Source organism: Priestia endophytica (assembly GCF_026790145.1).
Lineage (GTDB): Bacteria > Bacillota > Bacilli > Bacillales > Bacillaceae_H > Bacillus_I > Bacillus_I endophytica_A.
In genome coordinates, this window is record NZ_JALAMS010000028.1 from 1 (window position 1) to 115,343 (window position 115,343).

Genomic DNA, 115,343 nt, shown 5'->3' on the forward strand with positions numbered 1-115,343 from the left:
CAGTTTTCAAAGGTCAATCATTTCGTTTGTCGTTAACAGCGACTTTTACATCTTATCACTTCTTTCGAAGTGTGTCAACAACTTTTTTAAAATAATTTTTAACTCAATTTCCGTTTTGTGCTACCGTAGCAGCGACAAGTAATACTATACCAAGATAAAAAAGAATCGTCAACAGTTATTTTCATTTTTTTTATATCTTTTTAGAAATAAGGGAGGGTCTTCTTGCTGAATGCTAGAAGACCCTATCTATATTATCTTGTTGTATAATATCTGTGATATATATTTTTCCCTTTTGTTTCTTCTTCATAAATAAAGACAAGCTCTTTCTCAACAAGAAAATCTAACACAATTCCTAAGTCAATACTATAAGGAGCTATCTCTTCCTCTGTCATAAGCTGCTGAAATGTCCATGGTTCCTGTTTTTGCTTCATTACGGATAAAAGATGTTTTGAACCTAAATCAATACGCTGATTTAATAAAAACTCACTCGCTAAGAAAAGCAGTTCAAGACGTTTTTCAATTCCCTCTTTGCTTTCTACAAGCTCCTCGTACAATTTATAAACCTCAGGCTCAAGTTTCTTCACTTGACTCCATACCGTTACTTCTGGGTGAAATCCATGCTCTAGAACAGAAAGACGAGCTAAATGATGCAAAGCGTGAACCATATGATTAAAGGAATCTAAATGATTACCGCTTGTAAAAAACGCTTTTCCTTCTATAAACCGACGAATAAGCTTCGCGAACTCAATTCCTATTTTTTTATAACGGTCATGGTAAGGAAATTCATCAAGCTGCTTTTTTAAAGTTTCTAAGTACTCATTTCGATCAAAAAGGATTTGCCCATTAAAAATCCAGTCTACAACTCGACGATTGCTGCCGTTTGTTAACCAATCATAAAGCTGTTCCTCTGTTACAGTATAAAGGGCAGCAGTTGTATTGTGACGATGATAGTGTTTAATAAAAAGCGGAACTTCAGCTTTTTTAACAATTACAACGAGCAATGCATCTTGATTATCTGTCACAGGTAGACTTGACTTACTCTTTTCAATAAGCAAAACCCCTAATGTATCACGATTACTTGCTCTTTCCTGATAAATTGGGCGCAGTATATCTTCCATATCATAATTCCTCCAACATTTAAATTCCGTTTCACTTTGAAGGGAACTTCGGTATTCTTCTTCTTTCGACAGCCATTGTCGAAATCCTCTTCTATTAGACGATAATTCATGAGAAAAATGTGCCATTTCCTATGGTATGATAAGGAAAAGGGAGGGCTTTCATGGCTACTAAATATTCGAGTAAAATTAATAAAATTCGCACTTTCGCTTTAAGTCTTGTGTTTATTGGTTTTATCGTTATGTATGTGGGGATTTTCTTTAGAGAATCAATGCTACTAATGACCCTTTTTATGCTTCTTGGTCTTTTATGTATTGTTGGCAGCACTGTTGTTTATTTTTGGATTGGGATGCTTTCTACTAAAGCCGTCCAAGTTGTATGCCCTGAATGCAAAAAGTATACAAAAGTATTAGGTCGTGTAGACATGTGTATGTATTGTAGAGAGCCGCTTACACTTGATCCTGCCCTAGAAGGAAAAGAATTCAATGAGAAATATAATAGAAAGAAAAAAGAAAGCTGATCATTTCGTACGATCAGCTTTCGACTGTTTTTTTATCTTTTGCACATTCTGGACATGTTCCATATATCTCTAAACGATGATGACTAACTTCAAAATTTGTAATATGCGCAGCAAGCGCTTCTACTTCATTCAAAGCTGGGTAATGAAAATCAACAATTTTCCCACAATCATTACAAATAACATGATAATGCTGAGTTGTTACGTAATCAAATCGACTTGAAGAGTCGCCGTATGTTAATTCTTTAACGATTCCTGCTTCACGAAAAACGCGGAGATTGTTATAAACCGTTGCAACACTCATATTAGGAAACTTACCTTCTAATGCTTTGTAAATTTCATCTGCAGTAGGGTGAGACATAGAATTAATTAGGTACTCTAAAATCGCATGACGTTGCGGTGTAATCCGAACCCCAGTACCCTTAAGTACATCCAAAGCCTCTTTTAAATCGTCTGTTGTTGCCACCGCCATGCACCTCTCTTCTAAAAAAGTTCTTACTTTATAATGTTTATAATTAGTGTACATCCGCTAAGCTTGTTTTGTCAACTTCTGGCCTTTTGAAATCCATTGTTTCTCTTTCTATTTTATCCTACTTTTTCTTATTATACGACAAAAAAAGAGGCACAGAGCATTTCATGCTTTGTGCCTTCTACTATTATTTACCTGAGGAGGTATTCTTCATGTTTTTATTATATGAAGGAATCTCTCATTTGTTCATAGACAAATGCCGATTTTATAGAAGGTTTTCTCTATTTAAGCCTTTTAATTCTTCTAATACAAATTCGCCATCTTTACGAATTAAAACATCATCAAAGTAAATCTCGCCTCCGCCGTACTCAGGTCGCTGGATAAGAACCATATCCCAGTGAATTGCTGAACGGTTTCCGTTGTCCGCTTCTTCATAGGCTTCTCCCGGAGTAAAATGAAGACTTCCACCAATTTTCTCATCAAATAAAATATCTCCCATTGGCTCTTGAATAAGAGGGTGAACGCCAATGGCAAATTCTCCAACATAGCGAGATCCTTCGTCTGTATCTAAAATGTCATTCAGTTTCTCTGTTTTATCCGCTTCTGCTTTTACAATTTTTCCGCTTTCAAATGTAAGTGAGACATCTGTAAACGTTGTTCCACGGTATGGACAAGGTGTATTGAATGTAATCGTTCCATTAACAGAGTCTCTGATAGGAGCTGTAAAGACTTCCCCATCTGGCACATTTGCTTCTCCAGCACACATAATTGCTTCTATTCCTTTAATTGAAAAAGATAAATCAGTCCCTTTGCCAACTAATCGTACTCTATCCGTTCTTTCCATTAACTCTTTTAAAGGTTTCATTGCTTCATACATTTTACTGTAGTCAATTGTACAAACATCAAGTAGATAATCTTCAAAGCGTGATGTGCTCATACCTGCTTTTTGAGCGAGCGCTTTTGTTGGATAATTTAAAAGCGTCCATCTTCTATTGTTTATGTAAAATTGTTGAACAGGCTTCATTACCTCTCCACGAATTCGATGTTTCTCAGAAGGTACTTCCGCTAATTCTGCATCGTTCTCTTCTCCAATAACAGCAATAACACAGTCTACATCTTTATATTTTTGCATTTCCCAAGCAGCACTTGTTTCAAGCTGTGTTTTTTCATATCCCATTGCAATATGCTTTGAAATCTCATCATCTAAAATATCCACATAAGGGTAAGCACCAGCTTTATAAATCTCATCAATTAATTCTAGGACAAGTGGGCGTGCAATAAGATGTGCTTTAATTAATACCCTCTCTCCTTCTTTCACCTTAATAGAATGATGTGTGAGCAAACTTGCTAATGTGCTAATGCGTGAATCTCTCATCTTAAACTCCCCCTTTACGTTTCCATATTAATGTAACATACTTAGAATCGCTTGAAAAAGAAAAGCCCCCTAATGAGCAAGAGGGCGTTACTCATGAAGATATTGTTTTAGCAGAACTCGTCGTCTTCTCTATATAGGAACCATATTTCTTATTCCACTTTTTCACTGACAAAATCGCAATACTTATCGTTACAATTGATAACAAACCTAAACTCGGCCAAAAGTAAGGAGAAACATACCCCTGTTTATATGCTAGTCCAATTGGTGAGAACACAAGATAAAAAACAAATACAAATCCGATTAAAACAACAGAAGTAAATAAGGAGTATTTCCATGGTTTCATATCCACTTTAGGTCTTGGTGTGAACTTCCATGCTTCTTTCCTCGGTGATATTCGACTTATAGCAAGCATCATCACAATCTCTGTAAAGAACAAAATTCCATAAACATGAATGTAATTAATATTAATAGGAATACCAAACAATTGATTCATTCCCCAAATCAACATGTAGTATGTGATAACATGAAAAATAATAACCACTTTCGCAGCTACCGCAGGAACTTTTCGCGCAAAAATTCCAACAAGAACAACAGCAATGATCGGAATATTAAAGAAACCTGTAAAACGACGGATTAACTCCCAAAGGCCATCTGGAGCATACATTAACAAGGGGGCAATACAAAAGCTTGCAATTGCTAAAACACCGCTAAACCATTTGCTTAAATCTAAAAGTTTTCGATCAGACAAAGTTGGCTTTAATGGCTGAATAACATCTAGCGCAAACATTGTTGCTGCTGAGTTAATTAAGGCATTAAAGGTACTAAATACGGCACCGAGAAGCACAACAAGAAAGAATCCTTGTAAATACCAAGGTAGCGTATTAGCTACAAGCGTTGGAAAAGCAAGATCAACAGATTGCAATCCACCTCCATACATATGAAAGGCAATAACTCCTGGGACCATCATGAATATAGGAACAAGCAGTTTAAAAAAACCTGTATATAATACGCCTTTTTGTCCTTCTGCTAAATTAGCTGCACCAAGCGTACGCTGAATGGCATATTGATTTGTTCCCCAATAAAAAAGATTTGCCCAGATCATCCCGGTGAAAATCGTTAGAAACGGAACAGAGTCTGTACTTGATCCAACTGCATTAAGTTTTTCTGTATGATTTGTTGAAACAATATGAGCTCCCTCACCTATACTTCCATCTCCAAGCTGATAGAGACCAATAATCGGTATGAGTGTACATACAATAATAAGACCAATGCCAATAAATGTATCTGATACCGCAATAGCTTTCATTCCGCCAAATATCGCAAAAACAGCGCCAAGCAGGCCAATAATCCATACCATAACCCAGATAGACTGCGAATATGAGATATCAAGTAGAGCGGGAACATCAAACATTTTCAATACGGCAAGAGCCCCGGAGTATAGAGTAGAGGGAATGGTGACAAGCACATACCCAAGCATAAATAAAAGAACAACAAGGCGCCTTACTCCTTCATCATAGCGATCTCTCAGGAATTGAGGCAGCGTTGTAAAAGCTCCTCCAAGATAACGAGGAAGAAGAAGCAAAGCCATAATAACAATCGGAAAAACGGCTGTGACTTCCCATGCCATGTTCGTCATGTTTGTTCCATATGATTGACCGTTTAATCCAACCATTTGCTCTGCTGACAAGTTCGTTAGGATAAGAGCTCCAGCAATAAATCCTCCTGACATTCCTCTGCCAGCTAGAAAGTAACCTTCTGTAGTTGAATTTGATCCTTTTGTTTTCTTATACGTCCATATTCCTAAAAGGAGGACAAAAAATAGGCAAGACAATAAAGTAAATAACATATTTTGATTCTCCATATCTCCCCTGCTCCCTGTCGCTTAATTTTTAGTAGGTTTTACGTCGTCAGCAATCATAACTCCAAGAGAAGCTATAGCTTTTGTAGCTTGCTCTTCATGTTCTTCTAATTGTAGGTGCGGGAAAAGAAGTTCAGCTACACGGTACGATTCCTCTAAGTGCGGATATCCCGACAAAATAAATGTATCAATCCCTGCTTCTTCGTATTCCTTCATACGCTCTGCCACTGTTTTAGCATCTCCAACAAGCGCTGTACCAGCACCAGCCCGGACAAGACCTATTCCACTCCAAAGGTTAGGGCGAATTTCAAGGCCATTTCGATCTCCACTATAAAGAGCAAGCATACGACGTTGCCCCTCTGAATCATGACGCCCCATTTCTTGGCGGGCTTTTTCAATAAGCGCCTCATCAACATATTGAATAAGTTCATTTGCTGATTTCCATGCTTCATCTGCTGTCTCACGCACAATCATATGAAGTCGAATCCCAAACTTAACGGTTCTTCCTTGCTCCGCTGCTAGAGCTTTCACTTTTTCTACTTTTTCTCTCACATGTTCAACAGGCTCTCCCCAAGTTAAATAAACATCTGCAAACTTTGCAGCAATAGGAAGGGCTTTGCTTGATGATCCTCCAAAGTAAATCGGAGGATAAGGAGATTGAATAGGTGGATAAACAAGTCTACCTCCGTTAATTGTAATATGCTCTCCTGAAAAGTCTGATTTTCCGTCTCTCATTAAAGATGTCCAAATATGTAGAAACTCTCGTGTTAGTTCATATCGCTCTTCATGCTTCACTTGAAGCGCATCTCCAATTTGTTCAGAAGGATTTCCGCCTGACACAATGTTAATTAAAAGACGACCGTTCGAAAATCGATCAAATGTCGCAGCCATCCGGGCTGCAACTGCTGGCGACATAAGGCCTGGTCTCAAAGCAACTAAAAATTTCATCCTCGATGTTTCACTGAGCAAAGAAGAGGCTGTTACCCATGCATCTTCACAAGACCTCCCCGTTGGCAGCAATGCTCCATGATAGCCAAGTGTATCAATAGCTCGCGCAAGCTGTTTTAAATAATCAAAGCTCGTCTCACGGCCACCTTTTGATGTTCCTAAATAGCGACCGTCTCCTGATGTTGGAATGAACCAAAACACTTTCATCTCCCTATTTCCTCCCTACCTCTTTGTTTATAGAAAACAAGAAAGCTCATTCTTAATATGCAAAATGGATGCAGATGAAGAAGTGAGCTTTAGCATTGATGAAGATGTATTAACGAAATATTATCACTATTCAAACTATATATCAATTTCAAACGTGTTTAAAAAAAAATAAAAACCACTGATTCACAGTGGTTTTTATTTTTTATTGCTCTTTAATAAATTGAAGGGCTTCTTCAACATGACCTGCAACACGAACTTTGCGCCATTCTTTTAAAAGCTCCCCCTCTTTATTAATAACAAACGTAGATCGTTCAATTCCCATATATTCTTTACCAAAGTTTTTCTTTAACTTCCATACGTCATAAAGTTCAGCAACTTTATGTTCCTCATCTGCTAGAAGTAAAAATGGAAGATCATGCTTATCAATAAATTTCTGATGACGTGCAACCGGATCAGGACTAATACCTAAAATTACAGCATCAAGCTCTTTAAAACTTTCATGCTGATCGCGGAAATCACAAGCTTCTGTTGTACATCCTGGAGTCATATCTTTTGGATAAAAATAAAGAACAACGAATTTCCCTTCAAAATCAGAAAGCTTAACTTCTTCTCCAGTATTTGAAGGTAGTGAAAACTCAGGTGCTTTTTCTCCTAAATTTAATGTCATAAAAAAAGACCTCCTAAACTTATTTTTTATACTATAGCATACTTCAGTTAGTTTCCTGCTCCTCTATATCTTTTTACACCTGTATTCCATAAAACAATAGACAAAATAAAGAAAGCTAAGCCAACAACAGGCGTTAAAAACGAATACCAATACCATTCTTCTCGTTTTAAGAAGTATGCAGCAGGATAAACACCAACAAATGCAAACGGCAAAATCCATGTAAGTATGTAACGGATAACGTTGTTATAAATATCTACAGGATAACGTCCATAGTTTCCGATATTATACATTGTTGGCATAATAGAGGTTCTAGCATCAGACCAGAAGCCAATTGTAGCTAGTGAAATAAAGATACCTCCATAAACAAGAGCTCCCCCAATGACAAATAGCAGAAATATAAATGGATCATACCAATGAAACGGAAGATCAAGAAGCGATCCTGCATAAATCATAACCGCTAAACCTGTTACGGCTCCAAAGAGAGATTCCAGTTCAATGCGTTCTAATATAACTTGAAAAAGGCTATGGATAGGTCTCGTTAAAATCCGATCCATTTCTCCTTTTACAATGTATCGTTCATTGAAGTCCCAAATGTTAAAAAAGGTAGAGAAAATAGCAAATGGGACAAGGAAAAATCCGTATATAAAAATAATTTCATCTCGTGACCAGCCATGTAAAAGCTGTGTATGACCAAACACAACGAGAATAAATACTAAGTTAACGGTTTGAAACAACAAGTCAGATAAAATTTCAACTAACAAATCCGAGCGATATTGAAGCCTTGTTTTCATATATTGACCGATATATTGAAAAAATATTGAGAAGTAAAACATTTTTCTCTACCCTCCTTGAATGACGAGACGCTTACGAGCGACCCACCATATTAAAGAAATTGGAATTAATAAAACAACGGACCAAAGCGCCTGAAATAGCAATCCTTGATAAACGTCTGCACCTTTGAATCCATTCGTGAAAATCATGCTCGGAATATAGCTAATCCCTTGAAAAGGCAAGTACCCCATAATATTTTGTGCCCAAATAGGATAAAAGCTGATTGGTAAAAGCAATCCTGAAAATAAGTCGATAACAACTCGTTTTGCTCGAATTAATCCATCGTTGTTAAATAAAAAGAACGTGGTAATTCCAGTAAGCAAGTTAATTTGCATATTAATAAAAAAGCTAAATACGAGTGAAAGCAAGAAAAGTCCCCATGTTACTGGACTCGCTGAAAATTCAATTGGAAAGATAAAATAAACGATAATAAGACCTGGAATAGAAAAGAAGAAAAAGCGAAAAAGACCTTCACCAAGCCCTTGCATTGTTTTCATACCAAGATAACTATATGGACGAATAAGTTCTACTGCTACTTTTCCTTCCTTAATCTCTGTTGCCATCTCGCGATCAATATTATTAAAATAGAAAGCTCTAGCCATCCATGAAACAGCTACGTATGTTACCATCTGCGTAATCGATAACCCTTCAATATTTCCTTTTCCACCATAAATCGCAGACCAAAGAAAATAATAGGCACCAATATTGATTCCATAAATTAAAATTCCGCTATAGTAGTTTGTTCTGTAAGCAAGCATCATCAAAAAGCGGATGCGAATCATTTCAATATACTTATCCACTCACAACACCTTCTTCATAAATGTTGCGAATAATTTCTTCTGTAGAGATTTTTTCAATGCTCATATCTTGAATTCGGTATGCCCCAACTGTTCTACCAATGAGCTCTGACATAATATCTTGATCTGTACCAACATGGGCAACATATACGTCTGGGTGATCACCACTAAACCAAGATACATCAAGATCTTTCGTTAGTTTAATTAAGTCAGCGTGAAGCGGTGGGATTTTAAATTGGAACGAAATTTGCTTTTGCTCGCCCCAGTTTGTACGTAGCTTGTCTAGAAGACCATCATAAATGACTTTTCCTTCATCAAGCATAATAACGCGCTCACAAAGCGCTTCAATGTCAGCTAAATCATGAGTGGTAAGCAAAATCGTTGTTTTATGTTTTTCATTAATTTCTTTAAGAAACTTACGAATCTTTAGTTTTACAAGTACGTCTAATCCAATTGTTGGTTCATCCAAAAAGAGCAATGGCGGATTGTGAATAAGTGCAGCTGCAAGCTCACATCGCATACGTTGACCAAGGGAAAGCTTTCGGACTGGCTTGTCTAAAAGTGGTCCAATATCAAGTGTTTCAATAACATGGTTCATATGCTCGTTATAATCTTCGTCAGATACTTTGTATACTTTTTTCAAGAGACGAAAAGATTCCTGAACCGCAATGTCCCACCAAAGCTGCGAACGCTGCCCAAATACAACTCCAATCGTTTGAGCAAATTTCTCTCTTTCTTTATGTGGATTCATTCCATTTACACGCACATGGCCGCTTGTTGGGGTTAAGATGCCTGTTAGCATTTTTATTGTTGTTGACTTCCCTGCGCCGTTTTCTCCAATATAACCAACCATCTCTCCTTGCTTGATTGAAATTGATACGTTATCAACAGCAGGAACAATCTTATATTGACGAGTAAAAAGATCTCGAAAAGCTCCTTTTAATCCTGAACGATTTGCGTATGCTTTAAATTCTTTACGCAATCCTTTTACTTCAATAATTTCCTTCATCTTCACTCCTCCATCTCTTTTTACTATTTACCATACGTTAGTGTAACCAATAAGACGCATCTACACAAATGGTAAGATTGCTCCCTCTAGTACATAAAGGCAAAAGTTTGCTAGAATAGAAGAAGAAACTTTAATGCTCTAGGAGGCATCATTTATGAGATTTACAAATTCTGAAAAATTACATAGCGAAGCACTTGAACATATTGTTGGGGGCGTAAATAGTCCTTCTCGCTCATATAAAGGAGTTGGTGGCGGTACCCCCGTTGCTATGAAGCGCGGACAAGGCGCTTACTTTTGGGATGTTGATGACAATCAATACATTGACTACCTTGCAGCGTACGGACCGATTATAACAGGTCATGCACATCCGCATATTACAAAAGCTATTACAGAAGCTGCTGAAAATGGCGTTTTATATGGAACACCAACAGCACATGAAGTAAAATTTGCGAAAATGTTAAAAGATGCGATGCCGAATTTAGATAAAGTACGCTTCGTGAACTCTGGAACAGAAGCCGTAATGACGACAATTCGCGTTGCTCGTGCTTATACTGGACGTGACAAAATCATTAAATTTGCTGGCTGCTATCACGGTCACTCTGACCTTGTCCTTGTTGCAGCGGGTTCTGGTCCTTCAACACTTGGAACACCTGATTCTGCCGGAGTTCCAAAAAGTATTGCAAAAGAAGTTATTACTGTTCCATTTAACGATATTGAACCGTTTAAAGAAGCTCTTGCAAAATGGGGAGACGAAATTGCGGGTGTTCTCGTAGAACCGATTGTTGGGAACTTTGGAATTGTAGAACCAAAAGAAGGCTTCCTACAAGCTGTAAATGATCTTGCTCATGAAGCTGGAGCGCTTGTTATTTATGATGAAGTTATCACAGCATTCCGCTTTATGTATGGAGGAGCTCAAGATTTACTTGGAGTCAAACCAGACTTAACTGCTCTAGGAAAAATTATTGGAGGCGGACTTCCAATCGGAGCTTATGGCGGTCGTCAAGATATTATGGAAAAAGTAGCACCGCTTGGACCTGCTTATCAAGCAGGCACAATGGCAGGTAATCCAGCTTCTATTCTTTCTGGAATTGCTTGTCTAGAAGTATTGCAAGAAGAAGGCGTCTACGAACGTCTTGATCAATTAGGTGAGATGCTTGAAGAAGGAATTGCCGCCCATGCTAAAACATACAATGTTCCTATTACGATCAACCGTTTAAAAGGTGCTTTTACAGTGTACTTCACAAATGAAACTGTAGTGAACTATGAACAAGCTGAAAATACAGACGGAGAGATGTTTGCAAAATTCTTTAAGCTTATGCTAAACGAAGGCATTAATCTTGCTCCTTCTAAATATGAAGCTTGGTTTTTAACAATAGCTCATACAGAAGAAGATATTACAAAAACGTTAATAGCGGTTGAAAAAGCTTTCAGTCAACTGTAAGTAACTAACCAAAAACACCTCTAGAAACCTTTCTAGAGGTGTTTTTTTATCATCGTCTAAAAATGGAGTTTTTTGTTGAAGATTTTCTCTTGATATCCTCTCCTAAACCTTGTATAGTAGGTTATTGTTTAGCAATTACTAAAAGAAAAAATTATTTTCTAAAAGCTATAGAGCACTCCTTCTTCTCTATTTAGCAAGGAAACGCTGGCTGTTTATTAAAGATAATAAAAGTCAGACTTTCTTTTTTTACCAAATGATTTATAATGTGGTTTCAGAGAAAAACTTTATTACGAAGGGAATGTCATTAACTCTCACCATGAAACTTGGTGCTCGTATTTTCAAAACAGGAATTGCAATTACACTTGCCTTATTTTTAGCAGAGCTGCTTGGACTATCAGCGCCTGCATTTGCAGGGATTGCAGCTATATTTGCGATTCAGCCATCTATTTATCGCTCTTATTTAACGGTTTTAGATCAGCTTCAAGGAAACATTATTGGAGCTTTAGTAGCGGTTATCTTTTCTCTTACACTAGGGAATCATCCCGTTGTAATTGGATTGACGGCTATTCTAGTTATTACAATCAACTTGCGTCTAAAATCCCAAAATATTATTCCGCTTTCTCTAGTAACAGTTATTGCGATTATGGAAAGCACAACGATTGAATCAACAGATTATGCTTTGCTTAGATTTAGTACTGTTATGCTTGGAGTATTATCAGCCTTTATCGTAAATTTTATTTTTCTACCACCTAAATATGAGACAAAACTTTATTATAAGTTGACACACATAACAGAAGACATTATTAAATGGATTCGAATGACCTTAAGAGAAGCTTCCGCATATACACTGTTGAAAGAAGATATTGAAAAAATTGATGATCGCCTTAAACAAACTGAACAAACGTTTGATTTTTATAAAGAAGAACGAAAATACTCTAAGAAAAATGCTCATGTAAAATCTCGTAAACTTGTTTTATTTCGCCAAATGTTGCTTACAACAAAAAGATCATTAACAACACTACGTTTGCTGCATAGACTTGGCAATGATATTCATCACATGCCAGAGAAGTTTCAAACAGTGTTAAAAGAGCAAATAGAGTACATTTTAAGCTACCATGAACAAACTCTGTTAAAATTTATTGGAAAAGTTCGTGCTCAGCAGCCGCATAAAGCAATTGACCCTTCTTGTACAGGAAAACGTGGACTTATTGATACATTTATGAAATATAAGCTTCTTGAAGATGAAGATGAAAATAAAATGCTGTATAATCTTTTCCCGCTCATTGCTTCTATCATTGAATATGGAGAAGAAGTTGAACACCTTGATTTACTTATCGATAGTTTTCAAAGCTATCATACAACAGAAAACTCTTTTGAGATTAGCGGTGAAGAAGAAACTTAAAAAGCACGTGTCAGTTGACACGTGCTTTTTTAGTTTTTCATTCTTGGATCAAGAGCATCTCGTAATCCATCTCCAAGTAAATTGAACCCTAAAACAACAAGCATGATAGCTATCCCTGGAAAAATCATTGTCCAAGGAGCTTGAATTAAGTATTGCTTAGAATCTGCTAGCATCCTCCCCCATTCCGCGTTCGGAGGCTGTGCCCCAAGCCCTAAAAAGCCAAGCGCAGCTGCCTCAATAATAGCTGTTGCAACTGCAAGCGTTCCTTGTACAATAATAGGCGTAATGCTATTTGGCAGCACATGATGAAATAAAATGCGGTGATCTGACATACCAATCGCTTTCGCTGCTAAAATATATTCTTCTTCTTTAACACTTAACACTCTTGAACGAATTAACCTACCAAAGTTCGGGATATTAATGACAGCAATGGCAATTAACGCATTTTGTAAAGATGGACCAAGGACTGCTACAATTCCAATAGCTAATAAAATACTTGGAAAAGCAAGTAAAATATCAAATATCCTTGAGATGATAGCGTCTGCAATTCTTCCATAATAACCTGCTATAATCCCAAGAAAGCTCCCGATAATAATAGAGCCCATTACAGAAAAAAAGCCAACCCAAAGTGATGTTTTTGCTCCGTGCAGTACGCGTGAAAATACATCCCGCCCAAAATCATCTGTTCCAAACCAATGCTCACTTGAAGGGGCCTGGAGTCGTTCTTGCAATTTTTGCTCATTTACCCCTTCAGGAGCAATAACAGGAGCAAATATCGCTAAGAGAATAAAAAACAGAACAATTGTGCCTCCTACTAAAGCAAGTTTATTTTTCTTGAAACTGCGCCACCCTTCTCGAAAAGAAGAAGATGTTTCTTCTACAATAGGAGGTTCAGGTGGTAAAAGGTTATTTTTCATTAATTCTGCCATTTGTTGATCCTCCTTTATTTGTGATATTTAATCCTTGGATCAATAACTGTATACAGCAAATCAACGATTAAATTTATACATACAAAGAGGAGAGCAATAATAAGAATTCCAGATTGAATCACAGGATAATCACGATATCCAATTGCTTCATAAATATAACGTCCAATCCCAGGCCAGCTAAAAATTGTTTCTGTTAAAATAGCTCCTCCAAGCAACACTCCAAACTGTAAACCAATTACCGTAAGAATCGGAATCACGGCATTTTTTAAAGAATGTCGATAAACAACCCAAAACATGCGGAGTCCTTTTGCTCTTGCAGTTCGAATAAAATCAGAGCGCATAACTTCAAGCATACTTGAACGTGTAATACGAGCAATAATAGCCATCGGAATTGTTGCAAGCGCAACGCTCGGTAACGCTAAGTGTTTTATAACAATAGCAAATTGATCCCATTTTCCTTGAACAAGAGTATCAATTATGTATAACCCTGTTATGGAGTCAATTGGGTTTCGAATATCTTCACGACCTGCAGTAGGCAATAGATCCCACTGAATTGCAAACAACCATTGTTCCATCAAACCAAGCCAAAAGATTGGCATTGATACGCCGATAAGAGCAAGAAGCATTGCGATATAATCAAACCAAGAATTTTGAAACCAAGCACTAATAATTCCTGCATTTACCCCAACAACAATAGCAATAATAATGGCCACAAGAGATAGCTCTAGTGTTGCTGTTAGATATGGCCAAAGCTCTTCACTAATCGGGTTTTTAGTCCGTAATGACTCTCCTAAATCACCTGTTAAAAGATTTCCGATATAGTGAAAGTACTGAGTATACCATGGCTCATTTAAACCAAGCTCCTTCGTTAAGGAATCGATAGCTTCTTTTGTAGCAAGCTGTCCTAAAATAACTTGAGCAGGATTTCCTGGAATAGCTCGGATCATAAAAAAGACAATAAGAGATAGTCCAACTAGGACTGGAACAAGCATTAATAAACGTCGAATAATATACGTAATCACTTTACTTCTTCTCCTCCCTCTTAAATTTCAAAAAGGGAGTAAATAAATTTACTCCCTTTTTAAATTGTCTATTCTTTAATTTCAACTGTATCTAAACGATCTGACCCTGTTGGATGTGGAGCAAATCCTTCAATTGTCTTGTTTCCTGCAAGAGCTGGTTTAGAATGTACAAGTGGAATCCACGGAGCATCATCTTTGATAATTTCTTGCGCTTTGTTATATAGCTCATTGCGCTTTTCTTTATCAATTGTTGATTGTGCTTTAAGAAGAAGTTTATGAACCTCTGGATTCTTATAATACGTGTAGTTGTTGCTTCCGATTGCATCTTCATCAAGTAAAACGTAAAGGAAGTTATCTGCATCACCATTGTCTCCTGTCCAGCCTAGTAGAAAACTATCTGCTTCACCTAAGCGGGCTTTTTCTAAATACGTAGCCCATTCATACGTTTTAATATTGGCTTTTACCCCGATATCTGCAAAGTTAGATTGAACAGCTTCTGCAATTTTTTGACCATCTGGCATATATGGGCGTGGAACAGGCATTGCCCATAGTTCAATCTCAAATCCACCTTCATATCCTGCTTCTTTTAATATTTCTTTTGCTTTTTTAGGATCATATGGATATGGATCTAAATCTTTATTGTATCCTTCAACAACTGGAGGCATTGGGTTAGCCGCTACCTGTCCTTCTCCTGCATAAAATGTTTTCAGCAATGCTTCCTTATCAACTGCATAGTTCAAAGCTTGACGAACTTTTTTATCTTTTAACGGGCCACGATTTGTGGTTAATCCAACATACGCTACGTTTAGAGACGGACGGAAAAATGTTTTTAAGTTAGGGTCGTTTTCGATAGATTCTACTTCACTGAAGTTTACTCCATCAATTAAATCCGCTTCCCCCGTTTTTAGCGCATTAAGACGCGCTGAGTTTTCTGGAATAACCGTAAAAATGACCTCGTTTAATTTCGGACGTCCTTCGTTCCAGTAATCTTCGTTTTTTGTAACTGTAATGCGGTCATTACGTTTCCACTCACTAAACTTAAATGCTCCTGTTCCAACAGGATGATCTCCAAACTTATCTCCTTGCTCTTTTAAAGCTTTTGGAGAGGCGATTGCAAATGGAGACATTGCTAAGTTTTTAAAGAATGGGGCAAGAGGACGCTTTAATTTAAATTCCACCGTGTACTCATCAGGAGTATTGATTTGCTCAATCACATCTCCAAATTGTGAATTATAGTAATAAAATTTTTCTTCATTTCCACTTTTCCATCGCTCAAAATTCACCTTTACAGCTTCTGAATTAAAGTCTGTACCATCATGGAACTTAACACCTTCACGTAATTTAAGCGTATACGTTAATCCATCCTCAGAGGTACTCCACTCTGTCGCAAGACCTGGTTCAAGCTCTGTGTTCTGTTTTCCGAATAGTATTAGCGTATCAAATATATTTTGAGTCACTTTAAATGACTCACCATCTGTCACAATTGCTGGGTCAAGAGAAACAGAATCGCCGCCGCGAGCAAATACAAGTGTGCTACCTTTCTCCCCATTTCCATCTGCTTTCTCCGAATTACTACAACCGGCAAGAGTCATCACAATTGCCAACGATAAGATGAGTAACCCAAACGACCATTTCTTTTTCCTCATTTCCTTCACCTCGCATAATATTTTAAAAATTCCGTTATATTCATTCATACAAATGACAGGCTACATAATGTTTTTCTTCTACTTCCCTAAAAATTGGACGCTTTTCTTTACAAATATCCATACATTTAGGACAGCGCGTATGAAAAGCACAGCCAACAGGGGCATCAGATGCTCTTGGTAAATCTCCATTTAAAACAACTTGCTCTTTTTTGGCTTCTGGATCTGGAACAGGAACAGCAGATAGCAACGCTTCTGTGTAAGGGTGAAAAGCTTTCTCATAAAGACGTTCACTGTCTGTAAGCTCTACAAGTTGACCTAAATACATCACTCCAACTCTGTCACTAATATGACGAACAACGCCAAGGTCGTGAGAAATAAAGATGTATGTAAGTCCAAATTCTTTTTGTAAATGCTCCATCAGATTTAACACTTGCGATTGAATAGAAACGTCGAGTGCTGAAACAGGTTCATCTGCAACAATAAGACGAGGGTTCGTCATTAAAGCTCTGGCAATTCCTATTCTTTGTCTTTGGCCGCCGCTAAATTGGTGCGGATAGCGCTTGCTATGATACGCGCTGAGACCTACTATTTCAAGCATCTCTTGTACTTTTTTCTTCCGCTCTTTTTTTGAACCAATTCCATGAACAATAAGCGGTTCTTCTAAAATTTTCTCAACGTTATGGCGGGGATTTAACGAAGCAAATGGATCTTGAAAAACCATCTGCATATCTCTTCTCAGTGAGCGAACAGCTTTTTTAGAGAGATTTGTAACCTCTTTTCCTTGAAAGGTAACACTACCTTCTGTTGGCTCAATTAAGCGCAGCAATAATCTGCCCATCGTTGATTTCCCACATCCACTTTCTCCTACAATCCCAAGGGTTTCACCTTCATATACCTCAAACCTTAAATCATCAACTGCTTTTACATTGCCAACCTTTCTTCCTAATATTCCTTCTCTATTTAGAAAGTACTTTTTGAGACCATTAACTTGTAGCAATGCTTTGCTCATCTCTAACCCCCTCCTCTTCATGTAAGAAACAGCGTACTTTATGATAGTTTTTAAGACGATAAATAGGTGGGGTTTCGATAAGACATCGCTCTGTTACAAATTCACACCGACTAGCAAAATGGCAACCTTGTTTAATAGATCCTGGCTTAGGAACATTACCAGGAATAGAATACAACCGATCTTTCTTTATTCTTTTATCAGGAACAGATTTAATGAGGCCCCTTGTGTACGGATGTTTTGGATTTTTAAAAAGGGTAAGAACGTCTGTTTCTTCAATAATTTTTCCCGCATACATAACCATGACCCGATCACACACTTCAGCAACAACTCCAAGGTCGTGAGTGATAAGCATAATTGCTGTATTTAATTCTTCATTTAATTCTTTCATTAACTGAAGAATTTGGGCTTGAATGGTTACATCAAGAGCTGTTGTTGGCTCATCTGCAATAAGTAACTTCGGATCACATAAAAGAGCCATCGCAATCATTACACGCTGTCTCATTCCTCCAGAAAGCTGATGTGGATAGTTTTTTATAAGCTCTTCAACTCGAGGCAGACCAACAAGCTTCAGCATGTCCAAAACCCGCTCTTTCGCTTGCTTCTTACTCCACTTTCTATGTATGCGTATTGCTTCAGTGAGCTGTGAGCCAATTGTAAAAAGAGGGTTAAGGGACGTCATAGGCTCTTGAAAAATCATTGAAATGTCGTCTCCTCGTATTTCTCGCATTTGCTTTTCTGAGAGGTTCATAAGGTTGATCTCATTGAACAGCATAGAATCTGCTTCAACAATACCTGGGGGCTCAGGGACAAGTTTCATAAGCGATAGAGATGTAATACTTTTACCACAACCTGATTCGCCTACTACTCCTAAAATCTCGCCTTTTTTAATATGAAACGTAATACCATCAACTGCTGGCACCCTGCCATCTTCTGTTTTAAAAGAGATGCGCAAGTTCTGTACATCAATCACTTTTTCTGATTCCACAGCCTCACTCCTTATATAATAATTTAGAAACCATCCTCAACTGTAATTTTCTGACTTATCAGAAAATTACAGTTGAGAAAATTATAATACAAAAGTTTTTAAGTAGGTGTAAAAAAATGTCGAAAACTTAAATAAGTTTTCGACATTTTTATCCATCTAGTTGTTGCACACTAAAGAGACTATAGTAACTTCCTTTTTTCTTCATTAGCTCCTCATGTGATCCTCTCTCTTTAATTTTTCCATTTTCTACAAGAACAATTTCGTCTACATGTGTAATCGTAGATAATCTGTGAGCAACAATGAATGTCGTACGATTTTTTGCTAACTTTTCAACGGCTTCTTGAATAATGTGTTCACTTTCCAAATCAAGTGCAGAAGTTGCTTCGTCAAAAATAAGAATTGGTGGGTTTTTCAAAAATACGCGAGCAATCGCAATACGTTGTTTCTGACCGCCTGAAAGCTTGACACCTCGTTCTCCCACTTTTGTATCATATCCTTCAGGAAGTTCTAAAATAAAGTCATGAGCATTTGCTGCTTTAGCGGATTCGATAATTTCCGCTTCACTTGCTTCTGGGTTTCCAAAAGCAATGTTGGCACGAATAGAATCACTAAATAAAACATTGTCCTGCATAACAATTCCTATTTGATCGCGCAAGCTTCGTACTTTGAAAGAACGAATATCCTCTCCATCAATGCGCAAAACCCCTTTACTTACATCGTAAAAGCGAGGAATTAAACTAATAATTGTGGATTTTCCTCCTCCGCTCATTCCAACAAATGCAGTTGATTTTCCACTTGGCACATCCAGAGAAATGTTATGAAGCACTTCTTCATCTTCATAAGAAAAAGAGACATTTTCAAAAGTTACTCTTCCTTTAATATTCTTACATTCTTTTGCGTCTGGCTTATCTTCAATATCGTACTTTTCATCCATAAATTCAAAAACACGATCCATTGAAGCAATTGCTTGAGTTAAAGTTGTTGAAGCGTTAACAAGCCGGCGTAATGGGCTATAGAGACGATCAATATATGTAACAAAGGCAACCATCGTTCCCACACTTAAGCCGCCTTTTATAGCATAATAACCTGCATAACCAATTACTAATAAAGGGGCAAGATCTGTTACTGTATTAATAACTGCAAATGTTTTGGCATTCCAACTTGTATGATCAACAGCTCGTTTTAAAAAATTACCGTTATGTTTATCGAATTCTTTTTCCTCATGTTCTTCAGCTGAAAAACTCCTGATAAGCGATATTCCTTGCACTCTTTCGTGGAGATGACCTTGCACTTCTGCAAGAGCTTGAGATCTGACGCGTGTTAAATGACGCAGCCTGCCGTAAAAGTATTTAACGGTGAAAGCATAGACTGGAAATAAGATAATCGATACAATAGTTAATTTCACATTCATTGTAAACATGATAGCAATTGCAATAAAAATAGTTGCTGTATCAAGCCAAACGTTCATAAGTCCTGTAATAACAAAGGTTTTCGTTTGCTCCACATCATTGATTACTCTTGAAATCACTTCTCCAACTCTCGTATTTGCGTAAAAACGCATGCTTAGACGTTGAATATGATCAAAAAGCTTTCGCCGAATATCGTATAAAATTTTGTTAGCCACCCACTGTGCGTAATATTGACGATAATATTCAACAGGAGGACGAAGAAGGCCAAATATAACAAACATAAATCCCATTAAGTAAAAGAGTCTTGTTAATTTTTCACTGTCTGAAAGAGTATTCCCTCCTAAAATATTATCAACAACGTATTTTAAAATAAGCGGGATAATAAGAGGAAAAGAGAATTTAACAAGACCAATAATAATTGTTGCAACAATTTTCCATTTGTATGGTTTTACAAATACAAAGTATCTTTTTATGCTACTCAAACAAGGCCCCCCTCATATATAGAAAAAACCTGCCAGAAAGGGAACAGGTTAAATGTGCGGTCTTCGATATGTTAAATACCTTTCATACCACATATCAATAAAGTCTGGTGCAAACGGTCCTTTTCTTTGTCGAATCCAGTTTTGTAAATTTTCTAGGTTATATTTTAAAATTCGATCAATGACAAGTGGATAATTCATCTTCTTCCGATGCTCTTCATATTCATCTTCATCAAGAATTGTATAGGTCATATCAGGAAACACCTTAATATCTAAATCATAATCAATGTACTTTAATGCACCTTCTTCTAAAATGAATGGCGAGCTAATATTGCAATAGTAGTAGATACCGTCTTCTCTAATCATGCCAATCACATTGAACCAATGCTGAGAATGAAAATAGCAAATTGCAGGTTCTCGTGTCACCCATTTCCGACCATCAGATTCCGTTACAACCGTTCTATCATTGCCACCAATCATAAGCGTTTGGGTACCTTTTAAAATCATCGTTTCATCCCAAATGCGATGGATATGGCCATCATGCTTATAGCTTTGGATTTCAATTGGCTCTCCTTCCGCTGGTTGAATCATTTTTTCCCCTTCTTTCTATTTTAGAACTCTTCTCGTTTGTTTATGAATCTTTTATGTACTGCTTTGGAGTTCTCCCTTGTCCACTTTTCGTCTACCTTGTCTAATAACTACAATTATTCGTTCGTAACTACATAGGCTCTTTACCATTATAACTTTTTGGAGAACAAATTAAAACAAAAGGGGGTGCCTAGAGCAAACAATTCACTCCAGACGCCCCCTTTTTACCTATTTAAAAAGCGGTTCTTCTACCGCTTCTTTTTCATACGTTTCGATAATTGATGCAGTTTGGTTTTGAAACGTTGTCTGAATATCCTTCAGCTGTTGTTTCATGATTGAAATCTCTTCTTGCAAAGAATTTAATTTTGTTTCTTCTTGAAGCACTAAAAGCTCTCTTTCAATCTCTTGGCAACGTTCTATTTCTGATTGAATAAACAACAGCTCATCCATTGTCTTCATTTGCTTCACAACTAACTGATCAAATTTTTGCACGCGTTTCCCTCCACTTTATCATTAGTATGGGTAGATGCTTCACGTTCTGCGACTTACTTCACTAGTTTAATTCTTGATTAACATACTTTTCCCTTTGCCGATATATGTAAAATTTAGACAAGTTTTGTCACAGAAAAAGACACTTCCTATCCGAATGAAGGAAGTGTCTTTTGAACTTACAAATTAGCTGTTTTGGTTTTTGTTTTTGTTAGCTTGAGCGTTTTGTTGCTTCACTTGTTGTACATCAGTTTCAGCAGCATACTCAGTGCCATATTGGCCTTGGTTAGCTTGAGCATTTTGTTGTTTTACTTTTTGAATGTTAGTACCAGCTGCTGTTTGGTTTTGGTTTTGGTTTTTCTTTGCCATTGTCTTTCACCTCCACGAAAATTAATATGTCCCGAAGGTAAAAGAACTATTCAAATTAATTTATTTTTTTACACAAGCAGTGAACGACCACCATCAACAATGATTGTTTGTCCACAAATCATGCTTGCTCCTTCAGATAAAAGGAACATAACTGTATTTACGATGTCATCCATTTCAACCATACGTCCTGCAGGTGTATTTTCTCTTGCATCATTTAAAAGCTCTTCACGGTTTGGAAAATGCTTTAATGCTTCCGTATCTACAGCACCACCTGAAACTGTGTTAACTTGAATATTCTTCGGTGCAAGCTCAACAGCTAAGTAACGTGTTAAAGCTTCAACAGCTGCTTTTGAAACTCCAACTGTCGTGTAGTTCTCTAAGTAGCGCATAGAACCAAGCGAGCTAATAGTAACAATTTTACCTCCGCCCGTTTTTTCCATTCTTTTTGCCGCTTCTTGAGCACAGAATAAATAACCTTTGCTATTAATATCCATTGTCCAGTTCCAATGCGTTTCCTCAACTTCCATAATTGGACGAAGAACACCTGATGCTGCATTGCTTACAAAAACGTCAAGACGGCCAAAAGTGTGATCAATTTCAGCAAACATTTCCTTAATTTTCTCCACTTTTCCAACGTTTGCTTTCACAACTAATGCACGCTGTCCAATGCTTTCAATTTCAGCGGCTAGTTCAAGGGCTGCGCTTTTGCTACGTGCATAGTTAACAACAATGTCATACCCTTCCTTTGCTAAACGTAATGCTGTAGCTCTGCCAATTCCACGACTACTTCCTGTTATTAAAGCTACTTTATTTTCCATCATGACACCTCATTTTAAATTCATTAATCATCTTAATTTGCTATTTTATTGTAATGCTTACCGTGTATAAGACACAAGCATTGTTGTAAAAATAAAACGAGCACGCACAAGGCTCATAAATTTCACGACACGTGTATGGAGGGACGCCCATTATGTATGTTGGACGCGATATGACTGCTCTTTCAATGATAGGGAAAGAGGAGTGGAAAGACAGCGAACTTGCTTACTTTCATCACTCTCTTCAACAAATTATGCCCTATCTTAATAGTGAAGGACAAACGATTCATCGTCAAATTATGAATGAAATCCAAAATCGCGGTGGCCTTCATCGCAGAGAAGGCGACTATACGCATGGAACTGAAATAGTGTATGACTAATACTTCCCTATCCGAGAAAGCTCGGGTAGGGTTTAATCTTGTTGGCGTTCCTTAAATGCCTTCTTCATTTTCTGATGTGAAACAGGAAAAGCGTATTGCTCTGCTTCTTCCCATGTAAGAAGTTTGAGGGTTTCGCTCTCTTCTACTTTCCCTCTAATCTTTCCTTCGTAGACTGTAATATGCCATGTAAGATGTGAAAAAACGTGACTAATTGTTGTAAAAGGCTGTCCTATTTCAGCTTTCACCCCAAATTTTTCTGTTAAGAATGCTGTTAATTCCTCTTCCTTAGAAAGAGCTTTCTGAATTTCAACATTTGGAAATTCCCATAAATTTGCAAGCAGTCCTTTACTTGACCTTTTATGAATAAGAACTTTCCTACTTTCATCTGTTAACACTGCTGCTGCAAGTTCCACAGCTTTTACAGATTTCTTACTTGTCTTAACTGGTAATTCTTTTTGTGTGCCTTCTTCAAATGCCCTGCAATGTTCCTGAACAGGACAAAGTAAACAGGCTGGAGACTTTGGTGTGCAAATAAGAGCTCCAAGTTCCATCAATCCTTGATTAAAAAAAGAGGGGTTCTCATGCGAAATTATGGCATAAACAAGTTCATCAAAAAGCTTGCGTGTTTTTGGCTTCGCAATGTCTTCCCATACGAACAAAATACGGGAAAGAACACGCATTACGTTTCCATCAACAGCAGGTTCTGGGACGCCGTAGGCAATGCTTAAAATAGCTCCTGTTGTATATGGTCCAACTCCTTTTAGCTTAGACACTTCGTCTTTTGTTTCAGGCACAATGCCACCATACTCGTCGCGCACTTCCCTAACCGCATGCTGAAGATTGCGCGCTCTGGAATAATAGCCAAGCCCCTCCCATGCTTTTAATACGTCTTCTTCATCAGCATCAGCCAAATGTTCAAGTGTTGGAAATTTACTTATAAAATTATTAAAATAAGGAATAACAGTATCAACCCTTGTTTGTTGAAGCATAATTTCAGATACCCACACTTTGTACGGATCTTTATCTTGGCGCCACGGTAAATCACGCTGCTCTGCTGTAAACCAACCAATCAAATCTTCTTGAAATTTTGCTATATTAAAATCCTTTACAATTTCTTTACTTTGTTTCATGTGCTATCCTCCGAGGTATTATGATAAATATGAATATAGGGATTCTTCATTTCTTCCCATTCCATTCTATTGTCTGTTTAATATAGATAATAAAAGCGTGCAATAATTACAATATTTCCCTCTATATAATGCTTCTTCTTGTTAAACACTATAGGTAACAAGCTTCCATAAGTTGTCACCTATACGCCTAAGCTACAATGAAACTTGATGAACAGAGTTCAAAAGCGTTATAATCCACATAATCCAATTTGCAATAAAGCAAATTGTTTAAATAACAACATGAATCACAAGAATTTAGCCTAACGTATATTTGTTATGACCTGTTAGAACCGAACGATTAGGAGGTCTTTTTTTGGATACTGGAACACATATTGTTATGGGAATTGCTTTAGGAGGATTAGCAACGCTAGATCCGACTGTTTCTTCTCATTTAGATACGAAAGAAGCTGTTATGATAGGAGCTATTGCAGGATCACTTATTCCTGATATTGATACGATATTAAAATTAAGAAACAACGCCAAATACATCCGGAACCATCGCGGGATTACTCACTCGATTCCTGCCGTTCTTCTATGGCCGCTTCTTATTACGTTTATTTTGCATCTACTTTTTCGAGATGCCCATCTTTTTGATTTATGGATGTGGACATTTATAGGAGTCATTATTCACGTTTTTGTCGACATTTTCAACGCCTATGGAACACAGGCATTTCGACCCTTTTCTCAAAAATGGGTAGCGCTTGGGATTATCAATACGTTTGATCCGTACTTTTTCACTATCCATATCATTGGCATAATCATTTGGGCTATTGGTGGAAGTCCTGGTCCAACCTTTATTACGGTTTTTGGCGTTATTATCGTCTACTATTTTATCCGAATTGCAATGAATCTTAACTTGCGTCATAAAATTAAAAAACAACTTCCAAATGTAGAAAAGATTATTATTTCACCAACAATGCGTTTCAATCGTTGGCATCTCGCTATCATTGCTAAAAATCACTTTTATGTGGGAAATGCCACAAACGGAGAAATCAAAGTCCATGATGTTTTTGACCGGATGGAAGAACCTTCATCAGCGCTTATGGAAGCAGCAAAACAAGATGAAAACTTATCAGCATTCCTTTCATTCTCCCCTATATACAGGTTCGAGACTGCAGAGTATAGCGATCATATTGAAGTACGCTTTATTGATCTTCGTTATCGAAGCAAAGGATATTATCCGTTCGTAGCCGTTGTTCAGCTTGATTTTGATTTAAATATCATCTGTTCCTATACAGGATGGATTTTTAGTGAAAAGAAACTCCGTAAAAAACTAGATTATTTACCAAACTAAAAAGAAGTGGGTTTCCACTTCTTTTTAATGTTTTAAATCATCTTCACTATCCATTAGTGCTTTGAATTTTGGATTGCTTGTTTTGAACTCGTGCAGCCTCGGTCCATAATGATTAATCCAGTTTGTTACAATCTGCTCTGTTAACTCCTGTCCTTTATACTCCCGACCTGCTTTAGCATATGTTGCTTCAAAGTCTTCCCATAAAAGCTCAATCCACGTCCGCGCTTTGGCATATGATAAGCTATCGTTCTTCTCTAACAGCATTGTTGTTAAACGCTCAAAAATATCTTCCATTTCCTCATTTCCTTTCTGTTCTAGGGCAATATCTGGTTACATATCGCGCTAAGCTTATAGCATATACTAAACATGCATAAGGATATTCTTTATGCACGTTACTTCTAACAAGGGGGCAAACGCACGATGCGAAATAAAGCAAAAGGATTCCCAAATCAAAATAATAACAAATTTGAAGGTGAACCGCGAGCAAAAGCTGAATATGCGTCAAAACGAGCAGATGGAACAACTAATACGCATCCGGCTGAACGCATGCGTGCTTCTAATGAACGCGCGGATTATTAACTCTAACGAAACATAATTCTGGAGGTGCTCACAGTGGGAAAAAATAGACAAAATCAATTTTCAAATCAAGGCTATCAAAACCCATTTCAACAACCAGGGTCGAGTCCAAAACATGCGTCTTCACAAGTGAATGGCGAAACTCAACAAACTCAAGGATTAATTGTGTTAGAAAAACAAATGCGCAAAGAACATTCATAACTCCCTAAATGAACAAGCTAAAAGCATGTAAGACAAGCTCTTACATGCTTTCGCTTTGTTTCAAAAGAGAAATAGGCAACGCTTCTTCTTTATCGGGTTCATCTGTACGAACTCCCCATGCAAAAACACCATTCAAATAACCAATTTTGAAATAGCGGCCAGGATCCCCTTCAATTTCATAAACTTCCCCAGGTTTGAAATGATCAGGATTTAACAAATAGGCTTTGGCAAGAACCATCTTTCTCTCTAATACAGCGTACTCATTTACAATCCCAAGTTGTTCTGCCTTCCGAGCTTTCTCACCAAGCTGACTAATTTCTTGTCTTAACTCATATTCTGTGTACTCACTATATCTTTTCTCCATCTTTGACCCCTTCTTCCCCTCTTGTTTATATGATTGTTTTAATAACATCATTACGTGGTAAAGGTTACAAAACCTTTTTTCCTATATAAAGAAGCTTTGAAGGCTTCTTTATTGTTTAAATTGTAGCAAAAGATCGCATAAATAACATATAGTTAGTCATTTTGCTGGGCTAAATAATCAAGAAGCTTGTTTATTTGTTCAAGTGGGAAGCCTTTTTGATAAAGATGAGTTTTCATTTTCTGTGTGTATTGAAAATCCTCATATTTACGATAGCGTCGATGAGCTTTTTCGCCTTGTTTTTTTAAGACTTCCCACTGCTCATCTTCATCTTTCTCAAGAGAGACTTCATGAAGTGCTTTTGTGATAAGAGAAAGATCGAATCCTTTTGTAAGCAGGGTGGTTTTAGCTTTTTGCTTCATCATCTTTTCAGACTGCTTCTGGCTTTTCTTTCTCGTTTTTTCAATCAGCTTAAGGGCATTTTCAAACTGAAGCTCTTCATCATATTCAAGAAGAGACTCTTCAATATCAGAACCTGTAATTCCTTTTTCAATCAGCTCTTGCTTTAAAAGCCCAGGACCCTTTGAGTTTGTTCGCATGTGCGTGCGAACGTAAGCTTTCGCAAATTCTAAATCGTTAAGATACCGATATTCAAGCAGTTTCTCAATTGCACGACGGATTGCGTCGTCACCCATTTCTTTTGTTTGTAAATACCGCTGAACTTCTTTTACGGAACGCATGCGGTATGATAAATAGGTAAGAGCTAAATTATGCGCCTTTTTAACATGATCCTCATATTGAATTTCGGCAATTTCGTCGTCTGTTAAGTTTTGCCCTTTTCTAATTGCAAAAGTTGTTAGTACATATTCATCAACGCTGAACGCATATTCTTCACCTTTTCCGTAATCAAGAAAAACATTATAGCGCTCAGTATTCTTCTTTTGCGTTGTGATTTTAGTAACAATAGGCATTTCGGTTCACCGCCTTTATTAATGTATTTTATCCCTTATAAAGGAGAGGATTTTATGAAAATTGCTATTGCTGGAGGAACAGGATTTGTCGGTTCTAAGCTTGCTGATAAGCTCATATCCGAACATCATGCTGTTTACATTTTAACACGAAATAAAGAAAAAGCTTCGACAACGCCTCACTTGCATTATGTTCCATGGCTCACAAAAGGAACAACTCCTGAGGTTGAGCTAGATGGTGTTGATGCTATTATAAATCTTGCTGGAGCGTCCATTCAAAATAGATGGACAGCAAAAAATAAACGCTCTATTTTTGATAGTCGGGTTGCAGCGACGAAGTCAATTGTTCATATGATTCAAAAAATGAAACTGCCACCGAAAGTTCTCATAAATGGAAGTGCTGTTGGATACTATGGAACTTCTGAAACAGCCGTATTTACGGAAGATTCTCCTTCACAAGGAGAGGATTTTCTCGCAAAAACAGTAAAACAGTGGGAACATGAAGCTGAAAAGGCAGAGAAATATGGAGTAAGAACAGTTTTCACCCGTTTTGGCATTGTGCTAGGAAATGACGGAGGTGCGTTTCCAATGATGAAAATGCCGTACAAAATAGGAGTTGGCGGAACGATTGGCACTGGAGAACAGTGGGTATCATGGGTGCATATTGAAGATGTCGTTAATATTCTCCAGTTTTGTATAAATGAAAACATTAGCGGCCCTGTTAATGTCACCTCCCCACAACCAGTTCGAATGAAAACATTCGGAATGGAGCTTGGTACATCTCTAAATAGGCCTCACTGGTTAAAAGTACCGAGTCCAGCTATTAAAGGTGTACTCGGTGAAATGAGCATACTCGTCTTAGAAGGCCAAAAAGCCTTGCCAAAGAAACTTGAAGAACACGGCTATGAGTTTTCGTATAAAGAAATAAGAGAAGCATTTAATACTCTAAAGAAAAGATAATCTTCAATATTTTAAAGGTTATTTTTTCTTCTATCATGGTAAAATAGGTAAAAAACTACAGGGGCTAAAACTATGAAGAAAATCTTGTTCAAAAATGCATCTGTTTTTCCAATTACAAGCGAGATGTTACCAAAAGGCGATGTGCTTGTTGTTGGCAATAAAATTGAAGATGTTAGATCAAGCATTGAGTTAACTGAAGAAATGGAAGTTATCGATTGTAAAGGATTGTTTCTATTCCCAGGGTTTATTGATGTTCATACACATCTTGGTCTTTACGATGAAGGAACTGGTTGGGCGGGAAATGATGCGAACGAAACCATTGAACCCCTAACCCCTCATATCCGAGCATTTGACAGCGTTCATCCGCTTGATTCAGGGTTCGCTGATGCAATTGAATATGGCATCACAACCGTTCACGTTATGCCTGGAAGCATGAATGTAATAGGTGGTACAACATCTGTTATTAAAACAGGTGCCAAAAACATTACAGATTTACTTATGAAAGAAACAGCAGGTCTAAAAATTGCGCTTGGTGAAAACCCAAAACGTATTCACAGTCAAGGAAACAAAGACTCAATTACACGAATGGGCATCATGGGAATGTTGCGAGAAGCTTTCTATGAAGCAAAATATACAGATAACCCAGATAGCTTACGCATCCAGCCACTTGTAAAAGCATTGAATCGTGAAATTCCTGTACGTATTCATGCACATAGAGCTGATGATATTTTGTCGGCTCTTCGCTTTGCTGATGAATTTGAACTTGATTTACGAATAGAACACTGTACAGAAGGGCATCTCATTACTTCTGCCTTAGGAGGACAAAATTTAAAAGTTTCCGTAGGCCCAACATTAACACGCCGTTCAAAAGTTGAACTCCGTAATAAGAGCTGGAAAACTTATAGTGCCCTAACAGAACAAAATGTTGAAGTTTCTATTACAACAGACCACCCTTACACACCTGTTCAATATCTAAATATATGTGCCTCCCTTGCTGTTCGGGAAGGTTTAGATGTGCAAAAAGCACTTGAAGGTATTACTATTTTCCCTGCTCGAAACTTAGGCATCGATAATAAAGTTGGCAGCATTGAAAAAGGAAAAGATGCAGATCTTGTTCTGTGGAATTATCATCCCTTCCATTACTTAGCAAAGCCTTTTTTAACAATGATTGGTGGAGAAATTTTCTTTAAAAAAAATTAACATTTTGCCTATTCCTTTTTACAAAAAACTTTAGTATTATATCTAAGAAGTTTTCATTTACGACCTTAAGATTTTGCTGAATATCTTTTTTCACAGCCTAAAAAAAGATATTCATTTCTACTAAAAGTCGTCACTTTTTTTAGTCAATACTGTTTTCTGGAAATGGGAAGGCAAATGGTGCGCCACCAAGTTTTACTTGGTTCTAGTGGGTTCGATTCCCACCCCGAAATTTTTTTAAACTTATAAAAAAATTTCGAGGGTGGTTTTTTAGCATGCTATCATTCTGCCCTCGCATGGAGGGGAACCCTATGTTAAAAAAACGTGATTTACATGATTGTCAAAATTTATATGAGCTTATGGTGCATCCAGAAGTCTTCCCTTTTGTGCGTCATAAACCGGCGTCCTATGATGAATTTATTTTCATAACAAAACAGCTTCTTGAAGCAGAAGAACGAGGAGAGCTTATATCACGAACAATTACAGATGAATGGGGTGCTCCAATTGGCACCATTAATCTATTCGATATTGAAGAGGGAGCAGGATTTCTCGGCACTTGGCTTGGTAAACCATATCATGGAAAAGGATATAACCAAGTAGCAAAAGATGCTTTCTTTGATGAACTATTCTATGAGCTTGGAATGGAGCGTATCTTTATGAAAATTCGAAAAAGCAATATTCGTTCCATTAAAGCAGCTGAAAAACTTCCATACGTTATTAATGCAAATGAACTTTATAAAAGCTTATATGATGAAATTAATGAAAAAGAAGATACGTATCACCTTTTTGCTATTCCAAAAGATCTCTACACTCTTTATCGCTTACGTCAACAAGACGAAGAACAGCAAGCAAAAGAGGCATAACAAGCAGTCAAATGACTGCTTGTTTGTTTAGAATAAATTCATAATAATACTAATGACAACGATTATCCCGATAATCATTAAAATGGTCCGAATCATCCTATCTTTCCTTTCGTTTAAAGATATTGAAAATGGATAAACTAAAACTATAACAGTTTGGAGGGATCTTCTATGGCAGAAAAAAAGAAACATGATCGCTTATCAAGAAATACACTTTCAAGTTCACAGCAAGTAACATACTCACATGAATTTAAAATGGCAGATCGAGCAGGCGGCTTTACACCAAAACGCTCAAAATAATCTTATTTCTTCACACATATGTTGTCCTTTCTTAACGCAAACTATTTGTTGAAACGCACTATTTCTACGTTAAGAAAGGAGAATTTTTTATGAAAGATAAAGAACAAGAGAACTATTATAAAGAAAAATTAAAAATGCCAAAGCATGTAAAACCAGACGGTCATGATATTGAGTATTCAGATGAATTAGCTGATACAGAAGATTTAAAAGCAAAGGAACGCTCCATTGCTTCTCATAAGCGCCAGAAAAACCAGTAGTCATTCTACTTATACACAATATAATCCACAATTTTAAGAAAATTGTGGATTATATTGTGTATTACTTGTTTTTGGAGCTTTTTAATGGGGACAAGAATGGGGACAAAAATACCTTTTTCATCCACAAAACTGTGGATAATGTGTATAAAGTTGTTAATATTCAGACTTTACCCGCTGTTTTTAGTGAAAATTCTTGTGGATAACTAAAAAAGAAGCCTTGAAGGCTTCTTTTTTAGTTTGCATCTACCACTTTACCTCTTGAAAGGACTTTCTTAGTTAAGCTTACGTTCATCTCTTTTGCAAACTGCTTTAATGTTCTTTCTTCACGCTGTGTAACAATAGAAACAACTGTTCCTTCTTTTCCACCACGTCCTGTTCGACCTGAACGATGTGTATATTGAGTCACATCTTGTGGAAAATCAACATGAATCACGTGAGTTAAACCTTCTACATCTAACCCACGTGCAGCTACATCTGTTGCTAATAAAAGAGGAATGTCTCCTTTACGAAGCATTTTTAGAGCTATTGCACGTTCTTCTTTTTTCGCTTCACTATGCAAAACACCAAGCGAAATGCCTTTATAATCTAACTTTTCAGCAGCAACAACAAGATTCCCGATATCACGTACAAACCCAAGTGCTTTCACTTTCTCAGCATGAAGAAACTTACGTAGCACATCAAGCTTTTCTCGCCCTTCACAAACAAAATAAATATGTTCTACTTTTGCCGCTGTAAGCTCATCACGCTCAATTTTAAAGATGTGTGGCTCTCCGCTCATTAAGTCATCTGCAAGCTGCTCTGATTTTCCTGCTAACGTTGCTGAAAACAATAAGACTTGACGTTCACTTAGCGAAGATTTGATAATATCCTGAACAGTACTAATGTGTTCTGGAATAAGAAGTTGGTCCCCTTCATCAATGACAATTGTCTTCACTTCATGCATCTTGAACTTCTTCATTTTAATTAGTTCATTAACACGGCCAGGTGTTCCAAATGCAATATGTGGACGGTTTTTCTTCAATTTCTCAACTTGACGTTTTACGTTAGCTCCTCCAATAAATGAGCCAACTTTCACATCACTTCCTTTTGTCCACTTTTGAGCTTCTTCAAAAATTTGCATAACTAACTCTTGTGAGGAAGCGAGGACAACAGCTTGAATATGTGGCTTGCTTGGATCAATCTTCTCAATTAAAGGAAGTAGGTAAGCAAGTGTTTTTCCTGTTCCAGTTGGGGACTTTGCAATAACGTCTCCACCCTCTAGAATTGCAGGGATAGCCTTCTTTTGAATGCCTGTTGGTGCTTCAAATCCTGCTTCTTCCCACTTTTCTTGCAAAAACGGCTGAAATGATGATAAAAATTCTTGGTCTTTCATGAAATTCTCCTTTATTTACAATCTAAGTTTTTCATCTATTGGTAAATTTATTTCTTGCTCTTTTCGTTCAATAATAAGTCTATAGTTTCTTAACCCTTTTCTATAGTAACAGGAGATATACAAAAGGGAAATAATCAACAGTCGTTTTCTTTCCCTTTTAGGTACGAGAATATGTAATAGGTTGTACAAAAAGAATGCTTTGTGCTCCCTTCTACACCTAGCAAAAAAAAGACGATAAAGGAAATAGGCTCAGGTAAAAATAAGCTTATTCCTCTATCTTTTGCTTTACGACCCGAAAATAGCAACTTGTTGACCTTGCAAGAAGAACGTTTGGTTTCTCCACTTTAGCGTATTTAATACATATCCTAAAGCATCTGCATTATAGCGACCCGCAATTCGCTGATAAGCTAAAAGCTCATACACGCCATCTCGATCGAAGTCCACAGGATACAATCCACTAATTGGATTGACAAACCCACTCATGGGCTCTTTTAATGTTCCATCACTATTATATATCTCGTCTAAATATTGCTTATCTCTTGTCGAAATATCAATGATGTATTTTTTCTGATTCCGCTCGCTTATGACCTCTACTTTTTTATCGTTTTTATACGTGACTTCATACTTATAGTAGTCATTATATACATTTGAATCAAAAATTAGCCGAGGTGTGAGGTTTACAAATGAATAGAGGTTATGATACATCATTCCACCGCTTCCCCCTGAATCAATGCTTACTAAAATATCAGCTATTTTATCTCCTGTAACATCTCCCACAAATAATGATGGACCATATCCCTCATCTTCTGTTAATGGTACGCTTACTATCTTTCCTGTTCTACCATCTTTCACAAGGAGACGAAGATGCTGAATAAAGGGACTATCAGCCGTCTTCTCCCCGACTAACGAGATATAATCTGGCACCTTATCTCCTGTGACATCTCCTGTTGTAAAGGCTACAGTGCTTAGATGTTGTCTAAAATAGTGCATAGTCTTCTCCTTTTCAAATCATTTTGTATCAGTATATGGGCGAAAAAGAGATGTTGCGACTAAAAAAGGGAACAAGAAATATCTTATTCCCTTTGCTATTTCAAGCTCAGTGTTGTCACACTTTCGACGTGTGCTGTTTGAGGAAACATGTCCACAGGCTGAATGCGCTCTACTTTATAGAGTTTTGTTAATATCTTAACATCTTTAGCAAGAGTTGATGGATTACATGAAACGTATACGACTTTTTTCGGCTTGACGTCTAAAATGGTTTTTAGAAGTTTTTCATCACACCCTGTGCGAGGGGGATCGACAACAACGACATCTGGTTTCCAACCTTCTTTTACCCATTTCGGCATCCAATACTCAGCTTTTCCAACTACATAATGAGCATTGTCATAGCCTTTTGCTTTGGCATTTTTATTAGCGTCGACGATGGAATCTTCAATAACGTCCATGCCGCGGATTTCACCTGCTTCATCAGCAAGCCAAAGACCAATCGTTCCGACGCCACAGTAAGCATCTACAATTTTTTCTTTTCCTGTTAAATCAGCTTCTTTTTTCACTTCGTTATAAAGTTTAACAGTTTGCGTTGGATTCAACTGGAAGAAAGCACGAGCTGATAAGTCAAAAGACAAGTCGCCAAGTACTTCCTCAATGGTTTCTTTTCCGTCTAACGTAAATGTCTTATCTCCAAAAATCAGTGACGTTTTTTGACCGTTCACATTTTGCATAATGGATTTCACTTCTGGAAGGCGCTTTTTCACTTCTTGAATAAGAAGATCTTTTTTAGGAAGCTCTTCTTGAGAAGTAATAAGAACAAGCTGTACTTCTCCTGTTGAAACTCCAATACGAGTCACTATTGTACGAACAAGCCCCTTACGTTTACGTTCATCATAAATCGAAATTTTCAAATCTTGAAGAATTTGTTTTACATTGTTAATCACTTTCGTTGTTTCAGGACGCTGTACAATACACTCGTTAATATTAATAAGACGATGCGAATTTGCCCCGTAAAGACCTGCGATTACTTTTCCTTTTAACAGTCCTACTTGGAACTGAGCTTTGTTGCGATACTTCCATGGCTCTTCCATTCCAATTGTTTGTTCAAGCTTTTTCTCTAAATTGCGTACATTACCATGACGTTCAAATGCCTGAACAACAATGTCTCGTTTGGCTTTCAACTGCCCTTCATAGCTTAAATGCTGAAGCTGACAGCCGCCACATTTTTCATAAATTGGACATGGAGCTTTGACACGTTCGTCAGACATTTTGCGTATGCGTTTCACACGTCCTTCGGCAAATTTATGTTTTACATTCGTAATTTCCGCGATAACTTCCTCATTTGGAAGCGCCCCTGGAACAAACACGACTTGCTTTTTAAAATACCCAACACCTTCTCCATTAATGCCGAGTCTTTTGATTGTAAGTGGAACATGTTGTCCAACTTTTACTTTCATCTCAACCTTTTCTCTCTTCTGATTTGTCTTCAAAAGGTTGCACCTCCTTTAATGTTATTCAATACTTTTCCATAAATACAAGCTTGCATAACTTAAATATGGAGCCCACCCCTCACTAAGTTCATCCATTTGTAAAAGGGTTGGCCGCTTTTCTAAGTTAAAAAGCTTAGCAACAGCGGTCTGTAAGCCAAGATCTGCTTTCGGAAATAAGTTTTCTCGTCCACATCCCGCCATTAAGAAATTTTGCGCTGTCCACGGACCAATACCGCGAATTTCAACTAAAGTTTTAACAACCTCTTCATCAGGAAGCTCTTGTAAAGCTTCCAGAGACAAAGTTCCTGAAACAATCTCCCTAGAGACACCAAGAATATATTCTGCTTTACGCTCGCTTAATCCAATTTCACGGAGTTCTTCAATAGAGCGAGCAACAATTGCTTCTGGCTCTGGGTAGACAAAAACTTCGTCTATCATTGTCCCGAATGTTCTTACAAAGCGAGCTGTTAAAAGATCTGCAACTTTCATACTTACTTGCTGATGAATAATATTTTTCACTAAACATCCATAAAGGTTAAATTCACAAACAAGCGGAGATCCGCGAAACTTTTTAAAAAGTGGCGCTAGACTTGTTTCTTTAAAATGATCTTCTACTTTTTGTAAGTCTCGATCAAACTGAAAAATGCGTGAGAGCTCTTCCATAACTGCTTTTTCATCTAGAGAATCTTCACTATAGATAACACACGAAGGCTCTTCGACAGTTCCAGTACTTTTTATATAAACAACAGTAGGGATATTATGAATCCGTAATGGTACTTTCATCCCTTTGTAGTCATGATCAATGTTGTGTAAAGAATCCAGAGAAAGACGGGTAAAAACGTGGGTAAAATCATATGGGGATTTTAATTTCTTTTCTATTCTCATTTCCCTTCCCCCCTCCTTTTTGTCAACCTTATAATAGTAAACGAACTAGGGGCTAAAACGCAAATAGGAAAAGCCTGCTTAGTCAGCAGACTTCTCCTTTTGCTTTTCATTTACTAAATGATCTAAAGATTTGAATTTATAGCCTTGCTTTTTCAAATCAATGATGGCACGCTCAAGTGCTTCAGCATTGTCTTTTGACACCGTATGAAGCAAAATGACAGCCCCTGGATGGATTTGTTCCATAATATTATCGTATGCATAACGCCATCCTTTTTGCTGATCTGTTTTCCAGTCCACAAATGCAACAGACCAAAAAACTGTCGTATATCCTTCATTACGAGCTACTTCTAAAACACGCTCACTAAAAACCCCTCTTGGTGGTCTTAAATAGCGCATCTCTTTTTTTCTAGTGAGTTTTGTATATTCATCTTTTACACATTTAAGCTCTTTTTTTAATCGTTCATCACTTACTTGTGTAAAATCTGGATGATGCCAAGAATGGTTTCCAACAATATGGCCTTCTTTCGCCATTCGCTTTACAAGTGAAGGCTCACTCTCTAGAAACTGACCTGTCACAAAAAACGTTGCTGTGACATTCTGTTTTTTCAAAACATCTAAAACACCTGATGTATATCCATTTTCATAACCGTTATCAAAAGTTAGATAGACATTTTTGTCTTTACCAACGTAAAAAGACTTTTGCCTTTTCAACATTTCTTCATACTGCTTTCCAACTTCAGGTTTTACATGATCTTTGTTTTTCGCAAATCCCCAGTTGTAAGGTGTGTTCGAAGAACTTGCTGAGATACTCATTGGCAATGCTAACATCATGCATAGCACGAGAAGAAAATAACGCATCCCCTAGTCCCCTTTCAGTCATTTACTGTTAGTTTGGACTTTGAGTCAGCAAGTTCATGCACACCATTATTTGACTGCTTTTACTTCCAGTCTTTTTTGAACTGTTCACACTTTAGCTGAAGGTCGTCCATCATGCCAATAAGGCGGTCAATATCTTCAATGTCAGCATTTTCTGCCTCTAAAGAGTCCAGTACGTGCATAAACATATCAAGACGGGTTCTTAAATACTGAAGCTGCGCTTCTTTATCGTGAATTGCATTGCCCATTTTCACACTCTCCCTTCACATTCTTAATGGTAGCGAATGATTTCAGCATTGACAACTAAAAGCGGATAATTCCATAATAATCGTTAGTGCCCTTTATTTAGTTTGATGAAATAATGTGAGAGACAGGTTCTCTTTTTAAAGGAGTTTTTATGATGAAACAAACGGTTTTAAAACCGATAACCCCACAGTACGACCCGTGGGAAGCTTATTTAGATACCGAGGAGTTTGGTAAACCAACATTAACAAACGTCGAGTTTACAACAACTACTCTTTGTAATATGCGCTGTGAACACTGTGCTGTTGGTTACACATTACAACCAAAAGATGATCCAGCTCTTCCATTAGATTTGTTAATTCAGCGACTAGAGGAAATTCCTCATCTTCGTTCTATTAGCATTACAGGTGGAGAGCCAATGCTTTCTCTTTCATCTGTAAAAAATTACGTTGTACCGCTATTAAAGTATGCACACGAGCGTGGTGTGCGCACGCAAATCAATTCGAACTTAACGTTAGATTTATCTCGTTATGAGCTTATTATTCCATACTTGGACGTTTTACATATTTCTCATAACTGGGGAACGATGGATGAGTTTGTTGAAGGCGGATTTGCGATGATGGAGCGCAAACCAACGTATAAGCAGCGTGCAAAATATTTTGAGAAAATGATTGAGAATAGTCGAGCCCTTGCAAAAGCAGGTGTTATGGTTTCTGCGGAAACTATGTTAAACAAGCGAACGCTACCATACATGAAAGATATTCACCATCAAATTGTTAACGAAATGAAGTGTGGCCGACACGAAGTTCACCCCATGTATCCGAGTGACTTTGCAAGTGCTCTTGAAACCCTTTCTCTAAAAGACATGAGAAAAGCGATTCACGATTTGTTAGACGTTCGAGATGAAAATGTATGGATGCTGTTTGGAACGCTTCCTTTTTATCCTTGTAGCTCAAATGAAGAAGATTTATCACTTTTAAAACGTCTTCATAGTGCTAAAAATGTTACAGTTCGAAACGATCCTGATGGCCGTTCACGACTAAACGTCAGCATTTTTTCTGGAGATATTATCGTCACAGATTTCGGAGATACGCCAGCACTTGGAAATATTCAGGACACAAAACTTCTAGATGCTTTCCAAACATGGCAAAATTCTAATATCTCAAAAGAAATAAGCTGTCACTGTCCAGCGGTGAAATGTCTTGGACCAAATATTTTAGTACGTGATTCTTATTACAAAGATACAGATTTTACAAAACTGTCTTCCAACCTATAAAAAAGGTGCTCAACTGAGCACCTTTTTTTATGAAACATGATACATAAAAGATAAGTGATCTTGAACAGGGATCCAAGCTCCAATTCCTTGTGATGTAACATTCTTCACGACAATTGTTCGCTTCGTTCCTTTAATAACAAGATACACTTCCCCATATGTGACTTTCCCCTTTTCACTTACAGCGGGAACATATGAGTGAAGCTGAGCAAATTTCTTTGCTGGTACCGTATATTCTCTTTCTTTTTTCGTTCCTGCCCCAACAATTGTCGTAAAAGCAAGAGGGAGCTTTGTTTTTTCTTGCGCTTTTAAAAGCATCATCTTTTTTACTTCGTCCCCGTTTGGGATGTCAGCTGTTAATCCACCTTTAACTTGCTTTTGCTGTTCTTGTCTGTAATACATTTTAGCAGGACTTTCAACTCCTCGGTTATCGTAACGGTTCGTATTAATATTCTGATACTCCCAGTTCGTATTTGTTTCATCTGACTGATAGTTCAGTGCCCATTCCCCTAAATAGACCGTTGCCTTGAAACCAAGTGAAAGAGGATTAGAAGAAATAGAAGACTCGTTTAACATGCGAATAAGGTCTGGACTTTCAATCTTAACATTTGATGTTTCGATAAGCTCTTTTGTAAGCTCACTAGGCTGTAAAGAAGGAGAATCATGGTTTGAATTAGGATACGTGTTCTCTTTCCCAATGTTTAACGTAGCCCCTGGAATTTCAACGCCACTGCTTCCTTTTTTCTTTCCTTCAGCAGAAATTGAGGAAACTCCTCCAAATACAAGTAGAAAAATAAGAAAGCTTAACACTACTTTACGAAGCATTCTAACACTCCTTTCAACAATAAGAAATTCCTTTGTTCGTAGTTTTTTCTTATCCCTATTTTTTTATCCGTAACATTCTTTCTTAAAATAAATAGAAACCAATTCCAATAATTACATACGCACCCAATAACATAGCTCCTTCAAACCAATTCGTATCTCCATCGTTTGATACAATTACGGTTAAAAACACTGCGGAAAACATAGCGATGAGCTCTGGATAAGAAAAAACTAAAGGCATTGACTCTTGAAACAAGAGAGATAATAATACAAGCACTGGAGCTACAAACATAGCAACTTGAAGTGTTGAACCAATCGCAATTTCAACAGCAACGTCCATTCGATTTTTATAAGCCATAAGAACAGCAGAAATATGTTCAGCTGCATTCCCTACAATAGCTACGATAATTACTCCAATGAATAACTCGCTCCATCCAAAACTTTCTCCAACAATTTTAAATGTCTCCACAAGACTTTCTGAAATATAAGCAACAGCAATTGTTGCTAATGCGAGGATTACAAATGCTCGTTTTGCCGTCCATTCTGCTGTTTCCTCTTCATGAGTAACGTTTTGCTCTTCTTGTGTATAAACGCCTCTGTGTGTGACAAGACGAAACAAAAGAGCAGCAAGATAAAGAAAAATGAGGATGATAGAAGTCCCAATGCTAAGACTAATAGCATTTTGCTCTGACATGCCTTTTGAAAATACTTCTGGAATAACAAAAGCGACCATAACAGAGAAAACAAGCAATCCTGAATTGTGACGCGCATCATAGACATTAAACGTCTGTCTTTTAAATTTCAGTCCCCCAACAAAAAAAGAAAGACCGCCAACGAGTAAAAGATTTCCTAACACAGATCCCGTTAACGATGCTAGTACTATTGTGACAAGTCCAGCTTTTAAGGAGAAAATTGAAATAATTAATTCAACAGCATTTCCAAATGTCGCATTTAAAAGCCCTCCAATTCGTGGGCCTGTTACAATTGCAAGACTTTCTGTTGCCCTCCCCATATAGCTTGCTAGAGCAATAATTGTCAAACAATATACTCCAAACATAACAAGTGGAGAAAAATGTAGAAGATGACCAATAACTGAGAGCGGAACCCCAATAATTGTAATAATAAGAAAGACTTTATTAATCAAACAAACTGCCTCCCTTCATAGCTTTTCACTTCATATATCTACGTTATTTTGAACTAATCTTTCACTTATTATGAAGAAGATTTTAGGAAGTGTGTTTAAAACAGTGAAAACTAGGAAAATTAAAGACGAAAAGAAGGCTTATTTACGATGAGTGAAGCTTTGAAAGAACATGTATTGTCTATCCTAAACAATTATAAAGTAGGAACGCTAGCAACGATTCGGAACGATCAACCATTCTCTCGCTTTATGATGTTTTTCCATGAAGAGCTTGTACTTTATACAGCAACAAACGAAGAAACTCATAAAGCAGAGGATATTGAGAAAAATCCCCATGTTCATATTCTGCTAAGAAAAGAAGATTCATGGAATAGTCCATATGTTGAAATTGAAGCAGAAGCAACAGTTGAAGAAACAAAAGCATTAAAAGAAAAATTTTGGAACGAACAGTTGAAGGAATGGATTAATAGTCTAGAGGATCCAAACTATCTTCTTCTTCAACTGACACCAAAAAAGATTTATTACTACGAAAAACCTGGAAATAAAGCTCAAGTTCTATAAATAAAGAGGTGCTCAATATGAGCACCTCTTTATTTATAAATTGAAAAGCTTTCAGTAATGCTTATACTTCCTTGCACAGATTGAATCATCGGACATACTTTTTTAGATAATTGGATAAATCTTTTAATTTCTTCTTCTTTTAAGGCAGTACCTCTTAACAAATAATGAAGATGAACATGTTCAAGACGTTTGATAAGACCAGTACTTCTCTTTTCCTTTGTTTCTATTTTCATATCTGTTATAGCTATCCCTTTTCTTTCTAACGTAGAGAGTAAAACTTCTCCACTGCACGAAGCAATTGATGCAATCATGAGTTCTGAGGGAGAAAACGTTCTTTTATTACTCCCTGATATATATAATCTGTTATGTTCCTTTTCTGTACTAAAACACCCTTCACTTTTTTGTAACTCCATTTCTTCACCTCTTTTCTCCCTTATATCACGGCTGACAGCTTCATACAATGAGCGGAAAAATATTTTTTTCAAAAAAAAGATACACATTTTCCTTTCTCTGTTATATAATAAAAGTAAGTAAAATAAACTGTATTAAAACAGAAAAGAGGAGATGGAGAATATGAGCAGACAAGAACGGAAAAATATGATCGAATTTATTTCAAGAGTAAGACCAGTAGATATGGAGCTTTTCATGTACATGACGGATGCTGATCTTGAGCAAGTTTATAACACAACTTATTTTTATCATGAAGAAATTGCAGAATAAAAACCTAAATTAAAATAATTATTAAGTTATAATATTTCCCTTTTAGTAAATAAGTGATATACTATAAAAAACAAAGTTAGAAACAAGAGATTTCCTATAGGTTTTATAGTTGGTGCTGCTATCACATGATAGCAGCACCACTGTGTTTTTTAAGGGAATGATTTTGATTCTAATTCTCAATTAGCTAAGGGGGAATGAAAATGGAAAGAGAGGCAGTTGTACAATCAGCACCACAACAGCCGATGAATGAGCGTCCATCTTTTCTAGTTTTACATGGAGAAATGACGGCTGCTATTGTAAGTGGAATCTTAATTGTGATCGGTTGGGTCTTGATGAATCAAGACTACAGTGAATTTGGTATTGGAAGTTTTATTTTAGCTTATGTAATTGGTGGATTTGCTAAAGCAAAAGAAGGAATTGAAGAAACAATCAAGGAAAAAGAGCTGAACGTAGAAATGCTCATGCTCCTTGCTGCAATTGGATCAGCTATTATCGGTTATTGGCTTGAAGGAGCTCTTCTAATTTTCATTTTTGCTTTAAGCGGAGCTCTTGAAACTTACACAATGAACAGAAGCGAACGAGAGCTAACCTCATTAATGGAACTTCAGCCAGAAGAAGCAACAGTTCTTTATGAAGGAAAAGAAAAAACAGTTTCTCTTCCTAACATAAAGAAAGGTGATATTCTTTTAATTAAACCAGGTGAGCGCGTACCACTTGACGGCACTATTTTAAGTGGTCAAACGTCCATTGACCAAGCTGCCATTACAGGTGAAGCCGTTCCTGTTTTCAAAGAGATTGGTAGTGAAGTATATGCAGGAACTGTTAATGTAAACGGAGCTGTTACAGTAGAAGTCACAAAGCCTGCCAAAGATACACTTTTCCAAAAAATTATTACACTTGTTCAGCAAGCCCAAAATGAAAAGTCTCCTTCACAGCTTTTTATTGAAAAATTTGAGTCTGTCTATGTGAAAGCAGTATTAATTATTGTAGCGCTTATGATGTTTTTACCTCATTTTCTTTTAGACTGGAGCTGGACAGAGACATTTTATCGCGCCATGATTTTGCTTGTTGTTGCATCTCCTTGTGCACTTGTAGCAGCTATTACACCTGCTTCCCTTTCCGCTATTTCCTACGGAGCTCGGCATGGAATTCTATTTAAAAGTGGTTTGCATCTCGAACGATTGGCTCATCTTGAAGCAATTGCCTTTGATAAAACAGGCACGCTCACAAAAGGGACGCCAGCTGTCACAGACGTTGTAACAAGAGAAGACGTATCAGAAGAAGAGTTCCTTTACATAGTTGCTTCTATTGAGCGCTACTCACATCACCCGCTTGCACAGTCAATTGTGCAACATGCTCAATCGAAGATAACAAAGGAGCTAAAACAGCCAGAACAACTTGAAGACGTGCCTGGATTTGGTGTCATCGGCTCTCTTAATAACCAAGAAATCAAAATTGGAAAAAGGGAATTTTTCGACGAAGAGGCTCATGCATTTCGTCCTAATCTTTTAGAAAGTTTTGCGACAGAAGGAAAAACAGTTGTGTATGCAAAAGATGCTCAAGGAATTATTGGAATGATTGCTTTAAAAGACATGGTTCGCCCAGAAGCAAAAGAGGCCATTTCTGTTTTAAACGAACTTGGTATTAAAACTGTTATGCTTACAGGTGACAGTGAAAAAACAGCCTCTGCTATTAGTAAAGAATGCTCTGTTGAAAACTATATCGCAGGCTGCTTACCAGAAGAAAAAGTAACACATGTAAAAGCTCTAAAACAAGAGCACGAAACTGTTGCAATGGTTGGAGACGGCATTAACGATGCCCCGGCTCTTGCTCATGCAAACATCGGAATTGCAATGGGAGAAGGAACAGATGTAGCGCTTGAAACAGCTGATATTGTTCTTATGAAAAATAACTTATCTAAAATTGCTCAAGCTGTTAAGTTGTCCAAAAAAATGAACGCTATCGTAAAACAAAATATCATCTTTTCGATCAGCATTATTGTACTGTTAATTTGCTCAAACTTTCTTCAATTTTTAGATCTTCCTCTTGGAGTAATCGGTCATGAAGGCAGTACAATTCTTGTTATCTTAAACGGATTACGCCTTCTTAAAAACTAAAGAAAAAGCGCTCAGATGAGCGCTTTTTTATTTAATGGTAGCCATTTTGACCATTTTGACTGCCGCTTGTTTTATGTTTTGGAGATTGTTTTGAATTTTGTTTATTATGGCTTCCGCCTTTTTTTGTATGCTTGCTCATCTCTATCTCTCCTTTATAAGAACTTTCTCTTATAGTATAGGAAAGAGAGCATAGAACATTCATGAAGAACATTGGTTAATCCTCTAGTTCTATCCTCTCCTGATAAATTCCGTTAACTTCTCCTCCAAGCACAAGAATGATACCTGATAAGTACAGCCAGATCATCAACACGATGACACCTCCAAGACTTCCGTACATAGCACTATAATTACTAAAATTGTTCACATAGTACGAAAAAGCAAGCGAAGAAAAGGACCACCCTACTGTCGTGAAAATGGCCCCTGGTACTACTTGTGACAACCTTAGGCGTTTACTTGGAGCAAATAGGTATAAGAATGTAAAAACAATAAATAAAATGGCAATACTCACAATCCATCTAAGCATATTCCAAACGTCTAAAAATTCTTCTGAAGCTCCAAAAGAAGAGAAAAAGTAAACGCCGATCGCTTTTCCGAATACAGGAAGAAGCAATGCAATAACAATTACAAAAATCATTGCTATAGTAAGTAAGATAGCAATTGCTCTCGCTATAAGGAAAGAACGAGTTTCTTTTACATTATAGGCTCTGTTTAACGCTCGAATAATCGCGTTGATACCGTTAGAGGCAGACCAAACTGTCGCAATCGCCCCAAATGATAAGAGCGATGTATTTTGCTTACTCAATACGTTTTGAACGTTATGCTCAATTAAATAGAGTGATTCCTCAGGAGCAAATTGACGCACAAGAGCAAGCAAATCATCCCCTTGAAAAGGTAAAAAGGCAATAAGTGTGAACATGAAAATTAAAAATGGAAAAAGAGAGAGAAGCAGAAAATAAGCAAGTTCAGCAGATAAATTAAGCACTTCATCTCTATGAAACCGAAGAAACATCTCCTTGATAAATGGCTGATGTTTAACACTTTTTTTCATTTTTTCTCTCCTTCATTTTTGGCTCATTGTTTCGGTTCTTCGCCTCTCCATTTCTCAATAACCTCTTTTGTATCATGAATAGCTTCTAACACAGGAGGAGTTGCTTCCTTTAGATCATCCCACTTATCATTTAAATATGAAACATCATCTGCAAGCTTATTGAAAAGATCTCTTGTGTCTTCATACACAATCTTCAACTCTTCTGAGACTTCACGAGGATTTTTAATTGCCCATGTTGTATAGCTTACGGCTTTTTTTCCTTTTTGAATCACATATTGGCGCGTCTCCCGATCAGCCATAGCTGCTCCTGCACCAATTAAAGCTCCAAGCGCCATTTTCGTTAACATTCTTCCTCCTATGCTCATTACACTTCCTCCTTTTTCAAATCTTTCAAAATAATCTCATCTAGTAGACGTGCACAACCTTCTTTTACAAGATCATATACTTCCTCAAAGTTTCCAGTAAAATACGGATCAGGAACATCATCAACTTTTCCTTGTGGTACAAAGTCCAATAAACGTCCAATATATCCTGTTTTATTGTATTGAGCTAGACGATGTAGATTCCCTATATTCTCTGCATCCATCCCAATAATATAATCAAAGTTCCCTAAGTCCTCTTCTTTCACTTGACGAGCTTTAATCCCTTCACTGCTTATGCTGTTTTGTTTTAAGATATGAAGAGTTCCTTCATGCGGAGATTTCCCAATATGATAATTACCTGTCCCAGCTGAGTCTATTTCTATGATATGTTGCAAATTCTTTTTTTTGACTAAATCTCGAAAAACTGCTTCCGCCATTGGGGAACGGCAAATGTTCCCTAAACACACGAACAATACACGAATCATCAAACTCCTCCTTTTTGTTAACTTGACTCTATAATCCCATAGAATGTCTATGTTCTACAATATTTAACCCTTCTTCTTCTCTCCTAGAAATTCAATCCTTGCTTCTTTTCTGTTCTCTTTCCATGTTACAATAAACAAAAGCTTTTAATACGAAAGGATGACAGGCGTGAATTTGCAAGAGAAATCAGCAGAGAATATTAAGTATATGGTTGAAAAAATCAGCCAGAAGTTAAACATTATGAATATGGGTGTTATGAAACCAGAGCAGTTTGATGAAGAATCTTATGAAGAACTTCGTGAAATTTATGAGATGGTAGAAGCCAAGCGTCAGTTTAGTCCAAGTGAAATGCAAGCCATTGCTACAGAGCTTGGTACATTACGCAAATAAGTAAAACAAAAAAACCTCTTACGCCTAGTATGCGTAAGAGGTTTTTTGTTCTATACTTATTTTCCGATAAACATTTGTGTCCAATATGTTGAATTACCATCTTCTACATAACCAACACCCATATGAGTAAAGCTAGGATTTAGAATGTTTTTGCGGTGTCCATCACTGTTCATCCAAGCATTCATTACTTCTTCTGGTGTTTGTTGGCCTTTAGCAATGTTTTCTCCAGCTGATTTATATTCGATACCAAATTGCTTCATCATATCAAATGGTGAACCATATGTTGGAGAAGTATGATCAAAATATCCTTTTGCTTTCATATCTTCTGACTTTTTAGTTGCAACATCGCTTAGTTCTTTATCTAATGTTACAGGTTTAAGGCCCTGCTTCTCTCTCTCTTTATTTACAAGCTGAACAACTTGTTCTGCATATTGACTAGAATCAGATGATTCTGCTTGATTTTCTGCAGCATTTGTTTGTTTCTCTGTTGGTGCTGCTGTTTTTGTTTGTTTCTCTGTTGTTGGTGCTGCTGTTTTTGTCACATCACCACTATTTACTGTACTGCCATCACAAGGTACTGTATAGCTGTACGTATGTTCTTTCATTTGTGAGTTTTGCACAGATGCTGCATCAGCCTGCCCTGTTGCACCGACAATTCCTAGTGACATCACACCTGCGACTGTTAATACACGAAGTTTCTTCATAAAATAATACCTCCTATATTTTTTGACCCCCTCACGTTCTTCATTGTGCAAAAAAACTAGTAAACTATCAACCTTTATAAGCTACCAATACTTTCTAGAAAAATACAAAAAAGAGCTAACCCCCTTGATATAGAAAGGGTATAGCTCTTTTTCCAGTTCATCATGCTAATTTATTCCTTTTATAAGCTTTCTATAATGAAAAAGTTTTTTCAGCGTAAGAAAACCTCAATAAATTATATCAGGATAATATTTTTAATGATTTCCTTGTAAATGCCGGGATATCATCAGGTGTTCTGCTTGTTACAAGTTGGTTTTGACAAACGACAACTTCTTTGTCTTGGAATGATGCCCCTGCATTTTCAAGGTCTACTTGAATAGATTTGAATCCTGTTACGCCACGGTCTTTTAACGTTTTTGCTGTAATTAATAGCTGTGGACCATGACAGATTGCTAGAACAGGTTTTTCATCATCCATAAATGATTTTGCAAAAGCTACGAAACGGTCGTCTGCTCTCAACATATCTGGTGAGAAACCACCAGGGATGAATAAAGCATCGTATTGAGATGGATCTGCATCCTCAATACTTTGATCAATTGTCACTGTTGCCTCTCCTTGCTTTCCTTTTACATCTTTGCCTTTTTCAGCACCGATTACTGTTAATTCATGTCCTTCTTCTTTAAATGATTTAGCTGGATCTGTGTACTCTACATCTTCGAAATAATCTGTTAGTACTACTGCAATTTTTTTACCCATAATAACTTCACTCCTAAATAAAATTGTTTTATGTCTATAATTAATCTACCCGCTAAGATTTCAATTAAACGTGCCGTTTTATTCAACTCTCTCAATTTAAAAAACCAGCTCACATTGTGAGCTGGTTTTCATTTTTCTTTTATAAGACTGCTTGCTCTTGTTCAACATCGAGCATAAGTTTTGGACCGAAAAATTCATAATGGATACAATCTGCTGGTACGCCGTTTTTATACAAAGCATCTACAACTTGTTCCATAAATCCCTTTGGTCCACAAACATAATAGTGAGCATTTGGTTGTATGAGGTTATGGTTGATCCATTCTTCATTAATTCTTCCATTAAAATAATGTTCCCCACACGCTTCAGTTGGTTTGGAATAGAAATTATAGGCTTTAAACGAATGTTTATCCATAATCTCTTGTACATGATCATAGAAAGGATGTAAGTTTCGATTACATGAGCTTTGAACAAACGTCATATTTCCACTATACTTTTGGTCTACCAACGTTTCAAGCATACTCATTAGCGGTGTTACACCTACGCCACCACCAAGAAAAACAAGCGGCTCCCCATGATGCTCTTGTAAAGCAAATTCACCCGCTGGTACACTAATTTGAAGAAGGTCTCCAACCTGCACATCTTCATGAAGGTAGCATGATACTTTTCCTTCTTTCTTTACAGAAATGCGTAAGTACTGCTTGTTCGGAATGGATGAAACACTATATTGTCTTACATGTGTGTATTCTTCATTTGGAATATGTGCTTCAATACTGATGTACTGACCAGGTAAAAAAGCAGGAAGGGACTTCCCATCTTCTTTTTCTAGATAAAAGGATGTAACAAGCTCACTTTCTTTTTCTTTACGAACAACTTTAAATGGAGCAAATCCTTTCCATCCTTCTCCTTTTTCAGCTTCTTCGTACATTGTGTTTTCAACATCAATAAATGCTTTAGCAATTACACCATAAGCTTGTTCCCATGCTTGTAGTACTTCATCTGTTGCAGCGTCTCCAAGTACTTCTTTAATAGCTTTTAACAAGTACTCCCCAACGATTGGATAATGCTCTTTCTGTACACCAACACTGCGATGTTTATGAGCAATTTGGACAACAGCACCTGTAATATTTTCTAATTTGTCAATATTAACGGCAGCAGCATATACAGCTGTTGCTAAAGACCGAGGCTGCTCACCTGTCTTTTGGTTTGTATGATTAAATACGTTCAGCAATTGTGGATAGTCTTCAAAAAGACGCTTGTAAAAACATTTTGTAATCTCTTCTCCTCTTTCAGCAAGAATAGGAGCTGTACTTTTTATAATTTTAATAACAGATTCATTTAACATTATTCATCACACCTTCAGTGGGATTTTTTAACTTCAGATTGATTGTACATCGAAATAGTCTAAAAAGATATATATAAAATACATCTTTAAAATATTTGTCACATTTAGCTTTAAAAATTAAACATGCTATTATAGTAGATAAGAATAAAAGGAAAGAGGCTGTTCCATGAGATTAACACAGTATACGGATTATTCTTTGCGCGTTCTCATTTATTTAGGGTTGCGTGATCAACATAAACTAAGCAACATTAAGGAAATTGCAGAGTCTTATAACATCTCCAAAAATCATCTAATGAAGGTGACTCATCAGCTCGGACAAATGGGTTTGATTAAAACTGTTCGAGGACGAAATGGGGGCATCGCTCTTAACAAAGCTCCGCAAGATATTAATATTGGAGACGTTGTAGCTCAAACAGAAGAAGATTTTCAAATTGTTGAATGCTTCCAGCAAAATAGCTGCTGTGCAATCTCCTCTGCCTGCAAGTTAAAAGGTGTTTTAAGGGAAGCGCTAAAAGCTTTTTTAGCTGTTCTCAAGCAGTATACATTAGAAGATTTAATTCAAAACGAAGCAGAACTTTACTTTTTACTTCAAACAGAAAAGACAACGAAAAAATAAGTTGTCTTTTTTATACATATAAATTATTTAAATATTGAGAATTTTACCTCCGTATAATACAATAAGATTAAAGCTTGTCTCTTATTATGAGGTTTGTTTACTCTAAAAGTAAATTTCGCCCGTAATATCCGCAGCGAGCAGGAGGAACTTTTGTGTTCAAAAACGATACTGTTTATATTATTGGAGATGCGAAAACATCTTCAAATAATCCGATTACGCAAAAATATAATGCTTTTTTTATCGCGCTTGTTGTAGAGCGCTCAACAGGGATGATTATAGATGCAGACTGTTCAGCTACTATTCCTCTTACGTCAGCATTTGTTAAGTCCATTCTCATTTATAAAAACATTCAAGATTATGAAGAACTATGTGCTGAAATTCAAAATCGTTATTTCGGATCTTCCCAAAAAGCATTAACAATAGCGCTTAAAAATGCGCTCATTAAATATAATAGTTTAAAATAATTAGTGCTGCTTGATCTGTTTCACGCAGATGAAATCCAGCCTTTAGAGGACGCTTTCTTCTAAGGGCTGGATTTTTTCATTTTATTTTAAGGAGGAGCTTTTATGATTGAAAATGGGTTCTTATATGTGAGCATTTTAATTGCCTTTACAGCTGTTGTTGCGCTTGCTGAAAGCAAAATTAAAAGCAAGTTTTTTAAATACGTACCAGGCATTGTGCTGATTTATATCGGCTGTACCCTTATGCAAACATTTGGGCTGTTTGGCACGAGTGACTCAATGGATAGCACTTATAATTCCTTAAGAGGCGCTCTTCTACCTGCTATGCTGATGCTTATGCTTTTACACTGTGATTTACGGAAGCTGTTTAAACTTGGGCCTAAGATGTTGCTTACTTTCTTTGCAGCCTCTTTTAGTATCATCGCGGGATTTGCCATTACCTTTGCTCTTTTGCAAAGTTTTTATGCACCTGGTACTGATAAAGCGTTCGCAGCACTAAGCGGAAGCTGGACAGGTGGTTCTGCCAATATGGTGGTCCTTCAAGATATTTTAAATGTTCCAGAAGGCATTTTCGGCTACGCGCTTATTATGGACACGATTAACTATTCCATTTGGGTAATGTTTATGTTCTGGCTTGTGCCTTTTGCAAAAGTTTTTAATAAGTGGACAAAAACAGATACAAAGTACTTAGACCAAGTGACGGCAGAGCTTGCTGCTTCATCTGAAGAAAGCGAATCTAAAAATATCGGCTTTGTTGAAATGCTTGGGATGCTTGCACTCGGACTTTTCGTAGCCGCAATTTCAACAACAATTGGAAATAGGCTTCCTGAGCTTGGGGAAGCTGTAAATGGGACAACATGGACCATCGTTATTGCATCTTTTGTAGGTGTTATGCTTGCTATGACGAAAGTAGCAAAAATTCCTGGTTCAATGGAGTTATCAAAAGTGATGCTTTATATCGTCATTGCACTTATTGCTTCGCATGCAGACTTCTCACAGATTTTACAAGCTCCTATCTACATTTTATCTGGTTTTATGATTCTGTTATTTCATGCTTTAATCATGATTCTTCTAGCCAAAATTTTCAAACTTGATTTATTCACAATGGGTGTTGCTTCTCTTGCTAACGTAGGAGGAATTGCGTCAGCACCTATTCTAGCAGGAGCTTTTCATCGCTCATTAATTCCAATTGGCATCATTATGGCCATTATGGGCAGCTTTTTTGGTACGTATTTTGGCCTTATTACAAACTTTATTCTTTCCAAACTATAAGAAAGGATGAACAAAATGAAAATCGAGACGCTCTCTCTCCATACAAAGGTTATTCCATTGAAAAAACCGTTTAAGACGGCTCTACGCACTGTAACATCAATTGAAAACGTGTTTGTCTTTTTGAAGCTTGAAAACGGCATAGTTGGAATAGGATCAGCAGCTCCAACTGTTGCTATTACAGGAGACAGTACTGAAGGAATCAAAGATATTATTAAAAATGTACTAGCTCCACTTTTAGTAAACAAAGACATTCACGATTTGAACTTTCTTCTAACCGCTATCCAAAATGCGTGTATTGGGAATACAAGTGCTAAAGCAGCCGTTGAAATTGCCCTTTATGATGCCTACAGTAAGCTGTTGGGTCTTCCTTTGTATACGCTACTCGGCGGAAAAAAGACTTTATTAGCAAACGATATGACTGTTAGCGTAGATTCTGCTGAAAACATGGCAAATGAAGCAAAAAAGCTAATTTCTAAAGGATTCTCGATCTTAAAAATTAAAGTGGGGGAAAACGGGGAAAAAGATATAGAACGAATTTTGGCCGTGCGTAAGGCTGTAGGTCCCTCTGTTTCTCTAAGAATTGATGCAAATCAAGGATGGAGAGCAAAAGAAGCGGTCAAAATTATTCAATCACTTGAAAGACAACAGGTAAACCTTACACTTGTAGAGCAACCTGTTGATGCTGCTGACATTGAAGGGCTTAAGTTTGTCAAAGAGAACGTTTTCACTCCTATCATGGCTGATGAAAGTCTTTTTTCAACTAGAGATGCTATTCGTCTCCTTGAGAACAAGGCAGTTGATTTCTTGAATATTAAACTAATGAAAACTGGAGGCATACGAAATGCTCTTACGATTGCCAGCATTGCCCAATCTTATAATGTTGAATGTATGATTGGAAGTATGATGGAAGCTTCCATTAGCGTTGTTGCTGCTGCACATGTAGCAGCAGCCCATCCTAACATTACGATGATTGACCTTGATGCCCCGCTTTGGTTGGAAGATTTAACTGTTGATCATCATATTCTGAAGGAGAAAATCATTTTATCAGAAGACAGCGGGATTGGTATTTCTCACAACTCCCTTTCCATTTCTGTCTAATTTATAGGAGGATTTGCTATGAAAAAAATGTGGGTTTTTATTTTATCTCTGTTATTTTTGTTTTCTTTTTCTTCTGTGACAAAAGCAAAGGAAATGAAAAAAGATGAAGCTTTTGTGAATGTTTCAGTAGCGACACTTTGGACAGAGCCAAACATTGCAAGAAAACTTGATGCCCCTTCTACTTCAAATCCAGTTGATATGAAAAAATGGACTTCGACTATGAGCTATGACGAGAAGTTATGGCTTGTTGGAAATTTAGAAACACAAGCCCTCTATGGCTCAAAAGTGACTATCCTTGAAGAACAAAATGGTTGGGTCAAAGTAGCAGTACATGATCAGCCAACACCTAGAAATGAAAAAGGTTATCCTGGCTGGATGCCTAAAGCTCAACTTTCTAAAAGCCCTTCCTTTTCCGTCTTAAAAGAAAAACGTCCATTTGCTTTAGTAACAGCAAACACTGCACCTCTTTTTAAAGATTTTGCTGAAAAGAAGAAAGGAATAGAAATCAGTTTTAATACAAGACTTCCTGTGCTCAAAGAGAAGAGAAACAAATTACTTGTATACACTCCAAACAGCGGAGCACAATGGCTACGCAAATCTGATGCTTCTATTTATCAAACAGAGCAAGACATTCCAAAGCCAACTGCTGATGATTTAATTCGCTCTGGGAAACAGTTTTTAGGATTGCCATATCTTTGGGCAGGAATGTCTGGATATGGATTTGATTGTTCAGGCTTTACGTACACTCTTTATAAATCACATGGTATCACTATCCCTCGTGATTCCTCTGTCCAAGCAACACACGGAAAGCCTGTTGAACGAGAAGATCTTCAAAAAGGCGATCTTATTTTCTTTGCATATGAAGAAGGGAAAGGGCGTGTGCATCATGTTGGGATGTATATTGGAAATGGTGAAATGATTCATTCTCCTAATACGAGCACAACGGTGAAAATTGATAAAATTGAAACATCTGGATATGGAGAAGAATATGCAGGAGCAAGACGTTACTTACGTTAAAAAAAGGGAATCGAGTCTTGGACTCGGTTCCCTTTTTTTCGATGTATTTCCCGTAAAATAATACTAATTTATTTTATTATTCCACTTTATTCGACCTCTATTTAACTTATATACAACATTTCAGACGAGCTTGTAGCTTTCTTATAGATTAATCATCCCATTCTACTTCTAGCACATCACCATTTGTGGCAGAAACAGTTACTTCTGCTTCTCCTTTATTTGATTGAACCTCAATCTCGTAAAGTGCTAAACCATCATCTTCATCAAGTTCGATGCTCACAACTTCTCCATCAACTTCTTTTAAAGCAATACTTTCTGCTTTTTGTGCTGTAACTTTCACTTGAGATGAATTAATATTGTCGTCATCGCGGTCGTCATCACGATCATCCTCATCTTTTTGAACATGCAGCACATCACCTGTAACAGCATCAATTTTCACTTCCTGCTCTAATCCGTTGTGAGTTACTTCAACTTCATAAACTACTTTTGCTGTTCGGTCGTCATAATCTAAGTCAAGATCCGTCATTTCTCCAGATACTTTGCCTAAAGCAATTGTCTCAGCTTCTTGTGCTGTAATTTTAGCTTGCTCTTTTAGCAGATCATCCTCATCTTTTAACACTTTACCTGTTTGCCCATTAATTTCAATGTCTTTTTCTCCATTTTGAGTTTGAACTTCTACTTCATAAACAACATATGGACCTTCTCGATCTTGATCAACGTCTGTAACTTTTCCATCAACTTCTTTTAAAGCAATACTTTTTGCTTCATCTATGCTAATTTTAGCAGATTGCGTATTTTTATTTGCTTCTTCACTATTTGTTCCCATTGCATGTACTCCATAAGCTACACTGCCAAATGCTATTGCACCTGCTAATACTGTTGCTTTGAATTTCATAACTTTCATCCTCCTAACGTTTTCTTACTTTTATATTACCCACGGAAAATGATAAGAAAAGGAAAAGAAAATGATAAACGTATGAGAAAACTATTTAATTTCCATGATGAAAGAAAAACCTTGCACAGTGTGTACAAGATTTTTTAGTCATCTTTATCAAGTTCAAAACGAATAATTGTGCCAGTATAAGCATTAATATAAACTTCAGCTTCTTGCCCGCTACTGTCTTCAATCTCAATCTCATATTGCAAAAGACCATCTTCTTCTCCTAAATCTGTTTCTTTCACTTTTCCCTTAAACTTAGTAAGAGCAATTTCCTCTGCTTTCTTTTTATTAATAATTGAAGACTTTTCACTATCTTTTCCTTCTTGTTCTGTTTCGTTAGTTTCAAGCTTATACTCTTCCTTAGATAAAAGTTCTCCGTCCATTTTAGCAATTTTCATTTGCACTTTTTTTTCTTTCCCTGTTACCTCAATATCATAATAAGGATTCTTTTTATCCTCGTGAAGCTTAATATTTGAAATATCGCCTGTCGCTTGTTTCAAAGCAATATCTTTAATCTCTGTTTCAGTTAACGACGTCTTTCCGCTACTTTTAATTTGAACAAGATCTGTTACTTCTCCATCTTCACTATTAATAATAGCTTTATAAATTCCTGATTCGTTTTGAAATTGAGCAACATAGCTTTCACCAATATGTTCGACACTTTGGATTTTACCTCTATATTTTTCAGTAATAAGACCTTTTACATCATGCTGACTATAATGTTTTTCATCTTTTGATGCAATCGTACGATAAGTACCAAATCCTAAAATGACAATAAGGAGTAAACTAAGAAGAACAATCAGACTTTTTCTCATATCTGTTCCTCCCTTCTTATCAAAAACTATAGCAAAACAAAATGAGAAAACAGTAAGAAAGAACTATAAATGATTGAAATTTCGCAAGGATTTTATTTCCTTTTCATTCTTTTCTTGGGCGCATCTTGTTTTATATGAAATGGAAGGGCTATCGTAAATGTTGACCCTTCTCCAGGCACACTCGTAAAGGTGAGCGTTCCTTTATGAGCTTCTACAATGTTTTTGGCAATAGCAAGACCTAGACCTGTTCCACCGCTTTTTCGGTTTCTTGCTTTATCTACTCTGTAGAACCGATCAAAAATAGATGCTTGATCTTCCTGTGGAATACCAATTCCGTAATCTTGAACAGAAACTGTAACGCCATTTGGCTTCTTGTGAAGAGACACATCCAAATGTTTCTCACTATACTTTAGGCCATTATCAAGTAAAATAATCAGAAGCTGTTTGAGCTTATTGCAATCGCCTACAATAGTCATATTCTCTTCCCCTTTATGAACCTTAATTGTTCTATTATAGGCATGCTCTAAGCGCTGTGAAAGTTCTGTAACAAGGTGCACAACATCCACTTCTTCTTCCTGAAGATCTCCTTGTTCATTGCTTTGAGCAAGCATAAGCATCTGTTCTGTCATCTCTTTCATTCTAACAGCTTCAGAATGAATAGCTTCAATCGATTCTTCAAGGACTTCAGGCTTTTTTGTCCCCCATCTCTTTAGGAGGCTTGCATAGCTTTCAATAACAGTTAGTGGTGTCTTTAACTCATGCGAAGCATCTGAAACAAACTGCTGCTGTTTCTCAAAATTCCGCCTTAAAATGTCCATCATATTATTGAATGTTTTCCCCATAATGTATAACTCATCACGCGAAGATTTTGGTAATGAAAGTTTTTTAAATCGTCCATTCTTTTGAATTTCCTCCATCGTTTGCACAAGAGATTGGATAGGTGAAAGCACAATATTTCCTAAGGTTCGGCTCGCAAGAATAATTGGAATTAAAATTAAGAGTGACGTTCCAATCAAAACAAAACGAAGAGCACTTAAATTTTCACTCATTTGTTTTAAGCTTGTTGTAATCTCTAAACTCACAATTGAACCATCTGTCCAAATCAAGGGATGATATACAACAGCAAACTTTTCTCCATTATATTCCCGTACAAATGCTTTTTCCCCATGCTGATACGTAACAGGCAGCTTTTGAAAATGAATTTCTTTTGTTAGAGTATTTGATACAAGCTTATCGTCTTCGTCAATCACGCGTATCATTCCATTTGGGGGCAGGTATGCTGTTAATAGCTGTTGAAGATTATCTTGAGGTTGAATTGTACCAACCATGTCTTTTGCTTGAGTTTGAAGACGTTCTAGTTCACTGTCTGTTGTCATTTTATTAAACAACAAATAAACAGCACTATTTGCAAGCAACAGTAACGAGAGCAACGTTACTGTTGTAAAAATATAAATTTTATACTTAATAGGCATTAAGCTTGCTCCTTTAGCGTATAGCCTACTCCTCTAACCGTATGGATAAGTGGTGTATCAAAAGGGTAGTCTACTTTTCTTCTTAAATAACGCACATATACATCAACAACATTTGTATCACCATAGTAGTCAAACCCCCACACATTTGTGAGAATTTGCTCTCTGTTTAAAACTTGCTGCTTGTTTCGAAGCAGATAGACAAGCAAATCAAATTCTCTTGGTGTTAATTCAATCGCTTCTCCGCGTCTAATCACATCTCTTGTCTTCTCATTAACCGTTAAATCCCCTGCTTGAAGCTGTTCCTCTTCTTCTTCTTTTTGATATATTGCATTTGTTCTGAGACATGCACGAATTCTCGCTAACAGTTCTTCAATTTGGAAAGGCTTTGTAATATAATCATTGGCTCCTTGATCAAGTCCGTTAACTTTATCTACAACAGAGTCACGAGCTGTAATTAATATAACAGGAGTATACGTATCCGTAGAACGAATCCTCCTCAGCACTTCCATTCCATTTAGCTCTGGTAGCATAACATCAAGCAAAATAAGGTCCCAGTTGCCTTTTTGAAAGAGCTCTAGCCCCTCTTTACCGCTCGTAGCAATATCTGATTGATATCCTTCGTACTCTAATTCTAAGGAAATTACACGAGCAATTTTTTCTTCATCTTCAATGATTAAAATATTTTGAGTCATTTGTTCCTCCTTATTTCCCTAAAACTTCTATACCTATTTTAACTTTTGTGACTGTTTCTATAATTTGAAGTATAGCATAGGTCATTCTCTAAAAAACGCCTCTTGCCTTTTCAAATGTTTAATAAATTCAGATTTGTTAATATCAAATAAAAGGAGGTTAATAAAATGAAACATTATCATATTATTGTCCAAGGAAAAGTACAAGGGATTGGATTCCGCTACTTCACAGCTCTTCAAGCAGGTGAATTTGATTTAGTTGGTTTTGTTAGAAATTCAGATGATGGAAGTGTTGAGATTGAAGTAGAAGGTGCTGAAGAGCGGATAAAACACTTTATAGAGAAAGTAAAAGGTGGTTCTCCTTTCTCACGAGTGGACAAACTTTCTTACTCAGAGCAAAACCACCTTACAAACTTTTCTTCTTTTAAAATTCATTATTAACATTTTCTATCCTTCATATGGTCTTGTTTGATAGAAGTAGTTGGGCATTAGCACTTTATTTTGATAAGGTTTATGAAAAATATGCGTTGTAGCAGGCGATAAAGGGGGAATAAGCCATGTCCAGTTCCCTGTTACACCTCGTCCTGCTTTTCGCTCTTTTTCTTCAAAAAGGCGGAACTGCTCTGCTGCCGTATGATGATCAACAATGCTGACTCCCTGCTTTTTAAAAGAAAACAATACAGCCTCGTTAAGTTCGATTAAAGCTCTATCTTTCCAAAGTGTTGCATTCCGACTTGTATCTAGCCCTAGTATAGAAGCTACTTTTGGCAAAAGATTATATCTATCAGTATCAGCTAAATTTCTTGCTCCAATTTCTGTTCCCATATACCATCCATTAAAAGGGGCTGCTGTGTAGGAAAGCCCCCCAATTTCTAATCGCATATCAGATACAATTGGCACTCCATACCATTTTACTTTGAGATCCTTAAACTGTTGAATTCGAGGATGTTCAATCATCACTTCCACAATAGCTGTTTTCGGAATTTCTCTCCAAACTGGTTTTCGTTTCCCAATGCTTACAACAAGAGGAAGAAGATCAAAATTTGTTCTTTCTCCTTTCCAACCTAGTCTCTCACAAACTTTTGTAAACGAAAGAGAAGCGGAGTCACCAATCAGCCCAAACTCTGTTTGATAGCCTGCATAGCGAATAAGCTGATGATTCCAAATCTGAACCTTTTCTTCCCCTTGCTCTTCTCTAAATATACTAATTGTAGGCCGGACTTTCCCTCCGTTTGTTGCATATTCAATATGCTCAATAAGGGCATCTAATACTTCTTCTTCTTTTCTTATATGCCGCTTGTCACGAACTGTCAGCGAGGCCCAAAACAAACGCCCAATACAGCGATTGCTATTCCGCCAAGCCATCCGTGCACCATGTTCAAGCTCTTCAAATGTATGTTGATAACTGCCGTTTCTCTCTATCTGTTCAACAACTGCCGTTATTCTCTCTTCTTTTTCTTCCTCTGTTTTATGAAGCTCTGTATAACAGATTTCAATAAACTCTTTTGCCTGTTGGATAAGTTCTTCTGATGTCATGTAACCCCTCCTCTTTTCTCCTCCTTACACTCTAACATCTCTTTCTTATTAAATTATTCTCTAAAATTGAAAGAATCATGAACGTAAATAAAGAAACAATATTCGCTCTTCTTATTGACGATTAATTGTTTTTAAAAGATAAACGTTTTGTAGCTTACTTTTTAAGGAAAAGAAAACATACTACGTGCATACATCTATAAAAAGGAGGAATGCTTATGCTAAATATGCTGCTTGCTACACTTGGGATTCTTGTCCTATTCTTTGCCGTGACAGCTATTTTTATCGTTCTCTTCCGCTCTTTAGTTGACTCTAGTCAATCTAAAAAAGTAGATGCTTTGCCATCCTCACATAACAAAGAAGAAAGCATATAAAAAAGCCAGATCTTCCGAAAAGGAAGGTCTGGCTTTTTATTTACTTTCCATAGTTTTTCATCTTATCTTGAAGCTGCATAACGCGTTTTGTACCATCTTCACGAAGACGTTTGTTTTCCTCTTCAATCGCCTGCGTCTCTTCCATCCCTTTCATAATGATATTCCAAGATTCTTCAAGCGTCTCAATTTTCACGCTAGGCTGACCAGACATACGAGCAATTTCCGTACTTTGTGTTGAAATATTTTGAGCATTTTTTAAGATCATTTCATTTGTACGACGATCAAGCTCACTTAATGAATCTGCCACAAGTTTTTGGCGTTTTGCTGCAACGGCTTGAATGATACCATTTTTGAAGATTGGAATAGTTGTAATAAAGGCCGAGTTCACTTTACCAATCAGCTTTGTATTCCCACGCTGAAGCATCCGAATTTGTGGCGCTGTTTGAACAGCAACAATACGTGCCATTTCTAAATCATAGATTCGTTCTTCAAGTGCTTGAATACTGTTATTTAATGTATCAAGCTGCATTGATGCCATTTGATTTCCGCCTGCTGCTTTTTTCTCTAACTCCGGGACCTCTGACTTAAGCTCATCCACTTTGAGTCCACCAGCAACAATATATTTTTCTAAATCTAAGTAGTATGCAATATTATGTTGGTACATATCTTCTAACGTATTTGTTGTTTGTACCATCTTATCTTTGTAGCCTGAAATTTCTCCATGAATTTTATCAATTTCTTTTCCAAGTGTTTGATATTTAGCGAAAATCTTATCAATCATCTTTTCGCCACGTTTAAAAATTTTTCCTAAAAACCCTTTCTTTTCTTCAAAATCATTCTTATCAAATTTGTCCATTAATTTACCAAGCTGTTTTAGCATTGTACTTGAGTCATTCATCTCAGACGCTCGCATCATTGATAAGATTTGATCTGAAAACTGAGAAAGCTGCACAGCAGGCTCTTTCCCGAATTCTAATAAAGCCGTTTGATTTCTGTAATCAATACTTTGTGCAAGCTGCTGCACTTCCGGTTCTTTACGAAGCTCAAGCCTCGTTTCATCTGCTGTGACTTCTGTTAACTGATCATCAGGCTCTGTTGTTACTAATCCTGTATTTGAATTTGTCATGATAATCTTCCTTTCTATTTTTTCATAGATTTTAATACTTTACGAAAGATGGAAGGTTGCTTAAAATCTTGCCCAAACACCATTTCATCTAGCCAGTGTGTATCAAAGCATTCGCTGTTAAGATAAAGCTCTAAATCATTATGACCTTGTGGATTATAAAGGAAAAGATCAAAGCCAAATTCATTTAAAAGAAGCAAAAGAGCTGCATCTGAACGAGAAAGAACGCCATTTTTTTCATTACAATATAAGACAAGCTTTGGTACTTCTTGCGCATAATCAAACTTCTGCATCAATTCTAGTACAAACGTTGGAATAGATGTAATTTGAGTAAAAAGATAAAGCTTAGCCTCTTCTTCTGTTTCTCCTTGTTTTGTCAGCCAATTTGTTGTTTTGCATGTATTAGCAATAGCCGTTGCTATCCCTTTTTGTAATCCTTCTGGCAAATGCTCATATTTCCACCAGTTGCTTCTTCTCATCTTCTCTTCGTCAAGCTCACCATTTCGGTTTAGGCAATGTTGATAGTGATATTGATAGTTTGCTTGAATTTCTGTCGTGAACGGAAACGATTGGACAAGTGATGCTTCTTCATATTCTGTTAAGGTTTGAACACGATCCCAATATTCACGTTCACTATGTGATATTCCCATAATTTTAGCAAATAAATTTGGAATGCGAACTTGTTCGTTCTGAACGGAAAAGTTCGGTCGAATAAATGCTCTCTCTTTTGCTAGAATAAATGTCTCATCATACGTTGTTTTAAGGGTAACAGCCGTTGGCACGTAATCACGAAATTGCCAAGGTTTATAAAGGGAAGATCCTTCATGATGAATTGTATGATGCATTTCTTGTGAAGCTTTGTAAGCAACTGTACCTTTTCGCTCAGGTTCTTCTGTTGGAAAAGGTTTGATTTCCCCGTTAAGCGGATGTTTCACAACATCTGTAAATGTCTCTTTCTCATCTATTAATGAGAAATCATCTTCTCCGCCTGGTTGGAAAATGATAATATCAAAGCCAAGTAAAGCTAAATAATAGAAAAAATACACCTGACTTTTATTCATATTTCCATACCATACAATACAAGGTGGTTTCTCAAGAATAGAATATGTTTTTAACCATGAGTCAAGATGATTCCAAGACCACTTCATTAAATCTAAAAAGACACGCCTGAAGTCCTCATGTGCGAAACCATAATGTTGATCAAAGTGTTTTAATACTTCCATAAAGGATAAACGAATATGACGATGAAAGAGCGGATTTTCATGCTTGGGGATAAGTTGTTCACCTTCTAAAAAAGCAACAAAGCGGTTAATGGATAATCCGTTCTCTCTCTGGTTAACCATATGGATTTTCTGGATTGCTTGGAACCGTTCTTGTGAAATAGTTTTATCTAGCTCCTCACTTAATATATGAACATCCTGTTTTTGAGCCAACTCATAGAGCTTAATATAATACTCTGTTTCATCATGAGTGATGCCAATAATGCGAGCGCCAATCGTGGAAAATACAAGACCTTCTTCTTCACTATAACCCGGTCTCTCTTTTAACGGCTTCTCTATTTGCTCCCCCCAGCTATCGGTTTGGAGCGAATAGTGGGAAATAGTAATTTTTTGTCCAACCATTCTTTCTCCTCCTTTCTGCTATCATTTGTTTTTAGGACTTTTAGGGTGACCAAAAACGGCAACCATGCCAGAGCGAGTCACCGCATAGCAGTTACCAAATTTCCGAATACTTCCTACTGGAAAATCTTGAACCCTTTTCCTTAGTGTTGATGAGTTAATTCCCCATTCTTCACAAGCTTGTGCTGAACTTAAAATATGATTGCTGCTTAAATTGATTTTATTTAGTGTTATCATCTATCACAACATTCTTTCTATTACTAAAATAAAATTGGCTTTTATTCATATGGATGTACCTCCCAAATCATAAGAAACCTATTGTATAGTGTAGCTCAATTAAATAGGTGCAGTGAAAGACACCGCTTTCTTCAATTATGAGTTACAAAAAGAAGGAGACATAAAGACTCCTTCTTTTTTATTAATTACTCGTCCTCTTTTGAAGCAGCAACTTCGTCCATGTGATGCTTTTTCTGATTTCGCTTATGAATAATAAATGTAATAACAAATGCTAAGATAACAATAATAAAGAATGCAGTATGCGGCAATTCATAATGAAATACGCTTGCGAACATTTTTAAAGCAATAATTGCAATTAATATAAAAGCAGTATGTTCTAATTCTGGAATACGATCCATTAGACGTAAGAAAAATCCGGCAACAGTACGCATCATAATAATCCCAAGCACTCCGCCTAATAAAAGAACCCAAACTTTCTCAGAAATTGCAAGGGCAGCTAAAATACTATCTACTGAAAAGGCAAGGTCCATCAATTCAACAGCAATAACTGTTCCCCAGAAAACGCCAAATACACGTACTAAAAATCCCGGTTTCTTTGCTCCGCCTTCATCATTTCCATTAAGGAAGAAATGTGAAATAACAAGCCAAGCAAGATATGCAGCACCTAACACTTTAATCCACCAGAACTTAATAAGGAACATGCCTAGTCCAATGAATAAAAATCTAAAAAATACAGCTCCAAAAAGTCCGTAAGTTAATGCCTTTTTTTGCTTATCTGCTGGCAACGGCTTTACCATTGTTGCTAATACAAGAGCATTATCTGCAGATAACAAACCTTCTAAAATAACAAGTGTACCAATTAATCCCCAAGAGACAGGGTCTGTTAATACTTCAGCCCATGCATGCAAGTCAAAAGCTTGTGCGTAAGTATGAAGCATTTTGTGTAAAATTTCCATATCATTTCCTCCTACTAGATGAAAAGCAGCTGTTATACTTCTAAGCCATAGTTACGGCAAAGAGCAGCTAAACCACCAGAAAATCCACTGCCAATTGCGTTGAATTTCCAATCTCCATTATGACGATAAAGCTCACATACTACAACGGCTGTTTCGATGGAAAAATCTTCTCCCAAATCATAACGAATAAGTTCTTTCCCTGTTACTTCATCAACGAATCTAACAAAAGCATTTGAGACTTGTCCAAAGTTTTGGTTGCGGCTTTCCGCATCGTGAATAGTAACAGTAATACCTACTCTATGAATGTTTTCAGGGATTTTTGAAAAGTCAACGAAAAGTTGCTCATCATCTCCTGATCCTTCTCCTGTTCGGTTGTCTCCAGTGTGCTCAACACCACCACTTGGATGCTTTAAATTATTATAAAAAATAAAATCGTGATCATTTAAACAGTTCCCTTTTTCATCAGCTAAAAAAGCAGATGCATCAAGGTCAAATCCAGCACCACCATCGTATTGATTCAAATCCCAACCAAGTCCAATGATTCCTTTTACTAACCCAGGATTTGTTTTTGTTAAATCAATGCGCTGACCTTTTGATAATGAAATTGACATTGTTATTCCTCCTTTTTTATTCTGAGAAAAGCCGGTGCTGAATGAGCACCGACCAGTTGTTTTATTTACACATCTAAACCGTAGTCTTTAACAAGTGAAGCAAGTCCACCTTGGTAACCAGAACCAACAGCAGCGAATTTCCACTCTCCGCCATGACGGTAAAGTTCACCAACTACAACAGCTGTCTCAATCGAGAAGTCTTCTCCTAAATCGTAGCGAATAAGTTCTTTATTAGACTGCTGATCTAGAATACGAACAAAGCTGTTTGAAACTTGTCCAAAGTTTTGGCTACGCGCTTCACCATCGTGAATCGTAATTACAAAAGCAATCTTTTCAACATTTGAAGGAACAGCCTGTAAATCAACAGCAACTTGTTCGTCGTCTCCTGATCCTTCTCCAGTTCGGTTATCTCCTGTATGTTCAACAGAACCGCTTGTATGTTTTGGCTGATTATAGAAGATAAACTCTCCTTCAGATGGGCATTTTCCAGATGCATCTAGTAGAAAGCAAGAACTATCTAAATCGAAGTCCTTTCCTCCATCATATTTATTTGTATCCCATCCTAAACCAACTGTAACTTTTGTTAATCCCGGATTTGTTTTTGTTAAGTCAATTTTTTGTCCCTTTGATAATGAAATAGCCATGATTTTTCTCTCCTTTTTATATGAAAGTAAATAAATAGCCTTTCTTTAATACACTTTAAGAATAACTACGAACAAGTTCTTGAAGGTTTGTATCTTTTGTTCCATCACCAAGAGCTCCAAACTTCCAGTCGCTACCATGGCGATAGATTTCTGCTACAACAAGACTTGTCTTTTCGCTGTAATCATCACTTAGATTAAAGCGAAGAAGCTGCTCGCCGTTATCTTGGTTTTGAACGCGAATATAAGCATTTTTGAGCATTCCAAAATCTTGCTTACGACGTACACAATCATAAATATTAACAACAAAAACAAGTTTGTTTATGTAAGATGGAATATCCTGCAAATTCACTAAAATTTGCTCGTCATCCCCAGCTCCCTCACCTGTTAAGTTGTCTCCACTGTGTGTTACACTTCCGCATGAGCTTTTTAAGTTACCAAAATAGATAAGCTGCTCTTTTTTCGTAATTTTGTCATCTTGTAACATAAGAACTGAAGCATCACAATCAACGTTCGGAGCTTTATTTCCGCCTCCAAACAAAGAGCTTAAAAGCCCTCCGCCACCGCTTGATTGAACAGGATCCCATCCTAATCCAATTAAGATGTTGGAAAGTGTTGGATTTCCCTTTGTCAAATCAATACGCTGACCTTTTTGAAGCGTAATCGCCATTGGATTCCCTCCTTGTCATTTCAAAAATCACGTTAACGTGATTTCCTCACCTATTTATCGTATTATAGTTTACTAGTTTTATCAAATTGCTGTACTCCACATTTCTTAGATAAATAAGTCTTAATATGTAATACGAACAACATAAAAGAAGGTTTCGTTTTTTGTAGAAATTTGTTCTCTAATCATAAAAGTGACCAAGCTATCACGAGGATGTCGCCTGGTCACTTCTTTTTTCAAAAAAACATTAGAGCATTTTTAATTTCTTCTATTGAATACGATCCAGTGCGCTTTTTAAATCCTTCCATATATCTTGCCATTCTTCAATTCCAACTGATAATCGAATAAGTCCATTTGTAATTCCCATTCGTTCGCGCTCTTTTAGTGGAATACCTGCATGAGTCATTGTAGCTGGATGCTGAATTAGTGTTTCAACATCTCCAAGGCTTACTGCGATTTTAATCCATGACAATGCGTTAAGAAACGCTTGTGCTTCTTCCTTCCCTCCTTTAATTTCAAACGAAATAATCCCTCCACCAAGACTCATTTGCTTCTTAGCGATTTTATAATGAGTATGATTAGGATCAAAAGGATAGTAAACATTTTCAATTGCTCGATGTTTACTTAACCGGTTCATAAGTTTTTCAGCATTTAAACACTGCTTATCAAGACGTACACCAAGCGTTTTAATTCCTCGTAACAAAAGCCAAGCATCAAAAGGAGAAAGAATTCCACCCATATCTTTATGAACAGACTTTTTCATCTCTTTCATACACTCTTCTCCACCTACAACAAGTCCTGCAATTACATCTCCATGTCCTCCTAAATATTTAGTAGCGCTATGAATGACGATATTACACCCCCATTCTAAAGGTCTTTGAATATATGGAGAACTAAATGTATTGTCGACAACAACAGGAATGTGGTGTGCTTTTGCAATACAAGATACAAGCTCCAAGTCAACAATTTCCATTGTAGGATTTATAGGAGTTTCAATAAAAATACAGGCTGTTTCAGGACGAATAAGTCCTTCTATGCTTCGCTTCGTGTCCATTTGGCAGAAGTCATAAGTAATATTGTATTTCTTTTTCATAAATTCCAGCAACGTATACGTACATCCGTATATGCCACTTGAACATATAACATGATCACCTGCCTTCGTAAAAGAAGATAATACAGCAGAAACCGCTGCCATGCCGGAACCAAAAGAAAGACAAGAAAAACCACCTTCAAGCTCAGCTATCTTTCTTTCAAGAGCTGAAACGGTTGGGTTCCCTAGTCGGGAATACATATATCCTGCTTCTTCTCCAAGAAATCTTTTTTCACCTTGCTGGGCTGTTTCAAAAGAAAATGTAGAGGTTTGAAAAATGGGAAAAGATAAACTTTTCGTCTCTTCTTGCAATTGTTCAACATCGTGCACAAGCTTTGTGTTCATACGTTGTTTTCCTTTCACGAACCACCGCCTCCTCACAATGCTTTCTCTCTATATGTATATGCTCCTATTTTCAAAAATCTGTTTATCCTACTTTTTACACCATTACTATATTTATCATATGGATTGTTACTTTATTTTCTTTAATTAAAAAATGTAAATTCACTTCCAAAATGTAAACCATTTCATTTTTTTGATAATTTAAACTAAATTTCACCTCTTTTTATGTTCATTCACTTTTATTCTATTTTCAAGAAGTAAAAAACTTATATTATCAAGGATTGTATTTCATTAGAATCAATAAAGTACGCCTCTACACTTTTTCTGAATTTATAGCTTTTCTAATGATAAAAATATATTTTTTTAATTTCAAAACTTTTATAAATAATTTAATAAAATGTTCAAACTATCGTCACAATATTAAAATGAAATTAACATTAAGCAAGGGGGTATTACGATGCAAAACGCCAGAGAAATGGAAACGGTTTCTTTTCCGGATAACAATAATAAAAATTTCTTTCAAAAGCTTATGGATATTAAGGTAGGTCCACTTCCTTTACCGCTTTATGTTCTTTTTTCAGCTATCGTTATTGCGGCTGCAATTTACAATCAACTTCCGCCTGATATGATTGGTGGATTTGCAATTATTATGGTCGCAGGATTTCTTTTAGGGGATATTGGTATGAAAGTACCGATTTTGAAAAATATTGGTGGCCCCGCTATTATGTCATTGTTTATTCCATCACTATTTGTTTTCCTAGGTTGGATGAATGATTCTTCTATGGAAGCGGTTACGACATTAATGAAGACATCTAACTTTTTATATTTCTATATTTCCTGCCTTGTTGCTGGTAGTATTTTAGGAATGCACCGTCTTGTTCTTGTACAAGGATTCATGCGAATGGCTGTTCCACTTATCGTTGGAACGATTAGTGCAGTTGTTGTTGGTGTTTTAGTTGGTATGCTTTTTGGATATGATCCAAAACATACACTTTTCTTTATTGTCGTACCCATTATCTCTGGAGGAATTGGTGAAGGAATTTTACCTCTTTCATTAGGTTACTCACAAATTCTTAATCAACCTTCTACTGAACTTGTATCACAGCTTATTCCAGCTGCGATTATTGGTAACGTATGTGCAATCATCTGTGCTGGTTATATGAAAAACTTAGGTGAGAAAAAACCACATTTAAATGGACAAGGAATGCTTGTTAAAACAGGTAATGATGAAGAATTATTAAAAGCAATGAATGAAAAACGCAAAATTGACTTTTCCCTTATGGGTGCTGGACTTCTAATTGCCTGTACGTTCTTTATTACAGGGAGCCTTGTACACGGTCTATTAGATAAAGCTTTTGGCCTTAATATCCCTGGTCCAATCGTTATGATTTTTGCAGCAGCACTTGTTAAGATTTTTCAACTTCTTCCGAAAAAGATGGAAGATGGAACATACAACTTATACAAATTTATTTCGACAAACCTTACATGGCCACTTATGGTTGGATTGGGATTACTTTATATCCCATTAGAAGACGTTGCTGCTGTATTAACAGTTGGATACGTAGTGATCTGTGCTTCTGTTGTATTAGCAATGGTAACAGCTGGATTCTTCGTTGGTAAACTGATGAAAATGTACCCTGTTGAATCTGCTATTGTAACAGGCTGTCACAGCGGTCTTGGTGGAACTGGAGACGTTGCTATCCTTTCTGCTTCAAACCGTATGGGCTTAATGCCTTTCGCACAGGTTTCTACTCGTATCGGTGGAGCAGTTACTGTTATTCTTGCAACACTTTTACTTGGCATATTTATGTAAACTTAAACTCAAAAACCCAGAAAGAGATATCCTCTTTCTGGGTTTTTATTTTTTCCTTTTTAAAGTATTAACATCTTCTAAAAATTGTCGATGAAAAGAATAGAAGAGCACATCAACTGTAATCTTTAATAAATGTAATTAGGTGGCTAGCATACTATGGATAAAACTTCTCTCATTGGTTTAATTGTTGGAATCATTGCTGTTTTTGTTGGGATGATTTTAAAAGGTGTGAATGTAACAGTATTATTCAACATTCCTGCCTTGCTAATCATTGTGCTTGGAACCGTTGGAGCAGTAACAATCGCTTTTCCAACACAGGATATTAAAAAAGTACCAAAGCTCTTTGGAATCTTATTTAAAGAAAATAATAGCTTAAATGTAGAAACACTTATTCCTCTTTTCGTAGAACTTTCTTCTCTTGCACGAAGAGAAGGACTATTAGCTCTTGAAAGCAAAGTGGAAGAAATTGATGATCCATTTTTAAAGAACGGTTTAAATCTAGCTGTTGACGGCCAGCCGCATGACTTTATCCGCGACGTAATGACAGAAGAAATTGAAGCAATGGAAGATCGCCATCATACAGGTGCATCCATATTTACACAAGCTGGCACATATGCACCTACACTTGGTGTTTTAGGAGCTGTTGTTGGCCTTATTGCAGCTCTCGCTGATATGAGCGATATTGATAAACTTGGTCATGCTATTAGTGCTGCTTTCATTGCTACACTATTTGGTATTTTTACAGGCTACGTACTATGGCACCCTTTTGCAAACAAATTAAAACGAAAATCTAAATATGAAGTAAATATCCGTTACTTAATGATTGAAGGAGTTATGTCTATTGTAGAAGGACAAGCTCCAGCTGTAATTGAACGTAAACTTGTTTCATTCTTGTCGATTAGTGAACGTGAGAAAGTATTAGCAAGAAGAGATAGTCAGCAAGGTGAAACAGATGGCTAGGAAAAGAAAATCTAAAAACCATGATGACCATGTTGATGAATCGTGGCTCATTCCTTATGCAGATTTACTGACTCTTCTTTTAGCTCTTTTTGTTGTTTTATTTGCAAGTAGCAGCATAGATGCAGAGAAAATGAAGCAGTTCGCAAGCTCCTTTAATGAAGCATTTGATGGCGGAACAGGCGTATTAGATGAAAAATCCTCTGTCCCCCCTACTGTTTCTAATGATTCGCTGCCACAAGGTGCAAATATTGAAGAAGGAAACAGTCCAAATGAAGAATTATCGGGGGTGCAGCAGAAAGTAGATGAATATATAAGCAATTCTGGACTTCATGATAAGCTTCAAACAACTCTTTCAGACGACGGATTAAAAATCACAATTTTAAATGATGTATTTTTCACTTCTGGAAGTGCCGAAGTGCAACAAGTAAACTATAAAGTCGCACAAGATATTTCAAAGTTACTTGTCATCAATCCGCCGAAGCAGATTGTAATTGCAGGCTATACTGATAATGTTCCTATTTCAAATGCTAACTTTTCTTCTAACTGGGAGTTAAGCTCAATGCGCGCTCTTAACTTTATGAAAGTGCTTCTTGAGAACAAAGAATTGAATCCCCAGTGGTTTAGTGTAAGGGGTTATGGACAATATCATCCAATTGCATCAAATGATACACCTGAAGGTCGAGAAAAAAATCGTCGTGTAGAAATTTTAATTACCCCATCTTCAAAGCCAAGTGAATAATCATTTTTAAAGCCTATTGTTAGCCATTGTTTTCCCTTCTGCCTTATAATAAAAGAAAATCCTATTTTTGGATTCTCTTCAAGGAGGAATAACAGTGGCTTTTTTTCATACAAAAGATGGTACTCGCCTTTATTATCGTACAAAAGGAACTGGCAAACCAATTGTATTCATTCATGGATGGTCAAATAGTCACGAAGCTTTCTTACTTCAAGAACAACAGCTCTGTGATGATTATCATGTTGTTACATATGATTTGCGAGGACATGGAAAGTCAGACAAACCTCAGCAAGGCTTATCTCTTCGTACTTTCGCCAAAGATTTAAAAGAATTACTGGAGCATCTAGAATTAGAAGATGCCCTTCTTGTTGGATGGTCCATGGGGACTTCTGTTATCTTTGAGTACCTTCGTCACTTTAATCAAGAACATATCTCAAAGGTTTGTTTTGTTGATATGACACCTAAATTGTTAAATGATAAAACGTGGAAACTTGGTCTTTATCATGGCTCATTTACAGAAAAAGACAACCTCAATGCCCTAACAACTATTTTTGAAGATTGGCCTTCATATGCTAAAACATTTATAAAAACTACAATTCCTTATTTAACAGAAGAACAAATTGAACAACTTTTCCATTTAAAAGAAGATAATCTTCCACATGTTATGGCAGCAATGTGGCTTTCTATGAGTGCAAACGACTATCGTGATGTTCTTCCTTCGATTACGGTTCCATCCCTTATTATATATGGAACAAAAAGCACACTTTACTCAGAAGAAACTGCCCAATATATGGCGCAGCACGTTACACATTCCACTCTCCTTCCTTTTGAAGGATGTACACACTTTCTAGTTGGAGAGCAGCCTCATCGTTTCACTGAAGCAATCAGAGATTTCGCAACTGAAGAAACTTCGTAAAAGAAGGTTTTTCTTTTTGCAAGAAGAAAAAAGAAATTTTTCCTTTAAATATCCCTTTTAATTTCTCTTCTCCTCCAATAAGATGGACTAGAGAGAAAAACATTGTTAAGGTTTTAAAAGGTTAAATTTATTAAGAATAACAAGAAGAAAAGGTGTAAAACATGAGTATTTTAACAGTAAAAGACTTAAGTCACGGGTTTGGTGATAGAGCAATTTTTGATAATGTTTCATTTCGTCTTTTAAAAGGTGAGCACATTGGTTTGGTCGGTGCAAACGGAGAAGGCAAATCAACTTTCATGAATATTATTACAGGTCAACTTGAACCTGATGCAGGAAAAGTAGAATGGGCTAAAAAAGTGCGCGTCGGCTATTTAGATCAACATACAGTTTTAAAGCGTGGATTAACAATCCGTGATGTATTAAAAAGCGCTTTTCAATATCTGTTCGACCTAGAATCTGAAATGAACGGAATGTACGAGAAGATGGGTGACGTTACACCTGAAGAGCTAGAGAAAATGCTTGAAGAAGTAGGTGTCATTCAAGATACGTTAACAAACAATGATTTTTATGTAATCGATGCAAAGGTAGAAGAAATTGCACGTGGATTAGGTTTAGAAGATATTGGGCTTGATCGAGATGTTCAAGATTTGAGCGGTGGACAACGTACAAAAGTTTTGTTAGCTAAGCTCCTGCTTGAAAAACCCGATATTCTACTACTTGATGAGCCAACAAACTATCTTGATGAACAGCATATCGAATGGCTAAAACGCTATTTACTGGATTATGAAAATGCATTTGTTCTCATCTCACACGACATTCCTTTCCTAAACAGCGTTGTTAACTTAATTTATCATATGGAAAATCAAGAACTTAATCGCTATGTTGGCGATTATAATCATTTCCTAGAAGTATATGAAGTAAAGAAACAGCAACTTCAAGCAGCTTACAAGAAACAGCAACAAGAAATCTCTGATTTAAAAGACTTTGTCGCTCGTAATAAAGCACGTGTTTCAACGCGTAATATGGCTATGTCTCGTCAGAAAAAACTTGATAAGATGGATGTTATTGAACTGGCTGCTGAGAAACCAAAACCAGAGTTTCGCTTTAAAGAAGGACGTACAGCAAACAAGATTATTTTTGAAACAAAAGATCTTGTTATTGGATATGATGAACCCCTCTCAAAACCACTGAATCTTCGGATGGAACGGGGACAAAAAATCGCTTTATTTGGTGCTAATGGAATTGGGAAAACAACGCTTTTAAAAAGTATCTTAGGAGAAAATAAGCCTGTCTCAGGTGAGGTTGAGCGCGGAGATTACCTTGAAATTGGTTATTTTGAACAAGAAGTTAAAAACCTATCAAACCGTACTTGTATTGAAGAAATCTGGCAAGAGTTCCCTTCATTTACTCAATATGAAGTGCGTGCAACGCTTGCAAAATGTGGGTTAACAACTAAACATATTGAAAGTAAAGTTGAAGTACTAAGCGGTGGAGAAAAAGCAAAAGTACGGCTATGTAAACTCATTAATCAAGAGACAAATGTACTTGTTCTAGATGAGCCAACAAACCATTTGGATGTTGAAGCAAAAGCTGAACTTAAACGTGCTATTAAAGACTACAAAGGAAGCGTTCTGCTTATTTGCCACGAACCTGAATTTTATGAAGACATTGTAACAGATAGCTGGAATTGTGAAAGCTGGACAACAAAAGTCTTTTAAGATGGTATGCCAAGAAGGCATATCATCTTTTTTTTGCAAAAACAATTTTAATATTATTTAATTATATGTATTTTTTCAAAGGAAGATGTCCCCTTTTGTCGAATAGTAGTATAGAAGTTTACTATATTAGGAGGACAACACGTGAAAAAAACACCTTTCATTCTTTCCCTTATTCTTAGTGCAAGCTTTATTCCTTTTGGAGCTGTTAATGCTCATGAGGAAACGAACACAGCCCCTCAATACATAGGAGACAAGCTTCCACAGCATCGAGAATTCACAAACTTAACAGAACATCCTAAAACTGAAAAAACAGTTAAAACAAATATTTTAGATAAAAATGGACAAATAATTGATCAAAAAGTATTTGAGAAAACAGCTAATTCGACAAATTCATCTTCAACAACTGATCAAGGTACACAAAAAGTAACCATTCTTGCTGTTGCTGATGAAGAATATAGAGCAGCATATTCTGATTGGCAGAGCCGTATTCAATCTATCGTAGAAAAAGCGGATGATGCATTTAATCGAGATCATAATATTGATTTTGAAGTAAAAGGATTAGGAGAATGGGGATCTTCAGGCCAAAACAGTGAACAAATTCTTGCAGACCTTTCAAAAGACTGGGATGGTCAAGGATACGACTTTGTTGTTGGATTTACTCGTGATGCTAATTTTGATGCAGGTGGAATTGGCTACGTTTATAACTCTGAACCATTTGGAAGTGCGATAAGCGTGAATTTAGACCAAGGAACAGCTAATACAGCAAAAGCTGCTCAACACGAAATTTCGCATAACTTTGGACTTGGTCATGATCCACAAGGAAGCGGGATCAAGTGTATTATGAACTATGACTATGCTTATTCTGTAGACTATTGGGACCCTGAACATAACGAAACAATAGAAAAAAATAAAATTTGGTACGGAAACTAAACAAGAAAGCTTCTCTTAAAAAAGAGAAGCTTTCTTAATCTTAGAAGGACGGAATTTTATCATGTCCTGTTTGTTGTAAAAGCTGAGAAATGGTTACAAACTTATATCCCTGCTTTTGAAGATGAGAAAGAATAATAGGTAATGCCTTTATGGTTTGAGTTCGATTTCCTCCTGCATCATGAAAAAGGACTACATCACCTGGCCTTACACCTGAAAGTACGTTTTGAACAATTTTATCGACGCCAGGCTGCTGCCAATCTTTAGAGTCTTGATGCCACGACCACAAAACAACTCGATATCCTTCATCAACTGCTGCATCAACGACGGCGTCATTATATAATCCACCAACAGGTCTAAAAAAAGTAGGACGTTGGTTTGTGATACTTGTAATTGTTTGATGAGCCTTTTGTATTTCTTCCTGCACTTCTTTGCTGCTCATTCCGCTTAAACTATGATGTGTAAAAGTATGATTCTCGACCTCATGACCTGCTCCAACTTCTCTTCGGACAATACTTTTATAATTTTTCACTCTCGAACCGACTACAAAAAAAGTTGATTTTGCATTATATTCTTCAAGAATAGAAAGGATTTCAGGGGTGTACACAGCATGAGGACCATCATCAAACGTAATAGCTACAATTTTTTTACGTGTTGGGATGTCCCAAATTACGTTACCTGTTTGTTCAAACTCTTTCCTTCCCTTTGCTGCATTGCTTTCGATTGGTTGTAGTATTGATAAAAGGAAAATGCAGACTATACACGTCAGTAATGTTCTCATACGATACACCCCTACATTCGTCATAATGATGTAGTATGTGCTGTTCTCTTATTTTCTATACGAAGCTCATTACTGTACATCGACATCATCTCCAAAAAACAACAAAAAGATATTTCCCCGAAAATATTGTCTTCTATTGTAGAAAATGAGCAAAGAGCAGGAACCTTTTCCTGCTCTTTGCTTTTTAATTTAATATAGGAGAATGAATTGGTGTAATCGTTACAGTTCCTAATTTAAAACCTGGAATCCGGCATATAGGATCAAGCTCTTCGGGGATGAGCATATTCACATTTTGGTCTTCCCCCCAATGAAAAGGTACAAACACCGTATCTTGGCGGATAGCTGTCGAAAATTTACTTCTTACAACAATTTCCCCACGTTCAGACCTCACTTTAACAAGAGTTTGATCTTCAATTCCATATTGGGCTGCTGTTGAAGGGTGAATTTCAATAAAAGACTCGAAATTCCGCGCTTCTAAAGCTGAGGTTTTTCTTGTTTGCACACCTGTAAGATAGTGAGACATAATTCGTCCTGTTGTTAAATAAAGAGGAAACTGTTCTGTTACTACTTCTTTTCTACTTTCCTTACGTCCGATAACTTTCATAACAGCTTTCTCGTCGCTATTCATAAATTTCTTCTCAAATAATCGAGCTGTCCCTTCATGCTCCTCTGATGGACAGGGCCAAAGAATCCCTTTTTTACTCTTTATTCGCTCATATGTGATGCCATAGTAATCAGCACTCCCCCCCTTGCTTGCAAGACGGAGTTCATCAAAAATCTCCTCAACATCAGAAAATGCAAAGTACTGTTCTTTTCCAAGCTCCCTCGCTATTCCACGTAGGATGGCCCAGTCATTCTTAGCTTCTCCTGGGGCTGGACGAGCACCTTCACGAAGCATAACACGCCCTTCAAGATTTGTGAGCGTGCCTTTGTTTTCAAGATATGAGGTACAGGGTAAAATCACATCTGCAAGCTGAGCAGTTTCAGATACAAACATATCAACAGCAACTAAAAATTCTAAACTTTCGATGGCTTTTTTCACATAGTTGGCATTTGGATTCGAAACAATAGGATTTGACCCCATAAGAAGCATTCCTTTTATTTCACCCTCATGTATTTTCCCCATCATCTCGTAAGCAGAGACCCCTTTATGAGGAAGCTCGCTTTCCTCTACTCCCCAAATGTTAGCAATGTATCTTCTATGTTCAATATTTTCAATTGAACGATACCCTGGAAGCTGATCTGCCTTTTGACCGTGCTCTCTCCCACCTTGACCATTTCCTTGCCCTGTAATTGCTCCGTATCCTGCTCCTTTCTTTCCGAAATTTCCTGTCGCTAATAATAGATTCAAAAATCCTCTTACAGCATCGTGACCATCAATTTGCTGCTCAACACCACGAGCTGTGAAAAGCATGCTTGCATTTGCTTCTCCAAATTTTCTTCCAGCTTTTCTAATGAGGGAAAGATCAATCCCCGTTTCTTCTGCAATGTGATCTAAACTTAAACTTTCCACATACTCTTTGACTTCTTGCCACCCTTTTACACGATTGTTAATGAACGCTTCATCAATGAAATCCTCTTCAATAAGAACTTTTAAGAGGCCGTTTGCTAATAGAGCATCTTTTCCTGGTTTTATCTTCAAATGAAGATGAGCTGTCTCTGTTGTAGCTGTACTGCGGGGATCAATTGCAATAATGTACGCTCCATTTTCTTTTGCTTCCTCGAAATATGGCATAATTGTTGGCTGACATTCTGCAATATTTGTGCCAACTAATATAATACATTCTGCTTCTGTAATTTCAGATATTTCATTCGTAAACCCACGGTCAATACCTAAAGCTTCCTTAGCAGCAGAAGCAGCAGCTGCCATACAAAAGCGACCATTATAATCAATATATTTTGTTTGAAGGGCAACACGAGCAAACTTGCCTAGCAAATAAGAAGTCTCGTTTGTTAGAGAGCCTCCTCCGTACGCAGAAAGTGAGTCTTTTCCATACTTTTCTTTTAAGTTACGAATTTTTTCACCAATATACGTAAATGCTTGGTTCCATGAAATCTTAACAAACTCTCCTCCAACTTTTAAAAGAGGTGATGTTATACGCTCGCTATGAAGAGCATGCTGATGAGCATTCATACCTTTAATACATATTCTCCCATGTGAAGTTGGGTTATCTTGAGCAATTGTCATATGCTTTGTTCTTGTTACGATAGATTGCTCAACAAGCTGCATCTTACACTGCATGCTACAATATGGACACTGTGCATCATATACTCTTTCTGACTGTACTTTTTCCTGCTTCTCCCGAAAGTACTTCAGCAACATTTCCGTCATATTCTAACCTCACTTTTTCCTTTGTTTATTGCTGTAAACTACTAGCTTTTCTGCTTTGGTCTTGGTGAAGTCTCTCACATAATAAATCTCTAAAGTTCTGTTCGAACAATACTTCTCGTATATGGACATCTGTTAATCTCTGCATCCATACTCCGAATTCCTCTAGATAGCTTGCCGTTTCCCGGTAGTATTGAATAAGTGCTTTCATCATTTCAACACTTTCCTCATAATCTTTTGCAATAAAAAGTAAGTGTGATGAAGATTCATTTGGTATTTTAGTATATGTTTCAAAGCCTCTTTCTTCCCCAATAATAAGAATGTCTTGGCCACTTAGCTGATGTTCTTCATGAACACATGAAGAAAGTCCAATAGCAAGACGATTTGGCATTGTTAATCGTTCAAATGCTTGATCTAACTTATATGAAAGAGGAAAAATAGATTTTTGTTCGCACTCACACTCGTTCCGATATGAAGTTCTTTTAATTGTAACCATTGTTTGGCCTTGTGCTAAGATTGGTAGCTGAAGAGAAGTTAAAATCTCTCGAATATTCTCTCTTTTTATACCATGCAATTCAATACGCTGTTCATGAGAGAAAGAAATGTCTGAGACATTATACTTTTTAGCTACATCTAAGACATGTTGAAGATCGTCAATGTTTGCTAATCCTCCATAAAATTGAGGAATAAGTAAATATGTGCCGTCTTTTTGCAACTGTGGATACCCCGATTCGCTCTTTTGTTGTTGCAACTCTGGATACATAATTTTTAAATAGTACTGCAATGCTTTTTGACATTTTAAACATCCTTTTTTATTACTCCATTTCAATTCTTGAACTATGCTTTCAAATGAAGTCAGTCTATGCTCTTGTATTTGTTGAATCACTTCATCTTCCGTTAGCGTCGTGCATTGACACATTGATTGCTTTACAACAAATTCTTCAAAATCGTCACTTCTAATATAAGAGAAAAGTTCTGTCAGAAGCGGTTTACAGCCCCCGCACGAGCTCGAAGCTTTTGTACAACTTTTCACTTCTTCTATCGTTTGAAGATCTTTTTCTGTTACAGCTTCAATAATGGCTCCTTTTGTCACATTATTGCAATGACAAATCGTTTCTTCTTGAGCCATTGAACAAACTGCTGAACTTTCTCCGCCACTTTGAAGCAAACTTAGTTTATCAATTTCTGAAACATCTTGTTTTTTAATTATCATTTCTAATAATCCTGGTCCCTCTTTTGTACTCCCAAATAACACAGCTCCAACTAAAATATCGTTTTTAAATACTAATTTCTTATAGATAGATTTAGTTTCATCTAGCACGCATACAGCTTGCGTTCCGTTAGCATCCTCAAAGTCCCCAACAGAAAATAAATCTACTCCAGATATTTTTAATTGGGTAGATAAAATGGTTCCTTGATATCCTTTTTCCCCTTGCTGACAAATATGATCTGCGAGCACTCGTCCTTGTTCATAAAGAGGTTTTACAAGTCCATAAACAATACCATTGTGTTCACAGCACTCTCCTACAGCATAAATATCACAGTCTTCTGTTTGTAGATAATCATTTACAACAATTCCTCGATTCACTGTAAGTCCGCTCTCTCTTGCTACCTCAACATTTGGTTTTACTCCTGCAGCCATAACCACCAAATCTGCTTCAACTTTGCTTCCATCTGTGAAATGTATCTTTTCAACTCGTTGATTACCAACAATTTCAGCTGTGTTTTTCTCTAAAAGAAAGTTCATTCCTTGCCGCTCAAGCTCTTTTTTCAACATCTTAGCAGCAACCATATCAAGCTGTCGGTTCATCAGAGCATCTGCAAGATGAACAACATCAACTTTCATCCCTAAATTCATTAATCCTCTTGCAGCTTCCAATCCAAGTAGCCCACCTCCAATAACAACAGCTTTCTTATACTGCTCAGAGGCTTTTATCATTTCTTCGCAATCTTTAATTGTACGGAAAGTTTTTACTCCTTCCATATCAGCCCCCGGAATAGGAAGAATAAAAGGTGATGACCCTGTAGCAATAATTAATTTATCGTAGGCAACAGTCCGGCCTTGGTCTGTAAAAATTGTTTTTTCATTTCTATTAATCTTTGTAACAGTCTCTCCTGTAAAAAGCGTAATCCTATTCTCTTCATACCAAGAGCGCTGATGAAGCATAATGTCTTGGATTGATGTATCCCCTTGAAGAACTGTCGAAAGCAAAATACGATTGTAGTTTGTATACGGTTCAGATCCAAAAACAGTAATATCAAATGAATCACTTTGCTTTAGAATTTCTTCAATACATCTAATTCCAGCCATTCCGTTCCCAATCAACACCAACTTTTCCCTTTGCATCTTTTACCCTCCAGCCTAAACGATTTATTTTTTATTATTTCATATGTGCTTGAAAATTGGATAAATGATGTTAAATATTCTCACATGTTCTTATAAAATTCCTTTATATTACTTTTATTTTTATTTATTGGATAAAAAGGAAACTAATTAAATAACCGCTTCGTCTATATACGTAGAAAACTTATTTTATGTTAAAGGAGGGAAACGTATGGAAAAATTGTCAATTCAACAAAGAGAGAAAATCTTTGAAGAAGAACTACATACCTTAGAAATTAAAAGCTATATCACATCTGCACAACATGATGCAGTTCTTGCTTCTTATAGGCGCTATCAGGATGATGAAAAAACTAAACAGGTTATGAAAATAGAAACCACTTCACACATAGAAGAAAAAGAACCAGAAAAAGAAAAACCTATTGTGAAGGCCAAAGAATCGAAAACACCTGAACAAATTCGTGAGCGTAATATTACAGTAGTTCTTGTAACAGGTGTTATTCTCTTACTGTTTGGCGGACTTATTCTTGCTACGAGCAGTTGGGGAAGTTTGGGGGATGGCGCAAAGGTCTTCTTTATAAGCTTGATTGCTGTTGTATTTTTTGCTATGAGTGTTTTATCTTATAAACTAAAAATCTCACAAACTGCTTTCGCTTTTCTAACTCTTGCTAGCTTGTTTATTCCAATAACCATTCTCTCAGCTGCTTATTATGAGCTATTTGGTTCTTATTTTTCTCTATATGGAGAAGGTCGGTGGTTTTTAGGGTTACTAGCAGGACTAGTACTTTTCTTTTTATATAAAAGAATCGCAGAACGCTTTCAGTCTAAGATATTTACTATCTTATCTCTTATTATGTTTACAATGTCTATTATTACAGGGCTGGTTTATGTAACACCAAATGCCGAAAGTTTCTTTGTTGCTCTCGTTTTAGTCAACATTCTACTCACTTTTATGAGTGAAAAAATTAAAGAAAGAAAAGCATTTGCTGTTTTTAAAGAAAATGCGAACTCTTTTCTTAAAATAAAAATTACAGCAGAAGCATTTGTTATTCTTTGTCTCTATCATCATTCTGCTTTATATGCAACTGCACTTTTGCTTCTTTCTATTCTTTTTCTGATGATGTTTTTAAAAGGATGGCATTTTCTATATCAAATTGGATTTAGCTTATCTTTTGTTTGGGGATATGTTTTATTCGTAAACACAACAATTCTCACTGAAATTAATTCTATCTCTATTTCTATGCTGCCGTTATTTTTTATTGTTCTTTACATTTTTTTAAAGAGAAACGCCGTTTTAGCTCGTAACTTTCAATACTCATTCGTTGGATTAACGCTTTCCGCTTTGTTTTACATTCATATTAGCGAATTTTCTTTACAGCCGAGTTTTGAATATTTATGTTCACTGGCTTTGCTTACTTTACAGCAGTTTTTTGTCACACTTTATATGAAGAACAATCTGTTTTCGATTTCAACTTTAACACTCTTTGTTTTCTTTATCTTTAGAAGTACAGAAGGCTTAGGTTTATCCCCTCTACTGAAAGATTGGATAACTTTTTGCATTGCTGCTGCTCTTTACATTTGCTACTTTTTATATAGTAAAAAGAAGTGGGAAGTATTTCAGCTTGGTGGGGTAATCGTTCCAATATTAACAGGACTTTTTGTATTATCTGATATGCTTGCAAGACTAGAGTGGGAGAGTCTTGTTGTTGCATTTATGTTGTTAACTCTGATCTTTTTCTTAACCTTCAAGAAAGAAAAGGATCCATCTCTCAGTCTATATGGAGTTCCAATTAGCCTTTTGTTTTCTCTCCTTTGCTTTCTAGGTATTGTGAACACAGACACATATATGGAAAGTATAGGAACAAGCGGACATTTTGTACTTTGTGCACTTGTGATGGTGGGCATAGCTTTTATAATAAAGCAAAGAAATCTTAGTTCTTTTTTTAAACCATTTTTCATTGTTGCTCATAACTCATATGCTGTAGCTCTTTTCACTCTTTTATATGAATGGTTTATATTACAAGATAGTACACCAACTTTAATTTTCCTTGGTGGCACTCTTCTTTATACGCTCACACTACGAACATTTAAATCTCGCTATTTATGGCTTCCATTAGCAATTTCAAGTTTGTTCACTTATCTATCTCTATTAAATATTTTTCAGTGGCAAACAGCTCAGTCATATGCAAGTTTTCTTCTAACAGGTGGCGTACTATTTTTAGCTCTTTCCTATACGGTAAAAAAATATAGCACGTACGGTCACTTTGTTCTTTTTTGGATGAGTCATTGTGTAACATCTTTAAGTCTATTTTTCACAATACTTTTTGATGCGCTCACGACAATAGACAGCTATCTATATACATTACCAGTCATATGTTACGCCGCTAGTGCTTTCTACAGTGAAAAACTTTGGCAAAAATATTTATTCACATTTTTTAGCCTTTCAACTGTTTGTATAAGCTTGCTATTTGTTGTTGAAGAAATTGGTAATCCAAATCTCTACTATGCGCATGGATTTTCCTTAACAGCCCTTCTAGCAGCTTTGCTATGGTTAAAAACAAAAGGGGCTTGGAAAACGATTTTTGAGCATTATTGTTTTGGAATTTTAACATTGTCTATTCTAGTTTATTTAGGAGAAACAGCTGGAATTGTTGATTTTAAAAACTTTCTTGTTGTTGTTTCGCTTATTTGCTTTATGATTTATCTGTTGAACAAAAGACATTTATATATACAAATCATTTTTCCTCTGTTTTGTGGGACCGTATTTTATATGAGATTTATCTTCTCATCAACAGCAATAGTAAGTATGGCTGTAAGCCTTTTGCTTATCTTGCTTATGCTATTTTTCAATTACCGTTGGAAAGAAGAAGAGAAGATATCGATACGAGTTCTTCCTTATCAGATATTTGGATTTCTTTATATTATCGTCTTAAATGTAAGGATATTTTCAAGTCCTGAAAGTTTTTGGGCTCAGTTTCTAGCAAGTATCTTTGTTCCTTTGTACATTTTTGCTTTATCGATACAATCTAAGTTAACAAAGATTGAAAAAGGATACAGAGCACTCATAATTGCTACAGTTTTCTATCCATACAGCGTTGTTTTAAATCACATTGATATACCAGCGCTTATTGAGCTTGAAGTATATGCTGTCCCAATTATTGTTATTTGGACATTTATATTCAGAATACTTTTCCCTACTAGTCACTCGAGGGGATTAATTGAAATTGGTTCTGTTTGCATCTTCTTCGTTGTTCTTATTATAGACGCGCTGAACAGTAACACAGTAAATGATGCTATTTTGCTCGGGGTGTTAGCAATTCTCTCAGCTCTAATAGGATTTATTCTAAAATTTAAATCTTATTTCTTAGGCGGAATTGGAACTATCCTGTTAAATATTTATTTGCAAACCGATAGTTTGTGGGGAAATCTACCTTGGTGGCTTTATCTTATTCTAGGTGGTGGATTCTTAATCGCTGTTGCTAGTTTCTTCGAATGGCGCAAACAAAAAGATCAAACAACATCACAAGAAATTTTAAAACGGAATAAAGATAGACTTAAAGCCTGGTTCAAAAAATGGTCCTAAGTTGTATAAAAGAACGGAAAAAGGGCATGATAATAGTGTATTCCCCCTTTGTTAAATGGAAGTACTTCTGTAGTACTTCTATTTTTTTAACCTTCTTAATTACCTAGATAAAAGCCTTCATTTCTATTGATAGAAATGAAGGCTTTTACTGTCTATTTGATCTTTAAATTTGCTTTGTTCCAAACTTCTTTTCAATTTCGTTCATAAGAATATCTGCGCCTTCTTTGCTTAGTACAATTTTACCGTTTAATAGGCTCAAATTCTCGCTGCTAACTTCTCCCGTAATCATGCATTCTTGATGTGCTCGGTATTTCTTTAGAATAATCTGTTCGTGATCCAGGTACATCTCTACTGGCTCTTTTGCTTCTAAATTTAGTACTCTTCTTAACTCTTTTGGAAGAACAATCCTTCCTAATTCATCAACTTTGCGCACCATACCTGTCGTTTTCATTTTTCTTCCCCCTCACCAGATTATAACTATCCGATACATCATTTATTTTACGCTATCCAAAAGCTTCTTTCATCTTTTCCACTAAAAAAATTATAGCTTTGCAAGATAATGAATGGCTTCAAAAAAATCACCCACAATAAGCTCTGTTGTAGGTGGATAACCTTGCTGAGCAAAATGTCCTCTTAGTCTTATTGCATTTAGTTTATGAACATCAACAGCGTGAACAGCTTCTACTAAAAATCCTTCTTTCATTGCTTTGCATTGAGCAAGTGGTGGAACAGCAACAAGAGAGCTTGTTTCTAGCTTTTTATGATCACAAGCTACATTTAGCGCATATTTCCAAAGAGGAACAGGGTGTGTTAGAGGATCAATTTGCTTATTCAGTGCTACATCAATACCAGACTGAACAGCCTTAGCAAAGGGAAATAAGTCTTGAGCTGGAATTGTAAAATCACTATCTACAAACAATAAAATATCTCCTTGTGCTAGCGAAGCTCCCACTCCTCTTCCAACATCGTGGCCTAGTCGATTTTCAAAAAGAACAACTGTTGCTCCGAGACTTTTTGCATATTCCTCTGTCTCATCTGTTGATCCGTTGATTACAATAATAATTTCAAGGGGTTCGAGCTGCCTTGCCTGAGAGATAACACTTTTAATATACTTTGCTTCATTTTGAGCTGGAACAATAACAGATAACTGCTGGCCGTCATAAAGAGTAGAGCGAACTCCCAACCCCTTTTGAACATTATAGTTTTGTATTGCTAAAATCTCTCGATTTCTTCCAACGTCCTTGTATCCCCCTCTTTTGTCTCGCAAGAGCTCTTTACTAATACTTTCTACATGTTCCTTTATTACCCTCTTTTCTGAACACGATATTTTATGAAAAAATCCATTATGATGAGAAGGATGAAATCTATTTAGCGTCTTTGTATCTATTTCATGTCTATGTTCAATTCTGCCCGCAACTTTCAACGTTTCTATAAAAGCTTCAACACTATAAGTACTTTTAATAAAATCACTTTTCACAAGAACTTCTTTTGTTAAAGCAAAAGGTGCTTTACAAAACGAACCTTTCCCACACTCTTTATGTCCTTTCCATTCCGCAACTAGTTTCTTCCAAACTTCTGTTGAGGAATGTTCTTTAGGATTCTTGTTAACTGTCACATCACAGTTTCCAAAAAGAATAGAAGTGAGAAATTGCTGAAGTTCCGAAAAAGGGAGCGCAAAGTCAGCATCAAGAAAAAGCAATACATCTCCGTTTGCTTTTTTGGCTCCTTCGACTCGAGCTGAATGCTGACCAAGCTTCTCAGTATGTTCAATTACAATGCATCCGTTCTCTTTCGCAATTGTACTAGAATGATCTGTACAACCGTTTACAACGACAATAATTTCTAATGGTTGAAAAAGTTTAATTCCTGTAATAACAGCTTTAAGTGTCCTTTCCTCATTAAAGACAGGGATAATAACAAAAAGTGATCTCATGTTTATCCTCCTATATTTTCTATGCTGTTATTACTCTATTCAACTCTTGCTTTATGTGTTATCTAATCTTTCTAGAACCTCTTGATTTCTTCCTCCATCTGTGAAACCTCCACGTTTATCCGTTTTTTGAATTAAATGATGAAGAACTTCAGCATGGTCTCCTAAAATTCGCTCTGTTGAAGATGGAAGATTATTGTTCACTTTCTTATGATCTTTTCGAATTCTATTTGTTGTAATAACATCTACTTCGTGAACCGCCTTAACGATAAATCCATGTTCAATTGCTAGAACTTGAGCAAGTGGTGGAACAATGAATGTTTCATAACTAATTTTCTCAAAAACTTCGCGCCGAATCGCATGAGGAATAGCTGTCATTGTGTTAATGGAAAGCTCCTGTCTTTTGGCTGCAAGCATAAGAGCTTGTTTTGCTACACTTATACAGTGAATAGGGTGAAAACGATCTAAAAAGCTGTCCAAATCATTTACCGCTACATGAACACCTTTTGCACCTGCTTCCAAAAACGGGCGCAATTCTTCTGCTTTAATAACAATATCTCCGTCTACAAACAAGCAAACTTCTCCATTACTATGCATAGCCCCGATAGCTCTTGGAACGTTATGACCTAGAGAGTAAGGGAAATCAAGGACAATCGCTCCCATGCTTCTCGCCTTTTTAATTGTCTCGCGATCAGCTCCATTCCCAATAACGATAATCTCTTCTACTCCAGCTTTTCTCACTTCTTCAATGACGCCCATAATTGTTTCCTTTTCTTCTCCAACTGGAATCACAGCACTATATTTTATCTTTTTTCTCCATCTACGAGCAAACTTTCCGTAATGATCTAAAACGGTACGCTTTCTTGGCCCATCTGTTAAGCCGCCCGCTTTCCTTTCTCATTGAGAAGATAAGAAATCGCCTCAATATGATCGCCAATAATCAGATTTGTAGAAGACGGAAGCCCATCTATAAGCGTTCGGTGCGTTGTCTTAATTTTATTTGTTGTAACGACGTCAACGGCGGCAGGTGCACTAATTTTCATTCCTGATAAAACAGCAATTGTTTGGGCAAGAGGAGGAACAGCTAGATTCTTATAGCCAATTCTCTCTGCTGCTTTCTTACTCATAGCATGAGGAATAGCTACAAGTGAATTCACATGAAGATCTTCTCTCTTCAGCATGAAATTTAGCGCAAGCTTCCATACTACTACAAAATGCGCACGAACTTTACGGTAAAGCGTCCAGGACAAGTTGTTTAATGCAATGTCCTGGCCACTTTGAATTGCTTTAACAAAAGGACGCAACTTTGTATGGTGTATAGGAATGTCTCCATCAAAAAAAAGCAAAATATCACCTTTTGCTTCTTTTGCGCCTACTGCTCTTCCAACGTCAATACCTAACTTTTCTTCAAAAGAAATCACTCTACAGTTTAAACTTCGTGCAATTTCCTCTGTATTATCTGTTGATCCATTTACAACAACAATGATTTCAAATGGATTTAACCCTTTTGCTTCCTTGATAACGTTTGCTATTATATCTCCTTCATCACATGCGGGAATAATGATAGACAGCTTCATGCCGTTTCACTCTGACTCTCAAATAATCGCACATATGTGATAACATCCAGACGGACTGTGACATCTTCTGATGGAATATAAGGTGAATAGTTACTTGAAGTACGAATAACAGCAACGCTTTCACCTACAGACATTAATGTACCTGTTAAAATGTCTACAGGTGTGATAATTTGCACAAGCGTTCCCACTGCTTCTCTTAATGCCTCATTAAACATATAGATAGCCTCCTCTTGATAGATTACAATAATGCTATCAAAAGGTAATAAAATCGTAGTCTCTGAGCTTTCTTGGAGAACTAGATAGTCTTCTCCAACTAAAATAATCGTTCCGTTTAACATATTTACTGTTGTTGAAATGACCACTTCTTGATTCAAGTATTGTTCTGCAATCTCTTTAAAAGGAGATTCCTCACTTTCTTCTAAAATACTCAAAAGGTATTCTCTAAACTCGTCAGAAAATAGCACTTCTTCTACAGCTTCTTTTGTATGCTTTTCAATAAATTCACCAAAAGCATTTGAAAATAGGATATCTCTTATTCGTTTTACAACGGATTTGAAGCAAATAAACAACACAACATAACTTCCAATCAGTTCTATCCGTATTCTATGCAACAGGCTTATCCATGCTGCTTTAATAATATATACATTTGGATAAATTTCGTGAGGTAGAGGAGCCTATTTTCCAGCCTATTTCTATAAAAGTGGGGCATTAACTAGAAAAAAGAGAATGCTTCATAGAGCCCTCTCTTTTTGTTCATATTATTGATGACTATCTTGAGACAAATGGATTTCCCTCAATCCAAAAACGCCAAGGGTAATCTCTTGCTTCTCCGCTATTCTCAATTCCTATCCTTGGCCCGCTTCTAATTTGCTTTGGTAAAATACCCTTTTTAAGATAAAGAGGTGATTTACGAATATCGTGTCCATAATCATCCATTGTGATCCCTAAAGCTTTTGTAAGCTTTCCAGGTCCATTTGTAAGCTGCACTTCTTTTTTTACAGCTTGTCCTCTTCGTTCATACATCAGTGGGATACCTGTGGCAGGCTCTAAATCCCTTATGAGAACAGCCTCAGGGTTGCCTTCTTCAGCACTTACAATATTCACCAAACAATGTCTATGCATTGTGTATGTATAAACATATCCTTGTTTTCCAAACATTACTTCCGTTCGCTTTGTTCGTCTATTATTAAAACTGTGCGCAGCTCGATCTTCTGGCCCTTTATATGCTTCAGTTTCTACAATATAGCCGGAAGCAATACCGTCCTCTGTTTCCTTTACAAGTAGACATCCTAGCAAAGATTGAGCAAGTTCGAGCGTTGGCTGTGCGAAAAATTCCGGTTTAAAATCCATAGAGTGCCTTCCTTTCTATTTTTGTTTGCTCTTCATTTCTTTTCTGTGTTATGATACCCAAGATACTGCTAGGAAACACATGAGCTTATCTTTTTAAGAGAAAAGCACATTACATAGTTTACCAATTTAATAGCAGTTCTTTTAGCTAAACAAACGTTTATTTAACTCTTAATCTTTTCCAGTAGAAGAAAATGAGTATTCTTTTTCACCTTTTTGCAGTATATAATAATAACGTTAAGTTAAGATTTTACTTTGTGTTAAGAGGAGATTTTAAAATGATTGATATGTTTGATTTACTGAAAGCTCTGATTCTTGGAATTGTGGAAGGTCTAACAGAATTTGCTCCTGTTTCTTCAACAGGCCATATGATTATTGTTGATGATTTATTGTTAAAATCAAAAGAGATTTTAACAGAACCTGTTGCAAATACGTTCAAAGTAGTCATTCAGCTCGGCTCTATTTTAGCCGTTGTTATTGTATTTAAGGATCGATTTATTGATTTGCTTGGTTTGAACCGCAAAAAGCACTACGCAAATGAAAATCGTCTAAAGCTAGGGCAAGTTATTGTAGGTCTACTCCCAGCTGCTGTACTCGGTCTTTTATTTGAAGACTTTATCGATGAGCATCTATTTTCTATTAACACCGTAATATATAGTCTTGTAGTAGGAGCTATTCTAATGATTATTGCGGATATTGTAAGCCGTAATAAACCGCAAATCAATACAATTGACAAAATAACGTACAAGCAGGCACTTGGGGTTGGTCTTTTCCAATGTATTGCTCTTTGGCCAGGGTTCTCTAGATCAGGGGCAACAATTTCAGGTGGGGTTTTACTAGGTATGTCTCACCGTGCTGCTGCTGACTTTACATTTATTATGGCTGTTCCTGTAATGGCTGGAGCAAGCTTTTTATCTCTCCTAAAGAACTGGCAGTACTTCTCAATGGATGTTCTTCCATTCTTTATTATCGGATTTATTAGTGCATTTGTTTTCGCACTAGTGTCCATCCGCTTTTTCTTAAAATTAATTAACCGAATCAAATTACTTCCTTTTGCGATTTATCGAATCATCATTGCGATTATCATTTATATCGTATTTCTATAATAAAAAAGGCCCGTACTCTTTTAAAAGAGTACGGGCCTTTTAATTTCAAGAAAATGTTAGTTGGCATCTAATGGTGCTGGTTTTCTCTTCATAATCTCATTTGCTTTCTTACCGTCAAATTGACCTTGCCAATGTGACATAACAACAGCTGCAAGAGCATTTCCAACTAAGTTAACAACTGTTCTTGCCATATCCATAATACGGTCAACCCCTGCGATAAATGCTAAACCTTCAGCAGGGACACCAATTGAACCAAGCGTTGCTAGAAGTACGACAAATGATGTTCCAGGTACAGCAGCCATTCCTTTTGATGTTACCATCAATACAAGAACAAGTGTGATTTGATGCCAAATTGTTAAATCAATACCATACACTTGAGCTAAGAAAAGAGCTGCAATCGATTGATAGAGAACGGAGCCGTCCAAGTTAAACGTATATCCAATTGGAATTACGAAAGAAACGATAGATTTTGGACAACCAATTTCCTCCATCTTTTTCATAATTCTTGGAAGTACTGTTTCTGAACTTGATGTACTATAAGCAAGCAAGAGCTCGTCCTTTAGATAAGCAAGCATTCTGAAAATATTAACATTCGCAATTTTAGCGATAATTCCTAGTACAACGATTAGGAAGAAGATAAGCGCTGCGTAAACAAGAATAATAAGTTTACCAAGCGACATCAACGAATCAAAACCGAATTTAGAAACTGTAACTCCAATAAGTGCAAAAACCCCAAATGGAGCAAACTTCATAATCATATTTACGACATTAAACATTGCCTGTGCTGTTGCATCAAAAAATGCAATAACAGGCTTCCCTCTTTCACCAAGCTTAGAAATTCCTAGTGCAAAGAAAACAGTGAAGAAAATAATCGCAAGCATATCTCCTTCAGCTAGTGATTTGAACAAGTTTGTTGGCACGATATGCAAAAACGTTTCTGCCACAGACTTTTGACTTTCTTCTTCTGATGTTTCTACATATTGACCAATGTCTGTTTTCTGAGCAGACTCTATATCAACACCTTGTCCTGGCTGAAAGATATTTGCTAAAAATAGACCAATGATAATTGCAAATGTTGTTACAATTTCAAAGTAAGCAATCGTTTTTACACCCAAAGACCCAACTTTCTTACTATCACCAGTTCCTGCAATTCCAACGATAAGACTTGCAACTACGATTGGAATTACAATCATTTTAATTAATCTTAAAAAGATATCTCCAATTGGTTGAAGATATGTTTCAACGTTAGGATTCCCGAACCAAATTGCCCCGACTGCAATCCCTAGAATTAAACCAAGGAATATTTGCGAGGCTAGTCCGAACTTAAACTTCTTTTTCATAGGTGTCCTCCCTTATAGTGACAATTCGCTAAATAGTCACAACATTATAATCATACGTTATGCATTATACATGTTTCTGACCAATTAATCTATGTAAAATTCTAACTAAATCAAAAATCGCACACGCTTACATTACTAACCCCCCTTGATAAGCCTTATTATTTCATATCATACATAATTCATGTTATAATAAATTATGTATGATATAACGAGGTGATAAAATTGCAGTTTGTTGAACCAATTCGCAGCAAAGAAAAAATCTTAGAAATAAAAGCTATTCTAAAAAAGAAGAATTTCAGAGATTATGTTTTATTCTCTCTTGGCATTAATTCTGGTTTAAAAATTCATGATTTATTAAATTTACGAATAAAAGATGTTTTAACAGAAGAAGGATTTGTCAAAGAGTATATTGATGTCCCGTTCCATGGAGAAGATATACAATGTTTCCATATTAGCAGAATATGTAAAGCAGCCATTTCTGATTATCTACAAAATAGATCATATGACAGTTTAGATGAACCGCTTTTTGTTTCTAAGAAACAAAACAAAGGAAAACAGCCCCTTCTAAGACAACAGGCATACAAAATTATTAATGATGCTGCTCGTCTAGCTGGGTTAACCGAGCGAATTGGCACCCATACGCTAAGGAAAACTTTTGGATATCATGCATATCAATCAGGTGTTCCTGTTGAACAAATTCAAAAAATGTTTCATCACAGTTCACCAAACGCTACGCTCCACTATATTGGAGTTGTACCACAGCAAAGGGATCATTCTTCAATTGACTTAAACTTATAGACACATAAGGCGCAAAGACAGTCAATACTGAAGTTATCTATACTTTTGGAGGGATTAAAATGGGTATTAAAGAATCAGATTTACCTGGGATTGGTCGAAAGTTTGAAATTCTCACAAAGGAGAACGAAAAGTTAACAATCATTGTTCATGATGATGGACGACGTGAAGTGTATCACTTTGATGAAGCCGATCATGATGAGATTCTCTCAAGCATTACGTTAGAGGATAATGAAGCACGACAAATAGCAGCTATCTTAGGTGGAATGGTATACAAACCACAAGCTCTTGAGTCTATTGAAGTTGCTTTTGACGATTTAATTATTGAATGGTTTAAAGTTGAGCCTGGTTCAAAAGCTGTTGGAAGAACACTTGGGGAATTAGACGTAAGACAAAATTATGGCGTTACGGTTATTGCCATCATTAAAAAAGATAAACAAAAGCTCACAAACCCTGGTGCAGACGCTGTTGTTGAAAGTCATGATCGCCTTGTTTTATCTGGAGAACGAAAGGAACTGAAAACACTAGAAACAAGCCTACTCTCAAAAGGGGATGGATAATTAATGGATCATTTGGTATTTGAAGTCGGCACCGCTTTACTGCTTGTTGCAATAGCGGCGCTTATTGCTAACAAAATTAAATTTTCAATCATCCCTTTCCTCATCATCTTAGGGATGCTTGTTGGACCTCATGCTCCACAAATCGGAATCATTGATTTGAGATTTATCGAAAGCTCGGAAATTATTGCTTTCTTCGGACGAATGGGAGTTCTATTCCTCCTCTTCTACCTTGGGCTAGAATTCTCGGTTGGAAAACTGATTAAATCAGGCCGTTCTATTGCGATTGGCGGCTCCATCTATATTGCGATTAACTTCAGTTTAGGTCTTGCATATGGTTTCATTACAGACTTTCCACTTCTTGAAGTTCTAATCATTGCAGGAGTTATCACTATTTCTTCAAGTGCTATTGTTGCTAAAGTACTTGTCGATTTAAGACGTACCGCAAACTCCGAAACGGAACTTATCCTAGGCATTATCATGTTTGAAGACATTTTCCTTGCCGTATATTTATCCGTTATTTCTGGTCTTGTTTTAGGAGATTCTACTTCTATTACAGGTGCCTTAACCTCTATTCTTATTGCTCTTGGCTATATGCTATTGTTTTTCATCATTGCACGAAAAGCACCACCTTTATTAAACAAACTATTTAATATCCGTTCCAATGAAGTATTCATTATCGTCATTTTTGCCGTTCTCTTTTTTGTAGCAGGATTTTCTGAAACAATTCATGTTGCAGAAGCAATCGGCGCCCTTTTACTTGGTCTTGTATTCTCTGAGACTGAGCATTCTGAACGTATTGAGAAACTCGTTGTTCCATTTCGTGATTTCTTCGGTGCCCTCTTTTTCTTCAGCTTCGGTTTAAGTATTGATCCACTTTCACTAGGCGACGCCCTTTGGTTATCAATTGGTGCTGTTCTGCTTACAATCTTGGGTAACTTTATTGCCGGGATGATTGCAGGAAGACGAGCAGGACTTTCTCATAAAGCCTCATCTAATATTGGATTAACCATTGTTTCTCGCGGTGAATTTTCGATTATTGTTGCAAATCTAGGAATCGCAGGCGGATTATCTGCTACACTAAAACCATTTGCGGCATTATATGTGCTTATCCTAGCTATTTTAGGACCTTTATTAACAAAAGAATCTAAGCATATTTTCAACTTCTTAAACAAAATCTTCAAATGGCAAAAACCAAAAGAGAAGAAGAAAAAAGAAAAAAGCCTTTCTTAAAAAACAAGCAACCTTAGTGATGTTTCACTAAGGTTGTTTACTTTATCACAATTTCCTTATTTAGATTATATTTCAATAACTGCTTTAATTACTCTTTCCTTTGGATTTAACCACTGTTGAAATGCTTTCGGCATCTCTTCAAAGCTCGCGCGATGTGTAATATAAAGCTCTAAGTCTATCTTCTTATTTTTAAGCATTTCTATTACTTTATAAAAATCTTCTTTTGTAGCATTACGACTTCCTAGTAATGTTAGCTCTTTTTTATGAAATTCTGGATTAAAGAAAGTTAGATGTGATTTCACTAGCCCTACATAAACTAACTTGCCACCATGTGCTGGATAATGAAAGGCTTCTTCCATCGATTTTCCATTACCTGTTGCATCAAATACAATGGTTGGCAAATCTTCATTCGTTAATGTTTTTAATGTTTCCAACGGATTATTGGAACCGTTAATCGTATAATCAATATTTGCCCAATTTTTTGCAAAGTCTAACCGTTCATCACTAATATCCATTCCAATAACTATGGCTCCTGATTCTTTTGCAAAAGCCATTACTCCTAAACCAATTGGTCCTGCCCCAATGACAAGCACCACATCCTCTTTTTGAACATGAGCTCGATTCACAGCGTGTGCACCAATGCTCAAAGGCTCTACCATTGCTGCTTCATCTAGAGACAAACCGCTTGTATCTAGGAGATGATCTAAGGGAACAGCGATAAGCTCGCTCATCCCTCCATCAATATGAACTCCCATTACTCGCATATCTGTGCAACAGTTTGTTTTTCCTTTTCTACATGCGATACAGTGCCCACACTCTATATAAGGGATAATTGACACTTGACTTCCCTTTTGCAAACTAGAATGGCTTTCTGGCGCTTCGTCAATATAGCCAGAAAGCTCATGCCCGAGAACACAAGGATATGTGAAAAAAGGTTGATTTCCTTGATATGCATGAAGATCTGTTCCACATATGCCAACTCTCTTCACTTTTACCAACGCTTCTTTCTCTGTTCGGACAGGTATTTCTGTTTCAACAACTTTAAACTGATGTGGCTCTGTACATACAATTCTTTTCATTACTGATTTCCTCCTTATAGATTTGTCTCATCGATCATGCTCTATTTGAACATTTATCCTACAATGGTTTGACAATTGGACGTACAAAGCGAATAACAGCAAGGGAAGCAAAAACAGCTAACCCTCCAGCAAGAAGAAAGGCTGATGTATATGTTCCAGACGTATCAACAAGATATCCCGTTAAAGTTGGACCAATAATTCCTGCCGTGTTAGCAAGAAAATGCATAAACCCTCCAACAGAGCCAACGTTATCTTTATCAACAACATCATTAACAATCGCCCAATAAATAGCTCCTGTTAAATATAAGAAAAAGACTGATAAGGCAACAAGCGTTACGGCTCCAACTGTTGTTGTGACTAGGCCTGCTACTCCAATGCAAACAGCTGATAAAAACAAACATGTAACAAGAACAGCCTTACGCGAAAATAAAACACCTTTTTTAATAAACTTCTTAAAGAAGAAATCTGAAACAAACCCGCCTAGTGCTAATCCAATGAACCCCAGAATCCAAGGAATAACAGTAATAATACTCATATTTCCTACACTTAAACCACGCGCATCTACTAGATAAGTTGGAAACCAAGTTAGAAAGAAAAACAAAATATAGTTATAGGAAAAAAACGCAAAAGCAGTAAATAAGATCGTTTTTTGTTTTAAATAAAATGTAAGCTTTAGCTTCCCTTTTCCTACCTTCTCTTTTTTACCTTCTTCATTTTCAGCAGAGACGGCAACTTGTTTTGAAGAAAGAGAAGCACTTCCTTCTGCTGCTTGAGGTCTTTCCTTTACAAACTTCCACCAAAAGAAAGACCAAATAAGCCCGATAATCATAATAACAATGAATGATATTCTCCAACCGTACGATAAAGCGATAAAACCGACGATTGGTCCAGAAATGGCTCCTCCCAAAGGTGTACCGCTGTTTGTAAGTCCAATAACTGTTGCTCTATTGCTAGGGGGAAACCAGTTGTTAACCATCTTACTAATTGTTGCAGATAAAGGTCCCTCTCCCATTCCAAAAAGAATTCGAATAACAATCATACTTACAAAACCAACAGCTAATACTAGGGCTCCGCTAAACAATGACCAAACAATCATTGCCACAAACAGCGTAAGTTTAGCTCCATATTTATCTGAAGCAACTCCTCCAAGGAAATTAAAAATAGCATATCCAACAGAAAAGCTACTAAAAATTATTCCCATTTCAGTTGCCGAAAGGGATAAATCTTCTTGAATAAATGGTGCCGCAATAGAAAGTGCTGAACGATCTAAGTAATTAATAACACCTGCCAAAAACAAAAAAACGATTACAATTCCTCTACCTTGTGAAAACATAAATGCCCCCCTTAAAGTTTGACTTTCAAGATCGGAAGCGGTTTCATTTAAAAGAACTGAAAAATTCAACTAAATCGTTTTACTATTTTTGAAGAACACTCATTTGCAGACTATCCTTAACAAGAATTTCTAATTACAAGTTCAGGCATCATCCGGTAGATACTGTTTTTTACTCTTTCTTTTTTTATTTGACAAAGAAGAAGTTCAGACGAAATTCTCCCCATCTCAACAGAAGGTTGTTTGATTGCTGTAATAGTTGGTGTATAAAAGCTTGCAAATGGAACATCATCTATACTAATAAGGGCTATATCTTCTGGAATACGTAAATTTTGTTTCTCCACAAAACGCAATACTTCATGAAGAACAATATCATTTGCAGCTAATATTGCCTTAGGTGGTGTTTTTAGTTGATACATTTGTGATAAAGAAGCTTGAATTTCCGCTTGTTCTGAGGTTCTAATATAAGATGAATTTAGCGGTATCCCATGATCTATAAGCGCTTCTTTGTATCCTTGTATTCTTTCTATACGTGGAGTAATGTTGCGGATAATAGAAGTTGTAATAATAGAAATGTTGGTATATCCTTTTTCAACAAAGTGATCAACAGCTAGTTTTGCAGCTAATTTGTTATCAAGAATGACTGTGGCAATATCAAGTTCTTCAATAGTTCGATCCATAAAAACAATTGGAAATTCATCTTCTTTCATTTTTCTATATAAAGCAAGGTTATCTCCAGTTGGAAATATGATAATTCCATCTACTTGCTTGGCTCTGAGCATCTCAATGTAATTCTTTTCTTTTTCAGGATTGTCGTCTGCATTGCACACAATAATATGAAATCCCTGCTCATAGTAATAATTTTCAATCGCTCGTATCACTTGGGTTGAGAAATTGTGTAAAATATTTGCGACGACAACTCCAATCGTAAAAGTTGCTTTTTGTTTTAGACTGCGTGCAACAATATTAGGCTTGTAATCTAGAATACGGATAGATTCTTCAATACGTTTACGTGTTTTCTCACTCATATATTCATAGCGTTTGTTTAGAAATTGTGAAATGGTGCTTTTTGATACTTTTGCATGTTTCGCAACATCAGCAATTGTAATATTCTTCATAATCATCCTTCCCGTCTTGTAAGATAGGTGAGTGGCAGGGTAAATCCATCAGAAAGTTCATACTCCTGAGTACACCATAAATCCACCATCAATAGGAACTGTTACCCCTGTTACAAACCCTGAATAGCTCTCATCAGGGAGCCAAAGCATTAAGCCTAGTAAATCTTCAGGTTTTCCAAAACGTTTCATTACTCATATGCCATCTTAGAACAAAGTACATCACTTCCGCCTGTAATAACAGCAAATCGACCATTTAAATTTTCGTGGATTGAAATCACTTCTTATCCCTCTTCTTTTTTAGCTTCATATGCATCCCACAAACCAAGCAAATACATAATTCCTAGTGCTCTGTCATACAATCCGTACCCTGGCCGGCATACCTCTCCCCATATGTGACGCCCATGATCTGGCCGAACATATCCTTGATAATTTTGTTTGTGTAACGCTTCAACAACGCCTTGAATATTAATAGAGCCGTCTCTTGTATAGTGAGAAGTTTCAACAAAGCTTCCATTGTCATATATCCCCACATTTCTTATATGCGAAAATGGACAGCGATTTCCATATTTTTCAGCAATCTTAATCATGTTGTTATCCCTATTTGCCCCCATTGATCCTGTGCAAAGTGTAAATGCATTCGCCGAAGATTTTGAAATAGAAAGAAGTTTTTCATAGCTTTTTTCTCCTGTAATAATTCGTGGTAGACCAAAAATAGACCAAGGTGGATCATCAGGGTGAATAGCCATTTTAATATTACATTCCTCAGCAACAGGAAGTATTTCACGAAGAAAAAAGGCTAGATTATTCCATAATTTCTCTTCATCTACATCCTTATACGCTTGAAATAATTCTGATATATGAGCTAATTTCTCAGGCTCCCAACCAGGAAGAGTAAGATTAGAAGACGAGGCAACTGTTCTAATTAACTCCTCAGGATCTAGCCTCTCTATTTTCTCTTTTTCATAAAAAAGCGCTGTTGATCCATCTTCTAACGGATAAAACATTTCGCTTCGTGTCCAATCAAAGATAGGCATAAAGTTATAGCAAATCACTTTGACTCCTGATTCCGCTAAGTTCCGGATTGTTTCCTTATACTTTTCAATGTAATTCGCTCTCTCGTCATTTCCAAGCTTTATAGCTTCATGGACATTTACGCTTTCTACAACGTCTGTGTGAAAGCCAAATGATTGAATATAATCTACTGTTTCCTTGATCTCTTTCTTCTCCCAGACCTCTCCAACAGGCTTCTGATGAAGGGCCCAAACAATTCCTTTCACCCCTGGAATCTGTCTTATCTGCTCAAGTTTCACTGTATCATTATCTTCTCCATACCACCGAAACGTTATATTCAATACTCTCTGCTCCTTCCTCCTATATAATAATTAAACGCTATTTATAGAAAGCTAACACAATATTTAAAACGCTTTCATTTTTTAAAAAATAAATATATGGATTAGTCATTCAATGTGATAACAGCTTTGCGTACTTGTTCTGGATGATTTTCGATAAAATCAAAGGCTTCTTGTACACGAGAGAATGGAAATTTATGAGTAATCAAACCATTATGTGAAAGCTTTCCTTCATTTAAATACTGAACAATAGTTGAAAACTGATTTGTTTGGAGTCTTGATCCTGTAATAGTAACTTCCTTTTTTGTGATGGGCAACTGAGGAATTGAAGCTGGTCGTTCATCAAATCCTAATACAACGATATTTCCTGCTTGAGAGACAACATCAACGGAAAGTTCAAATGTCGATGGCAAACAAACAGCGTCAATTACGATATTGACTCCTTCCCTATTTGTCCATTCCTTAACTCTTGTTCTAACATCCTCTCTACCCGCATGAACAACAGCATCTGCTCCACTTTCTTTTGCAAATTGAAGTCGTTCTTCATTAAGATCTGTCATCATGACAGACGCACCTTTCATTTTAGCTAACTTTAATATACAAATCCCAATAGGTCCAGCTCCTTGAATAAGAACAGAATCTCCCTTTTCAACGTTCCCCCGCCATGTTGCCTGAGCTCCAATTGTGTAGGGTTCTGCTAGTACAATATCATCCCAACTTAAACTTTTGTTAACAAGATGAAGCTGCTTCTCGGAAAGAACAATATATTCCCTTAATCCCCCGTCTTCATGAACACCGAAAACAGATAAATTGCTGCACACATTTGGCCTTCCTTTTCGACAAGCATAACAGCTTCCACAGTAGCTTATAGGTTCAATAACAACATGATCACCTTTTTTAAGTTTATCTACCTCTTTACCAACGGCTACAACTTCACCTGCCACTTCATGTCCCACAACTCTTGGCAATGTTGCGAGTGGGTTTGTACCATGATAAATATGCATATCTGTTCCACAAATTCCTACACGCTTCACTTTTACAAGTACATCTGTTGGAGATTTCAGTTCAGCTTTCTCGACTTCTACCTCAACAAGATTATGGGCACCCTTTACTTGAATAGCTTTCATATCCCACCTCAAAGATTTAAGTTTATTCTTGTAATAAAGCTAAAGTTTCACATCTCTCTTCCTGTAAATGAAGATTATAGTATGAAAGATACGATACTCTCTACACTGGGCTATATAAGAAAGTTATAGTTTTTCTAAAACGATTTAGTAAAACAAAAAATGTAAGCGGAAACATTTTTTTGTTAAACCTTTTTCATACTATGCTTTATTAATCTTCATTCTAACTCTATGCTACTCCTCAAATGACAATGTCTCTTTTTATCTCTTAACTCCTTCTTCTACTTTAAGCTTCCTAAATCCTTCAACAAAAAAACTCAAAAGAGGATTCCTGCATTAGAATGTCCCTCTTTTGAGCTTTGATTTATCATTTTTGAATATATATCGTATATCCTTAATTTACTTTTGCTTTCTTTGGACTTTCTTCTATATATTCATATTCATCGACCCAATAATCAGCATTTTTAATATCGAGTGCACGCGGATCAAAAACTGGATCAACCCCTTGCTTCCGCTGTCTTTCATAATCTTTGAAAACTTTTAAGGCCGGCTTTGCTAAGATTAAGAGTGCAATCATATTTAACCAAACCATAACCCCTAAACCAATATCACCTAATGCCCATGCAAGACTCGCCGTCTTGATGGATCCGTAAAATGTAGCAGCAAGAAGAACTAACTTCAAAAGGAAAGAGAGCCATTTATTATCCTTTCCTTTCAGAAGGTAAACAAGATTTGTTTCAGCTATATAGTAATAAGCCATAATCGTTGTAAAAGCAAAAAATAAAAGTGAAATAGCTACGAACCCTGCTCCAAAACCTGGGAAACTCGTCTCAATTGCCGCTTGCGTATAAGCAGGACCAACTTCAACTCCAGGCATGTTATTGACAATATACTCTCCTGATGGAGCTTGAGTGCTATATGTTCCAGTAAAAAGAATTGCAAAAGCTGTTGCTGAACAGACTAGAAGCGTGTCAACATAAATAGAGAAAGCTTGAACAAGTCCCTGTTTCGCTGGATGAGACACCTCGGCTGCCGCTGCCGCATGAGGGCCAGTTCCTTGTCCAGCTTCATTTGAATAAATCCCTCGCTTAATTCCCCATGTAATTGCCATTCCGACAATGGCTCCAAATGCTGAATCAAGTCCAAATGCGCTTTTAAAAATTAAAGCTATCACATTTGGCAACTCTTGAATATTTAGTGCCACAATGATAAGGGAAACAAAAATATAGCCTAAAGCCATAAAAGGTACTACATACTGCGCCACATTAACAATGCGTTTAACACCGCCAAGAATGATAATAGCAAGCACAACAACAATTCCAATTCCTGAGATAACTGGTTTAATTCCAAAAGCATTTTCTAATCCAGCAGATATTGAATTAGATTGAATGCCAGGCATTAATAAACTCATTGCTAATATTGAGGCAATGGCAAAAATAACTCCATACCAACGCCATCCAATTCCCTTTTCAATATAATAAGCAGGGCCTCCTCGGTATTGCCCCCCTTGTTTAACTTTATACACTTGACCTAATGCTGATTCCACAAAAGCTGTTGCAGCTCCTATAAAGGCAATGAGCCATATCCAAAAGACAGAGCCAGGTCCACCAAGAGCGATAGCCGTAGCAATTCCCGCTATATTTCCTGTGCCTACACGTCCTGATAGAGCTAGAGAAAGGGCTTGGAAAGACGATACTCCTGCTTCCGAACTTTTTCCTTTGAACATAAGAAGAATCATTTCTTTAATAAGCCTTAACTGCAGGACTCTTGTTGCTAGTGTGAAAAATATCCCAATCCCTAAACAAAGATAGAGCATTGGCATGCTCCACAGCCAACTGCTTAAATTTGTTATAAACTTTTCCATCCCTATTCCCCCCTGTGCTTGATTCATAAAAACAATTATGTAATATATCTATTATCCTATGTTACATAAATATGCGTTTCACTTAAATTGTCATAATAGCTTACATTTTAATTTCCTATTGCCAATTGAAACTGCCTCTTTCTCTTATTAGATGTTCTATTTTATCTTCGGTAATTCTTCAACTTCAATAGTCATAATGAATGAAAACACAAAAATAAAAGCAGCCTCACTTCTGTGAGACTGCTTGCTATTGTTATCTATTAATTTAAAATCTTCACTTTAATATTTTTACGGCCCCAAGCTAGAGCTGCCGACTTTGATGGCTGTAAAACGTCAATAATATGACCTTTAATCGCGCCACCTGTATCTCCTGCAATTGCTACGCCGTATCCTTCTACCCATACTTTAGAACCTAATGGGATAACATTTGGATCAACTGCGATTAGCTTCATATTTGGATTTGTTTTAATATTAAGTCCTGTTGCAGTAAGTCCACCATTTGCGTTTGTTTCCTCATAGCTATAAGCTGTTGCTTGTACATAAAGGACTTTCCCTGATTCAGGCTCGCTTCCTTTATCAGCTGTTTGAGCTGGCTTTTTAGCTTCAGGTGCTTTTTCTGCTTTAACAACTGGTTGTTGTTGAGGCTCTTGCTCTTTTGCAACTTCTTGCTGTGTTACTGCTTGTGCCTCTTCCTCTTTAGCAGCTTGTTGATCAGCTACTTTCTTAGCTTCTGCCTCTTTCGCAGCAGCTGCTGCTTCTTGCTCTTTCTTTATGCTATCTTCAATCTTCTGCATTTGTGCTTCAAGACTTGATTGCTCTTTTTGTGATAAATCAAGATCTTTCACAATGTCACCGTACTTAGCTTGTAGATCTGCTAAAATTTCCTCACGCTTTGCTGAGTCTTCTTGAAGTGATGCTTGACTCTCTGATAAACTTTCTTGCTTTTCTTTTAATACTTTTTCTTGTTTATCAATTGTCTTTTTATCTTCTTCAATTTGTTTAAGATCATCTTTTTGCGCTTGTAAAATATCTTGATCTGCTTCTGCTAACGTAGTTGCTGCATTGTAGCGACCGAAGAAATCTCCGATGTTCTCAGAGTCTAGCACACTCTTAACAACAACGTTCCCTTGATCACTCTGCTGAAGAGCAACAAGGCGTTTCTCCATAATATCTTTTCTAGCTAGCACTTTATCTTCAAGTTTAATAATTTCTTCTTTCTTTTTCTCGATTAAGGCTTCTGTGCTCTTAATCTCACTTGTAATCTCTTTCAATTCTTTTTCATTTTCGGAAATTGAATTATGTAAAGATTCCAATTCAGTCTTTATACTCTCGATGTCTCCATTTACAGATTGCTTTTCTTGCTCTTTTTCAGCTACTTGCTTTTTACTCTCTTCTAGCTTACTTTTTGCATCTTGTAATGAGTCTTCGTTTGTTTGCGCATGAGTAATGGCTGTGCCCGAAAAGCACATCATTCCTGTAAAGACGATAAGCATCGTACGCTTTATAAATGGCATACGTTTCTCCCCTTTCTTTTGCAAATATAGTTATAACACAAAAGTTGTCCCAATCATGTTACAAAAAAATTAAAAGAAAATGTCAATAATCAAAGAAATAGGAGGATTTGAGTAGGAAAAAAGAAAGATTCATTTTCTTCATCCGTTGCTATGAGAGGGGTAAGCCATATTCCATCAAAAGAAGATTTTTTGTAACAAAACGTAATATTGAATCCATTTTAAACCATTTATTTTGCTTTTTTTCATTAAAAAATCTTTTATTTTATATAAAAATAGAGAAACAAAACGTTTTTTTAAAATTTATTAATCGTTTCAAAGCAAACTTACTCGTCGATAAATGAACCTGTTATCAAGTTATAATATAAAGAAATTTCACTTTCATCTTTAGACAGAATTGAGAGAAAAAAGTGCTAAGTTTTTCTGCTATATTTTTAAACAAACGTTTATTTAAATGTTTATAGGCAAAAAAAAAGACTAATTGAGGGATCCGCTCAATTAGCCTTCTCTATTAACTAATTACTAATCTATATCAATCCATATTAATCCAAACGGCTTTAACTTCTGTATAGTTTTCAAGAGCATATGAGCCCATTTCTCGACCTATACCAGATTGCTTGTAGCCACCAAACGGCACTGCTGCATCAAAGGCATTATAGCAATTCACCCAAACTGTCCCTGCTTTTAAGCGATTTGCAATATAGTGGGCATTTTTTAAATTCTGTGTCCATACGCCTGCTGCAAGTCCGTATTCAGTATCATTTGCTTTATCAATCAAATCATCGAGGGTATCGTACGGCATGGCAGCTACTACAGGTCCAAATATTTCTTCTTTAGCAATTGTCATACTATCATCAACATTTGCAAATATTGTTGGTTCCATAAAGTAGCCTTTTTCAAACGGCACTTTCCCTCCTGCTACAAGCTCTGCTCCTTGACTTTTCCCTGATTCAATATATCTTTTTACCGTGTTATGTTGCTCAGATGAAACAAGTGGTCCCATCTCAGTTTCTTGATCAAGGCCTATTCCAACTTTAATATTTTTAGCAGTTGAAGCTAAATCAGCAACAACATTGTCATACTGTTTCTTTTGAATATATAATCTTGAACCTGCTGAGCAGACTTGCCCTTGGTTAAACATGATACCGTTAAGGGCACCAGGCAGCGCTTTTGAAAGATCTGCATCAGGGAGGATTATATTCGGTGACTTTCCTCCAAGCTCTAGCGTAACTTTCTTAAGCGTTTCAGAAGCTTGTCTCATAATTGCCTTACCAACAGAGGTGGACCCTGTAAAGGCAATTTTATCTATTTTCTTGTGGTTCACAAGAGGAGCCCCTGCTGTTTCTCCGTATCCAGGTACAATATTGACGACTCCTTTTGGAAAACCAGCTTCCTCAATTAATTCTGCTAAATAGAGAGCGGATAGCGGCGTTTGCTCAGCAGGTTTCAGCACAACTGTACAACCTGTAGCAAGTGCTGCTCCAAGTTTCCAAGCTGCCATTAACAGCGGGAAATTCCATGGAATAATCTGACCGACTACCCCCAGTGGTTCGTGCCTTGTATAAGTAAAGAAGTTTCCTTGACTTGGTATGGTTTGCCCCATTATTTTGGTCGACCAACCCGCATAATATCGGAAATGCTCAATGGTAAGCGGCAGGTCGGCTGCAATCAATTCACGCATTGGCTTTCCGTTATCGAGAGATTCTAGCTCTGCTAGTTCTTGTTTATTTTCTTCAATGAGATCTGCCAACTTATAAATAAGACGACTTCTCTCAGCAGTCCCCATCCTTGACCACGGACCATTATCAAATGCGTCCCGTGCAGCTTCGACTGCTCGATTAATATCTTCCTCTTCAGCTTCCGCAACCCGTGCAAGCATTTCACCTGTAGCGGGGTTTACGGTCTCAAATGTTTTTCCATTTGCTGATTCTATAAAACTACCATTAATATATAGTTTTTTTGTACCTTCTAAAAATTTTTCTACTTTCTCGCTTAGTTTTACTCCTGTACCGTTGATCATCATTATTCCCCACTCCCCTGTTCTAATCTTTATTTATGTCAGCAGCATTGTTCCAATTCTGTTGCCACTACTTGCAACATGCTGAGACTTTTGATAAAACAAATTTTCAGATTTTGAATTTTAGGTGAGTTTGTTTTAATCTTGGTGAATGAAAATGTTGAAATGGTGAGAAGAATTCCTATTATACGCTGGTTGTAAAAAAAATTTCTTGAGGTTGTAAACGGAAAAATAACTTCCTCTATCATTCTATCATATCGTAAAGAATATTCAAATAATTTAATGCTCTAAATGACAATTTTTCATCGACAAAAATAGCCTCTATTTTCTTTCAGCATATTTGATATATCGCTTATATTGTTCTATATGATACTCCCTTTTGGACACATCATGTTTAAAATGTACGTGTTTCTTCTTATTAATATAGTCTCTTACAAAATGGTCGTAAGATTGCGACCATCCTAAGGCAATGAAAGCCGGAGCCAAAGCGCCATAAGCTGTCAAAATGTGGCTGTTCTTCGGGACACTAATTTGTCTTCCAAGTACATCTGCTAAGCATTGACAAAGCACAGTGCTTCTAGAAGTTCCTCCAATAATCGTAATATCTCCTTCCTTAGGAGACAGAAGTTCATCAAAAATTTGTTTAATAGAATAACAAAGTCCCTCAACAATAGCACGAGTAAAGTCTTCCTTTGTTGTTTTCGCTGTAATAGAAATAAATGCTCCCCCTTCTTCTCGATCTCGTTCTCCATAAAGGTAAGGAAGGAACAATACATCATCCTTTTTACTTAGCGATTCCTTCACCATTCTTTCAAATCCTTCATAGTCTTCATTATCTGTAAAAGTTTGAACTCCCCACTCATAAATATTCCCACCATTTAAAAGCGGAATAACAGCAATTAAAAGGTGTTTTGGCAAATGTGCTAATGTAAACGTTAAAGGATGGGAAACAAACCTTTTAGCAGGAATCGCGACCCAACCTGTTGTTCCTAAATGCAAATAGCCTTGTCCTTCTGCTACAGCTCCTGCTCCAATTGTGCTTGCTCCAGCATCACCAGAACCGCATAGTACAGGAATCCCCTCTTGTAATCCTGTTATTTCAGCAGCATTAGCTGAAAGCCGCCCTGCCTTTTCCTCTGACTGTAAAATCTCCGGCAATTTCCCAATATCAATTCCCACGGGGACAATTATATCCTCTTCCCATATTCTTTTGTTTAGATTCATCATTCCAGTTGTTGCTCCTGTAATAGGATCTGTTACAAAACGACTTGTGAGTTTATAGATAATATAATCTTTTGCACTAAAAACAAATGATTGTGCACTATGATATGCCTCTATATCCTTGTTTTTAAGCCATAATAGTTTTGCAAAAGGAGTAGAGGACCTTACATGATTTCCTATTACTTCTCCTATATCCTTATAGAAATGATTAATATATTCCGCTTCTTCTTTTGCTCGCGTATCTGAATATAAGATAGCATGTTCACACTTGTTGTTATATGAAATGGGAATAACATTTTCCATTTGTCCACTTAATGTTATAGCTTTCACATCATATAAATTGATGCTTTCCTCTCTCTTCCAACATGTAACAATTTCTATAATGCCTTCCCACCAGCTTTCAGGATTTTGTTCTTTCTCTCCGTTTTCCCCATATATCATTTTTAGAGGTGTTGAACCTTCTAGCAGAATTTCTCCATATTGGTTCACCATAATTCCTTTAATTTCTGTTGTCCCAATATCAAACGAAATAATATAATCCATACTTTCCTCCATTGACTAAATATAGATTTCTATTCTTTCTCTCTATCATATACTACTTTCCTAAATATCTATCATTCAATTTGATTTTAAATATAAGTCTTTTGGATTAAGTTACCATAAACTTTTTTAAGCAAAATAAGGGCTACAGACTCGTTTTTTCCATAATATACAAATTATTGTAGAAAACGGCGTATAGTGAGTGTATAGTGATAGATGTAACGGATATAACCTTATATTGGTTTATATTCAAAATTTATACATTAGGAGGTGTGATGACATGAACCTTGATATTCTAAACAATCTTTTAAGCCAACTGATCAATATCGGTAATGGTAGCGTTAATAACGGCAATGGTAATGTTTAATCTTTTGAGCAATGGAACACTACATACCGTGCTCCATAAAGGGCGTTTCTCTTTCTGAGAAACGCTTTTTCACTAGTTACTCTTTCATGTATATAATGATTACATATATAGGAGATAAAAGAATGTTGAAAAAACAAACTGATGGAGACTTATCTTTATTTATTTATCTTATTAAAGAAACGAATCCATCTAAAGCAAAGTTAAGCTGCGCTATTTTAATGAGTACAATAATGACAATCGTAGGTTTATTCATTCCTTTGTTTACGAAAAATCTTGTGGATCATTTCTCTATACACTCATTCAATCGAAATACAATAATGATTTTGGTTATTGCTTTTCTCGCTCAAGCTATAGCAGGCGGTCTCTCTATTTACTTGCTTAATTATGTGGGACAAGAAGTAGTAGCAAACATGAGAGAGCGATTATTAGATAAATTTCTTCGCTTTCCTATCGCTTATTTTGACAATCACCAAACAGGAGAAATGACAAGTCGTATTATCAATGATACAGCAATTGTTAAAAACTTGATTTCTAATCATTTAACAAGCTTTGCTACAGGAGTTATCTCTATTACAGGATCAATTGTTATTTTACTTATAATAGACTGGAAGATGACAATGATCATGCTTTGTGCCGTTCCTCTTTCACTCTGTATCCTTCTTCCACTGGGAAAAAAGATGGTTAGAGTTTCTAGAGGCACACAAGATGAAACAGCTCAATTTTCTGCAAGAGTTACACAAGTTCTATCGGAAATTCGTCTTGTTAAATCATCAAATGCTGAGCCTTTTGAATACAAAAATGGTAAAAAAGGGATTCAAAACCTTTTTCAACTTGGTGTCAAGGAAGGAAAAATACAAGCCTTTACCTCCCCATTAATTTCATTAATTATGATGGCTCTCCTAGTTGTTATTATTGGATACGGGGGAATGCGCGTTTCTTCTGGAGCTCTATCAGCTGGAGAATTAGTTGCCTTTATTCTATATCTTATTCAAATTATTATGCCAATGGCTCAATTCTCTACCTTTTTCACTCAGCTCCAAAAAGCAAAAGGAGCAACAGAAAGAATCATTAATGCTCTACATTCTAAAGAGGAAGACCATCAATCAGGTACTATTCTAAATAAAGCTACTAAGCCGCTTATTATTAAAGACTTAACATTTTCTTACGAAGAAAATAAAACAGTCTTACAAGACCTAAATTTCACAGCAGATGGGGGGAAAGTAACAGCAATTGTAGGCCCAAGCGGCGGCGGAAAAACGACGCTCTTTTCTCTTTTGGAACGTTATTACAGACCATCACACGGAGAAATAAGGCTTGGTGATCTTTCCATTTGTTCATTCTCTTTGTCTTCATGGAGAAGTCAGATCGGCTATGTTTCTCAAGAAAGCCCTCTAGTCTCTGGAACGATACAGGAAAATATTTGCTATGGTCTTCAAGGTAAAGTTTCAGAAGAAGAGTTGCATCATGCTGCTAAGTTAGCATATGCTCATCAATTTATTCTCCAGTTTCCAAACGGATATGAAACAGAAGTTGGAGAGCGAGGTATTAAACTATCTGGTGGACAAAGGCAGAGAATTGGAATTGCAAGGGCTCTACTCAGAAACCCTCAAATTCTTATGCTTGATGAAGCAACATCAAGCCTTGATAGTAAATCAGAAATTTATGTACAAAAAGCACTAAAAAACTTAATGAATGGTCGGACTACGCTCGTCATTGCACATCGCCTCTCTACGGTAATAGATGCTGATAAAATTTTATTTATGGAAAATGGCAGAATTACGGGACAAGGCACACATGATGAATTACTGGCTTCTCATGATTTATACAGAGAATTTGCCGTTGAGCAACTCCAATTATCTAAAAATCACCCACCTGAAAGCTTATATATAGAAAAAACCAACCCCGTATTGTAAGGGCTGGTTTTTCTTATTTTTGCACTTCTGTTCTATTTAGTTGGGCAGGTTTTATTAAAGAAAATAAGGCACATAACATGGCTATAACTACAATACATCCACCGATCGTTGTTGTATGAGCTACTGAACCGGTTTTCTCCATCACAGCTCCTCCAACAGCAGAGCCTAGTGAAATGCCAACTTGCAATGCCGAGTTATTAAAGCTTTGCTGAATATCAGATGTAACAGGATCAATTTGGATAAGGTAACTTTGCTGAGGTGGTGAAAGACTCCAACTTAATGCCCCCCATACCATCATCACAATTATAAAGATTGGAAAGGAAAACGTTGTATACGGAAGCACAAACAGCATAAGGGCAAAAGCTCCAATGACAATTAAAATACTTTTAGGAGCGCCAATTTTATCAGATAGTGTCCCTCCTAGACCTCCACCAAACACAGCAGCAATGCCAAATAGGAAATAACAAAGGCTGATCCACTGCTGATTTAAGTTTAAAACTTCTTCTAAAAAAGGAGTAAAGTATGCATAAATTGTATAGTGACCAGCTAACATAAACAGTGTAGCAAGGTGGACTCCAATAATCTTCCCACTTTTAAGCGATTTGATTTGTTTGCTAATCGGAACCAATTTATCAACAGGAATGCGTTCTAAGAAAATCGAAATTAAAACAAGAGACAAAATCGAAAGAAACGCAATACCTAGAAAAACAGTTCGCCAGCCAAAAGCATTTGTCACAAGAATGCCAATTGGTACACCTAAAACAAGAGAAGAACTAATCCCCATATAAATAACCCCTACAGCTTTTGCTCTATGAGTAGGTGCAACAATTTTAGGCGCAATTGTTAAAGATAGCACAACAATTAATGCTGTACTCCCTGCTGTAATAATCCTTGCGATGATAATAAACGAGAATACCGAACTGAAAAACGTCATTAAATTTCCGATAAAAAAGACAAAAAGAGCAATAAGATACAAACGTTTTCGCTCAATACTAGCTGTAATTGATAAAAGTAATGGACCAGCTACAGCATATACAAGCGCAAAAATGGTAATAAGCTGACCTGCTGTACCAACTGATATGTTCAAATCATCTGCCATAATTGGTAAGATCCCACCGACGATAAGTTCTACTAATCCGACTGAAATAGTAGAAGCAGCAAGGATCCAAACTTTTAAATTCATTTGAATTCCTCCTTTTTCTGTCGTCACTTCCAATCTTGTATCAGATCAAGACTTTTACCCGCACCTTTATATGCGCCCTCTCTCACTTCAGTGCCAAGACAAAAAATCCTGATTACAAAAATGAAAGTGACATTTGTTGTAATCAGGATTTATCGGTTCCTGGTAGAGACCCTCAAACCATATTATTGAGGTTATACATACAGATTGATTATTCTATTCGATTTAATAATATAGCGTATCTTTTAGGATTTTTCAACTACCTGCAGGGTTGTTTGTATTTCCAATCCTTTTTGAAAGCTTATTATATCAACTATAATCTCACTGTACTTTTTCCCTACGTAGTTTCTAGTACAACTTTTTTCAGTTGCTCAGCATACTTTCCGAAATCATCTGCTAATAAAGTATAATATGTTGGCACTTCAATAACTTCATCATTCTTAAGTTGTAAAATGAAACCAGGAACACCCCATAGTAGTGTTTTTAAATATACATAATAGTTAGCATCTAGTTTTTTAATATCATTTATAGGGATTTTTTGTTTTTGTAATAAAAATGTTTTTCATCATACTTTAACAGGGCTGAAGACGATCTAAGCAAGAAATATAGAAGAATAATCATGTACTGTCCTGTAAATCCAAACGTTACGATAACTACCATTACACTTACTACTTGTTCAAAAAAGTTCTCTGTAGGAATCCGATAAATTGCCCATACTCCCACACCTACAGCTAATGCACAAGTTAAACTTCTTAAAAAGACGATATGGCGTTTGTATTTTATGTAATTCAAGAGTACTTTTCCTTTTCATTCTTATGTTTTTCTTAAAATGCTTTTCCTATCACGTTTGCAACTTCTATTGACAAAACACTAATGACAAGAAGCAAGAAAACTAAACATATCATTAATAGCTTGGCAAGCAGGATAGGTAGAGAGTGGATTTTACTACTTAAATAATAAGCGGGCCCGAAGCATACATTTCCTATTAAAGTACCAATTAGAAAAATGTCCCCGTCTACCATACATTCGTATACTCGCTTCGAAAGGGAATGATTGATGAACAGTAATAAGCTATAAAAAGTATTTATAATAATACCCAAGACAGCAAATGAAGCAATAGCTTCTAATATCATAAAAATATCTCCTCTCTACACCTTTGGAGCATTAACTACAAAGCAAATGACCAACTCTTATGTATCTATCTGTCATCCTTATACTGCTTCATCCGTTCTTCAACTATATCTAAAGCGTCTGCATGCTGATCTAGTGTTAAAAGGTAATGTGTTGGGATTTCAATTATTTTCCCGTCTTTCATTTTGAAATGAAACCCTGTTATTCCTCCTGGAAGTCTCTTTGTATAAATAGTCAGGTCTAAAATTTCTTCTATATCTTTAATCGCGAACTTGCCATTCTTGTAATGGATAAAGTGCTCGTCGATGGAACAAAGAACAGGAAAAGGTTTAACTAGGAAGTAAAAGAAAATAACAAGATACTGTCCAAAGAATAACAAAGCAATAATAATAACAATAGATGTAAGTTGTTCAAAGAAACCAAATCTCGGTATAGAAAGTATCAACCAAACAGCAAATGCTACAAATGGAATACAGCCTAATAACTTCATTAATACTATGGAACGTTTATACTTAATATACTCCATTAAACAATACCTTTTCTCATACCCTTTCTTATGTTAATAATTTTCCGTCTCCCTTTACGCCGCTTCTCCTACAAAATTTCTCACAATGAATTTACTAAATCTATCATATATCCACTCAAAGCAATAAACAGGAAAATGGCAACTAACATTAATAATTTAGCAAAAAAATAAGGAAGGCGATGAACTACTTTAGCTATATAATAAGCAGGCCCCATGCAAGTATAAGCTGTAAGACTTCCAACTAAGAAAACATCGTTTTCAAGCATAGATTCATATACTTTCTTCACATAACTATAATTTAACGTTAATAAAGCACTATATAAAGTATTTAATCCAAGGGCAAGTGTAGCAAAGACTGCAAGTGTTACCAAAAACATAGATCCTCACCATCCTTTCTATGAGGCACTTTCTCTATAAGCATAAACCATTTTTTATAATTATGTAGTTAAACTACAATTGACTAATTATATTTATTTATAATTTTTTCTAATACCTTGTAATATTTACTATATTCTTTTAAAGTGAAGAGTTGATATGTTGGAATCTCCACTAGTCCCCCGTCCTTCTTCTGGAAGCGAAAGCCTTGTACCCCGCCTGGTATCCCTCTTTTTGGTACATGTCCGTGTATTATCTTTTCTATATTATTTAATGGGATAACTTGTTCATTATAATAAATATTCTGTTGATCATACTTCAACATTACTGTAGATGGTTTGATGGTAAAATAAGAAAAATAAACCAAGTACTGACCAAATAAACCAAAAGCCATTATAATGCACACTACGGTAAATACTTGCCTAAAAAAACCTGCAGTAGGCAACATATAAGTAAGCCAAACTCCAACTCCTATTGCAAGTATACATACTAAGGATTTACCAAATGCAATTAGCCGTCTGTACTTTATTAAATTCATTCATAATCCCCCTTACTTTTTAAATACTTTCTTTAACTTCTTCAATAAAGCTATCCTTTACAATTATAATAAAAATATTAAATTATAACGTAAAGTTTATTATATAAAACTAAATTCTATCTTAACCTTTACTTCCTTTAATAGTAATTTATTACTATTTTTGTTTTATTATATAAATTTATCTATATTAATTTTATAATTGATGCTATTTTTTTGTTATAGATAAAAAGAACGATTTTTGGGGGAGATTAAATAATGGATTTATTATCTTTAAGTCCTGATGGATTGGAAAATGCCGCTAGAAAATTAGAAAAGGAAGCTTCATCATTACAAAATTTACAACAAGATCTTAGCACCCTTTTCAATCAAGATCATAGCTGGAAAACGTCCTCTAAAAAGGAATTTAATAAAACAGCTCAGGTTTTACTTGAAAACATTAAAAATACACTGAACGAAATTAGAGATAAAAGTACATATTTGAAGAATCTTTCAGAACAAGCACGACTTGCTCATATTAAAGAAAAACTAAAGGAAAAACACTCTTGAATTTATAAAGAAAGGAATCCATTAAATGTCTATAATTGAAATAAATCCTGACTCCGTAAAAAAATTAGCAAAAAAAGTTGCCTCTATTGGAGATGACATTTCTGCTGTTGACCAGAGAGTAAATACATACTTACAAGAGCTTAAAGGCGTTTCCTTATCTATTTCTTTTAATTCTATTGACCAGAGTATTAATTCCCTCCATAGTATTGCAAGTGAAACAGCAAGTAAAATGGAAATAGAGGATAACATATTTTCTTCTCTACTCAAACTTCCCTCTTTGGCAAGTGATTACCTTAGTATTAAAGGTAATCTAGACAAGGTATTAATTTCAACACAATCCTTGGTAGCTTTAAGTCTATTAGCTACTAAATCTATAAATATTAACATGAGGAATGCAGGGACGGGGGTTGTTAGCATAAGCACTGCAAAATGGGTTAAAGGTCAGGGAACCCCCTCTGTATTTCGAAATTTTGCTAGACGCGTAAATAAATTTATAAAAACGGAACATACAAACCCAGTACTTAAAGTTTTAAAGAATAAAACTGGACTTAGCAATTATCGTACTTTTAATGGATGGCTCAAGTACAATTTTATGGGGATTGGTGACAACTATACAAAAGCCAATATAAAAAAAGTCACTGGTTCTATAGCCAAGAAGGTATTTCCAATAAGTGTTGCTTCTAATGTTATAGAAGAAGGTATAGGTGGGATTGATAAATATAGCAAAGGAAAGCTTACTCCAACTGATATAGCCGTTTCAGCTTCTAATGTTGCAATAAAATCAGCGGCAGCTTATAGTGGTTCCGTAATAGGAGCCTCCTTATTTGGTTTAGCAGGCCCCCCTGGTGCGGTAGCTGGGGCATTTATAGGAGGTGCAGCAGGGACCTTTGTGGGCGACATAGTCGCTTCTAAAGCTCAAAAATTCATTGAGAAGCATTCTGATACAATTAATAAAACTGCACATAAAGTACAAGATGGAATATCTAAGGCTAAGAAAGAAGTATCAGACGTTATTGACAAAGGCAAAAAAGAAGTCTCCAAAACTATCGACAAAGGCAAGGAACTCTTCAGTCAAGGCTCTAAATGGGTCTCAGGATTACTCCATTAAAGGATATAAAGTGAGGTATTAAATATGAATCAACAACCAAAGATTAGTTTGAGTACAGAAGAACTTGCCCTCTCTCTTGTCTTATGTGGATATGATGAAGTTGCAGCAGGTGTTCTAGAATCTGGACTTGGTGAAAAATCTGAAAGTGACTTACAAATTGTGTTCGAAACCGCATCACATAGCCTGCTTTCAAAAGAACTTCTGCTCGGTATTAATGAAGAAAACTTAGCGGAATCTCTTCACCCTGTCTTCAAACAAATGATGGACCTTTTCGTTCAATCAACCAAGATGATTTGTTGTAATAAAGAAGCAAATGGAGCTGAGAAAGTTTTGATGCTCCATCGCCTGCCTGGTGATGAAAGTTTGAAGCATGAAGTAAAACATGATGTCGTTCACGAATTTTCTATTTTGAAAGAAAATGAAATTCAGCCTGCAATTACTTCCTTCTTGAAAGTATTAGCATGGGGAGAGATAGAAACTGCTCACATTCCACTAACAGAAGAACTTTTTAATAGACTTGTTGAGGAGACTAAGACAGAGGATGAACTAGCCTCTCTTTGTGAATCTTTCCATATTCATCAACATCAAGAAATGTTGAAAATATTCCTCTCAGATTTTAATGATTATGGTCGTCGTTTTGCTAACATTTCAGAATCGTTAATTTCTCTAAAAGAATATTCACAAATTCAAGAAGCTCATCTTATTCTGCCTATTCATAAACGGCTTTGGGTTGTATACAATGAAAATGAAGATGTAACTGAACAACCATCTCTCGTTTTAAAAAGGATGAATCAAGATCAATGGATTGATCATGTTGAACATCTTTTACAAAAAGGAAAACTCTCACTTTAGAGTTTCCCTTTTTATATAATCTTGCTTTTCCTTTCCTTTGAAAGATATACTGTTGAAATGGTTATTTATTAATCAAACGTTTGTTTAAAAGTAAAAAGTGGAGGTTTTTCACATATGAATGGGCAATCTCGAGCAAATATCCGTGCAGGACTTTTAGTTAAAATTGTACTAAAAAAAGATCAGCGCACTGGAAAATTAACAGAAGGTATTGTAAAAGATATTTTAACTAATTCTAGCTTTCACCCTCATGGAATTAAAGTAAGACTAGAAGACGGACAAGTTGGTCGAGTACAGGAAATTATCAAAGAATAATTTCCTGTACTCGTTTTTTATTAATATAAAGCTTTTTCCTTTTATTTTATACAAAGACATCTTAAAAGTTTGGCATGAGAGAAATGACCAAACTTAAGAATAATTTTCTACTTAAACTTTTATTTTTAAAAAGTTGGTAGCGTTAACATCTAATACCCGCCAGAAATCTAAGCATGACAAGGAAAAAATGCATGTTTCAGAAAGATGGACAAGCCTATTTACTCGTGTTATTATCATTGTTATGTGAATTTTTTAGGTTACTTTATACAACTATGAAAGCCTAAGCAAAACTAAATAAAGAAAGGAGCTTTCATCAAGATGGACATCCTGTTAGCTCTTATCCCTGCTTTGTGTTGGGGGAGCTTAGTTCTATTTAACGTCAAACTAGGTGGTGGCCCTTATAGTCAAACACTTGGTACTACACTAGGAGCATTAATTTTTTCTGCGGTTATTTTTCTGTTTGTCCAACCAGAAATCGATACAAAGATTTTTGTAATCGGAGTCATTTCAGGTCTATTCTGGACACTTGGTCAAAGAAACCAACTTAAAAGTATTGAACATATGGGCGTATCTAAAACAATGCCAATTTCAACAGGAATGCAGTTAGTTTCAACTGCACTATTTGGTATGATTGTTTTTGGAGAATGGTCAACTGCTGTAAGCATCTTATTCGGTTGCCTTGCTCTTGTATGTATTATTGTCGGAATTGTATTAACTTCATTAAAAGACAATACAGTAGAAGAGAAGCCTGGAGAACTAAAAAAAGGAATTGGAATTTTAATAGTTTCAACGATTGGTTATTTAGTATATGTTGTAATTGCTCAGTTAACTGGAGTTGACGGTTGGTCTGCGCTATTCCCTCAAGCTATCGGGATGGTAATTGGTGGCGTGCTGCTTACATATAAACATAAACCATTTAATAAATATGCCTTAAAGAACATTATTCCTGGTGTTGTTTGGGCAGTTGGGAACTTATTTTTATTCCTCTCACAGCCAAAAGTTGGCGTTGCGACGAGTTTTTCTCTTTCACAAATGGGAATTATCATTTCCACATTCGGTGGAATCTTAATTCTTGGAGAAAAGAAAACTAAGCGTCAAATGATTGGAATTGTGATTGGGAGTGCGTTAATTATTATTGGCGCCGTATTCCTTGGGCTTGCAAAGGCAAGCTAAAAAAGAGGCGAATTATCGCCTCTTTTTTCTATTTATTTAATTGAAACCTTCCCTCTGTGAAAAGAGCAAATCTTTATTGATTTCCCTCAAATTCTAATGGACGAAGACGTGATTCAATCTCCTCTCTTTTCGGT

At 36.4% G+C, this 115,343-nt stretch carries 118 protein-coding genes, 1 pseudogene and 1 riboswitch (1 of these 120 running past the window's edge); of the genes and pseudogenes, 41 read left to right on the forward strand and 78 right to left on the reverse strand.

Annotation, left to right across the window (positions count from 1 at the left end):
• Positions 1-251: 251 nt before the first annotated feature.
• Positions 252-1,118 (reverse strand): nucleotidyltransferase-like protein, encoded by an 867-nt coding sequence (locus tag MOC86_RS19125; RefSeq protein WP_268585584.1) that lies wholly within the window; start codon positions 1,116-1,118, stop codon positions 252-254.
• A 161-nt stretch (positions 1,119-1,279) separates the two neighbouring features.
• Here MOC86_RS19125 and MOC86_RS19130 point away from each other — a divergent pair, with 161 nt between their 5' ends.
• Positions 1,280-1,636 carry a YgzB family protein gene (locus tag MOC86_RS19130; RefSeq protein WP_268585585.1) on the forward strand — a complete coding sequence of 119 codons (357 nt, stop codon included), beginning with the start codon at positions 1,280-1,282 and terminating at the stop codon, positions 1,634-1,636.
• A 13-nt stretch (positions 1,637-1,649) separates the two neighbouring features.
• Here MOC86_RS19130 and perR read toward each other — a convergent pair whose 3' ends face one another.
• The 8 genes from perR to MOC86_RS19170 all read right to left on the reverse strand — a co-directional run bounded on the left by perR (position 1,650) and on the right by MOC86_RS19170 (position 9,794).
• The gene (perR, locus tag MOC86_RS19135) at positions 1,650-2,105 is read right to left on the reverse strand and encodes a peroxide-responsive transcriptional repressor PerR (RefSeq protein WP_019390631.1); all 456 of its coding nucleotides are present in this window, start codon (positions 2,103-2,105) and stop codon (positions 1,650-1,652) included.
• A 262-nt stretch (positions 2,106-2,367) separates the two neighbouring features.
• A complete protein-coding gene (locus MOC86_RS19140; RefSeq protein WP_268585586.1) occupies positions 2,368-3,477 on the reverse strand; it encodes an aminopeptidase in 1,110 nt (369 codons plus the stop codon).
• A 91-nt stretch (positions 3,478-3,568) separates the two neighbouring features.
• Entirely contained in the window at positions 3,569-5,338 is a 1,770-nt protein-coding gene (locus tag MOC86_RS19145; protein ID WP_268585587.1) for a solute:sodium symporter family transporter, read from the reverse strand.
• Positions 5,339-5,359: 21 nt separating this feature from the next.
• Positions 5,360-6,490, reverse strand: coding sequence for an FMNH2-dependent alkanesulfonate monooxygenase (gene ssuD / locus MOC86_RS19150; protein WP_268585588.1), 1,131 nt, complete (start codon positions 6,488-6,490; stop codon positions 5,360-5,362).
• A 202-nt stretch (positions 6,491-6,692) separates the two neighbouring features.
• The gene (gene bcp / locus MOC86_RS19155; protein ID WP_040060639.1) at positions 6,693-7,157 is read right to left on the reverse strand and encodes a thioredoxin-dependent thiol peroxidase; all 465 of its coding nucleotides are present in this window, start codon (positions 7,155-7,157) and stop codon (positions 6,693-6,695) included.
• Between the two features lie 47 nt (positions 7,158-7,204).
• On the reverse strand, positions 7,205-7,990 hold the full coding sequence (locus tag MOC86_RS19160; protein ID WP_268585589.1) for an ABC transporter permease: 786 nt from the start codon (positions 7,988-7,990) through the stop codon (positions 7,205-7,207).
• A 6-nt stretch (positions 7,991-7,996) separates the two neighbouring features.
• Positions 7,997-8,788 (reverse strand): ABC transporter permease, encoded by a 792-nt coding sequence (locus MOC86_RS19165; protein WP_268585590.1) that lies wholly within the window; start codon positions 8,786-8,788, stop codon positions 7,997-7,999.
• Positions 8,781-9,794: an ABC transporter ATP-binding protein gene (locus MOC86_RS19170; protein ID WP_268585591.1), complete on the reverse strand. Its 1,014-nt coding sequence runs from the start codon at positions 9,792-9,794 to the stop codon at positions 8,781-8,783. The genes MOC86_RS19165 and MOC86_RS19170 overlap by 8 nt, the downstream gene beginning before the upstream one ends.
• A 154-nt stretch (positions 9,795-9,948) precedes the next feature.
• Between MOC86_RS19170 and MOC86_RS19175 the strand changes: the two genes are divergently transcribed.
• Positions 9,949-11,235: a glutamate-1-semialdehyde 2,1-aminomutase gene (locus tag MOC86_RS19175; RefSeq protein WP_268585592.1), complete on the forward strand. Its 1,287-nt coding sequence runs from the start codon at positions 9,949-9,951 to the stop codon at positions 11,233-11,235.
• Between the two features lie 316 nt (positions 11,236-11,551).
• Positions 11,552-12,637: an FUSC family protein gene (locus tag MOC86_RS19180; RefSeq protein WP_268585709.1), complete on the forward strand. Its 1,086-nt coding sequence runs from the start codon at positions 11,552-11,554 to the stop codon at positions 12,635-12,637.
• Between the two features lie 29 nt (positions 12,638-12,666).
• Here the strand turns inward: MOC86_RS19180 and nikC are convergent, their stop codons facing one another.
• The 10 genes from nikC to fabL all read right to left on the reverse strand — a co-directional run bounded on the left by nikC (position 12,667) and on the right by fabL (position 22,380).
• Positions 12,667-13,566, reverse strand: a complete 900-nt coding sequence (gene nikC / locus MOC86_RS19185) for a nickel transporter permease (RefSeq protein WP_268585593.1) — start codon at positions 13,564-13,566, stop codon at positions 12,667-12,669.
• A gap of 14 nt (positions 13,567-13,580) precedes the next feature.
• The gene (locus MOC86_RS19190; RefSeq protein ID WP_268585594.1) at positions 13,581-14,588 is read right to left on the reverse strand and encodes an ABC transporter permease; all 1,008 of its coding nucleotides are present in this window, start codon (positions 14,586-14,588) and stop codon (positions 13,581-13,583) included.
• A gap of 68 nt (positions 14,589-14,656) precedes the next feature.
• On the reverse strand, positions 14,657-16,234 hold the full coding sequence (locus MOC86_RS19195) for an ABC transporter substrate-binding protein (RefSeq protein ID WP_268585595.1): 1,578 nt from the start codon (positions 16,232-16,234) through the stop codon (positions 14,657-14,659).
• Between the two features lie 40 nt (positions 16,235-16,274).
• Positions 16,275-17,243, reverse strand: coding sequence for an ABC transporter ATP-binding protein (locus MOC86_RS19200; protein WP_268585596.1), 969 nt, complete (start codon positions 17,241-17,243; stop codon positions 16,275-16,277).
• Positions 17,218-18,228, reverse strand: coding sequence for an ABC transporter ATP-binding protein (locus MOC86_RS19205; protein WP_268585597.1), 1,011 nt, complete (start codon positions 18,226-18,228; stop codon positions 17,218-17,220). Before MOC86_RS19205 ends, MOC86_RS19200 begins: the two co-directional genes overlap by 26 nt.
• A gap of 148 nt (positions 18,229-18,376) precedes the next feature.
• Entirely contained in the window at positions 18,377-20,119 is a 1,743-nt protein-coding gene (locus MOC86_RS19210; protein WP_268585598.1) for an ABC transporter ATP-binding protein, read from the reverse strand.
• 48 nt (positions 20,120-20,167) lie between these two features.
• Positions 20,168-20,707, reverse strand: coding sequence for a DUF402 domain-containing protein (locus MOC86_RS19215; RefSeq protein ID WP_268585599.1), 540 nt, complete (start codon positions 20,705-20,707; stop codon positions 20,168-20,170).
• Positions 20,708-20,932: 225 nt separating this feature from the next.
• Entirely contained in the window at positions 20,933-21,196 is a 264-nt protein-coding gene (locus tag MOC86_RS19220; RefSeq protein WP_040060651.1) for a YgaB family protein, read from the reverse strand.
• 183 nt (positions 21,197-21,379) lie between these two features.
• On the reverse strand, positions 21,380-21,562 hold the full coding sequence (locus tag MOC86_RS19225; RefSeq protein WP_268585600.1) for a gamma-type small acid-soluble spore protein: 183 nt from the start codon (positions 21,560-21,562) through the stop codon (positions 21,380-21,382).
• 68 nt (positions 21,563-21,630) lie between these two features.
• Positions 21,631-22,380, reverse strand: a complete 750-nt coding sequence (gene fabL, locus MOC86_RS19230) for an enoyl-[acyl-carrier-protein] reductase FabL (RefSeq protein WP_019390612.1) — start codon at positions 22,378-22,380, stop codon at positions 21,631-21,633.
• A 152-nt stretch (positions 22,381-22,532) separates the two neighbouring features.
• Here fabL and MOC86_RS19235 point away from each other — a divergent pair, with 152 nt between their 5' ends.
• Positions 22,533-22,757 (forward strand): hypothetical protein, encoded by a 225-nt coding sequence (locus MOC86_RS19235; RefSeq protein WP_124051563.1) that lies wholly within the window; start codon positions 22,533-22,535, stop codon positions 22,755-22,757.
• A 32-nt stretch (positions 22,758-22,789) separates the two neighbouring features.
• Here MOC86_RS19235 and mutY read toward each other — a convergent pair whose 3' ends face one another.
• Positions 22,790-23,887, reverse strand: a complete 1,098-nt coding sequence (gene mutY, locus MOC86_RS19240) for an A/G-specific adenine glycosylase (protein WP_268585601.1) — start codon at positions 23,885-23,887, stop codon at positions 22,790-22,792.
• A 352-nt stretch (positions 23,888-24,239) separates the two neighbouring features.
• Between mutY and MOC86_RS19245 the strand changes: the two genes are divergently transcribed.
• Complete coding sequence (locus MOC86_RS19245) at positions 24,240-25,220, forward strand: metal-dependent hydrolase (RefSeq protein WP_268585602.1); 981 nt, start codon at positions 24,240-24,242, stop codon at positions 25,218-25,220.
• 24 nt (positions 25,221-25,244) lie between these two features.
• On the opposite strand, the gene MOC86_RS19250 is transcribed toward MOC86_RS19245, so the two are convergent.
• On the reverse strand, positions 25,245-25,514 hold the full coding sequence (locus tag MOC86_RS19250; RefSeq protein WP_019390608.1) for a YfhJ family protein: 270 nt from the start codon (positions 25,512-25,514) through the stop codon (positions 25,245-25,247).
• 126 nt (positions 25,515-25,640) lie between these two features.
• On the opposite strand from MOC86_RS19250, the gene MOC86_RS19255 reads away from it, so the two are divergent.
• Both MOC86_RS19255 and MOC86_RS19260 read left to right on the forward strand, forming a co-directional pair.
• Complete coding sequence (locus MOC86_RS19255; protein ID WP_019390607.1) at positions 25,641-25,799, forward strand: small, acid-soluble spore protein K; 159 nt, start codon at positions 25,641-25,643, stop codon at positions 25,797-25,799.
• 33 nt (positions 25,800-25,832) lie between these two features.
• A complete protein-coding gene (locus tag MOC86_RS19260) occupies positions 25,833-25,997 on the forward strand; it encodes a YpzG family protein (RefSeq protein WP_268585603.1) in 165 nt (54 codons plus the stop codon).
• A gap of 40 nt (positions 25,998-26,037) precedes the next feature.
• Here the strand turns inward: MOC86_RS19260 and MOC86_RS19265 are convergent, their stop codons facing one another.
• Together MOC86_RS19265 and recX are read right to left on the reverse strand one after the other, a co-directional pair.
• On the reverse strand, positions 26,038-26,361 hold the full coding sequence (locus MOC86_RS19265; protein WP_268585604.1) for a YfhH family protein: 324 nt from the start codon (positions 26,359-26,361) through the stop codon (positions 26,038-26,040).
• 152 nt (positions 26,362-26,513) lie between these two features.
• Entirely contained in the window at positions 26,514-27,329 is an 816-nt protein-coding gene (gene recX / locus MOC86_RS19270; RefSeq protein WP_268585606.1) for a recombination regulator RecX, read from the reverse strand.
• A gap of 54 nt (positions 27,330-27,383) precedes the next feature.
• Here recX and MOC86_RS19275 point away from each other — a divergent pair, with 54 nt between their 5' ends.
• The 5 genes from MOC86_RS19275 to MOC86_RS19295 all read left to right on the forward strand — a co-directional run bounded on the left by MOC86_RS19275 (position 27,384) and on the right by MOC86_RS19295 (position 30,900).
• Positions 27,384-28,286 carry a TIGR01777 family oxidoreductase gene (locus tag MOC86_RS19275; RefSeq protein WP_268585607.1) on the forward strand — a complete coding sequence of 301 codons (903 nt, stop codon included), beginning with the start codon at positions 27,384-27,386 and terminating at the stop codon, positions 28,284-28,286.
• 72 nt (positions 28,287-28,358) lie between these two features.
• Positions 28,359-29,486, forward strand: coding sequence for an amidohydrolase (locus tag MOC86_RS19280; protein WP_268585609.1), 1,128 nt, complete (start codon positions 28,359-28,361; stop codon positions 29,484-29,486).
• Between the two features lie 308 nt (positions 29,487-29,794).
• Positions 29,795-30,346 carry a GNAT family N-acetyltransferase gene (locus MOC86_RS19285; protein ID WP_019390601.1) on the forward strand — a complete coding sequence of 184 codons (552 nt, stop codon included), beginning with the start codon at positions 29,795-29,797 and terminating at the stop codon, positions 30,344-30,346.
• Positions 30,347-30,514: 168 nt separating this feature from the next.
• A complete protein-coding gene (locus MOC86_RS19290; protein WP_074842868.1) occupies positions 30,515-30,643 on the forward strand; it encodes a YfhE family protein in 129 nt (42 codons plus the stop codon).
• A gap of 89 nt (positions 30,644-30,732) precedes the next feature.
• On the forward strand, positions 30,733-30,900 hold the full coding sequence (locus MOC86_RS19295) for a YfhD family protein (protein WP_019390599.1): 168 nt from the start codon (positions 30,733-30,735) through the stop codon (positions 30,898-30,900).
• A gap of 232 nt (positions 30,901-31,132) precedes the next feature.
• Here MOC86_RS19295 and MOC86_RS19300 read toward each other — a convergent pair whose 3' ends face one another.
• The 6 genes from MOC86_RS19300 to MOC86_RS19325 form a co-directional block, all read right to left on the reverse strand.
• The gene (locus tag MOC86_RS19300; protein WP_268585611.1) at positions 31,133-32,272 is read right to left on the reverse strand and encodes a DEAD/DEAH box helicase; all 1,140 of its coding nucleotides are present in this window, start codon (positions 32,270-32,272) and stop codon (positions 31,133-31,135) included.
• 285 nt (positions 32,273-32,557) lie between these two features.
• Positions 32,558-33,262, reverse strand: coding sequence for a VCBS repeat-containing protein (locus MOC86_RS19305; RefSeq protein WP_268585612.1), 705 nt, complete (start codon positions 33,260-33,262; stop codon positions 32,558-32,560).
• A 95-nt stretch (positions 33,263-33,357) separates the two neighbouring features.
• The gene (gene rlmD / locus MOC86_RS19310) at positions 33,358-34,719 is read right to left on the reverse strand and encodes a 23S rRNA (uracil(1939)-C(5))-methyltransferase RlmD (RefSeq protein WP_268585710.1); all 1,362 of its coding nucleotides are present in this window, start codon (positions 34,717-34,719) and stop codon (positions 33,358-33,360) included.
• A 54-nt stretch (positions 34,720-34,773) separates the two neighbouring features.
• Complete coding sequence (locus MOC86_RS19315; RefSeq protein ID WP_268585613.1) at positions 34,774-35,637, reverse strand: DNA-3-methyladenine glycosylase family protein; 864 nt, start codon at positions 35,635-35,637, stop codon at positions 34,774-34,776.
• A 78-nt stretch (positions 35,638-35,715) separates the two neighbouring features.
• On the reverse strand, positions 35,716-36,495 hold the full coding sequence (pdaA, locus tag MOC86_RS19320; protein ID WP_268585614.1) for a delta-lactam-biosynthetic de-N-acetylase: 780 nt from the start codon (positions 36,493-36,495) through the stop codon (positions 35,716-35,718).
• 80 nt (positions 36,496-36,575) lie between these two features.
• Positions 36,576-36,761 (reverse strand): SE1561 family protein, encoded by a 186-nt coding sequence (locus MOC86_RS19325; RefSeq protein ID WP_019390593.1) that lies wholly within the window; start codon positions 36,759-36,761, stop codon positions 36,576-36,578.
• Positions 36,762-36,913: 152 nt separating this feature from the next.
• On the opposite strand from MOC86_RS19325, the gene yfkAB reads away from it, so the two are divergent.
• Positions 36,914-38,032 carry a radical SAM/CxCxxxxC motif protein YfkAB gene (gene yfkAB, locus MOC86_RS19330; RefSeq protein WP_419146660.1) on the forward strand — a complete coding sequence of 373 codons (1,119 nt, stop codon included), beginning with the start codon at positions 36,914-36,916 and terminating at the stop codon, positions 38,030-38,032.
• A gap of 27 nt (positions 38,033-38,059) precedes the next feature.
• Here yfkAB and MOC86_RS19335 read toward each other — a convergent pair whose 3' ends face one another.
• Together MOC86_RS19335 and cax are read right to left on the reverse strand one after the other, a co-directional pair.
• On the reverse strand, positions 38,060-38,854 hold the full coding sequence (locus MOC86_RS19335; protein ID WP_268585616.1) for a YfkD famly protein: 795 nt from the start codon (positions 38,852-38,854) through the stop codon (positions 38,060-38,062).
• An 82-nt stretch (positions 38,855-38,936) separates the two neighbouring features.
• Complete coding sequence (gene cax, locus MOC86_RS19340; protein ID WP_268585617.1) at positions 38,937-39,995, reverse strand: calcium/proton exchanger; 1,059 nt, start codon at positions 39,993-39,995, stop codon at positions 38,937-38,939.
• Between the two features lie 147 nt (positions 39,996-40,142).
• Here cax and MOC86_RS19345 point away from each other — a divergent pair, with 147 nt between their 5' ends.
• Positions 40,143-40,553, forward strand: coding sequence for a pyridoxamine 5'-phosphate oxidase family protein (locus MOC86_RS19345; protein ID WP_268585618.1), 411 nt, complete (start codon positions 40,143-40,145; stop codon positions 40,551-40,553).
• A 29-nt stretch (positions 40,554-40,582) separates the two neighbouring features.
• On the opposite strand, the gene MOC86_RS19350 is transcribed toward MOC86_RS19345, so the two are convergent.
• Positions 40,583-40,966 (reverse strand): OsmC family protein, encoded by a 384-nt coding sequence (locus MOC86_RS19350; RefSeq protein ID WP_268585619.1) that lies wholly within the window; start codon positions 40,964-40,966, stop codon positions 40,583-40,585.
• Positions 40,967-41,126: 160 nt separating this feature from the next.
• Between MOC86_RS19350 and MOC86_RS19355 the strand changes: the two genes are divergently transcribed.
• Entirely contained in the window at positions 41,127-41,273 is a 147-nt protein-coding gene (locus MOC86_RS19355) for a BH0509 family protein (protein WP_019390587.1), read from the forward strand.
• Between the two features lie 242 nt (positions 41,274-41,515).
• A complete protein-coding gene (locus MOC86_RS19360; protein ID WP_268585711.1) occupies positions 41,516-43,390 on the forward strand; it encodes a heavy metal translocating P-type ATPase in 1,875 nt (624 codons plus the stop codon).
• A 214-nt stretch (positions 43,391-43,604) separates the two neighbouring features.
• Here the strand turns inward: MOC86_RS19360 and MOC86_RS19365 are convergent, their stop codons facing one another.
• Genes MOC86_RS19365 through MOC86_RS19375 form a run of 3 tightly spaced genes read right to left on the reverse strand, consistent with a single transcriptional unit; the run spans position 43,605 to position 45,285 of the window.
• A complete protein-coding gene (locus MOC86_RS19365; RefSeq protein ID WP_268585621.1) occupies positions 43,605-44,438 on the reverse strand; it encodes a YihY/virulence factor BrkB family protein in 834 nt (277 codons plus the stop codon).
• 23 nt (positions 44,439-44,461) lie between these two features.
• Positions 44,462-44,803 carry a hypothetical protein gene (locus MOC86_RS19370; RefSeq protein ID WP_268585622.1) on the reverse strand — a complete coding sequence of 114 codons (342 nt, stop codon included), beginning with the start codon at positions 44,801-44,803 and terminating at the stop codon, positions 44,462-44,464.
• Positions 44,803-45,285, reverse strand: coding sequence for a low molecular weight protein-tyrosine-phosphatase (locus tag MOC86_RS19375; RefSeq protein ID WP_268585624.1), 483 nt, complete (start codon positions 45,283-45,285; stop codon positions 44,803-44,805). Before MOC86_RS19375 ends, MOC86_RS19370 begins: the two co-directional genes overlap by 1 nt.
• Positions 45,286-45,451: 166 nt before the next feature.
• On the opposite strand from MOC86_RS19375, the gene MOC86_RS19380 reads away from it, so the two are divergent.
• Positions 45,452-45,673: a DUF1128 domain-containing protein gene (locus MOC86_RS19380; protein WP_019390581.1), complete on the forward strand. Its 222-nt coding sequence runs from the start codon at positions 45,452-45,454 to the stop codon at positions 45,671-45,673.
• Between the two features lie 56 nt (positions 45,674-45,729).
• Here MOC86_RS19380 and MOC86_RS19385 read toward each other — a convergent pair whose 3' ends face one another.
• The 3 genes from MOC86_RS19385 to hmpA form a co-directional block, all read right to left on the reverse strand.
• Positions 45,730-46,377 carry a CAP domain-containing protein gene (locus tag MOC86_RS19385; protein WP_268585625.1) on the reverse strand — a complete coding sequence of 216 codons (648 nt, stop codon included), beginning with the start codon at positions 46,375-46,377 and terminating at the stop codon, positions 45,730-45,732.
• 238 nt (positions 46,378-46,615) lie between these two features.
• The gene (locus MOC86_RS19390; RefSeq protein ID WP_268585627.1) at positions 46,616-47,131 is read right to left on the reverse strand and encodes a type 1 glutamine amidotransferase domain-containing protein; all 516 of its coding nucleotides are present in this window, start codon (positions 47,129-47,131) and stop codon (positions 46,616-46,618) included.
• A 139-nt stretch (positions 47,132-47,270) separates the two neighbouring features.
• Positions 47,271-48,473, reverse strand: a complete 1,203-nt coding sequence (hmpA, locus tag MOC86_RS19395; RefSeq protein ID WP_268585628.1) for an NO-inducible flavohemoprotein — start codon at positions 48,471-48,473, stop codon at positions 47,271-47,273.
• 166 nt (positions 48,474-48,639) lie between these two features.
• Between hmpA and MOC86_RS19400 the strand changes: the two genes are divergently transcribed.
• The 5 genes from MOC86_RS19400 to MOC86_RS19420 all read left to right on the forward strand — a co-directional run bounded on the left by MOC86_RS19400 (position 48,640) and on the right by MOC86_RS19420 (position 52,937).
• Complete coding sequence (locus tag MOC86_RS19400; RefSeq protein WP_124051587.1) at positions 48,640-49,089, forward strand: Rrf2 family transcriptional regulator; 450 nt, start codon at positions 48,640-48,642, stop codon at positions 49,087-49,089.
• 152 nt (positions 49,090-49,241) lie between these two features.
• Positions 49,242-49,553, forward strand: coding sequence for a DUF3870 domain-containing protein (locus MOC86_RS19405; protein WP_268585630.1), 312 nt, complete (start codon positions 49,242-49,244; stop codon positions 49,551-49,553).
• A 102-nt stretch (positions 49,554-49,655) separates the two neighbouring features.
• Positions 49,656-50,822 (forward strand): DUF819 domain-containing protein, encoded by a 1,167-nt coding sequence (locus MOC86_RS19410; protein ID WP_268585632.1) that lies wholly within the window; start codon positions 49,656-49,658, stop codon positions 50,820-50,822.
• Between the two features lie 15 nt (positions 50,823-50,837).
• Positions 50,838-51,920, forward strand: a complete 1,083-nt coding sequence (locus MOC86_RS19415) for a dipeptide epimerase (protein WP_268585634.1) — start codon at positions 50,838-50,840, stop codon at positions 51,918-51,920.
• An 18-nt stretch (positions 51,921-51,938) separates the two neighbouring features.
• Positions 51,939-52,937 carry a C40 family peptidase gene (locus MOC86_RS19420; RefSeq protein ID WP_268585635.1) on the forward strand — a complete coding sequence of 333 codons (999 nt, stop codon included), beginning with the start codon at positions 51,939-51,941 and terminating at the stop codon, positions 52,935-52,937.
• A gap of 148 nt (positions 52,938-53,085) precedes the next feature.
• On the opposite strand, the gene MOC86_RS19425 is transcribed toward MOC86_RS19420, so the two are convergent.
• The 4 genes from MOC86_RS19425 to MOC86_RS19440 all read right to left on the reverse strand — a co-directional run bounded on the left by MOC86_RS19425 (position 53,086) and on the right by MOC86_RS19440 (position 56,856).
• Positions 53,086-53,832, reverse strand: a complete 747-nt coding sequence (locus MOC86_RS19425) for a PepSY domain-containing protein (RefSeq protein ID WP_268585636.1) — start codon at positions 53,830-53,832, stop codon at positions 53,086-53,088.
• Positions 53,833-53,975: 143 nt separating this feature from the next.
• Positions 53,976-54,692 (reverse strand): PepSY domain-containing protein, encoded by a 717-nt coding sequence (locus MOC86_RS19430; RefSeq protein ID WP_268585637.1) that lies wholly within the window; start codon positions 54,690-54,692, stop codon positions 53,976-53,978.
• A 92-nt stretch (positions 54,693-54,784) separates the two neighbouring features.
• The gene (locus MOC86_RS19435) at positions 54,785-56,164 is read right to left on the reverse strand and encodes a HAMP domain-containing sensor histidine kinase (protein ID WP_268585639.1); all 1,380 of its coding nucleotides are present in this window, start codon (positions 56,162-56,164) and stop codon (positions 54,785-54,787) included.
• Entirely contained in the window at positions 56,164-56,856 is a 693-nt protein-coding gene (locus MOC86_RS19440; RefSeq protein WP_040060679.1) for a response regulator transcription factor, read from the reverse strand. Before MOC86_RS19440 ends, MOC86_RS19435 begins: the two co-directional genes overlap by 1 nt.
• Before the next feature lie 165 nt (positions 56,857-57,021).
• Here MOC86_RS19440 and MOC86_RS19445 point away from each other — a divergent pair, with 165 nt between their 5' ends.
• Positions 57,022-57,294, forward strand: a complete 273-nt coding sequence (locus MOC86_RS19445) for an acylphosphatase (RefSeq protein ID WP_268585641.1) — start codon at positions 57,022-57,024, stop codon at positions 57,292-57,294.
• A gap of 6 nt (positions 57,295-57,300) precedes the next feature.
• On the opposite strand, the gene MOC86_RS19450 is transcribed toward MOC86_RS19445, so the two are convergent.
• Positions 57,301-58,389 (reverse strand): nitric oxide synthase oxygenase, encoded by a 1,089-nt coding sequence (locus MOC86_RS19450; protein WP_268585642.1) that lies wholly within the window; start codon positions 58,387-58,389, stop codon positions 57,301-57,303.
• Positions 58,390-58,604: 215 nt separating this feature from the next.
• Here MOC86_RS19450 and MOC86_RS19455 point away from each other — a divergent pair, with 215 nt between their 5' ends.
• Positions 58,605-58,760: a hypothetical protein gene (locus tag MOC86_RS19455; RefSeq protein ID WP_268585643.1), complete on the forward strand. Its 156-nt coding sequence runs from the start codon at positions 58,605-58,607 to the stop codon at positions 58,758-58,760.
• Positions 58,761-58,800: 40 nt separating this feature from the next.
• Here MOC86_RS19455 and MOC86_RS19460 read toward each other — a convergent pair whose 3' ends face one another.
• From MOC86_RS19460 to MOC86_RS19495, 8 genes are all read right to left on the reverse strand, one after another.
• A complete protein-coding gene (locus MOC86_RS19460) occupies positions 58,801-59,886 on the reverse strand; it encodes a toxic anion resistance protein (RefSeq protein ID WP_243515101.1) in 1,086 nt (361 codons plus the stop codon).
• A gap of 14 nt (positions 59,887-59,900) precedes the next feature.
• The gene (locus tag MOC86_RS19465; protein ID WP_268585645.1) at positions 59,901-61,505 is read right to left on the reverse strand and encodes a YceG family protein; all 1,605 of its coding nucleotides are present in this window, start codon (positions 61,503-61,505) and stop codon (positions 59,901-59,903) included.
• A 21-nt stretch (positions 61,506-61,526) separates the two neighbouring features.
• On the reverse strand, positions 61,527-61,739 hold the full coding sequence (locus tag MOC86_RS19470) for a helix-turn-helix domain-containing protein (protein ID WP_243515107.1): 213 nt from the start codon (positions 61,737-61,739) through the stop codon (positions 61,527-61,529).
• A gap of 185 nt (positions 61,740-61,924) precedes the next feature.
• Entirely contained in the window at positions 61,925-62,695 is a 771-nt protein-coding gene (locus MOC86_RS19475) for a TerC family protein (protein ID WP_268585646.1), read from the reverse strand.
• A gap of 32 nt (positions 62,696-62,727) precedes the next feature.
• Complete coding sequence (locus MOC86_RS19480; protein ID WP_268585647.1) at positions 62,728-63,306, reverse strand: TerD family protein; 579 nt, start codon at positions 63,304-63,306, stop codon at positions 62,728-62,730.
• A gap of 65 nt (positions 63,307-63,371) precedes the next feature.
• Positions 63,372-63,950, reverse strand: coding sequence for a TerD family protein (locus tag MOC86_RS19485; protein ID WP_268585648.1), 579 nt, complete (start codon positions 63,948-63,950; stop codon positions 63,372-63,374).
• 55 nt (positions 63,951-64,005) lie between these two features.
• A complete protein-coding gene (locus tag MOC86_RS19490; protein ID WP_268585649.1) occupies positions 64,006-64,617 on the reverse strand; it encodes a TerD family protein in 612 nt (203 codons plus the stop codon).
• Positions 64,618-64,882: 265 nt separating this feature from the next.
• Positions 64,883-66,067 (reverse strand): aminotransferase class I/II-fold pyridoxal phosphate-dependent enzyme, encoded by a 1,185-nt coding sequence (locus tag MOC86_RS19495; protein ID WP_268585651.1) that lies wholly within the window; start codon positions 66,065-66,067, stop codon positions 64,883-64,885.
• 409 nt (positions 66,068-66,476) lie between these two features.
• Here MOC86_RS19495 and MOC86_RS19500 point away from each other — a divergent pair, with 409 nt between their 5' ends.
• The 6 genes from MOC86_RS19500 (at position 66,477) to MOC86_RS19525 (ending at position 73,119) form a co-directional block, all read left to right on the forward strand.
• Complete coding sequence (locus MOC86_RS19500) at positions 66,477-67,859, forward strand: 2-hydroxycarboxylate transporter family protein (RefSeq protein WP_268585712.1); 1,383 nt, start codon at positions 66,477-66,479, stop codon at positions 67,857-67,859.
• Positions 67,860-68,015: 156 nt separating this feature from the next.
• Complete coding sequence (motA, locus tag MOC86_RS19505) at positions 68,016-68,819, forward strand: flagellar motor stator protein MotA (RefSeq protein ID WP_268585652.1); 804 nt, start codon at positions 68,016-68,018, stop codon at positions 68,817-68,819.
• Positions 68,812-69,558, forward strand: coding sequence for a flagellar motor protein MotB (gene motB, locus MOC86_RS19510; protein WP_268585653.1), 747 nt, complete (start codon positions 68,812-68,814; stop codon positions 69,556-69,558). The genes motA and motB overlap by 8 nt, the downstream gene beginning before the upstream one ends.
• 94 nt (positions 69,559-69,652) lie before the next feature.
• Positions 69,653-70,471, forward strand: coding sequence for an alpha/beta fold hydrolase (locus MOC86_RS19515; RefSeq protein ID WP_268585654.1), 819 nt, complete (start codon positions 69,653-69,655; stop codon positions 70,469-70,471).
• A gap of 161 nt (positions 70,472-70,632) precedes the next feature.
• Positions 70,633-72,189, forward strand: a complete 1,557-nt coding sequence (locus MOC86_RS19520) for an ABC-F family ATP-binding cassette domain-containing protein (protein WP_268585655.1) — start codon at positions 70,633-70,635, stop codon at positions 72,187-72,189.
• A gap of 141 nt (positions 72,190-72,330) precedes the next feature.
• Positions 72,331-73,119 (forward strand): zinc-dependent metalloprotease, encoded by a 789-nt coding sequence (locus MOC86_RS19525; RefSeq protein WP_419146661.1) that lies wholly within the window; start codon positions 72,331-72,333, stop codon positions 73,117-73,119.
• Positions 73,120-73,159: 40 nt separating this feature from the next.
• On the opposite strand, the gene MOC86_RS19530 is transcribed toward MOC86_RS19525, so the two are convergent.
• From MOC86_RS19530 to nirB, 3 genes are all read right to left on the reverse strand, one after another.
• Positions 73,160-73,897 (reverse strand): polysaccharide deacetylase family protein, encoded by a 738-nt coding sequence (locus tag MOC86_RS19530; RefSeq protein ID WP_268585656.1) that lies wholly within the window; start codon positions 73,895-73,897, stop codon positions 73,160-73,162.
• A 184-nt stretch (positions 73,898-74,081) separates the two neighbouring features.
• Entirely contained in the window at positions 74,082-76,229 is a 2,148-nt protein-coding gene (nasC, locus tag MOC86_RS19535) for an assimilatory nitrate reductase catalytic subunit NasC (RefSeq protein WP_268585657.1), read from the reverse strand.
• Positions 76,230-76,254: 25 nt separating this feature from the next.
• Positions 76,255-78,573, reverse strand: coding sequence for a nitrite reductase large subunit NirB (gene nirB / locus MOC86_RS19540; protein ID WP_268585658.1), 2,319 nt, complete (start codon positions 78,571-78,573; stop codon positions 76,255-76,257).
• 208 nt (positions 78,574-78,781) lie between these two features.
• Between nirB and MOC86_RS19545 the strand changes: the two genes are divergently transcribed.
• Positions 78,782-82,150, forward strand: a complete 3,369-nt coding sequence (locus MOC86_RS19545) for a hypothetical protein (protein WP_268585659.1) — start codon at positions 78,782-78,784, stop codon at positions 82,148-82,150.
• A gap of 163 nt (positions 82,151-82,313) precedes the next feature.
• Here MOC86_RS19545 and MOC86_RS19550 read toward each other — a convergent pair whose 3' ends face one another.
• The 6 genes from MOC86_RS19550 to MOC86_RS19570 form a co-directional block, all read right to left on the reverse strand.
• Positions 82,314-82,601 carry an AbrB/MazE/SpoVT family DNA-binding domain-containing protein gene (locus MOC86_RS19550; protein ID WP_019390547.1) on the reverse strand — a complete coding sequence of 96 codons (288 nt, stop codon included), beginning with the start codon at positions 82,599-82,601 and terminating at the stop codon, positions 82,314-82,316.
• A gap of 90 nt (positions 82,602-82,691) precedes the next feature.
• The gene (locus MOC86_RS19555) at positions 82,692-84,083 is read right to left on the reverse strand and encodes a glycosyltransferase family 2 protein (RefSeq protein WP_268585661.1); all 1,392 of its coding nucleotides are present in this window, start codon (positions 84,081-84,083) and stop codon (positions 82,692-82,694) included.
• Positions 84,084-84,134: 51 nt separating this feature from the next.
• The gene (locus tag MOC86_RS27530; RefSeq protein ID WP_419146662.1) at positions 84,135-84,839 is read right to left on the reverse strand and encodes a glycosyltransferase; all 705 of its coding nucleotides are present in this window, start codon (positions 84,837-84,839) and stop codon (positions 84,135-84,137) included.
• Positions 84,840-84,955: 116 nt separating this feature from the next.
• The gene (locus MOC86_RS27535; protein ID WP_419146663.1) at positions 84,956-85,657 is read right to left on the reverse strand and encodes a glycosyltransferase family 2 protein; all 702 of its coding nucleotides are present in this window, start codon (positions 85,655-85,657) and stop codon (positions 84,956-84,958) included.
• Positions 85,654-86,229 carry a hypothetical protein gene (locus MOC86_RS19565; RefSeq protein WP_268585663.1) on the reverse strand — a complete coding sequence of 192 codons (576 nt, stop codon included), beginning with the start codon at positions 86,227-86,229 and terminating at the stop codon, positions 85,654-85,656. The genes MOC86_RS27535 and MOC86_RS19565 overlap by 4 nt, the downstream gene beginning before the upstream one ends.
• A 196-nt stretch (positions 86,230-86,425) precedes the next feature.
• The gene (locus tag MOC86_RS19570) at positions 86,426-87,007 is read right to left on the reverse strand and encodes a DNA-3-methyladenine glycosylase (RefSeq protein WP_268585665.1); all 582 of its coding nucleotides are present in this window, start codon (positions 87,005-87,007) and stop codon (positions 86,426-86,428) included.
• A gap of 275 nt (positions 87,008-87,282) precedes the next feature.
• Here MOC86_RS19570 and MOC86_RS19575 point away from each other — a divergent pair, with 275 nt between their 5' ends.
• Entirely contained in the window at positions 87,283-88,110 is an 828-nt protein-coding gene (locus MOC86_RS19575; protein WP_410914170.1) for an undecaprenyl-diphosphate phosphatase, read from the forward strand.
• Positions 88,111-88,166: 56 nt separating this feature from the next.
• Here MOC86_RS19575 and MOC86_RS19580 read toward each other — a convergent pair whose 3' ends face one another.
• Positions 88,167-89,450, reverse strand: a complete 1,284-nt coding sequence (locus tag MOC86_RS19580) for a cation:dicarboxylate symporter family transporter (protein ID WP_019390540.1) — start codon at positions 89,448-89,450, stop codon at positions 88,167-88,169.
• A gap of 213 nt (positions 89,451-89,663) precedes the next feature.
• Between MOC86_RS19580 and MOC86_RS19585 the strand changes: the two genes are divergently transcribed.
• Genes MOC86_RS19585 through MOC86_RS19595 form a run of 3 tightly spaced genes read left to right on the forward strand, consistent with a single transcriptional unit; the run spans position 89,664 to position 92,035 of the window.
• Positions 89,664-90,248, forward strand: coding sequence for a tyrosine-type recombinase/integrase (locus MOC86_RS19585; RefSeq protein ID WP_268585667.1), 585 nt, complete (start codon positions 89,664-89,666; stop codon positions 90,246-90,248).
• A gap of 59 nt (positions 90,249-90,307) precedes the next feature.
• Entirely contained in the window at positions 90,308-90,805 is a 498-nt protein-coding gene (locus MOC86_RS19590; RefSeq protein ID WP_111922301.1) for a cation:proton antiporter regulatory subunit, read from the forward strand.
• A gap of 3 nt (positions 90,806-90,808) precedes the next feature.
• A complete protein-coding gene (locus tag MOC86_RS19595; protein ID WP_268585668.1) occupies positions 90,809-92,035 on the forward strand; it encodes a cation:proton antiporter in 1,227 nt (408 codons plus the stop codon).
• Positions 92,036-92,100: 65 nt separating this feature from the next.
• Here MOC86_RS19595 and MOC86_RS19600 read toward each other — a convergent pair whose 3' ends face one another.
• The 10 genes and pseudogenes from MOC86_RS19600 to MOC86_RS19645 form a co-directional block, all read right to left on the reverse strand.
• Positions 92,101-93,114 carry a zinc-binding alcohol dehydrogenase family protein gene (locus MOC86_RS19600; protein WP_268585669.1) on the reverse strand — a complete coding sequence of 338 codons (1,014 nt, stop codon included), beginning with the start codon at positions 93,112-93,114 and terminating at the stop codon, positions 92,101-92,103.
• A 58-nt stretch (positions 93,115-93,172) separates the two neighbouring features.
• Positions 93,173-94,447 (reverse strand): MFS transporter, encoded by a 1,275-nt coding sequence (locus MOC86_RS19605; protein ID WP_268585670.1) that lies wholly within the window; start codon positions 94,445-94,447, stop codon positions 93,173-93,175.
• 116 nt (positions 94,448-94,563) lie between these two features.
• The gene (locus MOC86_RS19610) at positions 94,564-95,562 is read right to left on the reverse strand and encodes a LacI family DNA-binding transcriptional regulator (protein ID WP_268585671.1); all 999 of its coding nucleotides are present in this window, start codon (positions 95,560-95,562) and stop codon (positions 94,564-94,566) included.
• A gap of 57 nt (positions 95,563-95,619) precedes the next feature.
• Positions 95,620-95,751 (reverse strand): annotated as a pseudogene (locus tag MOC86_RS19615) (D-mannonate oxidoreductase); the annotation flags it as partial.
• A 92-nt stretch (positions 95,752-95,843) separates the two neighbouring features.
• Positions 95,844-96,914, reverse strand: a complete 1,071-nt coding sequence (gene uxuA / locus MOC86_RS19620) for a mannonate dehydratase (RefSeq protein ID WP_268585672.1) — start codon at positions 96,912-96,914, stop codon at positions 95,844-95,846.
• 101 nt (positions 96,915-97,015) lie between these two features.
• Entirely contained in the window at positions 97,016-98,038 is a 1,023-nt protein-coding gene (locus tag MOC86_RS19625; RefSeq protein WP_268585675.1) for a zinc-binding alcohol dehydrogenase family protein, read from the reverse strand.
• A 391-nt stretch (positions 98,039-98,429) separates the two neighbouring features.
• Positions 98,430-99,899, reverse strand: coding sequence for an alanine/glycine:cation symporter family protein (locus tag MOC86_RS19630; RefSeq protein ID WP_268585676.1), 1,470 nt, complete (start codon positions 99,897-99,899; stop codon positions 98,430-98,432).
• 260 nt (positions 99,900-100,159) lie between these two features.
• Positions 100,160-101,413: a 3D domain-containing protein gene (locus tag MOC86_RS27405; RefSeq protein ID WP_326847747.1), complete on the reverse strand. Its 1,254-nt coding sequence runs from the start codon at positions 101,411-101,413 to the stop codon at positions 100,160-100,162.
• Positions 101,414-101,942: 529 nt separating this feature from the next.
• Entirely contained in the window at positions 101,943-103,433 is a 1,491-nt protein-coding gene (locus MOC86_RS19640) for an aldehyde dehydrogenase family protein (RefSeq protein ID WP_326847748.1), read from the reverse strand.
• Positions 103,434-103,748: 315 nt separating this feature from the next.
• Positions 103,749-105,191 carry a xylulokinase gene (locus MOC86_RS19645; protein WP_268585677.1) on the reverse strand — a complete coding sequence of 481 codons (1,443 nt, stop codon included), beginning with the start codon at positions 105,189-105,191 and terminating at the stop codon, positions 103,749-103,751.
• 486 nt (positions 105,192-105,677) lie between these two features.
• Here MOC86_RS19645 and MOC86_RS19650 point away from each other — a divergent pair, with 486 nt between their 5' ends.
• Positions 105,678-107,468, forward strand: a complete 1,791-nt coding sequence (locus MOC86_RS19650) for an ABC transporter ATP-binding protein (RefSeq protein WP_268585678.1) — start codon at positions 105,678-105,680, stop codon at positions 107,466-107,468.
• A gap of 13 nt (positions 107,469-107,481) precedes the next feature.
• Here the strand turns inward: MOC86_RS19650 and MOC86_RS19655 are convergent, their stop codons facing one another.
• The 6 genes from MOC86_RS19655 to MOC86_RS19680 form a co-directional block, all read right to left on the reverse strand.
• On the reverse strand, positions 107,482-108,651 hold the full coding sequence (locus MOC86_RS19655) for an MFS transporter (protein WP_268585679.1): 1,170 nt from the start codon (positions 108,649-108,651) through the stop codon (positions 107,482-107,484).
• 120 nt (positions 108,652-108,771) lie between these two features.
• Positions 108,772-108,870, reverse strand: a riboswitch (purine riboswitch).
• A 303-nt stretch (positions 108,871-109,173) separates the two neighbouring features.
• Positions 109,174-109,440, reverse strand: coding sequence for a hypothetical protein (locus MOC86_RS19660; protein ID WP_268585680.1), 267 nt, complete (start codon positions 109,438-109,440; stop codon positions 109,174-109,176).
• 32 nt (positions 109,441-109,472) lie between these two features.
• Positions 109,473-109,781 (reverse strand): hypothetical protein, encoded by a 309-nt coding sequence (locus MOC86_RS19665; RefSeq protein WP_268585681.1) that lies wholly within the window; start codon positions 109,779-109,781, stop codon positions 109,473-109,475.
• Between the two features lie 65 nt (positions 109,782-109,846).
• On the reverse strand, positions 109,847-110,305 hold the full coding sequence (locus tag MOC86_RS19670; protein WP_268585682.1) for a hypothetical protein: 459 nt from the start codon (positions 110,303-110,305) through the stop codon (positions 109,847-109,849).
• 80 nt (positions 110,306-110,385) lie between these two features.
• On the reverse strand, positions 110,386-110,682 hold the full coding sequence (locus tag MOC86_RS19675) for a hypothetical protein (RefSeq protein WP_268585683.1): 297 nt from the start codon (positions 110,680-110,682) through the stop codon (positions 110,386-110,388).
• An 83-nt stretch (positions 110,683-110,765) separates the two neighbouring features.
• Positions 110,766-111,218 carry a hypothetical protein gene (locus tag MOC86_RS19680; RefSeq protein WP_268585684.1) on the reverse strand — a complete coding sequence of 151 codons (453 nt, stop codon included), beginning with the start codon at positions 111,216-111,218 and terminating at the stop codon, positions 110,766-110,768.
• A gap of 255 nt (positions 111,219-111,473) precedes the next feature.
• Here MOC86_RS19680 and MOC86_RS19685 point away from each other — a divergent pair, with 255 nt between their 5' ends.
• The 5 genes from MOC86_RS19685 (at position 111,474) to MOC86_RS19705 (ending at position 115,209) form a co-directional block, all read left to right on the forward strand.
• Complete coding sequence (locus MOC86_RS19685) at positions 111,474-111,764, forward strand: hypothetical protein (RefSeq protein ID WP_268585685.1); 291 nt, start codon at positions 111,474-111,476, stop codon at positions 111,762-111,764.
• A gap of 25 nt (positions 111,765-111,789) precedes the next feature.
• The gene (locus tag MOC86_RS19690) at positions 111,790-112,872 is read left to right on the forward strand and encodes a hypothetical protein (protein ID WP_268585686.1); all 1,083 of its coding nucleotides are present in this window, start codon (positions 111,790-111,792) and stop codon (positions 112,870-112,872) included.
• 24 nt (positions 112,873-112,896) lie between these two features.
• Positions 112,897-113,724 (forward strand): hypothetical protein, encoded by an 828-nt coding sequence (locus MOC86_RS19695; protein WP_268585687.1) that lies wholly within the window; start codon positions 112,897-112,899, stop codon positions 113,722-113,724.
• A 114-nt stretch (positions 113,725-113,838) separates the two neighbouring features.
• Complete coding sequence (locus MOC86_RS19700; RefSeq protein WP_268585688.1) at positions 113,839-114,036, forward strand: YwbE family protein; 198 nt, start codon at positions 113,839-113,841, stop codon at positions 114,034-114,036.
• Positions 114,037-114,354: 318 nt separating this feature from the next.
• Complete coding sequence (locus tag MOC86_RS19705) at positions 114,355-115,209, forward strand: GRP family sugar transporter (RefSeq protein ID WP_061802390.1); 855 nt, start codon at positions 114,355-114,357, stop codon at positions 115,207-115,209.
• Positions 115,210-115,282: 73 nt separating this feature from the next.
• Here the strand turns inward: MOC86_RS19705 and MOC86_RS19710 are convergent, their stop codons facing one another.
• Positions 115,283-115,343: the 3' portion of a ring-cleaving dioxygenase gene (locus MOC86_RS19710; protein WP_268585689.1), read on the reverse strand. It continues 917 nt past the right edge of the window; 61 of the gene's 978 nt are visible here — the last part of the coding sequence; the start codon falls outside the window, past its right edge — the gene reads right to left on this strand; it ends in the stop codon at positions 115,283-115,285.

Excerpts from the sequence above, each read along its gene's own strand:
- MOC86_RS19125 (WP_268585584.1), bottom strand. The coding sequence starts at position 1,118 with ATGGAAGATATACTGCGCCCAATTTATCAGGAAAGAGCAAGTAATCGT.
- MOC86_RS19130 (WP_268585585.1), top strand. The coding sequence starts at position 1,280 with ATGGCTACTAAATATTCGAGTAAAATTAATAAAATTCGCACTTTCGCT.
- perR (WP_019390631.1), bottom strand. The coding sequence starts at position 2,105 with ATGGCGGTGGCAACAACAGACGATTTAAAAGAGGCTTTGGATGTACTT.
- MOC86_RS19140 (WP_268585586.1), bottom strand. The coding sequence starts at position 3,477 with ATGAGAGATTCACGCATTAGCACATTAGCAAGTTTGCTCACACATCAT.
- MOC86_RS19145 (WP_268585587.1), bottom strand. The coding sequence starts at position 5,338 with ATGGAGAATCAAAATATGTTATTTACTTTATTGTCTTGCCTATTTTTT.
- ssuD (WP_268585588.1), bottom strand. The coding sequence starts at position 6,490 with ATGAAAGTGTTTTGGTTCATTCCAACATCAGGAGACGGTCGCTATTTA.
- bcp (WP_040060639.1), bottom strand. The coding sequence starts at position 7,157 with ATGACATTAAATTTAGGAGAAAAAGCACCTGAGTTTTCACTACCTTCA.
- MOC86_RS19160 (WP_268585589.1), bottom strand. The coding sequence starts at position 7,990 with ATGTTTTACTTCTCAATATTTTTTCAATATATCGGTCAATATATGAAA.
- MOC86_RS19170 (WP_268585591.1), bottom strand. The coding sequence starts at position 9,794 with ATGAAGGAAATTATTGAAGTAAAAGGATTGCGTAAAGAATTTAAAGCA.
- MOC86_RS19175 (WP_268585592.1), top strand. The coding sequence starts at position 9,949 with ATGAGATTTACAAATTCTGAAAAATTACATAGCGAAGCACTTGAACAT.
- MOC86_RS19180 (WP_268585709.1), top strand. The coding sequence starts at position 11,552 with ATGAAACTTGGTGCTCGTATTTTCAAAACAGGAATTGCAATTACACTT.
- nikC (WP_268585593.1), bottom strand. The coding sequence starts at position 13,566 with ATGGCAGAATTAATGAAAAATAACCTTTTACCACCTGAACCTCCTATT.
- MOC86_RS19195 (WP_268585595.1), bottom strand. The coding sequence starts at position 16,234 with ATGAGGAAAAAGAAATGGTCGTTTGGGTTACTCATCTTATCGTTGGCA.
- MOC86_RS19200 (WP_268585596.1), bottom strand. The coding sequence starts at position 17,243 with ATGAGCAAAGCATTGCTACAAGTTAATGGTCTCAAAAAGTACTTTCTA.
- MOC86_RS19215 (WP_268585599.1), bottom strand. The coding sequence starts at position 20,707 with ATGATTCAACCAGCGGAAGGAGAGCCAATTGAAATCCAAAGCTATAAG.
- MOC86_RS19225 (WP_268585600.1), bottom strand. The coding sequence starts at position 21,562 with ATGGCAAAGAAAAACCAAAACCAAAACCAAACAGCAGCTGGTACTAAC.
- fabL (WP_019390612.1), bottom strand. The coding sequence starts at position 22,380 with ATGGAAAATAAAGTAGCTTTAATAACAGGAAGTAGTCGTGGAATTGGC.
- MOC86_RS19235 (WP_124051563.1), top strand. The coding sequence starts at position 22,533 with ATGTATGTTGGACGCGATATGACTGCTCTTTCAATGATAGGGAAAGAG.
- mutY (WP_268585601.1), bottom strand. The coding sequence starts at position 23,887 with ATGAAACAAAGTAAAGAAATTGTAAAGGATTTTAATATAGCAAAATTT.
- MOC86_RS19250 (WP_019390608.1), bottom strand. The coding sequence starts at position 25,514 with ATGGAAGATATTTTTGAGCGTTTAACAACAATGCTGTTAGAGAAGAAC.
- MOC86_RS19255 (WP_019390607.1), top strand. The coding sequence starts at position 25,641 with ATGCGAAATAAAGCAAAAGGATTCCCAAATCAAAATAATAACAAATTT.
- MOC86_RS19265 (WP_268585604.1), bottom strand. The coding sequence starts at position 26,361 with ATGGAGAAAAGATATAGTGAGTACACAGAATATGAGTTAAGACAAGAA.
- recX (WP_268585606.1), bottom strand. The coding sequence starts at position 27,329 with ATGCCTATTGTTACTAAAATCACAACGCAAAAGAAGAATACTGAGCGC.
- MOC86_RS19275 (WP_268585607.1), top strand. The coding sequence starts at position 27,384 with ATGAAAATTGCTATTGCTGGAGGAACAGGATTTGTCGGTTCTAAGCTT.
- MOC86_RS19280 (WP_268585609.1), top strand. The coding sequence starts at position 28,359 with ATGAAGAAAATCTTGTTCAAAAATGCATCTGTTTTTCCAATTACAAGC.
- MOC86_RS19285 (WP_019390601.1), top strand. The coding sequence starts at position 29,795 with ATGTTAAAAAAACGTGATTTACATGATTGTCAAAATTTATATGAGCTT.
- MOC86_RS19290 (WP_074842868.1), top strand. The coding sequence starts at position 30,515 with ATGGCAGAAAAAAAGAAACATGATCGCTTATCAAGAAATACACTTTCA.
- MOC86_RS19295 (WP_019390599.1), top strand. The coding sequence starts at position 30,733 with ATGAAAGATAAAGAACAAGAGAACTATTATAAAGAAAAATTAAAAATG.
- MOC86_RS19300 (WP_268585611.1), bottom strand. The coding sequence starts at position 32,272 with ATGAAAGACCAAGAATTTTTATCATCATTTCAGCCGTTTTTGCAAGAA.
- MOC86_RS19305 (WP_268585612.1), bottom strand. The coding sequence starts at position 33,262 with ATGCACTATTTTAGACAACATCTAAGCACTGTAGCCTTTACAACAGGA.
- rlmD (WP_268585710.1), bottom strand. The coding sequence starts at position 34,719 with ATGAAAGTAAAAGTTGGACAACATGTTCCACTTACAATCAAAAGACTC.
- MOC86_RS19315 (WP_268585613.1), bottom strand. The coding sequence starts at position 35,637 with ATGAGAATAGAAAAGAAATTAAAATCCCCATATGATTTTACCCACGTT.
- pdaA (WP_268585614.1), bottom strand. The coding sequence starts at position 36,495 with ATGCGTTATTTTCTTCTCGTGCTATGCATGATGTTAGCATTGCCAATG.
- MOC86_RS19325 (WP_019390593.1), bottom strand. The coding sequence starts at position 36,761 with ATGGGCAATGCAATTCACGATAAAGAAGCGCAGCTTCAGTATTTAAGA.
- yfkAB (WP_419146660.1), top strand. The coding sequence starts at position 36,914 with ATGAAACAAACGGTTTTAAAACCGATAACCCCACAGTACGACCCGTGG.
- MOC86_RS19335 (WP_268585616.1), bottom strand. The coding sequence starts at position 38,854 with ATGCTTCGTAAAGTAGTGTTAAGCTTTCTTATTTTTCTACTTGTATTT.
- MOC86_RS19345 (WP_268585618.1), top strand. The coding sequence starts at position 40,143 with ATGAGTGAAGCTTTGAAAGAACATGTATTGTCTATCCTAAACAATTAT.
- MOC86_RS19350 (WP_268585619.1), bottom strand. The coding sequence starts at position 40,966 with ATGGAGTTACAAAAAAGTGAAGGGTGTTTTAGTACAGAAAAGGAACAT.
- MOC86_RS19355 (WP_019390587.1), top strand. The coding sequence starts at position 41,127 with ATGAGCAGACAAGAACGGAAAAATATGATCGAATTTATTTCAAGAGTA.
- MOC86_RS19360 (WP_268585711.1), top strand. The coding sequence starts at position 41,516 with ATGAATGAGCGTCCATCTTTTCTAGTTTTACATGGAGAAATGACGGCT.
- MOC86_RS19365 (WP_268585621.1), bottom strand. The coding sequence starts at position 44,438 with ATGAAAAAAAGTGTTAAACATCAGCCATTTATCAAGGAGATGTTTCTT.
- MOC86_RS19370 (WP_268585622.1), bottom strand. The coding sequence starts at position 44,803 with ATGAGCATAGGAGGAAGAATGTTAACGAAAATGGCGCTTGGAGCTTTA.
- MOC86_RS19375 (WP_268585624.1), bottom strand. The coding sequence starts at position 45,285 with ATGATTCGTGTATTGTTCGTGTGTTTAGGGAACATTTGCCGTTCCCCA.
- MOC86_RS19385 (WP_268585625.1), bottom strand. The coding sequence starts at position 46,377 with ATGAAGAAACTTCGTGTATTAACAGTCGCAGGTGTGATGTCACTAGGA.
- MOC86_RS19390 (WP_268585627.1), bottom strand. The coding sequence starts at position 47,131 with ATGGGTAAAAAAATTGCAGTAGTACTAACAGATTATTTCGAAGATGTA.
- hmpA (WP_268585628.1), bottom strand. The coding sequence starts at position 48,473 with ATGTTAAATGAATCTGTTATTAAAATTATAAAAAGTACAGCTCCTATT.
- MOC86_RS19400 (WP_124051587.1), top strand. The coding sequence starts at position 48,640 with ATGAGATTAACACAGTATACGGATTATTCTTTGCGCGTTCTCATTTAT.
- MOC86_RS19410 (WP_268585632.1), top strand. The coding sequence starts at position 49,656 with ATGATTGAAAATGGGTTCTTATATGTGAGCATTTTAATTGCCTTTACA.
- MOC86_RS19415 (WP_268585634.1), top strand. The coding sequence starts at position 50,838 with ATGAAAATCGAGACGCTCTCTCTCCATACAAAGGTTATTCCATTGAAA.
- MOC86_RS19420 (WP_268585635.1), top strand. The coding sequence starts at position 51,939 with ATGAAAAAAATGTGGGTTTTTATTTTATCTCTGTTATTTTTGTTTTCT.
- MOC86_RS19425 (WP_268585636.1), bottom strand. The coding sequence starts at position 53,832 with ATGAAATTCAAAGCAACAGTATTAGCAGGTGCAATAGCATTTGGCAGT.
- MOC86_RS19430 (WP_268585637.1), bottom strand. The coding sequence starts at position 54,692 with ATGAGAAAAAGTCTGATTGTTCTTCTTAGTTTACTCCTTATTGTCATT.
- MOC86_RS19435 (WP_268585639.1), bottom strand. The coding sequence starts at position 56,164 with ATGCCTATTAAGTATAAAATTTATATTTTTACAACAGTAACGTTGCTC.
- MOC86_RS19440 (WP_040060679.1), bottom strand. The coding sequence starts at position 56,856 with ATGACTCAAAATATTTTAATCATTGAAGATGAAGAAAAAATTGCTCGT.
- MOC86_RS19445 (WP_268585641.1), top strand. The coding sequence starts at position 57,022 with ATGAAACATTATCATATTATTGTCCAAGGAAAAGTACAAGGGATTGGA.
- MOC86_RS19450 (WP_268585642.1), bottom strand. The coding sequence starts at position 58,389 with ATGACATCAGAAGAACTTATCCAACAGGCAAAAGAGTTTATTGAAATC.
- MOC86_RS19455 (WP_268585643.1), top strand. The coding sequence starts at position 58,605 with ATGCTAAATATGCTGCTTGCTACACTTGGGATTCTTGTCCTATTCTTT.
- MOC86_RS19460 (WP_243515101.1), bottom strand. The coding sequence starts at position 59,886 with ATGACAAATTCAAATACAGGATTAGTAACAACAGAGCCTGATGATCAG.
- MOC86_RS19465 (WP_268585645.1), bottom strand. The coding sequence starts at position 61,505 with ATGGTTGGACAAAAAATTACTATTTCCCACTATTCGCTCCAAACCGAT.
- MOC86_RS19470 (WP_243515107.1), bottom strand. The coding sequence starts at position 61,739 with ATGATAACACTAAATAAAATCAATTTAAGCAGCAATCATATTTTAAGT.
- MOC86_RS19475 (WP_268585646.1), bottom strand. The coding sequence starts at position 62,695 with ATGGAAATTTTACACAAAATGCTTCATACTTACGCACAAGCTTTTGAC.
- MOC86_RS19480 (WP_268585647.1), bottom strand. The coding sequence starts at position 63,306 with ATGTCAATTTCATTATCAAAAGGTCAGCGCATTGATTTAACAAAAACA.
- MOC86_RS19485 (WP_268585648.1), bottom strand. The coding sequence starts at position 63,950 with ATGGCTATTTCATTATCAAAGGGACAAAAAATTGACTTAACAAAAACA.
- MOC86_RS19490 (WP_268585649.1), bottom strand. The coding sequence starts at position 64,617 with ATGGCGATTACGCTTCAAAAAGGTCAGCGTATTGATTTGACAAAGGGA.
- motA (WP_268585652.1), top strand. The coding sequence starts at position 68,016 with ATGGATAAAACTTCTCTCATTGGTTTAATTGTTGGAATCATTGCTGTT.
- motB (WP_268585653.1), top strand. The coding sequence starts at position 68,812 with ATGGCTAGGAAAAGAAAATCTAAAAACCATGATGACCATGTTGATGAA.
- MOC86_RS19520 (WP_268585655.1), top strand. The coding sequence starts at position 70,633 with ATGAGTATTTTAACAGTAAAAGACTTAAGTCACGGGTTTGGTGATAGA.
- MOC86_RS19530 (WP_268585656.1), bottom strand. The coding sequence starts at position 73,897 with ATGAGAACATTACTGACGTGTATAGTCTGCATTTTCCTTTTATCAATA.
- nasC (WP_268585657.1), bottom strand. The coding sequence starts at position 76,229 with ATGACGGAAATGTTGCTGAAGTACTTTCGGGAGAAGCAGGAAAAAGTA.
- nirB (WP_268585658.1), bottom strand. The coding sequence starts at position 78,573 with ATGCAAAGGGAAAAGTTGGTGTTGATTGGGAACGGAATGGCTGGAATT.
- MOC86_RS19545 (WP_268585659.1), top strand. The coding sequence starts at position 78,782 with ATGGAAAAATTGTCAATTCAACAAAGAGAGAAAATCTTTGAAGAAGAA.
- MOC86_RS19550 (WP_019390547.1), bottom strand. The coding sequence starts at position 82,601 with ATGAAAACGACAGGTATGGTGCGCAAAGTTGATGAATTAGGAAGGATT.
- MOC86_RS19555 (WP_268585661.1), bottom strand. The coding sequence starts at position 84,083 with ATGAGATCACTTTTTGTTATTATCCCTGTCTTTAATGAGGAAAGGACA.
- MOC86_RS27530 (WP_419146662.1), bottom strand. The coding sequence starts at position 84,839 with ATGGGCGTCATTGAAGAAGTGAGAAAAGCTGGAGTAGAAGAGATTATC.
- MOC86_RS27535 (WP_419146663.1), bottom strand. The coding sequence starts at position 85,657 with ATGAAGCTGTCTATCATTATTCCCGCATGTGATGAAGGAGATATAATA.
- MOC86_RS19570 (WP_268585665.1), bottom strand. The coding sequence starts at position 87,007 with ATGGATTTTAAACCGGAATTTTTCGCACAGCCAACGCTCGAACTTGCT.
- MOC86_RS19575 (WP_410914170.1), top strand. The coding sequence starts at position 87,283 with ATGATTGATATGTTTGATTTACTGAAAGCTCTGATTCTTGGAATTGTG.
- MOC86_RS19580 (WP_019390540.1), bottom strand. The coding sequence starts at position 89,450 with ATGAAAAAGAAGTTTAAGTTCGGACTAGCCTCGCAAATATTCCTTGGT.
- MOC86_RS19590 (WP_111922301.1), top strand. The coding sequence starts at position 90,308 with ATGGGTATTAAAGAATCAGATTTACCTGGGATTGGTCGAAAGTTTGAA.
- MOC86_RS19595 (WP_268585668.1), top strand. The coding sequence starts at position 90,809 with ATGGATCATTTGGTATTTGAAGTCGGCACCGCTTTACTGCTTGTTGCA.
- MOC86_RS19600 (WP_268585669.1), bottom strand. The coding sequence starts at position 93,114 with ATGAAAAGAATTGTATGTACAGAGCCACATCAGTTTAAAGTTGTTGAA.
- MOC86_RS19605 (WP_268585670.1), bottom strand. The coding sequence starts at position 94,447 with ATGTTTTCACAAGGTAGAGGAATTGTAATCGTTTTTTTGTTTTTGGCA.
- MOC86_RS19610 (WP_268585671.1), bottom strand. The coding sequence starts at position 95,562 with ATGAAGAATATTACAATTGCTGATGTTGCGAAACATGCAAAAGTATCA.
- MOC86_RS19625 (WP_268585675.1), bottom strand. The coding sequence starts at position 98,038 with ATGAAAGCTATTCAAGTAAAGGGTGCCCATAATCTTGTTGAGGTAGAA.
- MOC86_RS19630 (WP_268585676.1), bottom strand. The coding sequence starts at position 99,899 with ATGGAAAAGTTTATAACAAATTTAAGCAGTTGGCTGTGGAGCATGCCA.
- MOC86_RS27405 (WP_326847747.1), bottom strand. The coding sequence starts at position 101,413 with ATGCCATTTATAAAGCGTACGATGCTTATCGTCTTTACAGGAATGATG.
- MOC86_RS19640 (WP_326847748.1), bottom strand. The coding sequence starts at position 103,433 with ATGATGATCAACGGTACAGGAGTAAAACTAAGCGAGAAAGTAGAAAAA.
- MOC86_RS19645 (WP_268585677.1), bottom strand. The coding sequence starts at position 105,191 with ATGGATTATATTATTTCGTTTGATATTGGGACAACAGAAATTAAAGGA.
- MOC86_RS19650 (WP_268585678.1), top strand. The coding sequence starts at position 105,678 with ATGTTGAAAAAACAAACTGATGGAGACTTATCTTTATTTATTTATCTT.
- MOC86_RS19655 (WP_268585679.1), bottom strand. The coding sequence starts at position 108,651 with ATGAATTTAAAAGTTTGGATCCTTGCTGCTTCTACTATTTCAGTCGGA.
- MOC86_RS19665 (WP_268585681.1), bottom strand. The coding sequence starts at position 109,781 with ATGATATTAGAAGCTATTGCTTCATTTGCTGTCTTGGGTATTATTATA.
- MOC86_RS19670 (WP_268585682.1), bottom strand. The coding sequence starts at position 110,305 with ATGGAGTATATTAAGTATAAACGTTCCATAGTATTAATGAAGTTATTA.
- MOC86_RS19675 (WP_268585683.1), bottom strand. The coding sequence starts at position 110,682 with ATGTTTTTGGTAACACTTGCAGTCTTTGCTACACTTGCCCTTGGATTA.
- MOC86_RS19680 (WP_268585684.1), bottom strand. The coding sequence starts at position 111,218 with ATGAATTTAATAAAGTACAGACGGCTAATTGCATTTGGTAAATCCTTA.
- MOC86_RS19685 (WP_268585685.1), top strand. The coding sequence starts at position 111,474 with ATGGATTTATTATCTTTAAGTCCTGATGGATTGGAAAATGCCGCTAGA.
- MOC86_RS19690 (WP_268585686.1), top strand. The coding sequence starts at position 111,790 with ATGTCTATAATTGAAATAAATCCTGACTCCGTAAAAAAATTAGCAAAA.
- MOC86_RS19695 (WP_268585687.1), top strand. The coding sequence starts at position 112,897 with ATGAATCAACAACCAAAGATTAGTTTGAGTACAGAAGAACTTGCCCTC.
- MOC86_RS19700 (WP_268585688.1), top strand. The coding sequence starts at position 113,839 with ATGAATGGGCAATCTCGAGCAAATATCCGTGCAGGACTTTTAGTTAAA.
- MOC86_RS19705 (WP_061802390.1), top strand. The coding sequence starts at position 114,355 with ATGGACATCCTGTTAGCTCTTATCCCTGCTTTGTGTTGGGGGAGCTTA.